Genomic DNA, 115,343 nt, shown 5'->3' on the forward strand with positions numbered 1-115,343 from the left:
ACGTTGTTCTTCATGGTCTGGCGGTCCATCGACTGCACACCGAAGGCCATCTGCGGCTGGTGGTCGATGATGATCAGCTGGCTGTTGCGCGGGGTCAGGACTTGCAGCTTGGCGTTGTTGGCGTTCGACATGGTGGTTTCTCCGGTAAATAAAGGTTGTTTCGTTCAGTTTTATTGCTTTTCGCTGTTCGCCGTTGCTTTGTTGTGGCGCTGCGATGGGATGAACTATACGGGGCGATAAGTGCCGAAAAGCCGCCAAAGTCTCACGCAGTTATTCAAATTTTTTGAAATTAGATTTTTCCACGCCGCCGCGCTACCCCCTGGGCATGTCTACCCCACTTCCCGGGGCTCAAAGTCCGGCCATACGGGACGTTATCGACACATGTCTTTCCCTCATCCGATAAAAAAAGAAGAAACCATGGGTCGTCGTTATCTCGCCGGGCTGCTGCTGGCCGTTACCGCCCTCGCGGGTTGCGCAGTGGTGCAGAAGCCGATTCCGGCCACCAGCGCACTGTTCGAGAACAAGGAGAAGACCGTCGCGGTCGCCCTCGAGAAGCTGCCCGAGCCGAACCAGGTCATGCTGGGCGCGCAGGGCATCCTGGACTACGCCATCAACCGGGCCAACGCCAAGGCCATCGTCGACCGCCTGCAGAAGCAGGATTTCTCGAAGGTGAGCGGGCTGCCCAAGGAATTCGCCCAGGGCCTGGAATCGCGCCAGATCAAGGTTGTGATGATCGAGGAGCCGATCGATACGGAGTCCCTCGGCAAGTTTACGGAGGGCTCGGGCGATGGCGTGGCACTGCGCGACTACCGCCCGCTGGCCCGGAAGTACAAGGCGGACAAGCTGCTGCTGGTGAGCGCCGCCTCGCTGGGCACGGTCCGCAGCTACTACGGCTTCCTGCCGCTGACCCCGCCGACGGCCCTTATCTCCCTGACCGGGCAGCTGGTGGATCTCTCGACCAACAAGCTCGAATGGTATGAAAAGGTCGAGAACCGCAACGCCGCCAAGGGCGACTGGGATCAGGCGCCGGAATACGAAAACCTGATGGGCGCCGTGGACGAAGGCACCCGCGCGGCCACGTCGCAGCTGCGCGGCGCGTTCTTCGTGGACCAGCCCGCCCCGGCAGCACCGAAGGTAGCGGGCACGCCGGCGGGCGGATCGGCACAGTAATCCCTCGGGGCAGCGTCACGACTGGGGGCGCGGCCATCGCGCTTTTGCACGGTAAACTCCACCCGGGGCCTTTCTTGACACCGCGCCGGAGCTTCCGATGGTTCGCCTGCTGATGCTGCTACTAGGAGTCGATTACCTGCGTACCCGATGGAAGGGGCTGGCCTGGGCCGGCGCGGTCAGCATGGTGGTGGGCACCGTGCTGTTCGTCGATGCGCTGGACGGCAAGCTCGATTTTCCGATCGAGCCCTTCGCCTGGCTGCTCCTGATCGAAGGGCTGGCCACGCTGACCGTGGCCTCGACCGGCATGGGCGGGCAGCGGACGCTGCGCTACGTCAAGGGCGCCGCCTTCAGTGTGGCAGCGATCCTCGTGCTGGCCGGGCATCACCATGGCCACATGATCCTGTCGTTGATCTTTGGCACGCTGTTTCTTGCCGACGGCCTGCTGCAGGTGGCTTCGGCGCATGTCGTGCGCTTTCGCACCTGGCGCCTGGCAATGGCCGGCGGCCTGCTCGAAATCGCGATTGCCATCTTCTTCATCCAACCCTATCCCACTCACTACGTTGGCACGGTGCCCTACTGCGTGGGGCTCGGGTTGATCTTCGGCGGCTGGAACATGTTGCTGCTGGCGTCGCGCGTACGGCGGCTGTCCGCCGGTCCTGGCCTGCGGGACGACCCAGCGGTCATGGCGGCCGGGGCTGACCGACAGCGCCTCACGACATGGCGCGGCCCGCCTGCCGCAGACGAGCGCGCGTTGATCGTTCACGTGTGGACACCGGTGGGCTCCGCAAAGGCCAAGGCGCAGCGCCAGCCGATCATCGATCGCTACATCGCCGCCGTGGACCGCGACGGCGTCATATCCACGGGCCACGCCGCGCTGGAGGCGCCGGAGGGGATCTATATCAGCCTCTATCCGGCCGTCGAGATCGACCGTTCGCCAGACGATTTTGCCCGCCTGCTGCGCGCCACGCGCGAGAACGACGTGCCAGGATTGTTCCAGCCGGACTATCCGACCGAATCAAGCGCCTGGTGTCCGTCCACGGTGCAGGTGCGCATTCGCAACTATGATGCCGACCGCCTGCGAAGCTTCTGGCACGACTATCGCCAGAACACTACCTACAACCTGACGCACCGCAACTGCTCGAGCACCGTGGCGCACGCGCTAGACGCCGCGCTCGAGGGCGCCGCCGCGCGCGTCTGGGCGCGTCTCGATGGCTGGTGGCCGCTGTTGCGGCTGCTTCTGACGCCGGAGCTGTGGGTAGCCGCTCATCTGCGCAAGCGCGCCTCCACCATGGCGTGGACGCCTGGCCTGACGCTCGACTACGCCCGGGCCATGAGCATGCTGGCCGATCCGCGCCCCTTCGCGTGGGCGACGGTGCTGGGTGGGCTGACGGCGCGACGATCCGGGCGCCAGTCGCGCTAGGTCGCCGCTCAATGCCCCGCCCCCCGGCCCCGGCGCCGCTCGCTGCCTCGCTGCCTCGCTGTCTCACGGCAGCGAGGCAGCGAGCGGGCGCGATGGTCGCTGGCGCAGCGTTACCACTTCAAACGGACGCCGAGCTTGGCGCCAATCGCATTGCTGTCGCCAAAGTCCTGCACGCTGGTGCGCGCCAGCAGTTCGCCGTAGACGGTATAGCGATCGTCATCCCAGCTCAGCGACGCACCCACGCCAAGCCCGGCCCACAACGCCTGTTCCTTGCTGACCACGCTGATGTCGGCGACACGCGCCGACGTGCCGTGCAGGAAGTCGTAGTACAGGTTGGTGATGCCGTACACGTGCGAGCGGCGGGTCTTGCCGTTGCCGGCCGTCCACTTGGTCTCGTGATCAAGCGATACGCCCAGGCGCGAAACCAGGCTATTGCCGTTGTCACGCGAAACATTGGCGCCGTACGGGTCCGTGAACGCATCGAAGCGAACCTGCGACCACGCAAGCTGGGCCTGCGGCGTGATCGACCAGTCGCCGCCCAGCGCAAGCTGGTGGCCGGCTTCCACGCTGGTAGCCACGCCGCTGCCGCGGTTGCCGTTGGCCAGCTTGGTCGACAGCGTCGACGAGCGGAGGTCGGTGTCGTACCAGGTGACGGTAGCGCGGGCATCGACGTACGCGCCATTGTTGCCGTACCACGTCGCCGTGCCGCCAAAGCCGTAGCCGGTGGCATCGATCGAACCGTTGCCGAACATCGACGAGACATTGGAGTTGGCAATGCCGTAGTGGAAGGTCGGGCCCACCACCAGCGTGCCGGCCTGGTTTTCGACGACCGGCGCATCCACGCCGCCCTCGAACTTCCACATGCGCACGTTGTAGCTGGCACTGGTGGTGCTGGTGGACGGATCGATATGGGTGTTCGAGCCTTCCATGCGTGCCCAGGCACCGCGGCCGATGATCGGCTTGCCCGCATCCTGCTCGGCCTGCACGGCGGCGTTGGGCGACCATGAGCGATTGCCGACGCGCTGCTGGAGCGTGCCCAGCTCGTTGAAGCGCTGCAGCACGCTGGAATAGGCCTCGTACAGCGGCACGGTCGGTGCCAGCAGCGGCGTGGCAGCCGTGGCCGAGGTGCTGCCGGCAGGCGTTTCGGCCAGCGTGGAACGCAGGTACCAGTCGCCATCGGTCGGTGTCGACACACCATTCTTGACCAGGCGGTACGCGTACGGGCCGGCCACCACGGCCTGCTGGCCCTGGAAGGTGTAGTCGCCGGCCAGCGTGAAGGTAGCGTTCGACGCGCCCTGGACGTCGATGATCTTGATCCCGTCGACCGTGGCGGCGCCGGCTCCACCGACGTTTGCCGCCCGGATCTGGCTTGTGCCCGAGGTATCGCCGGTCACCACAAGGCGCCCGGTGGCCGAAGCATCGCCGCCGAACACGGTGTTCACGCGCACGGTGCCACCGTTGCCGATGTAGTTGCCGGCGATGGTCAGCACGCCCGAGCCACCGGGGGTCACCGTGCCGCTGTTCGTGACATTGCCGAAGATCGTGCCGGCGCCGGACAGCGTGCCCGCGGCGTTCACGGTCACCGGGCTCGTGATCGAGCCATCGACGGCCAGCGTGCCGAGGTTGATGGCGGTGGCGCCCGTATAGGTGTTTGCGCCGGTCAGCACCGTGGTGCCGGTGCCGTTCTGCGTCACCCCGCCGGCGCCCGAGACGATGCCGCCGTAGGTATAGCTATCCGAGCGATTGAACGCCAGCGTGGCGCCGCTGTTGACCAAGACATTGCCGGCCAGGCTGCCGCTGGTGCCGCCATTGCCGATCTGCAGCGTGCCCTGGTCGACCGTCCACGGCGCGGTGACCGAGCCCGTGCCCGTCAGCGCCCAGGTGCTGGTGCCAGTCTTCACGAAGGTGTCGAAGTAGCGGTACTGCCCGGCGACGCCAATGGTCGAGACATCGAACACGCTGTCCGTGTTGCCGCCGAGGCGGAAGGTGTCGTTGGCCACCGTGGCGTTGGCGACGACGTTGCCGACGATGTTGGAGCCGGCCTGCAGTTCGAGCACAGCCCTGCCAGTGCCGCCCGAGGCGAATTCGATGGCATTCGCGTAACCGGTACCCGCGCGGATCGTGCCCGCGTTGACGACCGTCAGCGTTCCGGTGGTGCTATTGACAACGATAGCCGCCGCGCCCGCACCGGCTTCGATCAGCCCCGTGTTAGTGACGGTAGGCGTACCCGCCGCCACGCGTATGCCGACGCCACCGGCCCCGCCACCACTCAGGTCGGCGCCCCCGCGAATAATGCCCGCGTTGACCACGCCGCCCGTGACGGTCGCAGTCAGGTTCACGGCGGTGCCGGCCTGGCCACCCGAGGCATCGCCCCCCGTGATGGTGCCAGTGGCCGCGTTGACCAATTTGGCATTGGTCGAGAGCGATACGCCTGCCGTACCGTTGGCCGAATTCGTTCCGCTGCCGCCCTTGACCGAACCGTTGTTGACGACGGATGCGTTGGGCAGTACCGAGATGGCTGCCCCGCTCTCGCTGCCCGCCACCGTCGTGTTGCCGCCGGTCACGGTGCCATTGACGATGGCCTGGCCGCCTCCGCTGATCAGCATGGCCGTGCCGCCCGCCGTGTCCGGGGCAACCGTATAGGTGCCGTTCAACGTCAGCGGTCCCGCCGCGGATGTCGCATAGTTCCCCAGCGCGCCGGTCTTCGTCAGCACAAAACCATTGGTATCGAGGGTGATAGGCTTGGTAGGCGTGCCGATTGACCAGGCGCCCCCTGGCATTGTCACGTCAGCGCTCAGGCGAATGGTGGCAGTGGCATCGCCGTCCGCATTGGCGGCCGCAATGGCCGACTGCAGCTCGGCGAAACTGGAAGCAAAATATTCGCCGGCCGACGCAGCCATCGGAAACAGCAGCGCAACAGCCAGAGTGATAGAGGACGCTTGCGGCGCGCGCACGCCGGCCCGCGGCATTCCACGACAAAAATTGGAGTTCATTGACTACCCCGTTCAAATTGTATTGTTATTGGCACAAAGTGATGCGGGGCGCATCTTAGATCACGGCGGGATGCTTTTCAGCATTGACCGCAAATGTATGTAGCGTGTCCACCACGCTGCACAAGGCCACCCTGGCGAAGCCGCCATAAAAAAACCCCGCATCGCGCGGGGTTTTTCTTTATCAGAACGGCTGACAGAAGATCAGAACGGAATATCGTCATCCATATCTTCAAACCCGTTCGACGGGCTTTGCTGCGGCCGGCGCTGGCCACCGCCCTGCGCGCCGCCACCCTGGGCGCCGCCCTGGGCACGGCCGCCGCCGTAGCCACCACCGCCACCGCCGGCGCCGCCCTGGGCTTCGCGGCTGTAGCCGCCGCCACCGCCACCGAAGCTGCCTTCCTCACCGCCGCCCGACGCGCGGCCGCCCAGCATCTGCATCTGGTCTGCGACGATTTCGGTGCTGTACTTGTCCTGGCCGGACTGGTCCTGCCACTTGCGTGTGCGGATGCGGCCCTCGATATAGACCGACGAGCCCTTCTTCAGGTACTGGCCGGCAATCTCGGCCAGCTTGCCGAAGAAGGCGATGCGGTGCCACTCGGTGGCTTCCTTGAAATCGCCAGACTGCTTGTCCTTGTAGCGATCGGTCGTCGCCAGGCGGATGTTCGTCACGGCGTCGCCGCTGGGCATGTAGCGGGTTTCCGGGTCGGCGCCCAGGTTACCGACGAGAATGACTTTGTTGACCGATGCCATGTAAATGTTCTCCAAGAACCGCGCCCCGCTTCCCTGCGGCGGCACGGCATGACTGATTTGCTTGTGGGTCGTCCGTCACAGGACGTAAACGACAACACGGTAAACGACATCACGCGCCCCCGGATATCCGGTCGGGCGCGTGTAGATGCTAACCCCGTTAAGACGAAAAAGCGTTTCGGACTGCTACGGATATGACAACAAGTGTGTCTAACCCGCCACTCCCGACGCACCCTCCTGCCCGCGGGCCGGTGGCGCCTTCATGCTCCACGCGATTATAAGCCAGAGCACCAGCACGGCCGCGCAGCCGAGGAATACCGCGCTGCGGCCTTCGTGCTTGAGCAGCCAGCCGCCCACCACGCCGCCCAGGAACAGGCCCATCGCCTGGGTGGTGTTGTAAACCCCCAGCGCCGCGCCGCGCCCGGCCGCCGCGTAGCGCGACACCAGCGACGGCTGCATGGCTTCCAGCACGTTGAATGCCACAAAGAACAACAGCAGTACACCCACTATCGGCCACAGACCCTGTACTGCCGCGAACAGCAGCTGCACCACGGTCATCAGCGCCACCGAGGCCAGCAGCACCGGGCGCACCCGGCCATAGCGCTCGGCGGCCATCATCGGCCCCAGCATCAGGACGAAGGAGACCAGCACCACGGGCAGGTAGACCTTCCAGTGCTGGTCCAGCGGCATGCCGGCATCGGCCAGCATGGCCGGCACGACCATGAACATCGCCACCTGGCTGGCGTGCAGCGCCAGCACGCCCACGTTCATGCGGATCAGGTCCGGGTTCAGCAGCACCTGCCGGAACGGCATGCGCACCGGGTGCGGCGGCGGCGGGGCCGGCACCAGGAACAGTGTCACGCCGATGGCCAGCACGCCCAGCACTGCCATCAGCCAGAAGATGCCGGACATGCCGATGCTCTTCAGCAACGGCGAGGCAATCACCAGGGACAGCGCGAAGGTCAGCCCGATGCTGCCGCCGACCATCGCCATGGCCTTGGTGCGATGGCGCTCGCGCGTCAGGTCGGCAATGCAGGCCGTGATGGCCGCCGAGATGGCGCCCATGCCCTGCATCGCCCGGCCGATGGTAATGCCGGCCAGGGTGTCCGAGAAGGCCGCGACCAGCGCGCCGGCCACGAACAGCAGCAGCCCAGCCACCATCACCGGCTTGCGCCCGATGCGGTCGGACAACCAGCCCAGCGGAATGTGGAGGAAGGCCTGCATCAGGCCGTAGATGCCCATGGCCAGGCCGATGCGCTGGGCGTCGTGCCCGTCGGGCAGGCCGCGCGCGTACTCGGCGAACACCGGCAGGATCAGGAACAGGCCCAGCATGCGCAGCGCGAAGATGCTCGCCAGCGAGAGACTGGCACGCAACTCGCTTTTCGTCATGCGGTCGCGCACGGGCGCCGTCTGGGCGGCCGGGTCGGCGAGATTGGCGGGCTGGGGAGAAGAAGGAATCGACGGCATTGCGCTCGTGAATGGAATTCTGGCTCGGTCGATGCGAAGCACCCGGATGGCGGGCCATGTGGCACCCGTCCGCATGCCGGATGGCCAACGGGCAACCCGGGAAACCGAAGTTCGGTATATTAGCAGGTTTGCTTCCCCGCGCTTTCCGGGTCACGCGGCGGCCGAACGGCCCCCTGGCGCCCCGGTCTGGGCGGCGCTTCGGGCGTTGTGCAAGGCACTTTGAACATTCCGTGAGACCGACCTGTCCGCCCCGGCGGCAGCGGCGGCCTGGCTGGGCAACTAATCGGTATATGGAAGAAATCAAGATCCGTGGGGCGCGTACCCACAACCTGAAGAACATCAACCTCGACCTGCCGCGCAACAAGCTCATCGTGATCACGGGGCTGTCGGGGTCCGGCAAGTCGTCGCTGGCGTTCGACACGCTCTATGCCGAGGGCCAGCGCCGCTACGTCGAATCGCTGTCCGCCTACGCCCGCCAGTTCCTGCAGTTGATGGAGAAGCCCGATGTCGACCTGATCGAGGGCCTCTCCCCGGCCATCTCGATCGAGCAGAAGGCCACCAGCCACAACCCGCGCTCCACCGTGGGCACGGTCACCGAGATCCACGACTACCTGCGCCTGCTGTTCGCCCGCGCCGGCACGCCCTATTGCCCGGACCACCACATCGCGCTCCAGGCGCAGAGCGTCTCCCAGATGGTGGATGCCGCGCTGGCCCTGCCCGAGGACACCAAGCTGATGATCCTGGCGCCCGTGGTGGCGGACCGCAAGGGGGAACATTCGGACTTGTTCGATACGATGCAGGCCCAGGGCTTCGTGCGCTTCCGCGTGCGCTCGGGCGGCGGCACGGCCCATGAGGCCGAGGCCAAGGTCTACGACATCGACTCGCTGCCCAAGCTCAAGAAGACCGAGAAACACAGCATCGAGGTGGTGGTGGACCGCGTGAAGGTGCGCGCCGACCTCAAGCAGCGCCTGGCCGAATCGTTCGAAACCGCGCTGCGGCTGGCCGACGGCCGCGCCATCGCGCTGGAGATGGATACCGGGCATGAGCACGTGTTCAGCTCGCGCTTTGCCTGCCCGATCTGCTCGTATTCCCTCCAGGAACTGGAGCCGCGGCTGTTCTCGTTCAACAACCCGATGGGCGCCTGCCAGAGCTGCGACGGGCTGGGCCAGATCACCTTCTTCGATCCGAAGCGCGTGGTGGCCTTCCCCAACCTCTCGCTGGCCTCGGGCGCCATCAAGGGCTGGGACCGCCGCAACCAGTTCTACTTCCAGATGCTGCAAAGCCTGGCGGCGTTCTACGACTTCGACACCGACACCGCGTTCGAGGACCTGCCCGCCAACGTCCAGCAGGTGGTGCTGCACGGCTCGGGCGAAGCGGAGATCCCGTTCACGTATATCAACGAGAAAGGCCGCACCACGGTGCGCGCCCACGTGTTCGAGGGGATCATCCCGAACCTGGAGCGCCGCTACCGCGAGACCGATTCGGCGGCGGTGCGCGAGGAACTCGCCAAGTACCAGAACAACCAGCCCTGCCCGGCCTGCGAGGGGACCCGGCTGCGCACCGAGGCGCGCCACGTGAAGGTGGGCGAAGACGATCAGGCGCGGGCCATCTACGAGGTCAACGGCTGGCCGCTGCGCGACGCGCTGACGTGGTTCCTGACCCTGAACCTGCACGGCGCCAAGCGCGAGATCGCCGACAAGATCGTCAAGGAAATCACCGCGCGGCTGAACTTCCTGAACAACGTGGGGCTGGACTACCTGTCGCTGGAGCGCAGCGCCGACACGCTATCGGGCGGCGAGGCCCAGCGTATCCGGCTGGCCTCCCAGATCGGCTCCGGGCTGACCGGCGTGATGTATGTGCTCGATGAGCCATCCATCGGCCTGCACCAGCGCGACAACGACCGCCTGATCGGCACGCTCAAGCATCTGCGCGACATCGGCAACTCGGTGCTGGTGGTGGAGCACGACGAGGACATGATCCGCGCCTGCGACTACGTGGTGGACATCGGCCCCGGCGCCGGCGTGCACGGTGGGATGATCGTGGCCGAGGGCACGCCGCCGCAGATCGAGGCGGCGCCGGGCTCCCTGACGGGCCAGTACCTGTCCGGCAAGCGCCGTATCGAGGTGCCCAAGACGCGCGCCGCCCCGGACGAGGAACGGCTGCTGCGCATCGTCAACGCCACCGGCAACAACCTCCGCAACGTGACCGCCGAGATTCCGGTGGGGCTGCTGACCTGCATCACCGGGGTGTCCGGCTCGGGCAAGTCCACGCTGATCAACGATACGCTGTACCACGCCGTGGCGCGCCACCTGTACGGCAGCACGGCCGAGCCGGCGGCGCACGACCATATCGAGGGGCTGGAGCACTTCGACAAGGTCATCAACGTCGACCAGAGCCCGATCGGCCGCACGCCGCGCTCGAACCCCGCCACGTACACCGGCCTGTTCACGCCGATCCGCGAGCTGTTCGCGGGCGTGCCGTCGGCCAAGGAGCGCGGCTACGACCCGGGCCGGTTCTCGTTCAATGTGAAGGGAGGCCGCTGCGAGTCCTGCCAGGGCGACGGTGTGATCAAGGTGGAGATGCACTTCCTGCCCGACGTCTACGTGCCGTGCGATGTCTGCCACGGCCAGCGCTACAACCGCGAGACGCTGGAAGTTCTCTACAAGGGCAAGAGCATTTCCGAGGTGCTGGACCTGACCGTGGAGCAGGCCTACGAATTCTTCAGCGCCGTGCCGGTGGTGCGGCGCAAGCTGCAGACGCTGCTCGATGTGGGGCTTGGCTATATCCGGCTGGGGCAGTCGGCCACCACGCTGTCCGGCGGGGAGGCGCAGCGGGTGAAGCTGTCGCTGGAACTGTCCAAGCGCGACACCGGCCGCACGCTCTACATCCTCGACGAGCCGACCACGGGCCTGCACTTCCATGACATCGAGCTGCTGCTCAAGGTCATCCACAAGCTGCGCGACCAGGGCAACACGGTGGTGATCATCGAACACAACCTCGACGTCATCAAGACCGCCGACTGGCTGCTCGACATGGGCCCGGAAGGTGGCGCCGGCGGCGGGCAGGTGATCGCCAAGGGCACGCCCGAGACCGTGGCCAAGAGCCGCGCCAGTTTCACCGGCAAGTACCTCGCCCCGCTGCTGAAGCGGGGCTAGTCAGGCGCTTGTCAGGGGGCCCCGGGGGCTCAATAGTTCAACGTCAGGTTGAACATCGCCACGCGCGGGTTGCCCACCGGGAGCACGTTGTTGTTGAGGCCGCCCGCGTAGTAGGCCTTGTCGAACACGTTCTTGACGTTGAACGCCGCGCGCCAGTGATTGGCGATGTAGCCAACGCCAAGGTCCGCCACCGCGTAGCCGGGCACGGTATAGCTGAAGCTGTAGCCGCGCTTGGCGCTCTCCCCGCGCATGCCCGCCCCCACGTACCAGCCGGCCAGCGCGCCGCGGAAGCGGTACTGGCTCCAGACCGAGAAGCTGTGGCGCGGCACGGCGTTGAGCGGCTGGCCGACGTTGGCTGCCGTGGTGTCCTCGGTCACCTCGCTCGCGATATAGGCATACGCGCCGGACAGGCTCAGGCCGTTGCCGAAGTCCTGCGTCACCTCCAGTTCCACCCCGCGCGAGCGCTGCTGGCCAACCGCCACGCTGAAGCCGGTGTTCACCGGATCCGAGCTGAGCACGTTGTTGCGCGTCAGCTCGAACAGCGCCAGCGTCACCAGCCCGGCCTGGCCCGGTGTATCGAACTTCACCCCTGCTTCCACCTGCCGGCCGCGCTCGGGCTCGAATGTCGCGCCGTTCACGTCGGTGCCGGCGTTCGGCAGGAACGAGGTGGCATAGCTGACGTAGGGGCGCGCCCACGGCGTCAGTTCGTACATGACCGCCGCGCTGCCGGTGAGCGCGTGGTTGTCGTTGTCGGTACGGGCGGCGGCAACGCGGTCCGTGGTGCTGGTGCGCGCGGTTTCGTAGCGCACGCCGCCGGTCACGATCCAGCGCTGGGCCACGCGGACCTGATCGCGCAGATAGAAGCCGAGCGCGTTCAGCGTGTCGGTGGCATCGGTGCCGTAGCTCGCCGGGCAGTTGATCGCCGCGCCATAGACCGGGTTGTAGACGTTCAGCGCCGCTACCCGGCAGGTCTTCTGCAGACGGTCTTCCCGGGTGCGGCGGTAGTCGATGCCGAAGGTGAGCTGGTGTTCGTGCCCGGTGAACCGGAACGTGCGCTGCGCGTTGGTGTCCACGCCGAAGGCATCGCCCGAGAAGTCCTGCTGCGTGGCGCCGCGGTTCAGCAACTGGCTGTTGACCGCCATCGTCCCGGCCGTGACGAGCGTGCCGGTCAGCGAGGAAGTCTGGTAGCGCAGGTTCTGGTTCACGGTCCAGCCGGAATCGAAGCGGTGTGTCAGCGCGTAGCCGATGCGGTTCTGCTCGCCGTCATACGGCTGCGCGCCGGGCTCGCCGATAAAGCGCGAGTTCGGCACCACCCCATTACGGTTGCTGACCAGCGTGCCGTTTACCGGCAGGCCCTGCTGGCGGACGTAGTGGCGCTCGTTGTGGCTGGCCAGGATCGTGAAGTCGGTGCGGGCGCCGAAGTCCAACGTCAGCGATGGCGCGATCCAGCGGTTGCGGTACCAGACGGAGTCAGTTGGGTCGTCGCTGTCCATCGCCAGCGCGTTGAGGCGGAACGCGGCCTTGCTGTCCTTCGCCAGCGGCGTGCCCACGTCGGCGGTCACCTGGCGGAAGCCGAAGTTGCCCACGGTCAGGCCGAGTTCGCCGAACAGTTCCGGGCGTGGGCGCTTGCTGACGATATTGACCAGCCCGCCCGGCTGCACGGCACCGAACAGCACCGAGGCCGGCCCCTTGAGCACTTCCACGCGCTCCGCGCCGAACAGCTCCTGCGCAACGCGGTTGTTGCTGTCGACGAGCAGGCCATCGGCAAAAATCGATTCCGAGGCGCGCTGGCCACGGATCACGAAGTCGTCCCAGCCGCGCCGGCCGTAGACGTTGGTCACCACGCCGGCGGAGTTCTGAAGCGCATCGGAGAGGTTCTGCGCCTGCTGGCTGTCGAGCAGGTCGCGCGTGATGACGGTGATCGACTGCGCGGCATCGGCAGCCGATTCGCCGGACTTGGTCACCCCGGCGGGGCGCCGCGTGGCAAAACCGACATCCACGGCGCCGTCACCGGCCGCGCTGACTGTGACGGAGGGCAACTCGGTCACCGGCTCGGCGGCATGGGCCGCTGGGAGTGGGAGGGAAAGGAAGGCGGCGGCGGGAACCGCGAAGACCACGAACGGAACAACGGAGCGGCGGGAAGACATCACGACCTAAGCAAATGCAGCGGAAGTGACGCATATTAAATGCGAATCGTTCGCGTTTGTAGATTTCCGTGAAATTGTTCCCTAATTGCTACATTGAATCGTCAACGCCCTACCGCGCCTGGGCCTCCGGCACGCCCGTCACACCGGCAGGCGGGTCTTCCTTCATCCGACTGCGATTCATCAGCCCGGCCTGTTCCAGCACCGGGTAGGCGGTGGCGCAGAACAGCGAGTTGAGCCGCTTCATTTCGCTGATGACGTCCAGATGGAGCGAACTGGTCTCGATGCTCTCCGTCGTCTGCACCGCCACGCGCTGCAAGTGGGTCCGCGCATACTTTCGCTCGAGTTCGCGGAAGTTGGCCTTCTCGCCCATCAGTTGCTGGGCGCTGCGGATATCCCCGTTCAGGAATACCGACAACCCCAGGCGCAGGTTCGCCACCAGCCGGCCGTGCATCTCGGTGATCTCCTGCATGCCTGCCTCGGAAAACGCCAGGTTATGGGCGATCTTCTTTTCCTTGGCATCCAGGATCACGCGTTCGATCAGGTCGCCTGCATGCTCGAGGTTGATGGTCAGCGAGATGATTTCCGTCCAGCGCTGGCCGTCGTGCTCGTCCAGCGCCTCGGTGCTGATCTGGGTCAGGTACAGCTTGATGGCCGTGTAGAGGTCGTCCACCTCGTTGTCGATGCGGCAGGTGGCGGTGGCCAGCTTGGCGTCGTTGGTGCGCAGCACGCGCAGCATGTTGTCCAGCATCTGCTCGATACGGTCGCCGATGCGCAGCACCTCGCGCGCGGCATTGGACAGCGCCAGCGTGGGCGTGGGCAGCGCGGCGGGGTCGAGGTGGCGCGGCGTGACCTGGCTGTCGCCGGTGTTGCGGCCCGGCAGGATGGCCTCGCAGATCCGCGCCAGCGGCGCCGTGGCGCCCAGCAGCAGCACGGCCAGCGCCACGTTGAACAGCAGGTGGAAATTGACGATGAGCCGCTGCGGGTCCGTGCTGACCAGCGCCAGCAGTTCCTCGGCCTGGTTCAGCAGCGGCAGCGCGATCACGCACCCGAGCAGCCGCGACAGCAGGTTACCCAGCGTCACGCGCTTGCCCGGCTGGTTGTTGCCCGAAGTGGTCAGCAGCGCCGAGATCCCGGAGCCCAGGTTGGCGCCAAGCACCAGCGCCAGCGCCACATGGATCGACACCACGCCCGCCGACGCCAGCGCGCCGCAGAACAGCACCACGGCCAGGCTCGAATAGCAGAGGATGGTCAGGAATGCGCCAATCAGCATGTCGAGCGCGGCATCGCCGGTCAGCGTGCTGAACAGCACCTTCACGCCGGCGGCCTGCACCACGGGGCGCGTGGCGATCGAGATCAGCTCCAGCGCGAGCGTGATCAGCCCAAGCCCGATCAGCACCCGGCCCACATGCCCGGGGCGGCTGCCCTTCCAGCTCAGGTGGAGGATCACGCCGACAAAGATCAGCAGCGGCGAGAGCCACGACAGGTCCATCGAGAACACCTGCACCATCAGCGCCGTGCCGACGTTGGCGCCGAGCATGATGGCGAGCGCCGGCGCCACGGCGATCAGGCCCTGGCCCACGAACGAACTGACGATGACGGCGGTGGCGTTGCTGCTCTGCACAAGCCCGGTCACGCCGAGCCCGGCCGCGAAGGCCGTGAAGCGGTTCGACACGCTGACCGACAGCACATGGCGCAGATTGGCGCCATACACGCGCAGGATGCCGACCTTGACGATGTTGGTGCCCCAGACCAGGAGCGCCACGCCAGATAGAAGATGGAGAAGTACGCCCATTGCGCGTCCTTATTCCTTCGTGACCGGTGCCGATGTCAGATATCGAGGCTCCGCCCGGTCATCATGTTGTTGTCAAGGGGGCATTATGCGCCGCGCCCCCGTACCCGGCAATGGAGGGCAAGGGACGGCAATGGACGCGAATGGCGGGAAAAACAACGGCGGGCGCGGGGGCGGGGCTCAGTGGCCCTCGAAATTGCAGACCGTGAACAGCGGCAGGCCGCTCTTGTGCAGCAGCTTCGAGCCGCCGAGTTCGGGCAGGTCAACGATCGCGGCGCCCTCCACCACCGTCGCGCCCAGGCGCTCCAGCAGCTTGCGGCCGGCCATCATGGTGCCGCCGGTGGCGATCAGGTCATCGATCAGCAGCACGCGGTCACCGGGCTTGCAGGCATCCGCGTGGATCTCCACGGTGGCGCTGCCGTACTCGAGTTCGTACTCCTCGGCCACGGTCTGGAACGGCAGCTTGCCCTTCTTGCGGATCGGCACGAAGCCCAGGTTCAGCTCGTACGCGATGATCGAGCCAAGGATGAAGCCGCGCGCGTCGATGCCGGCCACGAGGTCCAGCTGCTGGTCCATGTAGCGGTGCACGAACACGTCGATCAGCACGCGCAGGGTCTTGGGGTTCTGCAGCAGCGGGGTGATGTCGCGGAACATCACGCCGGGCTGGGGCCAGTCCGGTACGGTGCGAATGCGGTCACGCAGGTAACCGGTGACATCGCCGAGATCGGGGGACTGGATGAGGGAATCTGCCATGGGGATTTGCGTCGAAATGGAAATCGCGTGCCGCCTGCGGTAACGGGCTACCACCCGCCCCGCGCAAGGCCGCCGCACAATGGCCCGGCCGGCCTGGACCGGCTCCGGACACCCGTAACCATACAGGAGACTGCAATGGCCAAGAAAATTCTGATGCTGGTTGGCGACTTCGCCGAAGACTACGAAACCATGGTGCCCTTCCAGGCACTTCAGATGGTGGGCCACGTGGTCCACGCCGTCTGCCCGGACAAGAAGGCCGGCGACCACTGCGCCACGGCCATCCACGACTTCGAGGGCGACCAGACCTACACCGAGAAGCGCGGCCACAATTTCACGCTGAACGCGACGTTTGCCGATGTCGACCCGGCTGCCTATGACGCAATCGTCATTCCGGGCGGCCGTGCGCCCGAATACCTGCGCCTGAACGACCGCGTGCTGGAAATCGTGCGCCACTTCGCCACGGCGAACAAACCCATCGCGGCGGTCTGCCACGGCGCCCAGCTGCTGGCCGCGGCCGGCGTGCTCGAAGGCCGCACCTGCTCCGCCTACCCGGCCTGCGCGCCCGAGGTACGGCTGGCGGGCGGCAAATACGCCGATATTCCGGTCGATCAGGCCCATACCGACGGCAACCTCGTCACCGCGCCGGCGTGGCCGGCTCATCCGGCGTGGCTGGCCCAGTTCCTGACCGTGCTCGGGACCCGGATCACCCAGTAGTCACCCAGTCGACGTACAGTAGAGCCTTCCGAACGCGGCGCCCCCCCCGGCGCCGCCGTCGCAGGAGGCATGCCGATGTGCGAGATCTTCGTCCGGGCCAATCCGGATTCCTACCAGACCCAGTCCCGCTCGCTGCGGCTGCACGGCGTGGCCACCAGCATCCGCCTGGAAAACCTGTTCTGGGAAGTGCTGGAAGAACTGGCGCAGCGCGACGCGATGACGGTCAACCAGTTGCTGACCCGGCTCCATGACGAGCTGGCCGCGCATCGCGGCGAGGTCTCGCTGTCGGCCAATTTCGCGTCGTTCCTGCGCGTGTGCTGCTTGCGCTACCTGATGCTGCAGGGCGAGGGGCGGATTCCGGCCGATAGCCATGTGCCGATCCGCTCACTCGATGCCCGCGCAGTGCTGGACGGCCTGCCGCCGTCCTGGGGCGCCGAAGGCTCGCCCCTGCATTCCTGAGCCTCTCTATATATAGAGGCGCTCAGTCCTTCAGCAGCCGTTCCTCGGCAGACTCCAGCGCCTCCGGCGTACCGCGCAGCACCACGATATCGCCCGGTTCCAGCACGGTCTCTGGCTGCGGATCGAACGCGCGGATGCCGCGCCGGCGCACCGCCGTCACCTCCACCCCGATCCGCTCCAGCCCCAGCGCGCCCAGCCGGCGGCCCACGGCCGTGTGCTCGGCGCCGAGCGAGACCGAATGGAGCCGCACAGTGTCACGCTCGATCATGTCCTCCTCGTCGTCCCGGCCGTGGAAGTAGCCGCGCAGCAGGCTGTAGCGCGCGTCGCGGGCCTGCTGCACGCCACGCACCACCCTCCGCATCGGCACGCCCAGCAGCACCAGCGCGTGCGAGGCCAGCATCAGGCTGCCCTCGATGATCTCCGGCACCACCTCGGTGGCGCCGGCCTTCTGGAGCGTGTCCAGCTCGGAATCGTCCACGGTCCGCACGATCACGGGCAGCGCGGGCGCCAGCTCCTGCACGTGGTGCAGCACCCGCAGCGCCGACGGCGTGTTGGCGTAGGTCACAATCAGCGCGGCGGCGCGGTGGATACCGGCGGCGATCAGCGCCTCGCGGCGGCCGGCATCGCCATAGACCACGGTGTCGCCAGCCCCGGCGGCCTCGCGCACGCGGTCCGGGTCGAGGTCCAGCGCCACGTAGTTGATGCCCTCGCGCTCGAGCATATGCGCCAGGTTCTGCCCGCTCCGGCCAAATCCGCAGATGATCGCGTGCTTCTCGGTCTGCAGGCTCTGGGCGGCGATGCGGGTCATGTTGAGCGACTGCATCAGCCATTCGTTGGCGGCAAAACGCAGCACGATGGCGTCGCTGTACTGGATCAGGAACGGCGCCGCCAGCATCGACAGCAGCATCGAGGCCAGGATGACCTGGATCAGCACCGGATCCACCAGCCCCCCGATCCCGTCGATCTGGTTCAGCAGCACGAAGCCGAACTCGCCCGCCTGCGCCAGCCCCAGCCCGGTACGGATGGCCACGCCCTGCCGCGAGCCGAACAGCCGCGCCAGCACCGTGATCAGCACCAGCTTGAACAGGATCGGCACGAACAGCAGCCCCAGCACCAGCCAGATGTGCGCAATCACCACGCTGATGTTCAGCAGCATGCCGATGGTGACGAAGAACAGCCCCAGCAGCACGTCGCGGAACGGCTTGATGTCTTCCTCCACCTGGTGCCGGTAGGGCGTTTCCGAGATCAGCATGCCCGCCATGAACGCGCCGAGCGCCATCGACAAGCCCAGCCGCTCGGTCAGCGCGGCCATGCCGAGCGTGACCAGCAGCAGGTTCAGCATGAACAGTTCCTGCGAGCGCCGCGCCGCCACCACGTGGAACCAGCGGCTCATCAGCCGCTGCCCGACGAAGAAGATCAGGCCGAGGGCCACCACGATCTTGACCGTGGCCAAGCCCAGCGCCGCCGCCAGCTCCCCGGGGTCGCGCGAGAGCGCCGGGATGATGATCAGCAGCGGCACCACGGCCAGATCCTGGAACAGCAGCACACTGATGATGTTGCGGCCGTGCTCGGCCTCCAGCTCCATGCGCTCGGAAAGCATCTTGGAGACGATGGCCGTCGAGGACATGGCCAGCGCCCCGCCCAGCGCCACCGAGGCCTGCCAGGACAGGCCGGTCCACGCCGAGAGCGCCCAGCCGGCCGCCACCACGAACCCCATCGTCAGCACCACCTGGGAGCCGCCAAGCCCGAATACGAGCCGTTTCATCGAGCGGAGCTTGCCCAGGTTGAACTCGAGCCCGATCGAGAACATCAGGAAGACCACGCCGAATTCGGCCAGATACTTGGTCTGGGCGGAATCGCTGGCCAGCGCGAGCGCGTGGGGACCGATCAGGATGCCAACCGCCAGATAGCCCAGCATGGGTGGCAGTTGCAGCATGCGGAAGGCCACCACGCCGAAAACGGCGGCGGCCAGCAGCACGAGGGTCAGTTCCAGCGGAGAATGCATTCGGCGGGCTTCGGGGAAGACTTGGGGCTTGACCTGGAACGAGCCGGCCGGGCACGCGCGCCGTCCCGGCATCGGTGCCTCGCCGGGGAAACACGGCAAGCGGCGGTCGCCGGGACCCCGCGGCCAAAAAGCCGGGCCGGTCGCCATCGCATTCGTTGGTATACTTCGTCGCCATGATAGCCAATTTCGATGCGGAACGAGCACTTAAGCTCGCCCGCCACACCCTCAAGATCGAAGCCGACGCCGTTTCCGCGCTGGCTGACCGACTGACCCCCGCGTTTACCAAGGCGGTCCAGATGATCCTGGGCTGCACCGGACGCGTGGTCGTGTCCGGCATCGGCAAGTCCGGCCACATCGGCCGCAAAGTGGCGGCCACGCTGGCGTCCACGGGCACGCCGTCGTTCTTCGTGCACCCGGCCGAGGCCAGCCACGGCGACCTGGGCATGATCACGCGCGACGACGTGCTGATCGCGTTCTCCAATTCCGGCGAGACGGCCGAGCTGCTGTCGATCGTCCCGATCGTCAAGCGCATCGGCGCCGGGCTGATCTCGGTCACCGGGAACCCGGAATCGAACCTCGCCAAGCTGTCCGACGCCCATCTGGACGGCGCCGTGGCCCAGGAGGCCTGCCCGCTGAACCTGGCCCCGACAGCCAGCACCACGGCGGCGCTGGCGCTGGGCGACGCACTGGCCGTGGCCGTGCTGGACGCGCGCGGCTTTGGCGAGGAAGACTTCGCCCGCTCGCACCCGGGCGGCGCGCTGGGCCGCAAGCTGCTGACCCACGTGCGCGATGTCATGCGCACCGGCAACGGTGTCCCCGAGGTGCGTGAAAACACCCCGCTGGCCCAGGCACTGATGGAAATCACCCGCAAGGGCATGGCCATGACGGCCGTGGTGGACCCGGACGGCCGCGCCATCGGCGTGTTCACCGACGGCGACCTGCGCCGCCTGCTGGAAACCCCGCGCGACTGGCGCACCGTGCCCATCGGCGAAGTCATGCACCGCAACCCCCACGTGGTGAACCAGGACCACCTGGCCGTGGAAGCCGTGCAGATCATGGAAGCGAACCGCATCAACCAGCTGCTGGTGGTGGATGACAACGGCAAGCTCGTGGGCGCGCTCCACATCCATGACCTGACCCGCGCCAAGGTCATCTGAACGGGGCCGGCGATGCGGGACTTCTTCGGCAGGATCTCCGGTCTGGTCATGCGGCTGCTGCCGCTGCTGCTGATGGCGATGGTGGCCGGCAGCACGTTCTGGCTGGTGCAGATCAACTCGCCCCACGAGGACGAGGCCGCGCAGAACCGCGCCAAGCGCCATGAGGCGGACTACTACATGGACCGCTTCTCGGCCACGGAGCTGGACACCACCGGCGCCACCAAGATGCGCTTCACCGGCGTGAAGATGCTCCATTTCGAGGACGACCAGACCTACGAGGTGACCACGCCGGCCATGCGTGCCTACCAGCCGGACCGCCCCCCGGTCACGGTCAACGCGGACCGGGGCGTGATGAACGCCGAGGGCTCGGTGATCGACCTGTACGGCAATGCCTTCCTGGTGCGGCAGCCCGGCGTCGATGCGGCGAAGGACCCGCGCATGACCGCCGCGTCGCAATATTTCCAGTTGCTGGTCAATGACGACATCGTCAAGACCGATAAAGCGGTACAGCTCACGCGCGGGCCGTCGGTGATGACCGCCAACGGGCTGGTCTTCAACAATGTCACACGCGAAGTACAATTGCTCGGCAACGTACGCGGCACCATCGTCATGAATCCGCCGTCGGGGCAGGCCCGGACCACGCAGTAAGCACAACAACAAGCACGCCAGGCGCCGGCAACGGATCGCCCGTCATTCTCTCAGCTGACCACCATGACCCCATCCCTGACGACGTTGTCCTGTCGCCGCATCGTGCCCGCCCTGGCGGTGGCAATCGCCGCGCTTGGCGCGACCCTGGCCCAGCCGGCGCTGGCGGAGCGTGCCGACAAGGACAAGCCGCTGGTGCTGGAGGCCAACAACGCCAGCTATGACGATGTGAAGCAGATCTACACGCTGACCGGCAACGTGGTGCTGACCAAGGGCACGATGGTGCTGAAGTCTGATGCCGCGCAGATCCGCACCGACCCCGAGGGCTACCAGTACGCGGTGGCCACGGCCAACCCGGGCCGTCAGGCGTATATCCGCCAGAAGCGCGACGGCGTGGATGAATACATCGACGGCTGGGGCGACCGCATCGAGTACGACGGCAAGCAGGAAATGTCGAAGCTGATCGGCCATGCCCGTGCGGCGCGGATCGCCGGCGCCAAGACCGTCGACGAGATCCGCGGCGCCGTGATCACCTACGACAGCCGCAACGAGTACTACACGGCCGCGGGCGGCGACAACAACACCTCCACCGGCAATCCGTCCGGCCGCGTGCGCGCCGTGCTCTCGCCGCGCGCGGACCAGGCCAGCGGCGCCGCCGCGCCGCCGCCGCTGGAACTGAAGCCGGCGCCCGCGCCCGGCAAGCCCTGAACCCCGGACGCGCCCGCCGCGTCACGCATGCATTGACCTGATGAACGACTCCGCCACGCTCGCCCCGAACGCCTCCGCAGCCCCGTCGGCCGCCCGTACCGACAGCAGCACGCTGGTCGTGCGCCACCTGAAGAAGCGCTACGGATCGCGCACCGTGGTCAAGGACGTCTCGCTGGACGTGAAGAGCGGCGAGGTGGTCGGCCTGCTCGGCCCGAACGGCGCCGGCAAGACCACGTCGTTCTACATGATCGTGGGCCTGGTGGCGCTGGATGAAGGCGACATCGTGCTGGACGACCAGCACATCAGCGGCCTGCCGATCCACGAGCGCGCCCGCATGGGCCTGTCCTACCTGCCGCAGGAGGCCTCGGTCTTCCGCAAGCTCAACGTCGAGGAAAACATCCGCGCCGTGCTGGAGTTGCAGATCGAGAACGGCAAGTCGCTGCCGAAGGCGGAGATCGAACGGCGCCTCGATTCGCTGCTGGACGACCTGCAGATCGCCCACCTGCGCAACAACCCGGCGCTGTCGCTCTCCGGCGGCGAGCGCCGCCGCGTGGAAATTGCCCGGGCGCTGGCCTCCGCGCCGCGCTTCATCCTGCTCGACGAACCGTTCGCCGGCGTGGACCCCATCGCCGTGGGCGAAATCCAGCGCATCGTGAGCTTCCTGAAGGCGCGCAATATCGGCGTGCTGATTACCGACCACAACGTGCGCGAGACGCTCGGCATCTGCGACCATGCCTACATCATCAGCGAAGGCACGGTGCTGGCCGCCGGCCAGCCTGAGGAAATCATCGCCAACGAGTCCGTGCGACGCGTCTACCTGGGCGAAAACTTCCGCATGTGACCCATCGGCCGCCACGTGCGGCCGCGTTTCTTTCGGTCCACGGCGACAGCCGGGGGCGATCAGGAAGCCAGAGCGATAGGCGATAGCAATTTCCGTTCCATAGTCGGAAGGATGCGCATAGAATAGGTCGCATGAAACCGTCGCTTCAGCTTCGTCTCTCGCAACATCTGGCATTGACCCCGCAGCTGCAACAGTCGATCCGATTGTTGCAGCTCTCGACGCTTGAACTCCAGCAGGAAGTGGAACAGGCGCTCACCGAAAACCCCCTGCTCGAACGCGAGAACGACTGGATCGAAAGCCCGCTGCGGGTGTCCGCCGATGGCTCGGTCAGCCTCCAGAGCGCCCCGGCGCCGGCTTCCTCCGAGCCGCAGCCCAACGGCGACGCACGCAGCGAGGGTGCATCCGGCGGCGAGGACGACAACTACAACGACAACGGCAGCGAGGACTACGGCAGCGACTGGAGCCTCGACGACTTTGCCCGCCGCCCCCAGGGCGACGAGGACGAGAAGACGCCGATGCAGCTGCGCGACGCCGAGCCCACGCTGCGCGAGCACCTGATGGAGCAGCTGGCCCCGCTGAAGATCTCCGTGCGCGACAAGGGCCTTGCCATCTTCCTGGTCGAGTCGCTCGACGATGACGGCTACCTGAGCGCCTCGCTCGAGGAAATCTGCACCGAACTGCCCGAGGAACTCGAGTTCGAGATCGACGAAGTCCACGCGATCCTGACCCTGCTGCAGAGCTTCGACCCGCCCGGCGTGGGCGCGCGCAATGCCGCCGAGTGCCTCAGCCTGCAATTGCGGCGCCTGAAGCACCCGCATCGCGACCTGGCGCTGACCATCGTCAACCATCACCTGGAATTGCTGGCCGTGCGCGACTACACACGGCTAAAGAAAGCGCTCCAGGTGGACGAAATAGCACTGAAGGCAGCACACGAACTGATTCGCTCGCTGGCGCCGTATCCGGGGCATGCGTTCAACCGTCCCGAAGCCGACTTCGTGGTGCCCGACGTGTTCGTGCGCAAGAGCGGCAGCGGATGGATCGCGGCGCTCAATCCGGACGTCATGCCACGGCTGCGCATCAACGACATGTATGCGCAGATCCTGCGCGGCGCGAAGGGTGAGTCGGGGACGGCGGGCCTGCAGCAGAAGCTTCAGGAGGCGCGGTGGCTTATCAAGAACATCCAGCAACGATTCGACACGATCCTGCGTGTTTCTCAGGCAATTGTCGAACGTCAAAAGAACTTTTTCACGCATGGCGAAATCGCGATGCGCCCCTTGGTTTTGCGGGAAATAGCCGATACACTCGGTTTACATGAGTCGACCATTTCCCGGGTCACCACGAATAAGTACATGGCCACGCCCATGGGTACTTTCGAGTTGAAGTACTTCTTTGGGAGCCACGTCTCCACGGAGACTGGCGGCGCGGCCTCCTCCACGGCAATCCGCGCGCTGATCAAGCAACTGATAGGAGCCGAAGACCCCAGGAATCCCCTTTCCGACAGCCGGATCGCCGAACTGCTGGGCGAGCAAGGCTTCGTGGTCGCACGCCGCACGGTGGCCAAATACCGCGAAGCGCTCAAGATCCCCGCAGTGAATCTCCGCAAGACTTTGTAGCCGAGCCGCAACCGCCTGCCTGGTGCGGCTCTTTCAGAAGGAGAAGCGCTATGAACTTCAAGATCAGTGGACACCACCTCGACATCACGCCCCCGCTGCGTGAGTATGTGGAAACGAAACTGGAGCGAATTGTCAGACATTTCGATCAGGTCATCGGCGTGAGCGTGCTGCTATCGGTGGACAACCACAAGGAAAAGGACCGGCGCCAGTACGCGGAAATCAATCTGCATCTGAAGGGGAAGGACATCTTCGTCGAAGCGCATCATGAAGATCTGTATGCGGCGATCGACTGTCTGGTCGACAAGCTCGACCGCCAGGTCATCCGCTACAAGGACCGCGTACAGGGCCACGATCGCGAGGCGGTGAAGTACCAGATGGCCGCCCAGCAACTGACGCAGCAGTAGACCTGCAGGCAACCGGAAGCAGAGCGGTTGCCAACCCTGCAGAGGACTGAAAAGAAGAGCTCAAGCCGCGCAATCAGCGCGGCTTTTTTGATGGGCGCGCGCCGCCGCGGTGGCGGTGCGGGCACCTGGAATGTTTCGTTACCTTATTGCCACGCCCGAGGACGATCCGGGACACCCGGGAGCGGTCAAAATGGGAACAAGTGTTCGCAAGCCGCCCTGCTCGGTGTATGCTCCGCCATACAAATAACGACAGGACGGCCCCGGGACACCCCGGGTGGGCAAGCCGGCCGGCACGTCGTGGCACCGCCGCGACCCCGGCGCTGCATCGCAAAATCGCGGTGGAGCCCTGCTCTATAATGGCCGGACGCTCCAATGCGGGCGTCCCAGATAAGTTCTCGGTACCCTAGCTTCGCCACGTATCCGGCGGGACGGCCTTCGCGCCCCGGCCCGCTAACCTGACTTCTCGCGCATCGCCCATGAATCGTTTGGCCAAATTGCTGCCACCCGGCAACATCCATCTCGACGTCACCGTCACCAGCAAGAAGCGGGTCTTCGAGCAAGCCGGGCTCCTGTTCGAGAACAACCATGGCGTGGCCCGCGCTACCGTGACCGATAACCTGTTCGCGCGCGAATCGCTGGGTTCCACGGGCCTGGGTGCCGGCGTGGCCATTCCGCACGGCCGCATCAAGGGCCTCAAGCAGCCGCTGGCCGGCTTCATGCGCCTGGCCGAGCCGATTCCGTTCGAATCGCCGGACGGCAAGCCGGTGTCGCTGTTGATCTTCCTGCTCGTACCGGAACAGGCCACGCAACAACATCTGGAAATCCTGTCGGAAATCGCCCAGCTGCTCTCGGACCGCGAGATGCGCGAGGGCCTCGCCACGCTACCCACGTCGGAAGCGGTGCATGATCTGCTGACGCAGTGGCATCCCTGACTCCCGCCCCAACGGCCGCCTGAAACGGCCTGTCCGCCCCCGAAAGTCATACGCGCATGGAACTCACCGGCGTCACCTCGCAGTCGATCTTCGACGACAACGCAGCCGACATCAAGCTCTCGTGGGTCGCCGGCCTGGAAGGCGCCGACCGGGCCTTCGACGTGGAATTCGCCCGTGAAGCCACCTCGGCGGCGGACCTCGTCGGCCACTTGAACCTGATCCACCCGAACCGGATCCAGGTGCTCGGCAAGCCGGAAATCCTGTACTACCAGCGTCTCGACGACGAGCCTCGCAAGCGCCAGATGGGCGAGCTGATCCTGCTCGAGCCGCCGTTCCTCGTCGTGGCCGATGGCATGGAGCCGCCGCCGGACCTGGAGCTGCGCTGCACGCGCTCGTCCACGCCGCTGTTCACCACGCCGGTGTCGTCGGCGGCCGTGATCGACCACCTGCGGCTCTACCTGTCGCGCATCTCCGCCCCGCGCGTGACGATGCACGGCGTGTTCCTCGACATCCTCGGCATGGGCGTGCTGATCATGGGCGAGTCCGGGCTGGGCAAGAGCGAACTGGGCCTGGAACTGATTTCGCGCGGCCACGGCCTCGTGGCCGACGATGCCGTCGATTTCGTGCGACTCGGGCCTGACTTCATCGAGGGCCGCTGCCCGCCGCTGCTGCAGAACCTGCTGGAAGTGCGCGGCCTGGGCCTGCTCGACATCAAGACGATTTTCGGCGAGACGGCCGTGCGCCGGAAGATGAAGCTCAAGCTGGTGGTGCAGCTGGTGCGCCGCAACGACGGCGAGTTCGAACGCCTGCCGCTGGACTCCCAATATCTTGATGTCCTGGGCCTGCCGATCCACATGGTGAAAATCCAGGTGGCCGCCGGCCGCAACCTGGCCGTGCTGGTGGAGGCTGCCGTGCGCAACACGATACTGCGCCTGCGCGGCATCGACACCCTGCGCGATTTCATGGACCGCCAGCGCGCCGCCATGCAGGCGGACGTGGTCTCGCGCGGCCAGGGCCGCCTGCTCTGACGCGGGGGCGCGTCAACGCGCCCCGGCACTCCATCGTTTGTGCTGTAATGGGCATCGAGCCAATGGATCGGGCCCATTCGTAGTGTTTCCACAGCCAAGGAGAGAAGCATGAAGAAGCTGATCGCGATGTGTTTGCTGGTGACCCCGCTGCTTGCCACGGGCGCGTTTGCCCAGAGTGCCTCGGCCCCCGCCGCATCTGGCGCCAAGGCCCCCAACGCCCAACAGGACAAGATGAAGGCCTGCAACGCCCAGGCCACCGGCAAGAAAGGCGACGAGCGCAACAAGTTCATGAGCGACTGCCTCTCCAACAAGCCGGCCGCCGCCGCGGAACCCAAGACCCAGCAGGACAAGATGTCCGCCTGCAGCAAGCAGGGCAAGGGCAAGAAGGGCGATGACTACAAGAAGTTCATGAGCGAGTGCCTGTCCAAGCCTGCGGCCTGATCGTCACTTTTGTGCGCCGGGTGTCATGACGCAGCCATCACCCGGTGCTATCCTTGCAGGGCTATGCGGATCCTCCTCATCACCGGAATCTCCGGCTCCGGCAAGTCTGTCGCCCTCAATGTCCTGGAAGATGCAGGCTACTACTGCGTCGACAACCTTCCGGCACAATTCCTGCCCGAGCTGACCAGCTATCTGGCCGAGCAGGGCTACACCCACCTCGGCGTGGCCACCGACATTCGCAGCCGCGAGTCGCTGGCGCGGCTGCCGGACACCGTGCGCCAGCTCGCGGCCGCCGGCCACCAGGTGCAGGTGCTGTTCCTGACCGCCAACACCGACGCGCTGGTGCAGCGCTACTCCGAGACACGCCGCCGTCACCCGCTCTCCGGGCGCGTGGCCGAGGCACCCGCCCTGCCGGGCAGCGCCAATGCCGATGCGGCACCGCCCGACACCTCGCTGATCGAAGCCATCGAGATGGAGCGCGAGCTGCTGAGCCCGCTGGCCGAATCGGCGCACCGCATTGACACCAGCAACGTCCGCACCAACACGCTGCGCAGCTGGATCAAGGAGTTGATCCGGGGCGACAGCCAGCAACTCACGCTGCTGTTCGAATCGTTCGGCTTCAAGCATGGCGTGCCGAGTGACGCGGACATGGTCTTCGACGTGCGCTCGCTGCCCAACCCCTATTACGACCTCGCGCTGCGCCCGCTCACGGGCCGCGACGTGCCGGTGATCGACTTCCTGCAAAGCCAGCCGATGGTGCTGGCGATGGCCGAGGACATCCGCGCCTATGTGGAGAAGTGGCTGCCAAGTTTCATTGCCGATAACCGCAGCTACCTGACCGTGGCGATTGGCTGCACGGGCGGCCAGCACCGCTCGGTGTTTATCGCCGAAAGACTTGCCAACTACTTCCGGGCACATGGTAATGTGCTGGTCAGACACCGCGAGCTTGCCCCGGCAGGCTGACGCGCAACGTCCCTCCCTGGCAGTGGAACCGGAGTCGGCATCACATGTCGTCACATCCACCAGACACTGGTCATTCGACGCATCCCGCGCCTGATCTGGACGCGCTGCCGCTGTTTCCGCTCCACACGGTACTGTTTCCCGATGGCCGCCTGCCGCTGCGCGTGTTCGAGGCGCGCTATGTGGACATGGTGCGCAACTGCATGCGCGACCGTACGCCATTCGGCGTCTGCCTGATCGCGAGTGGCAACGAGGTGGCGCAGCCGGACCAGCCCACCGTGCCCGAAGACGTGGGCTGCCTGGCCGATATCGTCGATTGCAATATGGAACAACTGGGCGTGCTGCTGATCGAGGCGCGCGGCCGGCAACGCTTCCAGATCCTTTCCCACACCACGCGTGATGACGGCCTGATCGTGGCCCGGGTGGAGTTGCTGCCGCCCGACGAGATCGACTGCAAGCTCGAATTGCTCGGCGAATGCCTGTCAGCGCTGCGGCGCATCGTCAGCGCCATCCATGCCGAGCAGGCCGACAAATCGCGCCTGCCCTTCAACGAGCCGTATCTCTGGGACGACCCGAGTTGGGTCGCCAACCGGCTCTGCGAGTTGCTGCCCGTGCCGCTCAAGGCCAAGCAGATGCTGATGGCGCTGCCCGATGCCGGCATGCGCATCGAGATCGTCCACCGCTACATGCGCCAGCATCACATCGTCTGACGCCCCTCGCCATTTCCTGAGTTTTTCTAGAACAAGCCGCCGCGCGCCTGATCTTCGAGCAGCCGCCGCACCGGTGCTGGCGTGCCTAGCGCGTCGAGGTCGTCGAGCGACAACCAGCGCCGGCTGACGCCGTCGTCCGCGCCGCTGTGCAGCGCCAGCGCGCCAAGGTCCACCCGCACCGCGCGGATCAACAGGCGGAAGTGCGTGAACACATGCGTCAGCTCGCCGGCCAGCGTGGCAGACGTCGGCACGCCGAATTGCCGGGCGACCTCGCGCGCGGCGTCCTCGGCGGCGTCCGCATCGAAGGGCACCGTGTCGACGGGCATTTCGGGCAGGCTCCACAGGCCGCCCCAGATGCCACTGTCGGGTCGTAGATTGACGAGAACGTCGCGGCCATGACGGATGATCAGCATGACCGTGCTGCGCTCGGGAATCGCCGCGCGCGGCTTGGGCGTCGGCAGCGAGCCGGTCAGGCCCTCACGGCGGGCCACGCATTCGTCGGACAGCGGGCAGGCCGCCGCATTGGCCAGGCAGGCCGGCTTGCCACGCGAGCAGATCGTCGCGCCCAGGTCCATCAACCCCTGCGTGTAGGCCACCATGTCTTCGGCCTGATGCGGGCCGGCGGGCGGTAAGGCGCGCTCGGCCAGCGCCCACATCCGCGTCTCGATGGCGCGCTCGCCCGGATAGCCGTGGATGCCGAACACGCGCGCGAACACGCGCTTCACGTTGCCGTCGAGGATGGGCGAGCGCACGCCGGCGCTGAACGCGGCGATGGCCGCCGCCGTCGAGCGGCCGATGCCGGGCAGCGTGACCAGCACGGCCGGATCGGTCGGGAACACGCCGCCGTGCTCGTCCATGACCGCCTTCGCGCAGCGGTGCAGGTTGCGCGCGCGCGAGTAGTAGCCCAGGCCGGCCCAGAGCGCCATGACGGCGTCAGCCGGCGCGGCGGCCAGCGCGGCCACGGTGGGCAGCGCGGTCACAAAGCGCTGGAAGTACTCGATCACCGCCGCCACCTGGGTCTGCTGGAGCATGATCTCGGACAGCCAGATCCGGTACGGGTCGCGCGTGTTCTGCCACGGCAGGTCGTGCCGGCCATGGGTGCGCTGCCACGTCACCACGCGGGCGCCGAAGTCGTCGGGCACGGCAATGTCGGGGCTGGTTGGGAGGATGGGGGCGGCGGCTGACTTGCGGGGCATTGCGGCGATGGGGAAAAGAAAAGCGCCGCTCGAAGGCGGCGCCACATGATACCGCGATGCGGTGCCCGGTCAGGCCGCGCGCACGCCCTGCTCGACTGGCGGTTCGACGAGAACCTTGGCAAACGCCTCGATCTTGTTGCTGCGCTCGTCCAGGCCGTTGAGCACCTGTTCGAGTTCGGCGATGCGGCTCTCCAGCGTGTCGGTGGCCTCGTGGATGCGTTCGATCGAATCCACCCGGCGGCGCAGTTGCTTCTGATGCTCGCGCACCTGCGCCTCAAGCGGCGTCATCACGGACTTCAGCCAGATCTCGATATCGCGGTTCAGGTCTCGGAAATTCTCCAGAACCCGGCTCGCCATCGTTGCGAACGCGTTCTGCACCAGCTGCGGCCGCGAACGCGTGAGCATGTTCACCGTGCCGAAGTGGTTGTTCACCAGTTGCAGCGTTTCCTGCAGCTCCACCGCGTAGCGCGCCGTGACGAACTGCATCGGCGCCGGCAGCGTGAAGCCGTGCTCGGCGTTGAAACGGCGATACATGCTGTCCACCAGCTGATGCAGGCCGGCGATCTTCTGGTCGGCGTCGTGGATCAGGCCGGTCAGTTGGCCGAACAGCGCCTCCATGTCCTCGCGCAGGCCGCGCGAGAAGAAGCGCTCCTTCATCTGCTCGCGGGCGTCACGCATGGTGCGGCGCACGTCGCGCAACTGCAGGCTCTTGATGATGTCCGCGCTGTGGCGGCCGAAGACCAGGCGCAGCGCCTGGAACTTCGAGATGCTCTGCTCGAATTCCTCTTTCTCGCCCTGCACGCGCAGCAGCATGTGCTTGACCATCGCGTGGTTCTTGCCGCGCAGGCCGCGCAGCTCGAACAATTGCTCGACGATGTCCCGGCGGCGGCTTTGCAGCAGTTGCTGGGCGCCGCGCGACATGTCCTGCACCAGGCGCTGCACCTGATCGGACACGATCTCGCGCCGCTGCGGAATCAGCTGGTCGGACAGCACGTGCTCGAACTGCGGCAGGTTGCTGCGCACCAGCATCGGCTGGTCGTGGGTGACCTTGGCGACCAGGCCCTTCTGCGCCGAGACCGGATAGACGCGGCGCTCCTCGATGCCGAGGATCTGGGCCGTCGAGCGGACCTGCCGCGAAATCTCGCTGGCGATCTCCGGGGATGACTTGAGCGGGTCCCAGAGCCCGTCGATCTTGTTCAGCACGGCCAGGCAGCCCCGGCGATGGCCGGCGCCCACGTGGCTGCGCCACAGTTCGAGGTCGCTCTTGGTCACGCCGGCGTCGGCGGCCAGCACGAAGACCACCACGTGCGCATCGGGGATCAGCCGCAGCGTCAGCTCCGGCTCGGTACCGATCGCGTTCAGGCCCGGCGTGTCGAGGATGACCAGACCCTGGCGCAGCAGCGGGTGCGGGAAGTTGATCACCGCATGGCGCCAGCGCGAGATCTCGACCATGCCATCGGCATCGACCGACCACGCGGCGTCCGGGTCGTTCTCGTTATAGAGGCCAAGCGACTCGGCCACGGCCGGCGTCACGCGCGTGGTTTCCACCACGTGCTGGAACGCGGCCAGCATGCCTTCGGGCGACGACGGGTCCAGCGGCACCGTGGTCCAGTGCGAATTGGACGCGCCGGGCTCCATGAAATCGGCCGTGGAGGCGTCGTGCAGGCGCGTCTCGATCGGCAGCAGGCGAATGCACGGCTGCTCGTTCTCGTCGTAGCGCAGCTCGGTCGGACACATCGTGGTCCGGCCCGCCGACGACGGCAGGATGCGCCGGCCGTAGTCGGCAAAGAAAATGGCGTTGATCAGCTCGCTCTTGCCGCGCGAGAACTCGGCGATGAACGCCACCTTGAGGCGGTCGCTCTTGAGAACGTTCTGAATGCGCTGGACGCGGTCATCCGCGGTGGCGTCATAGAGGTCGTACTGTTGCAGCCACGACTGGAATTCGGCGAGAGACTGAAGGACCCCGGTTCTCCAGGCGCCATATTGTTCGAATTGATGGGCGAGGCTCGTCATGGAGTTGTGCGCGTTCGCTGTTTCGGCTCGGATTTATTGGTTCGAACTCGTACGACCCGCCTCGCGCAAGGCTACCCGTTGACCCTCGGACCCCGCCACGAGACGCGCGCCGGATCAATGCCACATTGGTGGGAGATTCGGCGCTTTTTGTAACTTTTTATGTCTGCGCACACGATACATGGTTTGTGTCGGATTTTGTGGAATTCGCGCCCCTTGCGCGCGCCGCCGTCACAGAGTGTTGCGCGGAGCCATCGGCAATGCCGAATGACAATGTATGGACATTGGATCGTCACGCTCGCCAAGCCGCCGAAACGCCCGTCAGTGCTGGCAATGCGGGCAGTAGAAGGTGGAGCGCTGGCCCTGCACGATCTGGCGGATCGGGGTGCCGCAAACGCGACATGGCTCGCCGGCCCGGTCGTAGACGAAACAGTCCAGCTGGAAGTAGCCGCTGCTGCCGTCACTGCCGACGAAGTCGCGCAGCGTGCTGCCGCCCCGGGCGATGGCCTCGGCCAGCGTCTCGCGCACGGCCACGGCCAGCTTGTCACAGCGGGCGGCACTGAGCCGGCCCGCCGCCGTGGTCGGCCGGATGCCGGCCCGGAACAGGCTCTCCGAACAATAGATATTGCCCACGCCCACCACAATCTCGCCGGCCAGCAGCGCGGTCTTGATCGCCACGGACCGGCCCCGCGTATGGCGATGGAGCCAGGCGCCGTCGAAGCGCGCATCGAACGGCTCGAGACCGAGCTTGCGCAGCAGCGGATGCTCGCCGAGGGTGGCCTCGGGCAGGGGGCTCCAGATGATCGCCCCGAAACGGCGGGGGTCGCGGAAGCGCAGGACCACCGGGGAGGCGCCGGGGGTGTTGTCGGGCGCAGCCAGGACCAGGTCGAGGTGATCGTGCGTGCCCGGGGGTGGTGCATCGGGATAGACCCGCAGCGTGCCGGTCATGCCGAGGTGAATCAGCAGCCAGCCGATGGCGCTGTCGTCCTCCAGGCCTTCCAGGCTTTCCAGGTCCGCTGCGCCATATCCGGTGCCGGCCGCCGGCAGGCATTCGAACAGCAGGTACTTGCCACGCCGCTCGATGCGCCCGATCACGCGCCCGGCCAGCCGCGCCTCCAGTTCCGGCTCCACCGGCCAGCGCAGGCCGCGGTGACGCACCGTCACGTCGACAATACGCCGCCCCACCACGTGCGGCAGCAGTCCGCGCCGCGTGACTTCCACTTCCGGCAATTCCGGCATCGCCCCAAAACCTCCTTCTCGTCTTCCTTTGGCCTTCCCATCCGAACCTCTTGCCCGGTTCAGCGCTCCAATCTCGCAGGAACCGGTGGCGCGCGCGGCGCGCTGTGCGGGTTCCCAAACGCAATGGCCCTTCGCGGCAAGCAGGGCATTGTAGCGGCAGGCTACAATGCCTCTCATCCATTCCTACGCCCCCGCGCGCCCGGAGCATCGATTTCATGCCGGACTTCCGTTCGTCCCTTCAGGCCATGCGCCCGGACCTCTTTCCGATGACAGCATTTCCCGCCGCGCCCGCCGGCCCCGCCAGCGGCTTGCGCCGCCATGCGCGTGCGCTGGCCGTCTCTGCCTGCCTCGCATTTGGCGCATTCGCCACCGTGGCGCACGCCGCGCCGCCCCGCCTGGCGCAGGGCGATGAGGAAGCCATCGAGGTGCCGCCGCCGGCCTCCCTGACCAAGCCCCGTGCGCCGCGCACGCCGCTGCCGAATGTGTCGCTGACGCCAGACATCCTCTACCGGGTGCTGGCGGCCGAGATCTCGCTCCAGCGTGGCCTGGTCGGCACCGCCTACCGCACCTACATGGACCTCGCGCGCCAGACGCGCGACCCGCGCCTGGCCCAGCGCGCCACGGAAATCGCGTTCAACGCGCGGATTTCGCAGCAGGCGCTGGATGCCGCCCGGCTCTGGACCGAACTGGCGCCCACCTCGCCCGCCGCGCGCCAGGTGCTCTCCACCCTGCTGGTGCTGAACGGCCGCTGGGACGAGGCCGAGCCGCTGCTGGTGCAGCAGCTGGCCAGTTCGCCCCCGGGCCAGCGCCCGGAAGCCATCCTGCAGATGCAGCAGCAGATCTCTCGCACCAGCGACCCGGCCGGCGCCGTGGCCGTGCTCCAGCGCGTGACCGCCAACGACACCAAATTCGCCGAGACGCACCTGGCCCTCGCCCGCGCCAAGGAAGCAGCCGGCGACAACGCCGGCGCGCTGGCCGAGCTGGACGAGGCGCTGCGCATCAAGCCCGACCTCGAAGCCGCCGCGCTGATGGCCGCCGAACTCCAGGCCGAAAGCGCACCGGACAAGTCCATCGCCCTGCTCAAGCGCTTCCTGGCCAAGGCGCCGGCCTCGGTCAACGGCCATATCACACTGGCCCGGCTGTACCTGCAGAAGAACGACATGGAAGCCGCGCGCGCCGAGTTCGAGGCCCTGCGCAAGGTCGCCCCGAACGACCCGCGCGTGCCGCTGGCGCTGGGCCTGACCAGCCTCCAGGCGCGCAGCTACGACGACGCCGAGCGCTACCTGCAGGAATACCTGCGCATGGCCGAGAAATCCCCGGCCGCCAATCCGGACGTCGCCTTCCAGTACCTGGCGCAGATCGCCGAGGAAAAGAAGGACTATGCGCAGGCCATCCAGTGGCTCGACCGCATCGAGGACAGCCGACTGGCGCCGGCCGCCCAGGCCAAGCGCGCGCAGCTGCTGGCGCGCATGGGCAAGCTCGACGACGCCCAGGCCGTGTTCAGCGACATGCTGGCCGATGCCGAGGACATCGCCGACCCTGGCCAGCGCGGCCAGCGCATGACCGCGATCCGCCAGGCCGAAGTCGCCACGCTGATTGACGCCAAGGCCTACGACCGCGCGCGCAAGTCACTGGAGGAACGGGTGCGCGTGGAGCCGGACAATGCCGACTGGATCTACGAACTGGCGATGCTCGACGAGCGCGAGAAGCGCTACGACAGCATGGAACGCGGCCTGCGCAAGGTCATTGCCATGCAGCCTGAGCAGAAGCAGGGCTACAACGCGCTCGGCTACTCGCTGGCCGACCGCAACGAGCGGCTGGCGGAGGCCCGCAAGCTGCTGGAGCGCGCATCCGAACTGGGCCCGGACGATCCCTACATCATGGACAGCCTGGGCTGGGTGAAGTATCGCCAGGGTGAGCTGCAACCGGCCGCCGAGTTGCTGCGCAACGCCTACTCGAAGGCGCCCGAGGCCGAAATCGGCGCGCATCTGGGCGAGGTGCTCTGGCAACTGGGCCAGCATGACGAGGCGCGCCGCACCTGGACCGAGGCCGCCAAGGCGGAGCCCGAGAACCAGACCCTGATCGACACGCTGCGCCGTTACAACCAGAACGTGCTGCTGTCCAAGTAAGCTGCCAACCGGCCCGGGCGGCCTCCCATCGGATGCAAAGCCATGCGATGGAGGGCGCCGGGCGCTGTCGTGCGCAGGCTGCCCCCCGGCGGCCATTGCCACACATCGCCACTCATCGCCATACATCCCGATTTTTCCGACCGACGACTCATGACCATGCTCCGATCCCGTCGCCTGGCCCTGTTCTGCCTTGCCGCCCCGCTCTGGGTGGCCGGCTGCGCCAGCGTGGCGCCTTCGCGCGGCTTCGACGCCAGCGAGACCGCCCGCAGCGAGCACTACTCGGGCCGCTTCGCCGCCAACTACACCCGCTATGGCCGCAACGAAGGCGTGCAGGGCAGCTTCCGCTGGGAGGAACAGGGGCGCAACGTGCGGCTGGACCTGGTCTCGCCGCTGGGCCAGACGCTGGCCGTGGTGACCTCCACGCCCTCGGGCGCCACGCTCGACCTGCCCAATGAACCGCCGCGCAACGCCCCGGAGGTGGACGCGCTGATGGAACAGGCGCTGGGCTTCTCGCTGCCCGTCTCGGGCATGCGCGACTGGCTGCACGGCCGCCCCGCACCGGGCGCGCCGGCCAATGCCACGCGCGACGTGCGCGGCCGCCTGGACACCATCACGCAAGCCGGCTGGACCGTCCGCTATGTGGACTGGCAGGAACCGCCGCAAGACGCCACCGTGGCCACCGCCCGGCCGCGCCGCATCGACATGGCGCGCGATGGCGGCCCGTCGCCGCTGACCGTGCGGCTCGTGATCGACCCGGAGGCGCGCCAATGACCGTCGAGACCTTGCTGCCGCCCCCGGATCTGCGCGACTGCCCGGCGCCGGCCAAGCTCAACCTGTTCCTGCACGTGACCGGGCGCCGTCCGGACGGCTACCACACGCTCCAGACCGTATTCCAGCTGATCGACTGGTCGGACACCCTGCACTTTCACCGCCGCGACGACGGCGTGATTGCCCGCACCACCGACATCCCCGGCGTGCCCGCCGACACCGACCTTGTCGTGCGCGCGGCGCGTGCCTTGCAGCAGGCCAGCGGCACGCAGTTCGGCGCGGACATCGCCATCGACAAGCAACTGCCGATGGGCGGCGGCATCGGCGGCGGATCTTCCGACGCAGCCACCACGCTGCTGGCCCTGAACCACCTCTGGGGCGTGCGGCTGCCGCGTGCCGAACTGATGCGGATCGGCCTCTCGCTGGGTGCCGATGTGCCGGTGTTCGTCTTCGGCCAGAACGCCTTCGCGGAAGGAGTGGGCGAGGAGTTGACCCCAGTGGATTTGCCGTCCAGCTGGTTCGTCGTCATCCACCCGCGCCAGCATGTGCCCACCGCTGCAATTTTTTCGGACGAACGCTTGACAAGGGATACGCCTATCTCCATAATTACGGACTTCGCTGCTTGCACAAACAAATTCGCTTTCGGTCGCAACGACCTGCAAGCGATAGCAACAGCGAAATTCGGCGGAGTTGCCCGAGCCCTTGAATGGCTGAGACAATACAGTCCGCATGCAAGGATGACCGGTTCCGGAGCCTGCGTGTTTGCCCGTTTCGACGATCAGCAAACTGCGCAGCAGGTTGTGGAACAGGTGCCATCGGAATGGGATGGCCGGTGTGTGAGTAGTTTGTCGCATCACCCGCTCGCAACGTTCGCATAGCAAGATTTCGTCTGGCGAGGTGCTTCAGTTTGGCGCCGCGACAGTCGATAAAGGTTGTGTAGGGGAGTCGCCAAGCTGGTCAAGGCACCGGATTTTGATTCCGGCATGCGAGGGTTCGAATCCTTCCTCCCCTGCCATTACTTCCTATAGTGTTCTGACGAACACTCGCAGAATCGGCTGCCGGCACTGGCCGGCGGCCCAAAAATCTCCCCCAGCAGCAAGACAGGTGCCCCGAATGAGCAGCGAAGGCTTGATGGTATTTACCGGCAACGCCAACCCCAAACTCGCGGAGGCTGTCGTACAGCACCTCGGCATTCCGCTGGGCAAGGCGCTGGTAGGCCGTTTTTCCGACGGCGAAGTCCAGGTCGAAATCCAGGAAAACGTTCGCGGCAAGCACGTCATCGTGCTGCAGTCCACCTGCGCGCCGACCAACGACAACCTGATGGAACTGATGGTGATGGTCGACGCACTCAAGCGCGCCTCGGCCCGCAGCATCACCGCCGCCATGCCGTACTTCGGCTATGCCCGCCAGGATCGTCGCCCGCGTTCGGCGCGTGTGGCCATCTCGGCCAAGATCGTGGCCAACATGCTCGAAGTGGCCGGTGTGGAGCGCGTCCTGACGATGGACCTGCACGCCGACCAGATCCAGGGCTTCTTCGATATTCCCGTCGACAACATCTACGCGTCGCCCGTGCTGCTTGGCGACCTGCGCGAGAAGAACTACGGCGACCTGCTCGTCGTCTCGCCCGATGTTGGCGGCGTGGTCCGCGCCCGTGCGCTGGCCAAGCAACTGAACTGCGACCTCGCGATCATCGACAAGCGTCGTCCCAAGGCCAATGTGGCCGAGGTGATGAACATCATCGGTGAAGTGGCAGGCCGCAACTGCGTGATCATGGACGACATGATCGACACCGGCGGCACCCTGTGCAAGGCTGCCCAGGTGCTCAAGGAGCGCGGCGCGCTGAAGGTTTTCGCCTACTGTACCCATCCGGTGCTGTCGGGCGGTGCCGCAGCCCGCATCGCGGCGTCCGAGCTGGACGAAGTGGTGGTGTGCGACACCATCCCGCTGTCCGACGAGGCACGCCAGTCCGGCAAGATCCGCCAGGTCTCCACCGCCCCGCTGCTGGCCGAGACCTTCACCCGGATCGTGAAGGGCGACTCGATCATGTCGCTGTTTGCCGACCACTGATGCGCGCTGGGTAGCCGCTGCATAGCGATACCTGCTAGAATTTTGGGCTTTACCGCATTGGCTGCCAGGTTTGGCGGCCAATGTGCTTCAAGCGGCATAACATTTTCGTCGTGCCGCTTCAGTCGAGGCTGTCTGGTCGCGGACAGCCCTCTTACTATTTGGAGTACACCATGAAAGTCATCGCTTTCGAGCGTAGCGTACAGGGAACGGGTGCGAGCCGCCGCCTGCGCAATTCCGGCAAGACCCCGGGCATCATCTATGGCGGCGCCGCCGAGCCCAAGATGATCGAACTGGATCACAACGCGCTGTGGCACGCCCTGAAGAAGGAAGCGTTCCACTCGTCGATCCTGGACCTGGAAGTGGGCGGTTCGTCCGAGAAGGCGCTGCTGCGCGCGTTCCAGATGCACCCGTTCAAGCCGCTGGTGCTGCACGTTGATTTCCAGCGTGTGTCGGCCACCGACAAGATCCACGTGAAGGTGCCCCTGCACTTCATGAACCAGGAGTCCGCTCCTGGCGTGAAGCTGGGCCACGGCATCGTGAACCACATCCTGAACGACCTGGAAGTGTCGTGCCTGCCGGCCGACCTGCCCGAGTTCATCGAAGTGGATCTGGGCCAGGCTGAACTGGGCCAGACCCTGCACCTGTCGGACGTGAAGCTGCCGAAGGGCGTGACCGCCATCACCCACGGTGACGACAACCCCGCCATCGCCAGCATCTCGCTGCCGGCCGGCGGTGTGTCCGAAGCTGCTGAAGGTGGCGAAGCCGCTGGCGAAACGCCGGCTGCCTAAGCCTTCTCGCGCATCGAAGAAACCGCCGGTTCGCCGGCGGTTTTTTTTCGCGCGGGATTTTCGCCAGCGTTTTGACGTATGCTGTCTCGCGCCAGACCCTCCCGACCTTCCCGATTCATCGCATGATCAAGCTCATCGTCGGCCTCGGCAATCCCGGGGCGGAATACGAGGCCACGCGGCACAACGCCGGCTTCTGGCTCGTCGACCAGCTCGCCCGCATGGGCGGCACAACGCTGCGCGTGGAGGGCCGCTTCCACGGCCTGGCCGGACGCGCCCGGCTCTGGGACCAGGACATCTGGCTGCTCAAGCCGTCCACGTTCATGAACCGCTCGGGGCTCGCCGTGGTGTCGCTGGCGCGCTTCTACAAGATCCTGCCGGACGAGATCCTGGTCGCGCATGACGAGATGGACCTGCCCGCGGGCGCGGTCAAGCTCAAGCGCGGCGGCGGCGCGGGCGGCCACAACGGGCTCAAGGACATTGCCGCACACCTGACCACCCAGGAGTACTGGCGCCTGCGGCTAGGCGTGGGCCATCCCCGCAATGCGCCGGGCGGTGCCGGGGCGGGTCGCGAGGACGTGGTCAACTATGTGCTCAAGCCGCCACGCAAGGAAGAGCAGGAAGCCATCGACGCTGCCATCGACCGTAGCATCGGCCCGCTGGGCCTGCTGGCGCGTGGCGAGAACGAGCGCGCGATGATGGAACTGCACACCGGCAAGTGAAGGTCGATGTGCGGCCTCGCCGGCAGCAGACAATAAAAAACCCCGCAGTGCGGGGTTTTTTATTGGCCGGACAACCCGGAACGAAATGGCCTCAGTGCTGAATAATGCTCAAGCCGCATGCCGTGCCGCGGTCAGCAGCCGGTAGCGTTGCATCAGCACCTCGTGGGACTCCACACGGTTCGGGTCCTTCGGAATACAAGCCACCGGGCATACCTGCTGGCATTGCGGTTCGTCAAAGTGGCCGACGCATTCGGTGCACTTGTTGGGGTCGATCTCGTAGATCTCGGGCCCCATCGAAATCGCTTCGTTCGGGCACTCGGGCTCACAAACGTCGCAGTTGATGCAGTCGTCAGTGATCAATAGCGCCATGATATTTCCTTCCTGCGACCCGCCCGCGCCCGACTGGCCGCGTCGGCGGGTTCGAAGGCTACATTCTATTCCGCTTTGCCGATCTTCTCTTGCAGCCAGCGCTCCACCGAGGGGAAGACGAACTTGCTGACATCGCCGCCCAGTACGGCAATCTCGCGCACGAAAGTGCCCGAGATGAACTGGTACTGGTCCGAGGGGGTCAGGAACATCGTTTCCACGTCCGGCAGCAGGTAGCGGTTCATGCCGGCCATCTGGAACTCGTACTCGAAGTCCGACACCGCGCGCAGGCCGCGCACGATCACGCGCGCATTGTTCTTGCGCACGAAGTCCTTGAGCAGGCCCGAGAAGCCTTCCACGCGCACATTGGGATAGTGCCCGAGCACCTCCCGCGCAATACCGATGCGCTCCTCCAGCGAGAAGAACGGGCGCTTGTTGGGGCTGTGCGCCACGCCGACCACCAGCTCGTCGAAGATATTCGACGCGCGACGGACGAGATCCTCGTGTCCCCGGGTCATGGGATCGAATGTACCGGGATAGACCGCGACGACCATATTTCCTCCTTTGGGGTGCCCGCTGCCGGCCTTGTGGCCGATCGATGGATTCTGGCTGCGTGACGAGCGTTGAACAAACAACAGCGGCGTAGTGTAACGCCAAATGCGGCATTTGGAAGGCCACCCACAGGCTTTCTGCGGCATTGCAGCACGCCCGCAAACGCTTGCCCGGCGCGGCAACTCGTCGTACGACTACCCTGGCTCGCCCTGCCCCGGCACCTTGTGCTGGAGCAGGTGGAAGTACACCGCGCCCGCACGGGCCTGCCGCACGATCTCGAGCGAAGCTGGCACCGGCGCATCGGGCCCGATCAGCGCGTGGTCGGTCTCCACATAGACCGCCCCGCCCGGCCGCGACAGCCGCGCCGCGTGCTCGAGCGCCGGCCCGAGCCAGTCCTCGGCGAACGGCGGGTCGAGGAAAATCACGTCGAAGCTGGCCCCCGGCATCTGCGCGGCCACGGCGAAGGCATCGCCCTGGATCACCTTGACCTGCGCGGCGTCGAATCGGTACTGATTGTCGCGCAACTGGCGCGCCACGCGCGGATTGGCCTCGACCAGCGTGACGGCGGCCGCGCCACGGGATGCCGCCTCGAAGCCAAGTGCGCCGGAGCCGGCAAACAGGTCGAGGCAGGTCATCCCGGACATGTCCTGACCCAGCCAGTTGAACAGGGTTTCCCGAACGCGGTCAGGCGTAGGCCGCAGCCCTTCGGCCTCGAGGACCGGCAGCAGCGAGCGTTTCCAGCGTCCGCCGATGATGCGGACCTGCGCCGGCGCCTGGCGGGGGGAGGGAGAAGCAGATCGCCCGCGCGGTGCGGGCGACGGTCTGGTGCGCGAATTCATGCCGTGATTGTAGAGCCTGCCGCGCCCCGCCACACCCTCTGGCGGCTGCGCGGCTTCACAATCAGAATCCTCTCAACGATCGATGCAGCGCCAACTCAGGGCTGCGCCGGGCCGCCCACGATGACCGTGGCCATGGCATCCGGATGCACATGCTTCTGGAAAGCCGCCCGTACCTGCTCGCGCGTGACCTTGCCGATCTGCGCCGTCCAGGTGTCGAGGTAGTCGAGCGGCAGGCCATACCAGCCGATGTTCGCCACGTTGGTCAGCAGCTTGCGGTTGCTGTCGATGCGCAGCGGGAAGCCATTGACGAGGTTGTCCTTGGCGGCGCGCAGTTCGGCGTCGGTCGGGCCGGTCTGCACGTACTGCTTCAGGATCTCGCGCACCAGCCGCAGCGCCTCGTCGGTGTTCTCCTTCTTGGTCTGGAGCGTGATGCCGAAGGGCCCGGGCTGCTTTGCCGGCGCGAAATAGCTGTCCACGCCGTAGGTAAGCCCGCGCTTCTCGCGTACCTGGTCGGTCAGCCGCGAGCTGAACCCGCCGCCACCGAGCACGTAGTTGCCAACCAGCAGGGCGAAGTAATCGGGATCGCCGCGCGCGATGGCCGGCTGGCCCATCGCCACGCTGGCCTGTTGCGCCGGATGGGGGATGCGCTTCTCGCTGCCCGGAATCGTCATCTGCACGTCCGGCACCTTGGGCGCCGCCACGCCTTCGGGCAGCCCGCGCGTCAGGTCCTCGGCGATCTGCTCGGCCTGCTTGCGGTCGATGGCGCCGATCAGCGTCACCACGGCGCGCTTGGCGGTGTAGTTGTCGCGCCAGAACTTGAGCAGGTCGTCGCGCGAGATGGCGGCCACCGATTCCGGCGTGGCCGAGACCCCGTACGGATGGTTCGGATACACGGCCTTCGACAGCGTCTTGTCCGCAATCACGCCGGGGCGCGAGTCGCCCTCGCGGATGGCAGTGATCAGGCGCTGCTTCTCGCGCTCGACCACGGCTGCCGGATAGGTCGGCGCCTTGATCAGCTGCCCGGCCAGCCGCAGTGACTGCTCACGTTCGGGCGAGGCCGTCAGCGTGCGCAGCCCGATGCCGCCACGGTCGCCGCCGGCCGCGCCGCCAAAATCGGCGCCCGTGTCGGCAAAGGCATCGGCCACCTGGGCTTCATTGCGCGCGGGCTGGCCGTCCTGGGCGGCCGCGCCCTTGTCGAGCAGCGCGGCGGTCAGCGTGGCCAGTCCGGCCTTGCCGGGCGGGTCGTAGCGGCCGCCGGCGTCGAAATCGATATTGACATCGAGCATCGGGATCGACGGACTCGGCACGAAGAACACCTTCGCGCCGGTAGAGGCCGTCCAGTTCTCGATGGGCAGCGCAGCCTGGGCCACGGAGCCGGCCAGGAGGGCAACCGCCCCGCAGGCCACCGCGGCCAGCCGGCGCACCATCCGTGGCGAGGCAATCGTCATGACGGACAAGGACATCGTGGCTCCTCAGTGACGCAGCCCTTCGGGGGCGGCGGTTTTGGGCTTGTTGGGGTCGATTGGTTGCGGCACCAGCGTGGCCACGGTCAGGTTGTCATCATTGAAATACTTTGCCGCCACGGCTTGCACCTGGGCCGGCGTGACTTCCTTGACCTTGTCGAGCATGCGGTCGATCTGGCGCCAGGAGATGCCCGAGATCTCGGCCGTGCCGATCTCCATGCCCTGCCCGAATACCGAATCGCGCTTGTAGATCTGGCCCGCCACCACCTGCGCCTTGACGCGCTTGAGCTCTTCCTCGGACACGCCGTTCTTCGCAATGCGCTGGATCTCCTCGCGCAGGGCCTTTTCGATCTCGTCGGTGGTGTGGCCGTTGGCCGGGGTGCCGTCGAGCACGAACAGCGATTCGCCGCGATTGATGCTGTCGTAGCCCACGTTCACGTCGTCGGCCAGACGCTGCTCGCGCACCAGTTCGCGGGTCAGGCGGGCGTTGTCGTAGCCGTTCAGCACGGCGGACAGCACCTCCAGCGCGTACGGATCGACGTCCTTCTCCACGTCATGCAGGCGCGGCACCTTGTAGGCCATGACCATGTAGGGGTTCTCGGCCGGCGCCTTGACCCAGATGCGCTTGATGCCCTTCTGGGCGGCTTCGAGCTGGGTCTTGCGCAGCGGCAGCGGGCGCGGCTTGAGCTTGCCGTAGTAGCGTTCGGCCAGCGCGCGCACCTCGTCCGGCTTGACGTCGCCCGTCACCACCAGCATCGCATTGTTCGGCACGTACCAGGCCTTGTACCAGGCCTGCACGTCCTCCACGCGCATGTTGACGAGATCGTCCATCCAGCCGATCACCGGATGCCGGTAGGCGGCGGCGGTGTAGACCGTGGCCAGCAACTGTTCGTAGACGGTGCCGCGCGGGGAATCGTCGGTGCGCAGGCGGCGCTCCTCCATCACGACCTTCATCTCGCGATCGAATTCGTCCTTCTTGATGATGAGGTTGGCCATGCGGTCGGCCTCCAGCTCCATCATCTTCGGCAGGTACTGCTTGGCGATCTGCTGGTAGTAGAGCGTGAAGTCGCGGTTGGTCAAGGCGTTCTCGCGGCCGCCGAGCAAGGCGATCTGGCGCGAGAACTCGCCCACCGGCACCTTCGGCGTGCCCTTGAACATCATGTGTTCAAGCATGTGGGCCACGCCCGTGGTGCCGCTCACCTCGTCGCTGCCGCCCGTGCGGTACCAGATCTGGTGCGCCACGGTGGGCGCGCGATGGTCTTCCTTGACGATCACGCGCAGGCCGTTGGAGAGCTGGAATTCGGTGGTGCCCGCCTGGGGCTGGCCCACCGCGGAGGCGGTCCGCGCCCCGGAGGGCGGGGCCTGCGGCGTGGGCGCCGTAGTCTGGGCCATCGCCGATCCAATGAATCCGGCGGATCCGCCAAATCCGGGCAATCCTGACAAGCCGGAGAAGGCGATAGCAGCAACCAGGGTGGGAAGGACGCGCCGCGAGAGGCGGGCGGTGGACAGTGATCGGATTTGGGCGGCGCCCGCTCCGGACAAGACAGCGCAATGGTTCATGCGACCCCGTCTGCTAGAATTTTGGCGATTGATTCTACCGGGGTATTGACCCCTTTCCCAATGTTTAGTTTCTGGAAGAAGCGCAAGGCCGAGCCGGCCCCTGCGCCCGCCGAGCCGCCGGCTGCCGAGCCGGCGCCGGCCATCACGCCGGCACCGGTGGCCTCGCCCACCGCTGTCCCCCAACCCCAGCCGTCGCCCAGCCCGGCCCCGGCGCCCTTGCCTGTCCCCGCCCCAGCGCCGGTTCCGGTCCCCGTGCCGGTGCCTGTTCCGGTGCCTGTTCCGGTGCCTGTTCCTGTCCCCGCCCCGGTTCCGGCCCCTGCACCGGCCCCCGCTCCGGTGCCCGTCCCGATCCCCGTTCCCGCCCAGGTGCCGCCTCCGCCGCCGGCGCCGGTCGCCTATGAGCCGCCGGTTGTCGAGGAACTCGAACTGACGCCGCCGCCGGCCCAGACCGCCGAGGCCAAGCGCGGCTGGATGACGCGCCTGCGTGCCGGGCTGTCGAAGACGAGCCGGAACCTCGGCACGCTGTTCGTCGGCGTGAAGGTGGACGAGGCGCTGTTCGAGGAACTCGAAACCGCGCTGCTGATGGCCGACGCCGGCGTGGAAGCCACCGAATTCCTGCTCGGCGAACTCCGCCGCCGCGTGAAGAACGAGCGGCTCGAGACCGCCGAGGGCGTGAAGACCGCCCTGCGCGAGTTGCTGACCGACCTGCTGCGCCCGCTTGAGAAGACCATGGAGCTGGGCCGCGAGCAACCGCTGGTGATGATGATCGCGGGCGTGAACGGCGCCGGCAAGACCACCAGCATCGGCAAGCTCTGCAAGCACTTCCAGGCCTATCACCAGTCGGTGCTGCTGGCGGCCGGTGACACCTTCCGCGCCGCCGCACGCGAGCAACTGACGATCTGGGGCGAGCGCAACAACGTCACCGTGGTGGCTCAGGAAGGCGGCGACCCGGCGGCGGTGATCTTCGATGCCGTGAACGCGGCGCGCGCGCGCAAGATCGACATCGTGATGGCGGACACCGCGGGGCGCCTGCCCACGCAGCTGCATCTGATGGAAGAACTGAAGAAGGTGAAGCGCGTGATCGGCAAGTCGATGCCGACGGCCCCGCACGAGGTGCTGCTGGTGATCGATGCCAACACCGGGCAGAACGCCCTGTCCCAGACCCGCGCCTTCGATGACGCGCTGGGCCTGACCGGCCTGATCGTGACCAAGCTGGACGGCACGGCCAAGGGCGGCATCCTCGCCGCCATCGCCCGGCAACGCCCGGTGCCGGTGTACTTCATCGGCGTGGGCGAGAAGGTGGAAGATCTTCAGCCGTTCAAGGCGGAAGAATTCGCTGAAGCGCTACTCGGGTGAGCATGGCTGGCTCTGGCCAGCCTCCCCTGCAAGACCAGCATGGCGAGCCCCCGGGCTCGCCATTCTCGTTTTATCGCTACGGCTTCGCTGCAACCTGGCCGCGCCACAGGCCCGTTTGCCCGCCGGAGCGGGCCGAATTGGCTGCGTGGCCAACGTTGACGGACATCAAACATCGTCCCCGGGATGGCTGCTGCAATGGCACGCCCCCAGCATTTCTCACCTGAGGACGAGAACCATGAATGCAACGTTGAAGCCACGCAGGATGCGCGGCTGGCTTGGATCGCTGTGCGTCGCCACGCTGATGGCGGCTTGCGGCGGCGATGACGATGGCGGCGGAGGTGGCACCGGCAAGGCCGACCCCCAACCCGCGCCGCGCCAGACCATCGCCCTGTCGGGCCAGGTCTACCAGGCGGCCGGCGGGGGCGACCCCTACGGTCTTGCCGCCGATGTCACCGTCAAGGTGTTCGACGCCGATGGCAAGGCGATGGTCGCGCAGGGCGCCACCTCGGCCAGCGGCGACTTCGCCGCGCTCGCGGTGCCCGCCGGCAAGGCCGTGGTGCGGCTGTCCAAAGCCGGCTATGTCGAGCAGGTGGTGCCGGTGAACGCCACGCGCGATGCGCGCATCGAGGCCACGCTGCTGCCTGTCGGGCGGCGCATCGCCGCGCCGGGTTTCCAGTCTGGCGGCACCTATACCGGCGGCGACGGCGCCAGCGTCACCGTGGCCCCGGGGTCGTTCGTGACCGCTGACGGCAAGCCGGTCAGCGGCACCGTGCAGATCGACATCACGCCCTACAGCGCGGCCGGCAATCCGGATGGATTCCCGGGCACGCCCTACCTGAACCAGGCGGGCGTGGACGGCATCATGGTCAGCATGGGCATGGCCGATTTCTCGTTCTCGCAGAACGGCCAGCCGCTGCAACTGGCGCCCGGCAAGACCGCACGGATCTCCGTCCCGCTCTATGCCGCCACCACGCCGGACGGCAAGCTGCTCAGGCCCGGCGATACCGTGCCGGTCTGGAGCATGGACGACAACACTGGTCAGTGGCGGCAGGCCACCGGCATCGCGGGCACGGTGATCGCATCGGCCGACAGCCCTACCGGGCTGGCGATGCAGGCCGACGTGGATCATTTCAGCTGGTGGAATTGCGACTACTTCCGGACCACCCGCGCCATGCGGATCAAGGTGCTCGATGAAGCCGGCGCGCCGGTTTCCGGCCCCGCGTACCTGACTGCCACGTTCACCGAGGCACCCGGTGGCTATGCCACCAGCGGCCAGGCCGTCATCACGCTTGACGGCGGGGTCACGTCCGTGTCCGTGCCGGACGATGCGGTCGACGGCCGGTTCTCGGTCCGCGTCGGCAATCTCGGCGGCGGCGCCAGCGTGAACAAGCTGCAATGGCGCGCGACCAACGAAGTGGTGGTGCGCCTGTCCGGGCTGCCCCAGATCGACTTGACACCCGGTACCGCGTCGCTGGTGTTCTTCGATGCCGACAAGGCCGGCGGCAAGACAATCCAGTTCGCACTCGCCACCCGCAACCTTGGCACGACGCCCCTGGAATGGCTGGTCGATGGCGTACCCGGCGGCAACCCGGCAGTCGGCACGATTTCGGCGAGCGGGCTCTACCGCTCCCCGCGCGGCGCCAATCTCGACGCCGCGCTGGATGCGGGCGGCCGCCAGGTCTTGATCACCGTGCGCAGCACTGCCGACCATCTAGTCGTGCGCCAGGCATGGGTGACGCTGGAAGCGCCGTCGATCGTCATCGTCGGACGGCGCTATGGCGCAGGCGGCCGCACCAGCGATGACCTGACCACGTACACCGATGACAGCGGCCTGCACAGTCTGCCGACCTATCCGGTCCACAACCTCCACAACGACGCCTTCCAGGCCTACTTCGGCAATGCGGGCCATCCGTTGCGGTCGGTGCAGTGGGAGCTCTCGTGCGGCATGGACATTAACTATGGCGTGAGCGACTGCGCCTCTTGGGCGCCGGGCGCTAGCATAGCCGCCGATGGCACCCTGACCATGCCCGACATCCCGCCCATCACTCCCACCACTGACACGATGGACCTGGTCGTCGGGGCGAGCTACGCCGTGCCGTCGCTCTGGCTGCGCGCGACCTCGCCGGACAAACCCGGTCTGCGTGGCGTCATGCGGCTCAAGGTGGTGCCGGTGGAAGACCCGGTGGGCGACAAGGTGGACATCGACTTGCCGGTGGGCCTGTCCACGCCGAGGGTGGCGGCGTCCGGGGTGGACGTTCCCAGCGGCCAATACGTGGTCAAAGACGGCCAGCTTGCGATCCGCAGCACCGCCCCGGCACTCGATGTCACGGCCCCGATCACCTGGAGCCTGGTGTGCCTGACGAGAAGTGGCGCATCCTGCCCCGCTACGGCGTGGCGGCCGACGCTCACGCCGGATGGGCGCCTCTCGGGCATGGCCGGTCAGCCTGGCCTGTGGAGCAGTGACTATCTCTACGTGATGGCCCAGTGGACGGCCGGCGGCGTCAGCAACCGCCTGACGCGATGTATCGTCGGACAAGGTAGTACGGCCTGCAAGCCGTTGGCCCCGTAACCGGCAAATCGGCAAATCGGCAACAAAAAAGCCCGGCATCGCTGCCGGGCTTCCTACAACACCATCCACATCGGAAACATCCGATAAAAGCGGGCTACTCGCTATCCGGCTGCGCCGCCGGCGCGGCCTTCTGGAAGGCTTCCAGTTCCATGCAGGCCGCGTGAATGCGTGCGATCTGCGGATATCGGTCCAGATCGACGTTGAACCGGTGCGCGTTGAACACCTGCGGCACCAGGCAGAGGTCGATCAGCGTTGGCGTGTCGCCAAACGCGTAGCGGCCTACCCGGCCGATCTGCTGGAGGTTGCCTTCGAGCGAGGCGAAGCCCTGCTCGATCCAGTGCCGGTACCACGCATCCTTCGCCTCCTCCGCCACGCCCAGCGTGTGCTTGAGGTACTTCAGCACACGCAGGTTGTTCAGCGGATGGATCTCGCAGGCGATTTCCTGCGCCAGCCCGCGCACGATGGCGCGGTCCAGCGCGTTGGCCGGCAGCAGCGGCGGCTCGGGGTGCGTTTCATCCAGGTATTCGATGATCGCCATCGACTGGATCAGCGGCTTGCCGTCGGCCACGAGCGTCGGCACCACGCCATCGGCGTTGAGCGCGCGATACTCGGGCTTCAGCTGCATGCCGCCTTCCTTGAGCAGGTGCACGCCCGCGTACTCGTACGGCAGGCCCTTCAGTTCCAGCGCGATGCGCACGCGGAACGACGCCGAGCTGCGGAAGTAGCTGTAGAGCTTCAGCATCGGCTCAGACCACCTTGACGGTCAGCTCGCCCACACCCTCGATGCGGCACAGCATGACGTCGCCCTTCACCACCGGGCCCACGCCTTCGGGCGTGCCGCTGTAGATCAGGTCGCCGGGCTGCAATTCGAACAATTTCGAGAGGTACGACACCATCTCGGGCACCGACCAGATCAGGTCCGAGAGGTCGCCACGCTGCTTCTCCACGCCGTTCACCGCCAGCGTGACCGCACCCTTCTGCGGATGGCCGATCTCGGACACCGGCAGGATCGGGCCGATCGGCGCCGACTTGTCGAATGCCTTGCCGGTCTCCCAGGGGCGGCCGGTCTTCTTCGATTCGTTCTGGAGGTCGCGGCGCGTCATGTCCAGGCCGAGGGCGTAGCCGTAGACGTGGCTGGCGGCCTGCTCGACCGGGATGTCCTTGCCACCCTTGCCAATGGCCACCACCAGCTCCACTTCATAGTGGCAGTTGCTGGTGCCCGGGGGGTACGGGAAGGTGCCTTCGGTGCCGTCGGCCACGTAGCTCACCGCGTCGGACGGCTTGCAGAAGAAGAACGGCGGTTCACGATCCGGGTCCGAGCCCATTTCACGCGCATGGGCGGCATAGTTGCGGCCCACGCAATAGACCCGGCGCACGGGAAAGCTTGCGCGGCTGCCGCGCACAGGGACGCCAACGGGGGCTTGCGGCTCGAAAACGAACTCGGTCATCCAAACTCTCCAGACTGTTTTTCTGATGGAATCCGCGCCGGCGCGGCGCGGTAGGCCAAAAGCATACACCCATGCGTACGGCCGCATACAGTCGCGACGGGCGTGCCCGCCCCCCCGCACGTGGCTGGTGCATTGCACAACTGTGGCGCTGCGGGGGCGGGCCGGTTCGCACTGGTTCGCGCAGCCCGGCGCGCCCTTATTCGGCCCCCATTCGGCCCCTATTCGGCCCCCGTGCCCCGCCACGGCTCACCGTCCGCACCGCCCCCGGGCGGACCGGCCCCGCGCTGCCTCCCGATAGGGATTTCCGGCGAGTTTTCCGCTGTCTTGTGCGCCGCAGCGGCGCTGGCACGTGGCTTGCGTTATCGCTTGCACGGCCAACGACGGCCGCGTGGTACCGAAGCACGAAGCTCGCAGCACCCGAACTGACAACCTGAACAACGCGTCCGCGCTGTCCACCATGGCACGCGCGGCGGGACAACGGCGTCCTGAACTGCAAGCTGGCGAAGGCGGGCTGCGGATCGGGACGCCTTTTTTCTTTTTTCGGAGCCATCGCCATGCCCACTCGCCTCAAAGACGCCAAGCCCCTGCCCGCCGCCGTGGTCCCTGCCACCCCCGACGCAGCTCCCGACAGCCCCAGCCGGCGCCGCCTGCTGGCCACCATCGCCGGGGCCGGCGTGATGACGCTGGTGGACCCGCTGGTGCGCAGCGGCGCCTGGGCGGCCGGCTCCGACGCCCCGGAGAAGACCGACGTCCGCATCGGCTTCATCCCGCTGACGGACTGCGCCTCGGTGGTCATGGCGTCCACGCTCGGCCTGGACAAGAAGTACGGCATCAAGATCACGCCAAGCAAGGAAGCCAACTGGGCCGGCGTGCGCGACAAGCTCGTCAACGGCGAACTCGACGCCGCGCACGTGCTCTACGGCCTGATCTACGGCGTGCAGCTCGGCATCGGCGGCCCCAAGAAGGACACGGCCGTGCTGATGAACCTGAACCACAACGGCCAGGCCATCACCCTGTCATCGAAACTCGCCGAAAAAGGCGCCAAGGACGGCGCCAGCCTGAAGGCGCTGATGATGAAGGAGCGGCGCGACTACGTGTTCGCCCAGACCTTCCCCACCGGCACCCACGCCATGTGGCTCTACTACTGGCTGGCCGCCAACGGCATCAATCCGATGCAGGACGCCAAGGCCATCACCGTGCCGCCGCCGCAGATGGTGGCCAACATGCGCGTAGGCAATATGGACGGCTTCTGCGTGGGCGAGCCGTGGGGCGCGCGCGCCATCGCCGACAAGATCGGATTTACCGTGGAAACCACCCAGGCGATCTGGAAGGATCACCCCGAGAAGACGCTCGGCACCACGGCGGAGTTCGTCCAGAAGCACCCGAACACCGCGCGGGCGATGGTCGCCGCCATCCTCGAAGCCTCGAAGTTCATCGACGCCTCGACCTCCAACCGCCGCAAGACCGCCGAGACCATCGCCGCCAAGTCCTATGTGAATACCGACATGGACATCATCCTGGACCGCATGCTGGGCCGCTACAGCAACGGCCTGGGCAAGACCTGGGACGACCCCGATTCGATGAAGTTCTATCAGGACGGCGCGGCCAACTACCCGTTCCTGTCCGACGGCATGTGGTTCCTCACGCAGCACAAGCGCTGGGGCCTGCTCAAGGAGCACCCGGACTACCTGGCCGTGGCCAAGCAGGTGAATCGCATCGATATCTACAAGCAGGCCGCCGCCGCCGCGCAGGTGGCCGTGCCGAAGAGCGATTTCCGGACGGCCAAGCTGATCGACGGTGTGACCTGGGATGCCACCAAGGACCCCAAGGCCTATGCCGACGGATTCAAGATCAAAGCCTGACCTCGCCGTTTCCTTGATTTCCCGCTGCCCTCACTTCAGGAGCCAGACGTGAATGCCATTGCCCACCCCGCGCCGGAAGGCACACCCACCATGACTTCGGACATTGTCGACACCGACACCAAGGAGCAAACCCGCCGCCGGGCGGCGCAGCTGGCCGCACAGGAACGGGTGGCCGCCCGCCGCGAGGCGCTTGGCGCCATCGTGCGCCGGACGGTGCCGCCGCTGGTCGGCTTCGTCCTGTTCCTGCTGGTGTGGCACGGCATTGCCACGCTGATTCCGGCGCTTCCCACGCCGGGCGCCAGCTGGAACGCCGCCGTGCCGCTGTTCTCCGACCCGTTCTACCGCAATGGGCCGAACGACCAGGGCATCGGCTGGAACATCCTGGCCTCGCTGGCGCGCGTGGCGGCCGGCTTCGGGCTGGCGGCGGTGGTTGGCATTCCGGCGGGCTTCCTGCTGGGCCGCTTTGCGTTCCTGAACGCGATGGCGGCGCCGGTGATCAGCCTGCTGCGCCCGGTCTCGCCGCTGGCGTGGCTGCCGATCGGCCTGCTGCTGTTCAAGGCCGCCAACCCGGCCGCCATCTGGGCCATCTTCATCTGCTCGATCTGGCCGATGATCATCAACACGGCCGTCGGCGTGACGCGCGTGCCGCAGGACTACCTGAACGTGGCGCGCGTGCTCGACCTCTCCGAATGGAAGGTGTTCCGCAGCGTGCTGTTCCCGGCCGTGCTGCCCTACATGCTGACCGGCGTGCGGCTCTCGATCGGTACCGCGTGGCTGGTGATCGTGGCCGCCGAGATGCTCACGGGCGGCACCGGCATCGGCTTCTGGCTCTGGGACGAGTGGAACAACCTCAAGGTGGAGCACATCGTCATCGCCATCTTCATCATCGGCGTGGTGGGCCTGATCCTCGAGCACCTGCTGCTCGCGCTGGCCCGCCGCTTCAGCTACGGCAACAACTGACCGCCCCCGAAGGAGCCATCGCCATGGAAAAGTTTGTCAGCATCGAGAACGTGGGCCAGACCTTCAAGACGCGCAAGGGGCCGTTCGTGGCCCTGCGCGACATCAACCTGGGCATTGCCGAGGGCGAGTTCATCACGCTGATCGGGCATTCGGGCTGCGGCAAGTCCACGCTGCTGAACCTGATTGCCGGCCTGACCACGCCCACCACGGGCGCGCTGATCTGCGCCGGGCGCGAGATTGCCGGGCCGGGGCCGGAGCGCGCCGTGGTGTTCCAGAATCACTCGCTGCTGCCGTGGATGACGTGCTTCGAGAACGTCTACCTGGGCGTGGAGCGCGTGTTCGCCGCCACGGAGAGCCGCGCCCAGCTCAAGGCGCGCACCCAGGACACGCTGGCGCTGGTCGGCCTGACGCACGCCGAGAGCAAGTATCCACATGAGATCTCGGGCGGGATGAAGCAGCGCGTGGGCATCGCCCGGGCGCTGGCCATGTCGCCGAAGGTGCTGCTGATGGACGAGCCGTTCGGCGCGCTGGACGCGCTGACCCGCGCCCATCTGCAGGACGAATTGCTAAAGATCGTCGCCCGCACCCGCAGCACCGTGGTCATGGTCACGCACGATGTGGATGAAGCCGTGCTGCTGGCGGATCGCATCGTGATGATGACGAACGGCCCGGCGGCCACGGTGGGCGAGATCCTGGAGGTGGACCTCCCCCGCCCGCGCGACCGCGTGGCGCTGGCCGACGACAAGGCCTACCACGCCTGCCGCACCGCCGTGCTGGACTTCCTCTACCGCAAGCAGCGCAACCCGGCGCTGCGCGAGGCGGCCTGACCCCGGCGGGGGATGCGTGGGATAGCGGGCGTGGGCGAAGCCGCCCTGCTCCGCTATCATGAACGGCACAACGATCCACACCTCCCCTCCCGCCATGACATCTGCCACCCCGACCCTTCCGCCGTTCTCGGCCAGCAAGTACATCAAGGAGATTGGCCGCGGGGTCAATGGCGCCCGGGCGCTGCCCCGCGAGGACGCCCAGATGCTGTTCGATGCGATGCTGGCCGGCCGCGTCTCCGACATCGAGCTCGGGGCCGTGCTGATGGCCTACCGGATCAAGGGCGAGGCGCCGCACGAGCTGGCCGGCATGCTGGAAGCCGCCCACGGCCACTGCGCCCCGCTGGCGCCGCCGCCGGACAAGCCCGTGGTCGTCATCCCCAGCTACAACGGCGCGCGCAAGCAGCCGAACCTGGTGCCGCTGCTGGCGCTGCTGCTGGCGCGCGAGGGCGTGCCCACGCTGGTCCACGGCTCGCGCGAGTTCGACGGCCGGGTGACGAGCATGCAACTGTTCGAGGCCCTCGGCGTGCCGCTCTGCGCCACGCCGCAGGCCGCGCAGGACCAGCTGCGCGCCGCCGCCAATCCGCTGGCCGTGCTGCCGATCGATGTGCTGTCTCCAGCGCTTTCGCGCCTGCTCGACAAGCGCCCGATCATCGGCCTGCGCAATTCCTCGCACACCATCGTCAAGATGCTGCAACCGGTAGGCAGCCACACGCCGGCCGAGGCGCTACGGCTCTATAGCTACACCCATCCGGAATATCGCGAGACGCTGACTGACTACTTCTCCCACGAGCCCGCCAACGTGCTGCTGGCGCGCGGGACCGAAGGGGAAGTGGTGGCGGATGCCCGCCGCAGCAGCCGCATCGACTGGCTCCACGATGGCCATCAGCGGACGATGGTCGATCCGGCAAGCGGGTCGATTGGCGAGGTACCCGAGCTGCCGCCCGGCACCGACGTCGGCCTGACCGCCGCCTGGATCCGCAAGGTGCTCGATGGCGACGTGCCGGTGCCGGCGCCGATCGCCACGCAGGTGGCGACCATCCAGGACTGCCTGAAGCAGGCCACGCGCGTGGCCTGGGCCAGTCCGGTCTGACGACGCCTGTGGACGCTCAGGGCCGGCGCGGGGGCAGCGGAATCCGCTCGGTCTCGCCCGGCACGTGGGGGAACTCGTCGTTCTCCCAGCGGCGCGCGGCGTCGTCGATGTCTTCCTTGGTGCTCGCCACGAAATTCCAGTAGATGAAGCGATGGCCGTCGGTCGGATCACCGCCCAGCAGCATCACGCGTGCGGCGGTAGTAGCGGTCAGCGTGGCCGGCTCGCCCGGCACCAGCACGGCGAGGTGTTCCCCCGCCAGCGCCTCGCCATCGATCGTCACATCGCCTTCCACCGGATAGAGCCCGCGCTGCACATGCTCGGGCGGAATCACCAGCGTCGCGCCGGCTTCCATGTCGATGGCCACGTAGAGCGTGCGGCTATACACCCGCACCGGGGATTCCGCGCCGAAGGCATCGCCAGCAATCACGATCATCCGCACGCCGGGCAGTTCCAGCTTGGGCAGCGTGGCGCCGGGATGGTGGTGGAACGACGGCGGGTCCTTCTCATGCGCCTTCGGCAACGCCACCCAGGTCTGGATGCCGTGCAGCAGCGGGCCGGCCTGGCGCGCGGCGTCTGGCGAGCGCTCCGAGTGCGTGATGCCGATGCCGGCGGTCATCCAGTTCACGTCGCCGGGGCGAATCACCTGCTCGCTGCCCAGGCTGTCACGGTGCGTGATCTCGCCCTCGAACAGATACGTCACGGTCGCCAGGCCGATATGTGGATGTGGGCGCACATCCATGCCACTACCCGGCGGCATGGACACGGGACCGAGGTGATCGAAGAAGATAAAGGGGCCCACGGTCTGCGTGGCGGCGGCGGGCAGCAGGCGGCGGACCGTGAACTCGCCGATGTCCCGCACATGGGGCTTGAGCAAGTGTTCGATGGCAGACATGACAGGACTCCTGGCAATGGGATAACTGCGAGACAACAGTGAGATAACAGCGAAAAGCGGGGCTCCAGTGTAGCGAAATGCGCAATTCAGCATCCCGAAATCACGATGAAACCGATTGGGGCAAGTTCCCTCTAACCATGGTACGCGACGCTGGCGGCCCGCCAGCCCTTGCCAGACAAGGCGCGGACGTCGCACCGAGACCTATTACGCTATCCCAATAACAATATCCATTGGCCGGAACTATCAACCCTATAGACGCTCTAACTTAGCACTCGCCGAACCTGAGTGCTAATATGCGTTGCAGTGCGGTGTCTCTTCCGATTCTGGAATCGAGGCACGCCGGCAACCTACCGCCGGATGCGAAAGGAGCAATAAGCGTGACCGCAGTTCTGTCTGCCGACCAAACCAAGATTTCCGGCCGTCTGCCGATGGCCCCCCAGAATGCCGCCGCTGGCAGCCTCGCGCTCGCCTTCCCCGGCACACTGGGCAATCTGGATAGCTACATCCAGGCTATCCACCGTATTCCGCTGCTGACCGCCGAGGAAGAGCAGCGCCTCGCGCGGGAGCTGCGCGACCATGAATCCGTCGATGCCGCCCGCCGGCTGGTGATGTCCCACCTGCGTCTGGTGGTGTCCATCGCCCGCCAGTACCTGGGCTATGGCCTGCCGCATGCGGACCTGATCCAGGAAGGCAATATCGGCCTGATGAAGGCCGTGAAGCGCTTCGACCCCGATCAGGGCGTGCGTCTGGTGTCGTACGCCATGCACTGGATCAAGGCCGAAATCCATGAATACGTGCTGAAGAACTGGCGCATGGTCAAGGTGGCCACCACCAAGGCCCAGCGCAAGCTGTTCTTCAACCTGCGCAGCCACAAGACCGGCGCGCACACGTTCACGCCCGAGCAGGTGGAAGCCGTGGCGCGCGAGCTGAACGTGAAGCCCGAGGAAGTGATGGAGATGGAGACCCGCCTGTCGGGCGGCGACCTGGCGCTGGAAGGCCAGATCGACGACGGCGAGGAGGAATTCGCCCCCATCGCGTATCTGGCGGACAACCACAACGAGCCGACCCGCGTGCTCGAGGCCAAGCGCCAGGACCGCATGCAGGTGGAAGGGCTGGTCGAAGCGCTGGAGCGTCTGGACGCCCGCAGCCGCCGCATTATCGAGGCGCGCTGGCTGGACGTGAACGACGACGGCTCGGGCGGCGCCACGCTGCATGAGCTGGCCGACGAGTTCGGCGTCTCCGCCGAGCGCATCCGTCAGATCGAGGCGGCCGCGATGAAGAAGATGAAGGGTGCGCTGGCGGCTTTCGCCTGATCCTCCGCTCCCCGCAATGCAAGAGGGCCGGTCATGTTGACCGGCCCTTTTTTCGTCCTGCGCGCAGCTTACGACAGCAGCAGCTTCAGATCATGCGCGATCGGGTCCGGCCCCTGGCCGTGGCGCAGGAACAGGCGCAGCTGGCCGTTGGTATCGAAGACATAGCTGCCGGCCGAGTGATCCACGGTGTAGTTGTTCGGCGAGGTGCCCGGCACCTTGGCGTAGAAGACCTTGAAGTCCTTGGTCACCTTCTTCAGCGCTGCCTCGTCGGCCGGGCGCAGGCCCAGGAAGCGGGCGTCGAAGGCGGGCACGTACTGACCGAGCAACTCGCCGGTGTCGCGTTCCGGGTCCACGGTGACGAACAGCACCTGCACCTTGTCGGCGTCCGGGCCGAGCTTGTCCATCACCGCCTTCAGCTCGGCCATGGTGGTCGGGCAGACGTCCGGGCAGTGCGTGTAGCCAAAGAACATCACCACGTCCTTGCCCTTGAAGTCGGCCAGCGTGCGGGTCTTGCCGCTCGGGTCCAGCAGTGCGAAGTCCTTGCCGAACTCGGTAGCGCCCGAGATATCCACGTTCTTGAACGAGGGCTTGGGCTGTCCGCAGGCGGCCAGCAGGGCCGTGCAGAGCGCCAGCAGGCAGAGTCGGCGGAACTGGGCAAGGAGGGACGGTGAGCCGGGAAGAGTCATCGGGGGAGCGCGGTGGTCGGGAGAGGGTGCCCGGAAGTATCGCCGATCACATCGGCGCTGGCCTCCGGGCGCGGCAAGATGCCGCAGGCGGGCCATCAGACCTGCGGCACGAACTTGAAGTAGTGATCCACCAGCAGCGCCGCGAACAGCAGCGAGAGGTACAGGATCGAATAGCGGAAGGTGCGTTGCGCGAGCGCGTCCGAGTAGTTGCGGAACAGCTTCCAGGCGTAGCCGAGGAACACCAGTCCCAGGCCCAGCGCGGCGGCGAGGTAGATATAGCCGCTCATGCCATAGACGAACGGCAGCAGCGTGGCGGCGATCATCACCAGCGTGTACAGCAAGATGTGAAGCAACGTGTACTTTTCACCGTGTGTGATCGGCAGCATCGGCAGGCCGGACTTGGCGTAGTCGGCGCGACGGTACAGGGCCAGCGCCCAGAAGTGCGGCGGCGTCCACGTGAAGATGATCAGCACCAGGAACCACGCTTCGGCCGGCACGGTGCCGGCCACGGCGGCCCAGCCCAGCGCCGGCGGCATGGCACCCGACAGCCCGCCGATGACGATGTTCTGCGGCGTGGCCGGCTTGAGCAGGATCGTGTAGACCACCGCGTAGCCGAGGAAGGTGGCGAAGGTCAGCCACATCGTCAGGTCATTGGCGAACACGTGCAGCAGCCACATGCCGGCGCCACCGAGGATGCCCGAGAAGACCAGCGTCTGCGCGCTGGTGATCTCGCCCGTGGCGGAAGGCCGCCACGCGGTGCGGCGCATCATCGCGTCGATTTTCTGTTCGACCAGGCAGTTGATGGCGAACGCCGCGCCGGCCAGCAGCCAGATACCGGCGGCGCCGCCCAGCAGCACCGGCCACGGCACCATGCCGGGCGTGGCCAGGAACATGCCGATGACGGCACAGAACACGGCCAGTTGCGTGACGCGCGGCTTGGTCAGCGCGGCATATTGGCGAGCCAGGTGCCGAATACGGCCCACGGAGGAATGAGTTTGGGTAGCGGAGACCACGGGAGGCATCTTGTCCTTCATGTGGCGCGCGCGGCTGAGGCGGATTGAGCGGCGGCGCCGGCATAACGTGTCGCGAGGGTCGCGAGGCCGATATTGTAGTGGAGACGGAGTAACAGCATCAGCAACAGGGCCGCGCCGCCGTTGTGCGCCACCGCCGCGCCGAGCGGCCAGTCGAACACGATGTTGGACATGCCGGTGGCCAATTGCAGCGCCAGCACGGCCAACAGCCACGTGGCGTGGCGCGTCAGGCCCTCCAGCCGGCGCGCGCGCAGGCCGAACCAGGCCAGGAATCCGAGCACCACGAAGGCAAAGCCACGATGCACCCAGTGGATGGCCACCAGCGCCGCGTGCGGGATGTAGTCGCCATCGGCCGTCATGCCGAGCTGGCGCCAGAGCGTGAAGCCGTGGCGGAAGTCCATCTCGGGTACCAGCTGGCCGTTGCAGAGCGGGAAGTCGGTGCAGGCCAGCACCGCGTAGTTCGTGCTGACCCAGCCGCCGAGGAAGATCTGGGTCACCAGCAGCGCCAGCGCCACCCACGCCGCCCAGCGCAGCGAGGCCGCCTGCGGCGCCACCGGGTGCGGCGGGTCATTGCGCGAGCCGAGCACGATCAGCGACGACAGCAGCGCCATCGCCAGAAGCAGGTGGGTCACCACGATGATCGGCTGGAGCTTCATCGTCACGGTCAGCGCGCCGAACAAGCCCTGCACGCAGACCAGCACGAACACCCCCGTGGCGAACCACGGCGACTGCTTCAGCTCGCGCCGCTTGACCCACGCCAGCACCATCAGCGAGATGATCAGCACGCCGACCGCCATGGCGAAATAACGATGGATCATCTCGATCCACGCCTTGGCCAGCGTGACCGGGCCGCTCGGCAGCGCGGTCTCGGCGGCGCGGATCGGCTCCATGGCCGCGTGCGGGTTCGAATGGCCGTAGCAGCCGGGCCAGTCCGGGCAGCCCAGGCCGGAATCGGTCAGCCGGGTGAAGCTGCCGAACATGATCAGGTCCAGCGTGAGGAAGGCGGTGACCCAGACCAGCTTGCGGTACTTGTCGCGGCTGCCCCGCACCAGCACGTACGAGAGCGGCAGCAGGGCAATCAGGATGCCAATGATGGCGAGTTGGAGCAGCATCGCAAATCAGCCAATTCGGGAGAATTTGAGCAGCTTCTTCAGGTCGCTGCTGATCTGTTTCGGGTCCGGGTCTTTCGGCCAGCGCAGCATCAGGTTGCCGAGCGGGTCGACCAGGTACACGGTGTCTTCGGCCCCGGCGCCCGGCTCGGCCGGCAGCCACTGGCGCAGCGCGGCGGCGTCCATGCGCAGGAAGCGCACGCCCGCATAGGGTTCGTTGTAGGCGCTGGACAGCCGTTCGTCCACGGCACCGGTATCGGAAATCAGCCAGACCGGGGTAATGCGCTCGCGGTCCTGGCCCTGCCCCGCGCGGATCTGGCGCATCGTGAACAGCCGTTTGGCGCACGCCTCGTCGCAGGCGGACGGGGCGGCCATCACCATCAGCCATTTGCCGTGGAAGGACGCCAGCGGCACGGCCTCGCCGCGCTCGTTGGTCACATTGAGCGGCGGCATCGGGCGCAGCGGATCGACCAGCGTGCCGTAGTTGGTGCTGGCGCCGCTCGGCTTGACCACGTAGTAGGTGAAATACGAGAAGATGACCGGCGACGCGCAGACCAGCAGCAGCATCAGCATCTGCAGGCGGCCACGGCGCGTGCGCGCATCGATGCGGGTATCCGGCGTGGCCGTGGGGTCTTGCGATGGCATGGAGTTCGTCTGTACGTTCATCGTTCGGTTATCGGTTCGGCAGGGCGGTGTCCCGGCGCGCGCGGCGCCAGCCCAGCGCGGCCACCAGCACCACGGTCAGCGCGGCCAGGCCGAACCACTGGGCGGCGTAGCCGTAGTGGCGGTCTGCGCCGAGGTCGGCGGGCGCCCAATCGCGCGCAAGGCCATCGCCGGTATCGGTGGCCTGCTGCATCACCAACGGCAGCAGCGGCGCCCCGGTTTCCCGGGCGAACGCCGCCAAGTCTACATTCTGGCGGATCTTCTGCCCCGCTTCGGCCGCCGCGTCGTGCCCAAGGCTGTAGACGCGCGGGGCCGTGGCCAGCGCCGTGCCGTCCAGCGTCACATCGCCATCGGGCGTCGGGAACGGAGCGATCCGCGTGCGGTCCTGGGCGTCGCGCGGCAGCCATCCGCGCAGCACCAGCACGCTGGCGCCACCATCGGCCAGCTTCAGCGGCGTCAGCACCAGGAAGCCGGCGCGGCCGTCGGAGCCATTGCCGTGCGGGCGGTTGTCCAGCAGCACGGTGTGCGCGGCGTCGAAGCGGCCCCGGGCGCGCACGCGGCGGTCCGCCACCTGCGTGGCGTCGATGCGGGCCGTGTTCAGGTCCAGCGGCGCCTGCGCCGCCAGCGTGGCCAGCCGCGCGGCGCGGTCCACCTTCTCGTGGGCCCGGCGCAGTTGCCAGTTGCCGAGCGCACAGGTCACGGCAATCACGGCCAGCGCCGCCACCAGCGGCACCGCCCCCGGCGAGCGCCACAGGCTGCCCCGATCGCCCCGATCGCCCCGATTGCGGGTCGTCACGAATGGCCCCGCGAGGCCACGGTGCCATAATGGCCACTTTCGTGACCCGCAGCCCCCCTTCGCCCCAGCATGCGCTTCGTCATCATCGTCGCCTTCATCCTGATCATCGGCAGCCTGGCCTCCGCGCTGTTCTTCATGATGCGCGACCGTGGCCGCACGCCCAACATGATGCGCTCGCTGATGCTGCGCGTCGGCTTCTCGGTGGCGCTGTTCCTGTTCATCCTGTTCGCCAACTGGATGGGATGGATCCACAGCACCGGCATCCACATGTCGCCCTGAGCACTGCCAGACCCCAAAACAAAAAGCGCCGCGCGAGGATCGTCCTCCGCGGCGCTTCGTCTTGTACCGCAGGACCGCCGCAGCGGCCCGTTCCAGTTACAGCCAGTACACCACCACGTAGAGGCCGAGCCAGACCACGTCCACGAAGTGCCAGTACCAGGCGGCGCCTTCGAACGCGAAGTGGTGCTCCGGCGTGAAGTGACCGCGCAGTACGCGGCCCAGCACCACCGCCAGCATGATCGCGCCCATGGTCACGTGGAAGCCGTGGAAGCCGGTCAGCAGGAAGAACGTCGAACCATAGACCCCCGAGGTCAGCTTCAGGTTCAGTTCCGAGTAGGCGTGCATGTACTCGTAGACCTGCAGGCACATGAAGATGGCGCCGAGCAGGATGGTGAGCACCAGGCCCTGGATCAGCTGGCTGCGCTTGCCGGCCAGCAGCGCGTGGTGCGCCCAGGTCAGCGTGACGCCGGAGGTCAGCAGCAGTGCCGTGTTGATCGTGGGGATCGGCCACGGACCCATGGTCTGGAAGCTCTCCACCGTGCCCGCCGGGCCGATGTTGGGCCACACGGCCGCGAAGTCCGGCCAGATGATCTTGTTGTTCAGGTCGCCCAGCCACGGCATGGCGATGGTGCGGGCATAGAACAGTGCGCCGAAGAAGGCCGCGAAGAACATCACCTCGGAGAAGATGAACCAGCCCATCGACCAGCGGAACGAGACGTCGATGTTCTTGCCGTACAGGCCGCCTTCCGACTCGCGGATGGCGTCGCCGAACCAGCTCTTGAGCACGAACAGGAACCACAGCAGGCCGAAGCCGCACAGGAACGGGGCCCACGACTGGCCGTTGACCCAACCCGCGGCGCCCGCGCCGGTCATCAGCAGGCCGAAGGCCGCCGTGATGGGGTGGCGCGACGGGCCCGGTACAAAGTAGTACGGAGCATTTGCGCGATTCGCACTCATTCTTCTATCTCCAGCTCAGTGTCTCTGATTCGTTGTAGTTCCGCACCGCCGGCCGACCTCCCTGCCGGTGGTGTGCTCGTACTTCTCTTATTTTTTCGGGGACAGCTTCATCCCACCACGGTCTTCACGATGCCGATCAAGATCGCCACGAACAGCGCCGCGGCAATCAGCCCGGCGATGATCACGTGCACCGGGTTCAGCCGCGCCATGTCGGTCTCGTGCTCCGAGCCCTTGCGCAGGCCGATGAACGACCACAGCACCGCGCGCACCGTCTGCGCGAACGACGCCTTGCGCTGAAGCGGGTCATGCGGCTCTGGCGTCACGCCCATCTCAGCTCCCCTGTCCCGCCGGCGCCGCCGTCTGCGCTACCGGCGTGCCGATCTCGAAGAAGGTGTACGACAGCGTGATCGTCTTCACATCCTTGGGCAGGTTCGGATCGATCACGAACACCACCGGCATCTCGCGCGCCTCGCTGGCCTTGAGCGTCTGCTGCTTGAAGCAGAAGCACTCCACCTTCTTGAAGTACTCGGTGGCCTGCTTGGGCGCGTAGCTGGGGATGGCCTGCGCGGAAATATCGCGCGACTGCCCGTTGGCCACTTCGTAGACGATGGTCGTCAGCTCGCCCGGATGCACTTCCATCGAGGACTTCACCGGGCGGAACGCGAACGGCCCGCGCGCGTTGGAGTCGAACTCCACCGTGACCGTGCGGCTCTTGTCCACCTGGGTGTTCTTCAGCGAGCCGCCGTACAGATCGCGCGTGGTCACCACGTTGATGCCGGTGACCTCGCAGATCTTCTTGTACAGCGGCACCAGCGCGTAGCCGAAGCTGAACATCAGGCCCACCACCACCAGCAGCCGCAGCATCATGCCGCGGTTGAAGCGCCGCTCGAGTGCCCGGTCTTCCGCTTTCTGCTGCGCGTCCACGTCTATCTCCGCTCAACCGCCAAGGAAAACCATCTTGGCGAAGAATCCCAGGAAGAACACCACCACGATGGACAGCAGGATCAGGCCCAGCCGCCGGTTGGCGGCCCGTTGTGTTGCCTGGCGACCCTGGCTGTCCAGGCGCGGCGGGGTTTCCGGCTTCATGGCGTCAATCACTCAGCGCACCTGCGGCGGCTCTTCGAAGGTGTGGAACGGGGCCGGCGACGGCACGGTCCATTCCAGGCCCTCGGCGCCATCCCACGGCTTGTCACCGGCGGCCTGGCCGCCACGGTAGGACGGCAGCACCACGAAGAAGAAGAAATACACCTGCATCAGGCCGAAGCCCAGCGCGCCGATCGATGCAATCGCGTTGAAGTCCGTGAACTGGACCGCATAGTCCGCGTAGCGGCGCGGCATGCCGGCCAGGCCCAGGAAGTGCATCGGGAAGAAGGTCACGTTGAAGAAAATCAGCGAGCCCCAGAAGTGAATCTGGCCGCGCGTCTCGTTGTACATGAACCCGCTCCACTTCGGCCCCCAGTAGTAGAAGCCGGCGAATAGCGCGAACAGCGAACCGGCCACCAGCACATAGTGGAAGTGCGCCACGATGAAGTAGGTGTCCTGGATCTGGATGTCGATCGGGGCCACGGCCGGGATCAGGCCGGTGAAGCCGCCGATCGTGAACACGAAGATGAAGCCGATGGCGAACAGCATCGGCGTCTCGAAGGTCATCGAGCCGCGCCACATCGTGGCGATCCAGTTGAAGATCTTCACGGCCGTCGGCACCGCGATCAGCATCGTCGCGTACATGAAGAACAGCTGGCCGGTCACCGGCATGCCGGTGGTGAACATGTGGTGCGCCCAGACGATGAACGACAGGATGGCGATGGACGCCGTGGCGTACACCATCGAGCTGTAGCCGAACAGGCGCTTGCGCGCGAACGCCGGCACCACGTGCGAGATGATCCCGAACGCGGGCAGGATCATGATGTACACCTCGGGGTGGCCGAAGAACCAGAAGATGTGCTGGTACATCACCGGGTCGCCGCCGCCGGCGGCGGAGAAGAAGCTCGTGCCAAAGTGGCGGTCGGTCAGCACCATGGTGATGGCGCCAGCCAGCACCGGCATCACGGCGATCAGCAGGTAGGCGGTGATCAGCCAGGTCCAGCAGAACATCGGCATCTTCATCAGCGTCATGCCGGGGGCGCGCATGTTGAGGATGGTCACGATGATGTTGATCGAGCCCATGATCGACGAGGCGCCCATGATGTGCATGGCGAAGATAGCCATGTCCATGCCGGGGCCCATCTGCACCGAGAGCGGCGCGTAGAGCGTCCAGCCGGCGGCAGTGGCGCCGCCCGGGGCGAAGAACGAGCCAGCCAGCAGCAGCGCCGCCGGGGGCATCAGCCAGAAGCTGAAGTTGTTCATCCGCGCGAAGGCCATGTCCGAGGCGCCGATCTGGAGCGGGATCATCCAGTTCGCGAAGCCGACGAAGGCCGGCATGATCGCGCCGAACACCATGATCAGGCCGTGCATCGTGGTGAACTGGTTGAACAGCTCGGGGCGGAAGAACTGCAGGCCCGGCTCGAACAGCTCCAGGCGGATCAGCAGCGCCAGCACGCCGCCGGACAGCAGCATCGTGAACGAGAACAGCAGGTACAGCGTACCGATGTCCTTGTGGTTGGTGGCGAACAGCCAGCGGCGCCAGCCATGCGGGTGGTCGTGCGCATGATCGCCATGGCTGTGATCGCCGTGGCCATGATCATGGGCGTGGTCGTGCGGATGACCCAGCGTCTCCGGGGTAGCGGTACTCATCGCGTTGACTCCTGAATTCCTGTATGCGGTGCGGCTGCGGGTCAGCCTGCGACGCGGTTGCCCGCGAGGCTGGCCTGCTTGTCGGGGGAGGTGGCCGGGGCCGGGTCGGCCTTGGCCTTCGGCGCCGCGTCGGCGGTGCCCGCCGTCGGTGCGCCACCGCCTTCGGGGAACTTGCCCGCGCGGGCGTTCACGAAGTCGGCCGGCTGGATCACCTCGCCAGTCCGGTTACCCCACGCATTCCGGGTGTAGGTCATGGCCGCGGCCAGTTCCGTGTCGGAGAGCTGCTTCCAGGACGGCATGCCGCCGCGTCCTTCCAGCAGGATGTGCATCTGGTCGGCCTTCGGGCCGTTCACCACCTTGGAGCCGTCCAGCGCCGGGAACGCGCCGGCGCCCTTGCCGTTCGGCTGGTGGCAGACCGCGCAGTTCGACGCGTAGACCTTCTCCCCACGCACCTTCATCTCATCGAGCGTCCAGGTCTTGTTGGGATCGTCCGCCGCAGCGGCCAGCGCCTTCTTCTTCTCGTCGACCCACTTGGTGTAGTCGGCGTCCGAGACCACGCGCACGACGATCGGCATGAACGCGTGTTCCTTGCCGCACAGCTCGGCGCACTGGCCACGGTAGACGCCGATCTTCTCGGCGCGGAACCAGGTGTCGCGCACGAAGCCGGGAATCGCATCCTGCTTCACGCCGAAGGCCGGGATCATCCACGCGTGGATGACGTCGTTGGCCGTCGTGACGATGCGGATCTTCTTGTTGACCGGCACCACCAGCTCGTTGTCCACCTCCATCAGGTAGGTGTTCGACTTCGGCTGCTCGTTGTTGATCTGCTCGCGCGGCGTGGTCAGGGTGGAGACGAACGAGATGCCTTCGCCCTGCCCTTTCAGGTAGTCGTAGCCCCACTTCCACTGGTAGCCGGTGGCCTTGATGGTGATGTCGGAGTTGGTGGTGTCCTTCATCGCGACCACGGTCTTGGTGGCGGGGAGCGCCATCGCGATCACGATCAGGAACGGGACGATGGTCCACACCACTTCCACGGTAATGCTTTCGTGGAACGCGGCCGACTTGGCACCGCGGCTCTTGCGGTGCGTGAAGATGGAATAGAACATCACGCCGAACACGGCGATGAAAATCACCGTGCAGATGATGAGCATCATCCAGTTCAGCCAGTGAATCTGTTCGGCGATCTTTGTAACGGGTTCGGTCAGGTTCAGCTGTCGGACGGCCGGGCCGCCTGGCATATCACTGACCGCGGAGGCCGCCTGGCTGGCAAGCAGGGACGCACCTGCCAGACATGCTGCGGATGCCTTCTTCCACATTTTCATTGTTTATCTACCCAATTTACAGATTCAAATCTGTCCCCGCCGTGCCCTGCCTCCCTTCCTCTCAGAAGCAATGCAGGACCGCTGCGAGTTCCTGCGCGAACTTGCGCCGCCGTATCGGGTCCAGATGACACCCCACCCGCACGACGCGCTTGTCCGACCGCAGAACCACGAGCGCCCGGAACGATTCACCCAGTTCCACCCGCACCCATCGCGGGTTGAATACCTCACGCGTGACCCGACTGGCGCTGGCTGTCTCCACGACCAGCATGCCGTCGGTCACACTCACGCGTTCATAATCCGTCGCATGGCGCGCGTACGCCAGCAGGGCAATCCCCAGCCCGAGCAGCTCGAGCCCCGCAAAAGGCAGCACGAGCCAGGCCCCATGCCACGCGGCAAGGAACACCGCAATGGCAGCGGAAATACATACGATGGAGAAGTAGAACCAGCCGACCTGGCGTGGGGAGAGCGAGCAATTCCGCTTCATCAGCCAGTCGTTGCTCGGCAAGGGGGGACGTCCGTCGTGATTTCCGCCGGAGTCAACTCCTGCCGTCTGGAATGCGATACCCAAGTCTTGCATCGCCCAACCACTCTGCATCGGATGCACACCCGGGACGAATGGCGCGCCCGGGCACACGTGCGGAGTGCATTCCGGGGGCGTTCTTGTGCCAGGGGACCACTGCGACAAACTGGCGCATTATATGGCGCTTCGCATACTCGAACAAGGGAGGATTTGACCGGAGGGCTTGCCTAGTTCAAGTTTTTGTGCATGGCTGCAACAGCCCCGATAGTCAACACAATCGGTGCGCGCGCATTGTTGCGCGACGGTCCGAGCGCCCTTCCGCGCGGTGTGTCAGCGGCGTGGCGAAGCCCGCCCGATCTTGTCGATCGGCACCACCGCGCGGCCCTGATCGTCGGTAGCCTGCCGGCCGCGCGGCGCCAGCTTCCATGCATGGCCGTAGACAATCTCGAAGGTCAGCGGAATCACGCCATCGCTGTTGCGCTGGCGCTCCAGCGCGTCCAGCACGGCGCGATGCCAGCGGCGCCCGCGCAGCCCCGCCGGGCCCGGGCGCCGGAAGCCGCCGAAGGCCTGCACCTCGCGCAGCAGCGTCTCGGGGGACTCGTAGGTGATGGTCAGCGTCTCCATGTCCATCACGGGCGTGGACCAGCCGCTGTGCACCAGCATGTCGCCGATGTCATGCATGTCGACGAAGCGGAGCGTGTGCGCATCGAGGTCCACCTCGCCGAAGGCCGTGCGCAACTCACGCAGCGTGTCCGGGCCGAACAGCGAGAACAGCACCAGGCCCTCGTCGGCCGTCACGCGATGCCACTCCGGGAACACGCGATGCGGCTCGGGATGCCAGTGCAGCGCGAGGTTGGACCAGAGCAGATCGAAGCTGGCGCCGCCAAACGGCAGTGTGGCAAGATCGCCCTGCACCAGGTCGAACATCGGACGCTTGCCGAGCATGCGGCCGATCCAGCCCGGGCGGCGCTGCGGATCGCGCTGGCCGGCTTCGCGCAGCATCGCGCCGGAAATATCGAGGCCGGCGATCTGCGCATCGGGAAACCGCGCGCGCAAACCCGCCAGGCCCTGCCCGTGGCCGCAGCCGATATCGAGCGCGCGCCGGGGCGCGAGCCGGATCACCTCCATGCGCTCCTGCATGCGCCGGCCGATCTCGCCGAGCAGGAAATCCAGCTGGCCGAAGGCGGTGCTGCGGCGGTCGAAGGCAAGCCGGGTCAGCCGCGCGGGCGGCAACCAGGCATCGGGAGAATCAGCGGCATGCAAGGACACGGACAATCGGAACCAGTGTGGAGCGGTCGGACAGGACCGCGAGGATCGCAAGTATACGCGCGCGCCGCCGGGGCTGCCGGGCGCTGGCTCGGCGGGCTGCTGCCGTCCCTGCTCCCCTCCGCCTGCGCCATTTGCGCCGATATGCAGCGCGATGTGGTCTGTGCCGCCTGCGCCGGATCGCTGCTGGCGGCGCGGCCCCGCTGCCAGCGGTGCGCCAGTCCGGCCACCGGCCATTGCCCGGCCTGCGTGCCTGACGATCCGCTCGATGCCACCGTGACGCTGGCCGACTATGCCGAGCCGCTCGATCGCCTGATCCTGCGGCTGAAGTTCGGCGCCGCATTGCCCGTGGCGGGATGGATCGCCGCGCAGCTTGCCGAACGCCTGCGCGCCCTGCCCGACCTGCCCGATCTCATCGTCCCCGTGCCGCTTGCGCCGCAACGGCTGGCCTCGCGCGGCTTCAACCAGGCGTGGGAGATTGCCCGCCCACTGGCCCGGCGGCTCGGCGTACGCGCCGATGCCACGCTGCTCACCCGCCGCCGCGACACCGCCGCGCAGCTGACGCTGGACCTGCCCGCCCGCCAGGCCAACCTGCGCGATGCCTTCGCCCTGGCCCGCCCGATGCGGCTCGACGGGCTCCACATCGCCCTGATCGATGATGTGATGACGACAGGCGCCACTTTGCGTGCCGCCGCCGCCGTCCTCAAGGCCCACGGCGCCCGGCGCGTGACCGCCCTGCCTGCGCTGCGGACCCCGTAAAAAGTCACGGGATGACAGCCACCCCCTGGCGCGGTAAGCTCGGGGCCGATTTTCCAGCCATTGCGCCATGTTCAACGTCGTCCTCGTCGAGCCCGAAATTCCGCCGAATACCGGCAATGTGATCCGCCTGTGCGCCAACACGGGGGCGCAGCTGCACCTCGTCAAGCCGCTCGGATTTCCGCTCGAGGACGCCCGCATGCGCCGCGCGGGCCTGGACTATCACGAATACGCGACGATGCGCGTGCACGAAAACTGGGACGCCCTGATGGCGGCTGAGCAGCCCGATCCGGCCCGCATGTTCGCCCTGACCACGCACGGCTCCACGCCGTTCGGGCAGGTCAGCTTCCGTCCCGGGGACTGGTTTGTGTTCGGATCGGAGACCCGTGGCCTGGCGCCCGAGCGGCGCGAGTGGTTTCCGGCCACCCAGCGCATCCGGCTGCCGATGCGGCCGGACAACCGCAGCCTGAATCTCTCCAATACCGTGGCGGTGGTGGTGTTCGAGGCCTGGCGCCAGAACGGCTTCGCAGGCGGCGCCTGACAGCAGAAGAACGCCTGGCGGCTTGGGGCGGCGCCTAGCCCTCGGGCTGCACGCCCGCCGCGCGGATCACCTTGGCCCAGCGCGCCGTCTCGGTGGCGATGGTCTGGCGCAGCGAGGCCGGCGCGGTACCGGCCGCCACGAAATACTGGGCGCGCATCTTCTCGCGCACGTCGGCGCTGCTGATGATCGTTACGAGTTCCCGGTACAGCCGGTCGATCACCGGCGCCGGCGTACCCGCTGGCGCCAGCACGGCCTGCCACGAGATGGCCTCGAAGCCCGGATACCCCGATTCGGCCACGGTCGGCACCTGCGGCAGCAACCCGGTACGCCCGGTGGAGGTCACGGCGAGCAGGCGCAGCTTGCCGGCGGTCACCATCGGCATGGCAATCGCGGGCACCATGAAGCCGGCCTGCACCTGCCCGCCGACGATCGCGGTAGTGATCTGCGGAAACCCCTGATACGGCACGTGCTGCAGGTCGATACCGGCCATGGCCTTGAGCTGCTCCATGGCCAGATGCGCCGCACTCCCGTTGCCCACCGACCCATAGTTCAGCGCGCCCGGCCGGGCCTTGGCCAACGCGACGAAGTCGGCCAGCGTGTGCACTGGCAGCCGCGCATCGACAACCAGCACATTCGGCGAGGTAGCCACCAGCGTCACCGGCGCCAGTTGCCGCACCGGGTCGTAGCCAAGATGGCGATAGAGCGCCGGCGCCGTGACAAGCGGGCCGTTGATCGTAAACAGCAGCGTACTGCCGTCCGGCGCGGCCTTGGCGACCATGCCGGTGCCGATATTGCCGCCCGCACCGGGCCGGTTCTCCACCACCACCGGCTGGCCCAGCGCCACGGCCAGCTTCTCCGTGACGATCCGGGCGATCAGGTCTGGCGAGGAGCCCGCCGGGAACGGCACGATCATGCGGATGGGGCGCGACGGCCACGTCTCGGCCAGCGCGGGCGCGGCGCCGAGGCATAGCGTGGAAAGCGTGGCGATCATCGCCCCGAGGGCTTGGCGGCGGCTAGGCATCGTTGCTTGCGTTATTCGTCCCGCGCGTCGCGCTGGAGCAGTTGCGCCACGGCGTCGGCGGCGGACAGACCCTCGAACAGCACCGCGCAGACCGCGCGCGTAATCGGCATTTCCACGCCGTGCCGGGCGGCCAGCGCCGCCACCGCCTGGGCGCAGCGCACCCCTTCGGCTACGTGGCCGAGGTCGGCGAGCACCTGCTCGAGTGTCTTGCCACCGGCCAGTTGCTGGCCGACCTTGCGGTTGCGCGAGAGGTCGCCGGTGGCGGTCAGGATCAGGTCGCCCATGCCGGCGAGGCCCATGAACGTCTCCACGCGGCCGCCAAGCGCCAGCCCGAGCCGCGTCATTTCGGCCAGCCCGCGCGTGACCAGCGCGGCGCGCGCGTTGAGCCCCAGGCCCAGGCCATCGCTGGCGCCGGTGGCAATCGCCAGCACATTCTTCACCGCGCCGCCCACCTCCACGCCGATCAGGTCGTCGCTGCCGTAGATCCGCATGGCGTGGTGATGGAACGCCGCCTGGGCCCGGTCCGCCAGCGCATGGGACGTGCCCGCCACGGTCAGCGCACATGGCAGCCCCTGGGCTACCTCCTTCGCAAAGCTCGGCCCGGTGAGCACGCCATATTCGATCTGGCCCGGCGCCACGCCGAGTGCATCGAGTTCCTCGCGCACCATCTGGTGCGGCATGGCGTGGGTGTCAGCCTCGAAGCCCTTGCAGAGCCAGAGCATGGCCAGCGGCGCCGGCCGGCCGGCATGGCGCGCGGCCAGCCGGCGCGTCATCTCGCGCAGGCCGGAAACCGGCGTGGCCACCACCAGCAGCCCGTCCGGGTCTGCCAGTGCGTGATCCACGGCGGTATCGAAATCGGCTTCGCAGGCCAGGCGCGGGGATAACGCCACCCCGGGCAGGTAGGCCGCGTTCATGCCGGTTTGCGCGATATCGGCCAGTTGCGCGGCATCGCGGCCCCAGAGCACCACGTCGTGCACGGTGGCCGCGTGGCTGGCCAGGGCGGTGCCCCAGGCCCCGGCGCCGAGGAAGGTCAGTTTCATGGCGATTCTGGCGGAATGGCGGATAACGTCAGTATGGCGGGGGAAATCAAAACGGGGCCGAAGCCCCGTTTTAAGTCGCCCGTTCTGCTTGGCACCCTGAGGCGCCGGCAAAACGAAGCGAAGCGGTTCTGGCTAGGCGCGCGGCCGCAGACAGTACAAGTGGTACGGCAAGGCCGCGCAACGACGCCAGAATCGTTTTGCTGGTGCCTCAGTGGCGCGCTTGCGAACCATCAGGCATCACGATGCCCGACTCGCCGCCCTGCTGGCCAGCTTCTTCCATGGCCTGCTGCAGGCGTTGCTCGTACAGCGCCTGGAAGTTGATTTCCGACAGGTGAATCGCCTGGAAGCCGGCGCGCGTGATCACGTCGGCCACGTTGCCGCGCAGGTACGGGTACAGGATGGTCGGGCAGGCGATGCCCAGCAGCGGGTCCAGCTGCTCCACCGGCACGTTGCGGATGTCGAAGATGCCGGCCTGGTGGGCTTCCACCAGGAACGCTACCTTGTCCTGCACCTTGGTGGTCACCGTGCCGGTCACCACGACTTCGAAAATGCCTTCCTGCAGTTGCGCGGCGGCCACGTTGACCTGCACTTCCACGGCCGGCGCTTCCGACTCGAGGAAGATGGCCGGCGAGTTCGGCTGCTCCAGCGACATGTCCTTCAGGTACACGCGCTGGATGTTGAAGAAGGGCTGATCGTCCTGCTGGGTGGCTTGTTGCTCGTCGCTCATGAAAGGCTTCCCGGTTGAATCGGTTTGGAATCGATTTTTGGTCTCTGCCGGGCGCGGGGCCCGGCTGGAAAGCGCATATGGTACATGACGCCGATGGCGAATTCACCCGCTCGCCGCCGAATCAGAATCGTCTCAGATATCCGATGGTCGGCGGGCGGGCGGGCACGCGCCGGATCAGGCGGCCAGCAGCGGCACGAGGCCGCCCTGGCGGTCCAGCGCGGAGAGGTCGTCGAAGCCACCCACATGGGTCTCGTCGATATAGATCTGTGGCACGGTGCGGCGGCCGGTGCGCGACATCATTTCCTCGCGCTTGCCCGGTTCGCGGTCGATCAGGATCTTTTCGATCGCTTCGACACCCCGTTGCTTCAGCAGCCGTTCGGCCATCTGGCAATAGGGGCACACCACCGTGCTGTACATGACGACGCGGGCCATGCGGATTCTCCTTGTCTTAAAAATGCGGCGGCGCGGTCCGCCCCGGGCGGTACCGCGCCGCTTCGCTGCTGTGAAATGGGGCTGTCGCGCTTACTTGACGACCGGCAGGCCGGCCTGTTGCCAGGCCGTCATGCCACCTTCGAGCGCGTAGACCTCACTGTACCCGGCTTCCTTCAACGCTGCTTGGGCCTTGCCCGAGCGCTGGCCGGTCTGGCAGATCACGATGATGGGGACGGATTTGTCGCGGGCCAGGCCGCTGGCACGCGACGGCAGGTCGGCAAGTGGCGCACTCTTCGCTTGCGGCATGTGACCTTTGGCGAACTCGGCGGCGTCGCGGATGTCCACGACCACCGCATTGCGCCGGTTGATCAGCTGCGTGGCGGCCGCCGTATTGAGGCGCTTGCCGCCCGTGCCGCTCTTGATCTGGGGCCAGGCCAGCAGGCCGCCGGAGACCACGGCGATGGCGATCAGGGCCAGGTTGTTGTAATCGGCGAAGAAATTCACAATGGCATTCCGTTGGGTTGGGTCGGCGGCATTATAAAATACGCGGTTTCGCGCCCCCGTCATTATTTGCGGGCGGGCGCCGCAGGTCACTTACTACCCTGGAAGCAGCATGTACAAGCTCGTTCTCATCCGCCACGGCGAATCCACGTGGAATCTCGAAAACCGCTTCACCGGCTGGGTCGATGTCGACCTGACCGAAACCGGCGCCGCCCAGGCCAGGCAGGCCGGCAAGCTGCTCAAGGAAGCGGGCTATGGCTTCGACATCGCCTACACCTCGGTGCTCAAGCGCGCCATCCGCACGCTCTGGTACGTGCAGGACGAAATGGACGAAATGTGGATTCCGGTGCGCAACGAATGGCGCCTGAACGAACGCCACTACGGCGCGCTGTCGGGCCTGAACAAGGCCGAGACCGCCGCCAAGTACGGCGACGAGCAGGTCCTGGTCTGGCGCCGCAGCTACGACACCCCGCCGCCCGCGCTGCAACCGGACGATGAACGCGCCGCGTTCAACGACCCGCGTTATGCCAACGTGCCGCGCGACCAGGTGCCGCTGACCGAATGCCTCAAGGACACCGTGGCCCGTGTGTTGCCGCTGTGGAACGAATCGATCGCTCCCGACATCCAATCGGGCAAGCGCGTGGTGATTGCCGCCCATGGCAACAGCATCCGCGCGCTGGTGAAGTACCTCGACCAGATTTCGGATGACGACATCGTCGGCCTCAACATTCCCAATGGCATCCCGCTCGTCTACGAACTGGACGCCAACCTGCGCCCGCTGCGCCATTACTACCTGGGCGACCAGGAAGCCCTGGCCGCCTCGCTGGCGGCCGTGGCCAACCAGGGCAAGGCCCGCTGACGACAGGCCGCAGCCCGCGCCCGCCCCGGTCTGGTCCGGGTAGGCGCGGGCGGGTTGCCGATGGCCATGTGTGACCGCGCCCACCCGGCGCGCAAGCCCCCGCAGGCCTTTTTCTGCGCACCCTCTTATACTGTCGGACAAATCCGGCGCCGCCGGCCTGAAGGCCAGGCACCCGGATCGCCCCCTAGCCAATCCTCATACTGTTCAGGCTGCCCCACATGCGTAAGACGCTCAAGAACATTAGCCTAGTCTCGGTCGGCGTCGTTGCCGGCGTGCTGGCCACGCTGCAGATCTCGGCGACGGCCCAGAACTCGTCCGGCCCCCTGCCGCTCGACCAGCTCCGGCTGATGTCCGACATCTTCGGCCAGATCAAGCGCGAGTACGTGGAGCCGGTGGATGACAAGAAGCTGCTGACCGAAGCCATCAAGGGCATGGTCGCCAGCCTCGACCCGCACTCGGCCTACCTGGACGAGAAGGACTTCAAGGAACTGCAGGAAGGCACGCGCGGCCGCTTTGCCGGCCTGGGGATCGAAATCTCGCAGGAAGAAGGCCTGGTCAAGGTCATCAACCCGATCGAGGACACCCCTGCCTTCCGCGCCGGCATCCAGCCGGGCGACCTGATCACCCGCATCGACGACAAGCCCGTGCGCGGCCTGCCGCTGGAGCAGGCGGTCAAGCGCATGCGCGGCGAGCCCGGCACCAAGGTCACGCTGACGATCTACCGCAAGAGCGAGGAACGCACGTTCCCGGTCTCGATCACGCGCGCGGAGATCCGCGTGCAGTCGGTCAAGACCAAGATGCTGGACAACAACACCATCGGCTGGATCCGCCTGACGAGCTTCCAGGAGCGCACGGTGTCCGACCTGGGCCGCCGCCTGCGCGAGATGGCCGAGAAGAACCCGGGCCTCAAGGGCGTGATCCTGGATCTGCGCAACAACGGGGGCGGCGTGCTGCAGGGCGCGGTAGGCGTGGCCGCGGCGTTCCTGCCCGAAGATGCCACCGTGGTCTCGACCAACGGCCAGGTGCCCGATGCCAAGCGCGTCTACAAGGCCACCTTCAACAACTACCGCCTCTCGTCGCTCGAGGACGATCCGCTCAAGGACCTGCCGTCGCTGTTCAAGAAGATTCCGATGATCGTGCTGACGAACGCCTACTCGGCCTCGGCATCGGAAATCGTGGCCGGCGCGCTCCAGGATCACCATCGCGCCACGCTGATGGGCAAGACCACGTTCGGCAAGGGTTCGGTGCAGACCGTGCGCCCGCTGACCAATGACACCGGCATCAAGCTGACCATCGCGTACTACTACACGCCGACGGGCAAGTCGATCCAGGCCAAGGGTATCCGTCCGGACATCCCGGTCGACCAGAACCCCGAGGGCGATCCGGACGACGCGCTGATCACGCGCGAAATCGACACCGAGCGCCACCTGCACAACAAGCAGGAGTCGGAAGAGCCGGAAATGAACGCGCGCGAGCAGCGCCGGGTGGACGAACTGCGCCGTCTCGAGGAAGAAAACGCCAAGAAGACGCCGGAGGAACGCGAGAAGGATCGCCGCAAGAAGCCGGTGGAATTCGGCTCGGCCGACGACTTCATGCTCCAGCAGGCCATCGCCCAGCTCAATGGCAAGCCGGTGCAGCGGTCGAAGTCGCGGCTCGAGGCGTCGCAGGCCGCCGGCAAGCCGGATACCGACTCGGACAAGGGCAAGACCAAGCCGACCGCCGACAAGGCTGCGGCGAAGCCCGCCGCCAAGCCGGCTGACAAGGCCCCGGCCAAGCCCGCCAGCCAGCCGCCGGCCAGCGCGCCGATTGGCGAGCCGCTGGGCACGCCGACCGGCAAGGCGCGCTGACGCGCTGAAACCCGGAGGTCCGACGACGGCCCGCGGTGCTCACCGACGGGCCGTCGTTGTTTCCAGCGCATGACATCGCACGACCGCACCCTCGCACCCTCGCACCATGAACGACGACCAACTGCTGCGCTACTCGCGCCATATCCTGCTGGACGAACTCGGCATCGAGGGCCAGGAACGGCTGCTGGCGGGCCATGCGCTGGTAATCGGCGCGGGCGGGCTCGGGGCGGCCGCGCTGCCCTACCTGGCCTCGGCCGGCGTGGGGCGCATTACCATCGTCGACGATGACGATGTGGACCTGACCAACCTCCAGCGCCAGATCCTGCACACCACGGCCAACGTGGGGCGGCCCAAGGTGGAGTCGGCCCGTGAAGGGCTGCTGCGGATCAATCCCGATGTCGATGTGCGGATGGTCGCCCAGCGCGTGGGCGATGCGGAGTTGGACGCGCTGGTGGCGGCGGCCGATGTCGTGCTCGATTGTTGTGACAATTTCGCCACACGCCACGCGGTAAACCGCGCCTGCCTCGCCCATCGCAAGCCGCTGGTCTCGGGCGCCGCGCTGCGCTTCGACGGCCAGGTCAGCGTGTTCGACCTGCGCGATGCCGATGCCCCGTGCTACGGCTGCCTGTTCCCGCCCTCGGAACCGGCGCCCGAAGCCGCCTGCGCGACGATGGGCGTGTTTGCCCCGCTGGTCGGCATGGTCGGCACGGTGCAGGCGGCGGAGGCGCTCAAGCTGCTGACCGGCGTCGGCCAGACGCTGGCCGGCCGGCTGCTGATGGTCAATGCGATGTCGATGGAGTGGACCACGATGCGGCTGGCGCGCACGCCGGCCTGCGAGGTCTGCGGCGGGCATCACTAACGGAAGCGTTAGCGAGCCATCGGCCCGGCGACCCTGGCGGTGGAGCCCCCTCCCCGCCGGTTCGCCTGATTGGCGCGATGTGCTGCCGAGAATGCTGGATGAAGAAAGGAATCCGAATGAGAACGGTTAATAACCCGTTCCACACGGATGCGCGATGCCGCCAGGCACCGCGCGGTGTGCCGGCGGCTTATTGCTCGCCCGGCTCCATCTGCGACTGCAGGTAGTTCTGCAGGCCAACCTTGTCGATCAGGTCGAGCTGCGTCTCCAGGTATTCGATGTGTTCCTCGGTGTCCGTGAGGATGTCCACGAGGATCTCGCGGCTCACGTAATCGCCCACCGACTCGCAGTACGCAATGCCTTCCTTGACGGTGGCGTGCGCGGTCTGCTCGAGCTTCAGGTCGCACTTGAGCATCTCGGGGGTGTCTTCGCCGAGCAGCAGCTTGTGCAGGTCCTGGAGGTTCGGCAGGCCGTCGAGCATCAGGATACGGTCGATCAGGCGGTCGGCGTGCTTCATTTCGCCGATCGATTCCTTGTACTCGACATCACCGAGCTTCTTCAGGCCCCAGTGCCGATACATGCGGGCGTGGAGGAAATACTGGTTGATCGCGGTCAGCTCGTTCTTGAGCTGGGCGTTCAGATGCTGGATGACCTTCTTGTCACCTTTCATAGGGGGGCTCCTGTCATGACAACCGGACCCGCGCAAAAGCACGAAGGGGCGCCAAGTGGCGCCCCATTGCAGTCGGAACCGCGGTAAAGCCTGAACGGATCAGGCCACCAGCGCGGTACGCTGATCGTTCGCGACTGCCGGGTCACGAGTGTCCATTATCGCACGTGACGTAGCCGTGGAACAGGAAGAAATCTCGACGACCTGGATGGTCGATACCGAGGAGGCACGCATCGTCTGCACGGCGGCCACGCCTTCGCACAGCACTTGCTTCGCGCAGTCGCGGCAACGGCCGCAGCAGGTGCCCACACCGAGGGTCTCGGCGAGTTCGTCCATGGTCGAGACGCCAAGATGGGCGGCGCCATGAATCTCGTGGTCGGTAACCTGGTTGCAGATGCAGACGTACACAAATACCTCCTGGGGGCGGCGTCGGCACCGGCATGCCGAACAGCGATGGAGGCCAGAATATCAGAGAACCAGAATGATAACAATTCCCATTACTTGCCTTGGGGGTATGCCGTCACACGGGTGGTGCAGATGGATTTCCGGGGTCACTTTTCCCACGAAAAAGTGACCCCGGCTTCGCCAACACTTGCTGTCAAAAACCCTAAGAATCAGAGGGTTGTACGATTCTGCGCGGCCGGATCTCAGGGCGCCAGCTGCTTCAGCGCCGCCGCCTGCTCCTCGGGCTCGTAGCAGTTCAGCACGCGGTCCACGAGCGGGCCGAGGCTCTCGCAGTCAGCGTGAATCACTTCCTGCTTCACGCGCAGCAACTGCGCCGGGTGCATCGAGAACTCGCGCAGGCCCATGCCCAGCAGGAGACGCGTCATGGCCGGGTCGCCCGCCATCTCGCCGCACACGGCCACGGGCACGCCGGCCCGGTTGGCTTCCTGGATGGTGCGGGCGATCAGTTGCAGCACGGCCGGGTGGAGCGGGTCGTAGAGGTGGGCCACGGCGTTGTCGGCGCGGTCGATGGCCAGCGTGTACTGGATCAGGTCGTTCGTGCCGATCGACAGGAAATCCATGCGCTTGAGGAACAGCGGCAGCAGCAGCACGGCGGCCGGGATCTCGATCATCGCCCCGACCTTCATGCTCGGGTCGTACGGCTGGCCGCGCTCGTCCAGCTGGCGCCGCGCCTGGGCGATCAGGTCCAGCGTCTGGTCGATCTCGCTCGCGTGGGCCAGCATCGGAATCAGCAGCCGCACCGGGCCGAACGCCGAGGCGCGCAGCAACGCGCGGAGCTGGGTCAGGAACATCCCCGGTTCGGACAGCGACCAGCGGATCGCGCGCAGCCCGAGCGCCGGGTTCAGCGCGGTCTCGAAGTCGTCGCCACGCAGGTCCAGCGGCTTGTCGGCGCCGACGTCGATGGTGCGGATCGTCACGGGCAGGCCGTGCATCGCCTCCACCGCGCGACGGTAGGCGGCAAACTGCTCCTCCTCGTCGGGCATGGCATCGCGCCGGTTCATGAACAGGAATTCGGAGCGGAACAGCCCCACCCCGACCGCGCCGGCGGCCAGCGCGGCGGTGGCGTCCTCGGCCAGTTCGATATTGGCCAGCAGCTCGATCTCGAGCCCGTCCAGCGTCACGGAAGGCGTGTGGCGCAGTCGTTGCAGGCGCTTCTTCTCCAGCGCGCGCTCGCTCTGGCGGTGGCGGTATTCCTCGAGGATGATCGCCGACGGATCGACGATGACCAGCCCCGCGTCGCCATCGATGATGATCCAGTCGTCCTGACGGATCAGCTCGCTGGCGCTCTTCACGCCCACGGCAGCCGGGATGTCCAGGCTGCGCGCGACGATGGCCGTGTGCGAGGTACGCCCGCCCAGGTCGGTCACAAAGCCATGGAACACGGTCTGGCGGAACTGGAGCATGTCTGCCGGGCCGATGTCGTGCGCCACGACGATCACGCCCGGCGCGGGCTCGCCGTCCGGGGCCAGGGCCGGCACGGGCGCCGGCGCCAGCACCGGCGCGCCGGCCAGCACCTTCAGGATCCGCTCCACTACCTGCTGGATGTCGGCCTTGCGCTCGCGCAGGTACTCGTCCTCGATCTCGTCGAACTGACGCATCAGTTCCTCGAGGCGGGTGGTGAGCGCCCACTCGGCGTTGTAGCGCCGCTGGCGGATCAGGGCCTCGGGCTCGCGCGAGAGCGCCTCGTCGTCGAGGATCATCGCGTGCACGTCCAGGAACGCGCCCATTTCCTCAGGCGCGTCGCGCGGCAGGTCACGCTTGAGCGTCACCAGCTCCGCGCGCACGGCGGCGCGCGCCGAGCGTAATCGCTCCACCTCCGCATCGAGCCGGTCTTCATCGACCAGATAGTGCGAAACGTCGAGCGCAGCCGGCGCGAGGATGTGGGCCCGCCCGATGGCGACCCCTCGCGAAACCGGAATGCCGTGCAAGGCAAAAGGCATGAACCGCTCCGTCAGGAACGTTTAGGAATTCGGTATTGTGCGTCGATACTCACTCGCCCTCGCCGAACCGGTTGGCGATCAGCGCCAGCAGCGCGTCCATCGCCTCGTTTTCGTCGGGACCATCGGTCTCGATCGTGACCGTCGAACCAATGCCCGCCGCGAGCATCATGACGCCCATGATGCTTTTGGCATCGACCTGGCGACCGTTGCGGGACATTTTGACCTGGCTGGCGAAACTCCCCGCCAGTTGCGTCAGTTTGGCGGAGGCGCGGGCATGGAGCCCGAGCTTATTGATGATGGTTGTGTCCCTCTGCAGCATATTTGTCGGGATGATTGGCGGTTTGGTTCTGGACGGTGGTGTTGCCGACCTGCAGCACGCCCTGCGCGCCGCCGGCCAGCGCCTTGGTGGCAAGCTGGTCGAGCACCTCGGTGCGGTAGCAGATCGCGCGCACGAGCATGGGAAGGTTGACGCCGGCAAGCACCTTGACCTTGCCGGGGTCGGCCAGGCGCGCGGCGATATTGGCCGGCGTGGCCCCGAAAATATCGGTCAGCACTAGCGCGCCGTTGGCCTCGGAAACCGCGGCCAGGCGGCGCCGGGCTTCGGCGAGCACCACGGCGGGGTCGGCGTCGGGAATGACGTCGATGGCCTCCACGCGCGGCGGTTGGCCGCAATAGACGTGGGCAGCGCAATCCCGCAGCGCCGAAGCCAGCGGCGCGTGCGCGATGATCAGAATTCCTGCCATGATGGTGAATCCGTTGGACTGCCCGAATTGTAGCAGGCGGCCTCGCGGCCAAATCCCGCGATACCGCCCCCGTCCCCGGAGTGTGGTGCCCTAGCGTCGCCCGGCTGTCTTAATTAGTGTTGACGGCGGCTTCCAGTGCATCGACGAACATCGCGGCCACATTGAAGCCGGTCTGCTGCGTGATTTCCTGGAAACAGGTCGGGCTCGTCACATTGACTTCGGTCAGGCAGTCGCCGATCACGTCGAGCCCCACCAGCAGCAGGCCCTGCCTGAACAGGCCCGGCGCCAGCGTCTCCGCGATCTCGCGGTCGCGCGCGCTCAGCTCCTGGGCGCGCCCCAGCCCGCCAGCGGCCAGGTTGCCCCGGATCTCGGTGCCCTGCGGAATCCGCGCCAGCGAGTACGGCACCGGCTTGCCGCCGATCAGCAGGATGCGCTTGTCGCCTTGCTTGATGGCCGGAATGTAGCGCTGGATCATCAGCGTGCGGGCGCCGTTGTCGCCCAGCGTCTCGACGATCGCGCCAAGATTCATCGCATCGGGCCCCACGCGGAAGACGCCCATGCCGCCCATGCCGTCCAGCGGCTTGACGATGATGTCCTGGTGCTCGGCATGGAAGGCGCGGATGCGGTCCGCATCGCGCGTGACCAGCGTCGGCGTGACGAACTGCGGGTAGCGGGCGATGGCCAGCTTCTCCGAGTGGTCACGAATCGCCTGCGGCTTGTTGAAGATGCGGGCGCCCTGCGCCTCGGCCAGCTCCAAAAGCCACGTACTCGTCACATATTCCATATCGAACGGCGGATCCTTGCGCATCAGCACCGCGTCGAACGTGGCCAGCGGCGCCAGCACCGGGTCGCCCAGGCGGAACCAGTCGGTCGGATCGTCCGTGACGCGCAGCGGCTGCGTCACCGCCTCCACCACGTTATTGTCCAGCGACAGTCGCGACTGAAGGCAGAACGACAGTTCGTGCCCGCGCGCCGCCGCTTCCTTCATCATGGCGTAGGTGGAGTCCTTGTACGTCTTGAAGGTCTCCAGCGGATCGGTAATGAACAGGATGCGCATGCTTCGGGCCTCAGATGATCGGGTTCGGATCGGTCTTCTCGAGTTCCAGCGAGGCCGCCAGCAGCGCCAGCCGCGCCACCACGCCATACATATAGAAGCGGTTCGGCACGGCCGCGCCGGGCTTGGCGTGACTGTCCGGAATGCCGTTCGGGGCAAACGCCAGCGGCACGAAGTGCATGCCCGGCGCGTTCAGGTTCTCGTCGTTGCCGCGGCCCGTGTGCACGCGGTAGAAGCCGCCCACCACGTAGCGGTCGATCATATAGACCACCGGCTCGGCCACTGCCTCGTTCACCTTCTCGAAGGTGTGCACGCCTTCCTGGATGATGACGTCGGAGACTTCCAGCCCCTCCTTCACCACGCTCATCTTGTTGCGTTCCTTGCGGTTCAGGCCCTTGACCTCGGACGGGTCGCGCACGGTCATGATACCCATGCCATAGGTACCGGCATCGGCCTTCACCACCACGTACGGCGTTTCCTTGATGCCGTACTCGCGGTATTTCTTGGCGATCTTCTTCAGCACGCCTTCCACGGCATCGGCCAGTTCTTCCTCGCCCACGCGCTCGTGGAAATCCACGCCAGTGGTGCGGGCGAAGTAGGGATTGACCATCCACGGGTCGATGTCGATCAGCTTGGCGAACTTCTTGGCCACCTCGTCATAGGCGGCGAAGTGGCTGCTCTTGCGGCGCGTGGACCAGCCTGCGTGCAGCGGCGGCAGCAGGTACTGTTCGTGGATGTTCTCGAGAATAGGCGGGATGCCGGCCGAGAGGTCGTTGTTGAGCAGGATCGAACAGGGGTCGAAATCCTTCAGCCCCAGCCGGCGGCCCTTGGTGCCCAGCCGCGCAAGCGGCTCCACCACCAACGTCTGGCCATCGGGCAGCTCGATCGGGGTGGGTTCGGTGATGTCCTCGGACAGCGACCCGAGCCGCACATTGAGGCCGGCCTGGCGCATGATCAGCGACAGCCGCGCCACGTTCTGCAGATAGAACATGTTGCGGGTGTGCCGCTCGGGGATCAGCAGCAGGTTCTTGGCGTCGGGGCAGATCTTCTCGATCGCGGCCATGGCGGCCTGGACGGCCAGCGGCAGCATTTCCGGGGCGAGGTTGTTGAACCCGCCCGGGAACAGGTTGGTATCCACCGGCGCCAGCTTGAACCCGGCATTGCGCAGATCCACGGAGCAGTAGAACGGCGGAGTATGCTCCTGCCATTCCAGCCTGAACCAGCGCTCGATGGACGGGGTCGCGTCCAGGATCTTCTTTTCGAGTTCGAGCAGCGGACCGTTCAGCGCGGTGATGAGATGCGGGACCATATCCATCCTAATTGATCGTCTTTATTGTCCGCCCCGATTGTAGAGGAACGGCCAATAGGCTGCTGGCGCCCGCCGCATAACCATATGCAGCGGCCAGCATAATAATCCGGGATGTGGGGGCGGCCGGGCAAAAAAAAAGCGCGGCGTGTGCCGCGCTTTCAAATGGCCTGACAGATACGGGGAGCGTTCTGCAGGTGGAGGAAACTGCCTCACTCGCACTGTATGTGCGGCTCCCCTTAAAGACAATTGAGACTTTTTAAGATCCGATTTAAGCACTCTGCGAATACCCCGCGAGGCCTTGCCGGCACTGGCCCCGCGCCGGCTCGGGCAGCCTTCGGGCAGAAAAAAGCCCGGCACGAGGCCGGGCGAAACTCCTGAGAGAAGATTCCCAATCAGCTCTCCAGCACAACTCTGTCGCGGATATCAGACCTCGTAGGCGGTTTCGCCGTGGGAGGTGATGTCCAGGCCTTCGCGCTCTTCCTCTTCCGGAACGCGCAGGCCAATCAGCATATCGACCAGCTTGTAGGCCACCAGGGCCACGATGCCCGACCACACGATGGTGGTCAGCACGCCTTCGAACTGGATCCAGACCTGGCCGGCGATCGAATAATCGTCCGCCACCTTGTTGGCCACGTAGTCATAGATGCCCGTGCCGCCCAGGCTCGGTGCGGCGAACACGCCGGTCAGCAGCGCACCCAGGATGCCGCCCACGCCGTGCACGCCGAAGACGTCCAGCGAGTCGTCCATGCCAAGCAGGCGCTTCAGGCCGGTCACACCCCACAGGCACAGCAGGCCAGCCAGCAGGCCGATCACGATGGCGCCCATCGGGCCGACGAAGCCGGCTGCCGGGGTGATCGCCACGAGGCCGGCCACGGCGCCCGAGGCACCACCCAGCATCGACGGCTTGCCCTTGCCGATCCACTCGCCGAAGGTCCACGACAGCACGGCGGCGGCGGTAGCCAGCAGCGTGTTGACGAAGGCCAGGGCGGCGCCGCCGTTGGCTTCCAGGCCCGAGCCGGCGTTGAAGCCGAACCAGCCGAACCACAGCAGCGAGGCACCGACCATGGTGAAGGTCAGGCTGTGCGGACGGATTGCCTCGCGGCCGAAGCCGATGCGCTTGCCGTACATGAAGGCACCCACCAGACCCGCCACGGCGGCGTTGATGTGCACCACGGTACCGCCGGCGTAGTCCAGCGCGCCCTTCTGGAACAGCCAGCCCGACTTGGCCGTGGCGGCGGTGCCGGCAGCGGCGTCGGTGTAGGCGTCCGGACCCGGCCAGAACCAGACCATGTGGGCCATCGGGATGTAGGCGAAGGTGAACCAGATCACCACGAACACCAGCACGGCCGAGAACTTGGCGCGCTCGGCGAAGGCGCCGATGATCAGGCTGCAGGTGATGGCGGCGAAGGCGCACTGGAAGGCGAAGAACACCAGTTCCGGCACGACCACGCCCTTGCTGAACGTGGCGGCCACGGCGTCCACCGTCAGGCCCTTCATGAACAGCCGGTCAGTGCCGCCGAAGAAGGCGTTGCCTTCGGTGAAGGCGAAGCTGTAGCCGTAGATGGCCCACAGGATCGACACCACCGAGAAGATCACCAGGCACTGCATCAGCACCGAGAGCATGTTCTTGGAGCGGACCAGGCCGCCGTAGAACAGCGCCAGGCCGGGCAGCGTCATCAGGATGACGAAGGCCGTGCAGACCAGCAGCCAGGCGGTATCGCCCTTGTTCGGCACGGGTGCGGCGGCGGGGGCAGCCTCGGCCGGCGCTGCGGCGGCGGCAGCAGGGGCCGCGGCAGCTGGCGCGGCCGCAGCAGGGGCGGCGGCGGTGGCCGCTGCCGGGGCCGAAGCCTCGGCGGCGGGCTTGTCCTGCGCCACGGCATGGGTGGACAGGCCGAGGCCGGCCGTGCCGAGCGCCAGCGACATCGCGCCGGCGGTCAGGATTCGCTTGAACCAGGTTGTCATGAGCTTAACCTCTTGTCTCGTGTCTTTTGTCTCGTGTCAGAGCGCGTCGCCGCCGGTCTCGCCGGTGCGGATGCGAATGACTTGTTCGATCGGCGCGATAAAGATCTTGCCGTCGCCAATCTTGCCGGTGCGGGCCGACTTCTCGATGGCCTCGATGGCGCGTTCCACCACGTCGTCCGGCACCGCCACCTCGATCTTCACCTTGGGCAGGAAGTCCACGATGTACTCGGCGCCCCGGTACAGCTCGGTATGGCCCTTCTGGCGGCCAAACCCCTTGACTTCGGTGACGGTGATGCCGGACACGCCGACGTCCGAGAGCGCCTCGCGCACCTCGTCCAGCTTGAACGGCTTGATGACTGCAATGATGAGTTTCATCCCATTTCTCCTCGGGGCGACCCGGTCTGGCAGGCCGCCCGCCTCGATGCACAAATTAGAAAGTCTTGGTGAGCGACGCCCAGAACGTCGACTTGCCCAGGTAGCGGCCGCGCGTGTTGGTGTAGACGGCCTTGTCGGCGTTGGTGTCCACGTACGCAATCGCCACCGAGAAGCCCTTGCCCAGGTCCTTGGTCAGGCCGACCTTCCAGTCGGTGTACGACGCATCGCTGAAGTTCTTCACGCCCTGGTAGCCCACGTGGGCGTTGAAGGTCAGGTCCCAGAAGTTCAGCGGCACGTTGGCCGTCAGGTCGATGTAGTAGCTGTTCTTCGAGTCATTGAACCCGAACAGGTTGGTCAGCGAGTGCGAGTACTTCAGGAACACCGGGCCCCAGCCGATGCCGGCGTACAGCTCCGTGGTGTAGGGGCGCGGGGTGTTGTAGCCGCCCGGGTAGTAGTACTCGAGCACACCCACGTCATAGTTGAACTCGGCGCCGCCGGCGCTGAAGGTGTTCTTGAAGCCGCCGTAGAAGTCCATTTCCACCGGCGCCGAGACCGTCGAGTCGGCATCCTCGAGCCAGCTGATGCTCGAGTTCCAGTTGCCGACGTAGAAGCCGCTCGAATGCGCGTAGTCGAACCCACCCTGAATGGCCGGACGGCGATTGGTCTGGCTGATACCGCGATAGCGGTAGTCGCTGACCAGCGAGACGTTCGCCGTGAAGGTATGCGGCGATGCTTCCTCGGCGGGGGCTGCGGCCGGGGCCGGCTCGGCCGGGGCGGTCTGCGCCATGACCGGGGCTGCCGCCAGCAGAAGTGCGGCGGCGCTGGCGCTGACTGCGAGGCTGAACGTCTTCATCGGGGTTTCTCCTTTTCCTTGTGGTCTTCGCGGGCTCGATTGAGGTGTTTGCTACCTTTGTTGGTGCCCGGGCGGCTCTTTTTCGCTGCCTCGGGCATTGACGCTCCTGGGCCGATTACTGCAACAGCCGTGCCAGCCCCATTCCCCGCCGGCGGTGCGCCGTCCAGGGCGGCATCAGGATCGTCCGCGAGCGCCCGACACACCACTTTGCCGACGATCTCGCGAGACATTTCGCCCCCGCCAAATCCGTTAAAAGATGTGTCCGGGCCTTGCCGGCGCTTTCATGGCGGGCGCCGAGGGGTCATAATCCGCCCATGCAGGGTCAAGTGCTGCGCGCTTGGCGCGATCCCCCGGGCGCGAAGGCGCCGGCGGACGCATGACGGACACAAGACGGGTGCCATGGCGCACCGCGCCCCAGTCGGGTGCACCGGCATGCGTCGATCCCGGCGCTCGCCGGGTCGGCCAGCACCATTTCAGTGCGGGAGTGCGGATAGCAGCGCAGCGGACCCCGAATCCATTGCATTGGTCACCACGAGGAGTTCCACCATGAAACCGACCGATCTGTTCAACGACCTGCAGCAGAAGGTCAGTGAAGCGCTGCGCAACTCGCCGGCCAAGGACATCGAGAAAAACGTGCGCAGCATGATGACGCAGGGCTTTGCGCGTCTGGACCTTGTCACGCGCGAGGAATTCGACGTGCAGTCGCAGGTACTGGCCCGTACGCGCGCCCGGCTCGAGGAACTGGAAGCCCGCGTGGCCGAGCTCGAGCGCCGCGCCACGCCGGGGGCAGCGCCCCAGGGCGGCGCGCCGACGGCAGGGGTATGACGCCCAGGCGCCGACCCCGTACCACCCCAGAAGGCCAGGAAGGCCGCCGGACTCCGGCGGCCTTTTTCGTTAACACTTTCGCAAATCTGGAGCGGCCCGCACCATGAGTCTCGCCGTGCTGCGCAGCCGGGCGCTGACCGGGGTGGAGGCCCCGCCGGTGGCCGTGGAGATCCACATCGCCAACGGCCTGCCCGCGTTCAATATCGTCGGGCTGGCCGACACCGAGGTGCGCGAGAGCCGCGAGCGCGTGCGCGCCGCCCTGCTCAACAGCGCCTACGAGTTCCCGGCACGACGCATCACCGTCAACCTCGCCCCGGCAGACCTGCCCAAGGAGTCCGGCCGCTTCGACCTGGCCATCGCGCTTGGCATCCTCGTGGCGAGCGGCCAGTTGCCGGGGGATGGGCTCGATGGCTTCGAGTTTGCCGGCGAGCTGTCGCTGGCCGGCGACCTGCGCCCGGTGCGCGGCGCGCTGGTCATGGCGATGGGGCTCGCCCGCGACAACGCCCGCCGCACCGCCCAGGGCCAGCCGGCGCGCGCCTTTATCGTGGCCGACGGCAACGGCCCGGAGGCCGCGCTGGTCGATGGCCTGACCGTCCACGCTGGCGCCACGCTGCGCGATGTCTACGACCATCTCGGTCCCCTCCCGGACCGGCGCCTGCCGCGCGCCGAACCGCCCGGGCTGGCTACCTGGCCCGATGGCGTCAGCATCGGCCCCGACATGCGCGACGTACGCGGCCAGCTGCAGGCGCGGCGTGCGATGGAGATTGCGGCGGCGGGCCAGCATTCCGCCCTGCTGGTGGGGCCGCCCGGCACCGGCAAGTCCATGCTCGCGCAACGATTCGCCGGATTGCTACCGCCGATGACCGCAGCCGAGGCGCTTGAGGCCGCCGCCGTGCTGAGCCTGACGCCCGGCGGCTTCCAGCCGGCGCAATGGGGCCGCCGCCCCTTCCGCAGCCCGCACCACACGGCCAGCGCGCCAGCGCTGGTCGGCGGCGGCGGCAATCCGCGCCCCGGGGAAATCTCGCTGGCCCATCATGGCGTGCTGTTTCTCGACGAATCTGACGTTAGGCGGTGCGCCCGCTGTCTGTATCCCCTATTCGGAAAGGCTACCGCGCGCTGGCGGCGAGTGGACCCACCAAGCTTCATCGTGACTTCAGGTCGCCGCTTTCCTTATCGCAGGAATCGCAAGCCCTTTTGTCCTCGACGAAATTGCTTGCCAATTCGTCGATCCCTACGTTCTTCTTCGGCGCACACTGATACCGCCACGAGAAACTTTGCTTGGAAGCACGAAGACATGCCCGGGCGAGGAGAAGGTAGCTCGACTCGCTTCCACGCCGTCGGCACCATCTGTAACAAGCAATCGTCGTCAACGACGAGAGTCGCCTTTCCGGCTGGAAGTTGTTAGCGAAAAGCAAAAGCATTCGCGCGAGCATCGTGTAGTGCATGATGCTCACCCCCATGCGCGGCGATGTATTCTGCAAAGCGTTTGGCATCAATTTTCAGGAACACATTCTCGTGTTTCCACCCGCGAGGGAGCGGTCCGCCGAGCAAGCGGATGACGAGCTCCAAATCGCAATTGGAGTCATAGCAGAGCACCGGCTTGGGCTTGAGTGGCACCGCCAACAACCACGCCTGCAGCTCGTCGCGTAATGCTGCGAACGGCATCGACCGGCCAGGAAACTGGCCAAGTTGAGGCAAAACAATATCGCGCACAAAGTCACTGCACAGCGGCCGCTCGAAGTCCGAGCACTCGCCGTAAAACTCGCGTCCATCCTCACTCACGATTGCAATGCTGATGAGCTGACTAGCCGTGAAATCAGTGAACTCGGTATCGATGAAGTAGCGAGTTTTCCACGGGCTACGTGGGCCTCTGTATAGCATTCTGTTAGCCCTCGTTGCCGCAGGAACCGAACCTCCGGTGGTGCATTTGGTGTTCCGGGCGTTTGGATGCCATGAGGAAAGCCACCCAATCGGAGGGCTCACCGGCTTCGTTCTAACATTTCCCGAGCTGATACGTTGTTGCTTGAGTGTCCCTACGCTATATATTGCCATCTCTCGCACCGTAGCTGGAAGAGCGAGAGTCTTACAACGGCGAACAAATAACGGCCTGGGAGACGGCGCCAAAGTATGAGCTTTCGCAGGGCAATGCGAATCAACTGCCCGATCAATGCCCCCCGACTCCGTCGCACAAAGAAGAAAGCCCTGCAAATGCAGGGCCTCCAAGAGATGGGGGCTTGAGCCGATTGGATTGAGCAGCAAAGCTGCCGCTTCCGTCCGGGTCGCGCCCTACGTAGACGTGAAACCAATACTTTATGGTCCAACCCCGATGATAGTTCCCGCACTCACATTGGTCGATCGTACTTCCAGTAGAGTTGACCCTGGTCGCAACAGCTAATAATCCTGGCACTTCCCGAGCCAGAAGACAAGTTGGGCTCGACGGCGGAGCGGCGGCAGTCCCTGTTGGCTTTCAGTGGGTACTACCATCTTAAGGCCTCTTGCTGCGCAGATAGGTCAGCTCGCTCGGCATCGCGCAGCCAGCCCTCGGAAATTTGCATCAGCATCGCAGCCGTACGGGGCCACCCCGGCATCGCATCGGCCCACTCACGAGACTGCCTCGCCAGCACACGCTCTTGGTCTCCACCTTCACCTATGGCTTTGCTGTAGACGCCGCGCATATTGAAGCGCTCTATGATCACACCACGTTCGAGTTCTTCAGACCCGAGTTTCTCGATGGCTGACCTGACAGCTTCATGCGGCCATGCGTCGTCCTTCTTGCTCAATGGTGCATGAGCTAGGATTGCTCCTATGCGCTGGTCAGCAATCTTCTCGCGGTCAACTTCAACGGCGATGCGGCGAACCTCTGTACACCAAGCAATAAGTGTCTGCTCGTCTACGTCGCCATCTGACTGTCCCGGAAGAACTCGGATGCCAGTGAGCAGTTCATATGCTGCGACCGCTAGCTTTTCGGCGCCTTCAGCAGGCGGCTCGCTCTCCCGGTTTGCAGGTTTGAACACTGCACAGATTGCATCCATGAACAAGCGAGGTTGCTTCACCATCAACGTATGTAATACCAACGGCTTTTCCCGGGCGCGAAACACGGGCAAGTACCTAAACTCTAGCGCAGCGACGTCGTCTGGAGTGACGTCCTCTCTCTTTCGCAGTTCATCGAATGCCCGCTCGATGTTGTAGACGGACATGGTTCCTGCCGCACGCCCTACAACGTTGATTTCCTGCACCGATTCGTCCAGCAAACGGATGAGAAGCGATGACGGCAGGTCAGACATTCTGCGACTGGCCGAGTCCAACGCAGCAAGCGGACGTCTGTGCGCAAGGTAGTTGTCGATCGCAAGCATGAGTTCGTCGACGTTGCCTCTAACAAAATATGAATGCTTACGCTGCCAGTATGTCTCGTTGACTTTGTCCCCATACGCCTTGACGTAGTCCCACGTTGCCGCCGATTCCTCGAGCGCCATGAGCAATCCCGCAATTCGCTCAGGGGCCGCACGCTCGCCAACTAACATATCTGCAGCAAACGCCATCCACTTGGCGCCGAAGCGCGAGACTCCCTCCGCCAGAATCGCGCCAGCTATGACATCCAGTCCCTGGCCTACACGCAATGCCTGGCCAAAGAAGTGGCACAGCTCATCGAAGTCCAGCTCCAGTCCTCTTGCTGCATATGCGACGTGTTGCGGCAGCTTTACCTTTCCCGCAAGCTCAATGAGTCCCGACGTTCCAGATTCCTGAACCACCTCGCGAATAGCATTGAGACGGGCCGTGTTGATTGCCTCTTCCGGGTCACTATCTTCTTGTGCCTTTTCAGGCAGATCAGGCATCCAGTCGTCAAAGAGCCAAGTCGAGCGAGCGATAGCACCAGCCGGTGCAAAGCTTTGTACCAGTGAATCAAGTTGAGATAGAGCCTCTTCCGGCAGCGCCCAGTCGGTGCCAGCATACGTCCGATGGCGATTGACCTCCTTTCGCAGAGAATCCCAAATGACGAAGCGCGCTTCCGTGGACGAGGACGCCAGCACGCCCTCTAGCGCCTTGGCGGTTCCTTCGAAGGACTGCTTCGGAAAATGGCTGATGGCGCCAATGAGGACCCCCCAACGGTCGGCGTCAAGACCCGCATGGCGAATCGCCATGTCGATGACAGACGCTTGACTCTCCCAGACCACCCCATACGTAAGCACCTCGGCGTTGCCCTCCCCAAACTCGCGAAAGGCCGGCCGCTGAGTGGGACTTGAAACGTCGTGCGAATTCGGTAGCAATTTTGTTATCAGCTGCCAGGCGATGGAAGGCACCGACTCCAAGACGCGCGCGAGTACCCCCATTCGCGACTTTGCCGTCGCACACGTGTTCGGGGCCCAAGACAGAAAAATGGAACGAAGACTGTTGATTGGGCGATTAGAGACCGACCCACCCGGATCAATTTCTGCCAGTCTAGCAAGGCACAACGCCGCCCTAAGGAGGAGCTGCGGATCCCAAGCTATCAACTCCAGGCCCCAAAGAATCCCATAGTGATAGCCATGGGAGCTGAAGGGCCCCTTGTGCTCCTCGAATATGGGTCGGATACCAACTGCGTCGCCCTCGAGCAGACGTTCGAGGGCCTCAACGAAAGGGATAGGCGCCGCCTCCGCGAGCAATGCCATCTGGTCCTGCAGACTGGCCAAAAGCCGATGGTCGCTCGATAAACCTGGCAGTTCTCGCACAACGCTATTCACGTAGTCCTGTGGCGTAGATCCAGTGACGGTGAATTCTGCTTGCTCGTGCAGAACAGCCATGTGCAGGAGCGTGTTCATCATGCCGTCGCGCAGCCACCTGCTATGTGTATCTGCGGCTCTCTGTGCAGCTGGCTTGAAGACCTCGTCCGCCTTCGGCGGCTCGACCACCTTCCCGAAGACGGTCTTGGCCGCATCCGAGAATAGGGCCAAGTGCTCGGCACCGATGAGGTGCCCGAGATGAACGAAGGTGTCAACGGAGGCTCGAAGTGCCCAGACATCTTTGACGTAATCAATCGGTGGGTCCTGCAACTTGGCGAGCGTGCGAAGCGGTGCCTCGTAGGTTGCATAGTCCTTACCTGCTGCCAAGCCACTCAAGACTTCCTGGTCGGCTTTCGTAGGTACGTGCCAAGCACCTGCCAATAGCGCAGGCAGCAACGCTGCACCGTTTTCCAACCATTCCGGCTTCGGAGCTGTGCCACTAGGTTTTAGCCGTGCAAGCACGGCAAGGCTTCGACCGCACCGCCGGGCAAGGTCATATCCCTCCTGTTCCGTGAAGCCCATCCCTGACAGTGCCTTTCCAAGCTCTGTGCTCGACGGACGACGCAGCACTTCATGGTCATGCTTCTTGTCGTCAGCCCCAGCGCTGACCACTGTCGGGCCCTTCTGGGCGAGGTAGCCAGCAAGTCCACGGGCCTGAGCCCTAGGCAAGAATGTCAGCCCGGAGATCCCCGCGATCTGCCGAGCGGCCTCCTCGGTGTCGACGACGAGCGTCTTCGCCTCGAGGAAGTACCGAACAGCAGGTTCCGACGCACGAATGGCAGCAACGGCAAAGGCAACCACCTCGTCCGGCGCATCTGCGGCATACGGTAGCTTGCTCACTCCCTCGCTCAGCCTACGAATCAATGCCTCGGCTTGCTGCTCACGCCCTGCCAGCAGCACCTGCTCTACCAATGGCGGGCCGAAGCGACTTGAATACTCATCCCAGAACTCGTCTGTGCTACGCACGCCTGTGACCGGCAAGAGCTTGAGTTCGAATCTGGCATACCTTGCCGCCACGGCAGGAGAGCGGCTGAGCCAATCCTCAATCATTGAGCCGTCCAGGTAGACAACGTCCTTCCACTGCCCTAGCTTTTTCTTCGCATCGACCCAGTCTGCAAGTTTTTCATTGCCGTTGTTCCATGTGCGCGGCGTCACGAATACGAATGTCGTCTTCCTGCGTTTGGCCTCGTCGACTTCCTTGGTCCGCTTTTCGAAGTCGGAATTGGCTTTGGTGGCAGCATCTGCACTAACACCGAACTCCCATATCGACGTTCCGTCGGGTATGTAGAGCGATGCACCCGCTGCCTCGAGAACACCATCGAATCCTCTAACCTGTCCCTTGTCGCCATTCGGAAAGCGAATAGTCGAAATGTCTTGTGCCGACGCACGTATGAGGTCGGCAACCATACCCGGAAAAACGTTCCGTGCACCAAGCGTTTCCGCCCAAGTCTGCAAGTTCAGTGCAGTGATCCAGCGCAATTCTCTCTCTCCTATTTCCAATGCAGACCGTTCAAGTGCGTCTTGTGTTCGCTACTTTGACCGAGCCCCCTTCCACGTAGACCACTGAGAGGATAACTCGCAACGGAATCGGCGCCACGGGTACCCGGGGGCGGTATTGCATATCCGCGATGCTCCAGACCGGGCCTTCCTCAGATCTCTGCCACTTCCTCAATGAACGCCGCAAGCGCCCCCCTATTCACGCCGTGGCGACGCCAATCCTCCACCGTGCGAACCATTGCGATGTCCCTTGCCGACTGGCACAGCTCTAGGAACCGACTCGGGAGCGCCTCGGACGCCTGCGTGTGATGCGCGACATGGCGGCAAAGCGCATAAACCCACATAGCCACCTCTAACGAGCAATCCCACCTGGCCCAGTTCATCGTACTAGCCAACGGCTGTTGTACGTTAGTGCGCGCTTTCTTGACGAGTTTCAGCAACGAATCGATTGCTTTGCCTTGTGTCTCAACGGGGCTCCTTGCGACGAGAAAGGCCGCAACTTCGGTCACACGCCCTTCGCGCAATCTTTGAAAACTAACATGCTGACCGTGCAATTTCTCGCTCATGCGCAAGGTCAACTCCTTCACCCAGATACCGCACAGTTCGTGCGGCGTGACCCGCCCCGCCTTCATTAGTGGCGCAATCACGTCCTCAGACAGCCAGGGCTCAGACCATCCCATTTCCCGCATATGGCCCAGCAGACTATCCACAAGAAACTCTGCGTCACTCTGGGTGAGCATCGGTGGCAACGCATCGAATAGCGCCTGGCGGACAATATTAAAAGACGTCTCGCTCCCATGCGTCCTAGCGAAACCATTTAGTATCCAACCCAACGCCCGGATCCGCGCCTGGCGCTCGAGCAAGGCCAGTCGCGCCACTGTTCGTTGCGCGCCTTCCCCCCCCTCGGACTCCTTTCTCAGGCTGGCCAGCCCTAGCCAAGTGAGACATCCGTTTGTGCTGCAGAGTAGGCTCTCCCGTTGTGCTTCGGAAAGCCCGATCTCAATACTGAGCGAGATCTCTCCAACGATCTGACTGAGTAAGGACAGCTTAATGGCATCTCGGTAATTCGCCTCCTTTTCGAGCGTCACCGCATAGCGCGTCGACAGCGACATCAACCGCTCTGGTACGGTGTGCCATAAGAACCTGATTGCGAAAACATCCGCCCATTTCAACGCCCGGTACTTGATGCGATGGTGGAAGTGCTCGTACCGATACGGTCCGCGCAAAAATGCCTCCAAGTCCTGTTGGAATAGCTGTGACTGAATCGAGGTAAAGGACGCACCCGGCGGCACATCGCTGACGCGCAAGAATGCCCCTTCAAGATAACTGGCAAGGAAGTCATTGAGGCGAGAGTTGGATGTGCCAGCTTCGTGCCATGGCGAATCGCCGTGAGGCAAATGGGCTAGTAGCTCTGCAACTACCTCCCACCGATCTTGAGCCTGTTCTGGATCCGTCTTCATGACGATCGCACATATATCCGGATTCACGGGTTGCGGGACGCGCAATGACTCACCGCCGAGTAGCCACCCCAGTTTCCCCAACCGGACGCGCAGCGCCTGGCCGTGCAGTCCTCGCAATGATTTGTCGCCGGTCCATGTCGATAGAACAGTGCCCGCCCAAGCTCCATCCAGAAAGTCCAGAGGGGTGAACCGCTGCGGAACCGGCTGCACTTGACGCCTTGAGTCAAAGATAGGCACCAAGTCGTCGCTGTCCGCGCTTGGCCCGCTTGCAGCTCTCTGGATCAAGCGCGTCGCATAATTGAAGACTTCATGTAAGGCATCCATCGGGATAGGCGTAACGAGCAGCGGATGATCTTCGTTGGCCTTCTGAATCGAATTCGAAAGATTGAATCCTGCCACCGGTAGGCCTCGTCGGTCCCCGACAAGCATGTAACGATCGTGCAAAGCGCCGGGCTTGACCCCGAAAATCCGGAGGTCCATCCCGCGTGTCAGCCCCTGGAGCTGCCTGCAGCTTGCCAGCAGGTTGTCGATCCGATCCGGATCGGCGTTCCCATCCTCCGCGACGGAGGGCTTCTGAATCTGTGTTGACGATGACTTCGCCGTTGAAACCGTGGTAAAGATTACGTACTGGCCCTTGTCGGATGCATTTGGCACAAACAGGCCGATTCCAGCGTCCTCGAAGTACGGATCGAAGTAGATGATCTGATGATCCCGGTACTTCCCAAACTGCCGCTTTATCCATTCCGCGAGCTTCAGGCGTTCAGTGCCGTCGCCTTCGCTTAGGCGACCAAAGAAGCGCGCCTCGGATGTAGGCGGATGCAAGACGCGGAGCAGATCTATTACTTTCCGGTTGGTGTCCACCCAAGGGTCCGCCTGTCTTCCCCCTACGATCGAGGCAGGTGTAACGTCCCCCCGATTGATGATCTGCGCCGCCTTCACCCTCGCCGAGTTGCGCAGGCTACCCTTCAGGGCCTTGTCCAACCATCCTAGCCTGACCTCGCCGCCCGAATTTGCGCCAGAGCTCGCGTTCAGCGACAGGGAAATCTCCCGGACATAATGAGTCTTCCAGCAGCAGCACAACGTAGCCACGTCACCTTCGTCGCGCACGCCGTGTATTTCAACTTCCGCGGAATCAGTAATGCCTCTGATACCTTCTGGCATCTCGAACACGCATTCGATGATTTGCGTTATACCCGCGCCGACCGACTTCAGGCACGAGAAGACGAGCTGACCGTCGTTCAGTATCTGAGCACGGACAAAGAATCTCGAGAATCCTGGTAGTTGCGAGACATCCAGCTTCACCACAAGCACGTTGCCTCCCTCTGACCGCGATACTTCCAGGAGCTCTCGCTCGTGGTCGTCAAGCGTTGGGAAGACAAGCAACTCCAAATCGCCAAATCGGGTTCCATCTTTGGCGGCGAAATCTAGGCCAGTATCGGCGTTCATCCGTCTGACTAGGAAGCGCGCCATCTCGGGATCGGGACCTCGCGCGGTATTGAACAGTTGCTCCTTGTCTGCCGCGCAGAGCGCCGCGCTAAATGCTGAAGCGCTACCATGAGGGCTTTGCGGCCCAACACCGGCGTGTGCGTCGCGATTGAGCAGCAACATCGCAGGCCGGCAGACGTGGCGACCGCTCAATCTAAAGTCGCCGATGCGTTTGTCGAGCGAATCCGGCAACACAAGCCCAAGCGCGCTGCTTATTGTCTGGATGTCATCACCGTTCGCAAGCCTCCCCAACAGATCACCAGCTTGCTCGCTAGCCATGTAGGCGGTGACGCGAATGACTTGTGCGCGGCAGTCGGCTACCACCTCGAATTTGTCGTCGCTGGACATGTTCCACTTCCTGGAGGAAAAGCTATATGGCAGGAGGCGGCCGTAGACAAATCGATTCTCCAATCCTTCGTCCGTCTGAATCTGTGCGATCCAGAGTTGCAACGCACACGCGCGACCAGGTGTGGCAAACAATCGACCCAGCCTGGGGTCACCGATCAGGTCGTTCAACTCCGTTGTCATCCTTATTCTTCGCCCCTCACTCAACCCTGTTGCGTTTGTAGCCATGCCGATCGTTGCCCCACTGGTCCAGCTCATTCTGCAATGTCGGAAACCGAAGTTGGCACATAGCCAGCCACTCTAATCCCAACATCGTAATCACCGCCGAAGAAGCCAATCGGCACCTTCCTACCCGCTTCCGACACTCGGCGGCTCGGTTTGGATGACTGCCATCAACCGTAATTCCTCTTGCTCGGTTCACAGGAACATACCCCCGGTTTGTAGGGTGAAGTATCCAGCATCGTGTGTCGTACATATATGGCTGGTCATGTCTGAGAATGGAGAATCGATGGATCGCAAGGGGCCTGCTATTAGCGAGCTTCTGCCTGGCTCGGACGGAAGGATACGAGAGCTTAAGGTATGCATATGGCACTGCTGCCGCGCGTAGCTTAGGATAGCAACCCTAATCTAGGGAACGACAGTGCAGAAATACATTGTGATGCGACGCGATCCGAGCGCACGAGATAGCGATGCCGGCGCAGCGATGACTCTCGCCATTAAGGGCATGGCAGGAAAGGCGGACATGATCTCGATCAGCACGCCAGAGTTGAGCGATGCCGATGCCGCGCAGTTGGCTCTCCAGTCCGACACCATCCTCGCACCCGCGATGCCGCTACGCCTGATACGGCCGACGGCAAGCTCGGCCCCGTCGAATACGCTTGCACCCGGAGGAGTAGCTTGGGGAATCTCCGCGATCCGGGCGCACCTTTCTCCTTTCGATGGCAGCGGGATTAGCGTCGGTGTAATTGACACCGGAATTGACCACTCGCACGCATGCTTCGCAGGAGTGAAATTCAAGATGGTGGACTACACCGGAGAAGGTGTGAACGACACTGACGGGCACGGCACGCATTGCGCCGCGACCATCTTCGGCAGGGACGTAGCCGGCACCCGCGTAGGCGTGGCACGTGGAGTGAGCGATGTCTTCGTGGGCAAAGCGATCGGAAAAGGCGGCGGCGATAGCAGCATGCTAGTGCAGGCCATCAGCGATGCGGTCGCCCATGGCTGCAACGTCATCTCGATGTCGCTAGGATTCGACTATCCGTCTCTCGCGAAACGGCTCCACAAGATTAACAATTTGCCGATCGATTTGGCAACCGCCGTCGCGCTCCACCAGTATCGCTCAAACGTGCGCCTCTTTGACCGGCTCGGAGCTATGCTGGCGGCACGTCCGCAGGCCGGACAACATGAAGTCTTGCTCATTGCCGCCTCTGGTAATGAGTCGCAGCGGAACATAAACCGGACCTACGAGATGCCGGCTGAACCGCCTAGCGAGGCGGACGAGTTCGTCTCGGTTGGCGCAGTGCAGCGCTGTAACATGGGACAACTGTCGATCGCGCCTTTCTCGAACGTCAATTGCGCGCTTTGTGCACCCGGGGTCGACGTTCTCTCGGCAAAAGCCGGTACGAAGACAGGGCTGGTTGGGATGAGCGGCACAAGCATGGCCGCTCCCCACGTCGCAGGCGTCGCAGCCCTACGCTTTCAAGCGGCTCGCAGCGGCATTTCAACGTCAATCAGTCACTTTCGCGCGGCGCCGCTCGCCAGAAGCCGGCTGCTTGCTGGCACTTCGCTTGAGAACTTCGCGCCGGGATTCGACGAACGCCAGGTCGGGCTCGGGCTCGTCCTCGCGCCGCAGCAATGAGGACGCGTCCGGCGCCGTTCCGCCCTTTTGAAGTGGAACTCGGCGACACGCTTGGCTGGAATGATGGGTCGAGCCTGAACGTGGTTGAGCATGCGACCAACGACGGCATGGTATTCCACCATGAACGCATCCACGGCGTACTCATCAACACCACGATCGACGGAAATCTCTTGAGGTTGCTTCGAATCGCCGGGCCACGACTGGAAGATCCACAGCACGCCGCCGAGCTTGCCCGCGCCAGCCGATACCTGTTCGAAGGCTCCCGCTTCGCTCACGAGTGTGCTGCGACATATCTCGGGGTCATGTATCTTGCGACCGAGCAGGAGCGCGCCGCAGCGCTGCTTCGCTTGCCCGACCAGTACCGCGCTTACTACGACTTCATGAGCGCGATCGTTGACGGCCACTGCAAGTCGTCCTACCTACGCTATGTGATCGCCCAGTCGATCGCGCACTTTTGGTTCTCGTCACGTGCACTCATTGAGCTTGCACGCGACGACTACCGCGGGACAGCGATCATGTGCGATGAGTTCTGTCCGGATTGGCGTGCTCGCGCCAGTGCGCCGTGGCTCACGCAGGACGGCGTTGGGGATGCGGTTGCCGCATCAATCGAGGCCAGCCTCGCCAACGAACAGTTGTGCCGGGCCGCCAAATTCTTCAGTGCAGCAGATGTTGCGCATGCTTGGAGCGACGACTCATGGTGGACGCGCCAGCCCCGGCCGATCGCCGGATTCATCGAAGAACTCATCAGCGCGACGACGTTCGACTACTTCCTTGAGCACTCTGATCTACGCAGCGCTCCTGCGGAATTGATTAGAAACACGGACCTGAACGAGGCACTCTACAATCCACTCTACGCGCGTGCGGATGTGAAATTGACGAGCATCAATGAGGATAGGCGCGAGTCTCCGCACGATGACGTCACCCTGGCGTCCGCGTTACGCGAGTTCGCGATCGTGGCCCGAACCGTTTCTCACATCCAGCCGCGCTTGGTTGCGTCGTCTCCTGACGCCAACAAGGTGTTGGGAATGGGTGAATTGGATGCCTTCGTTGGGCGCACGAGCATCGTTGACATCGTATTTCCCGAGGCGGAGGCTCCGGACGCCGTCTATTTCAGGGAGTTTATCGCGCCCGCCTACGAGGCAGGTAGTCCTGCAGGGTGGGCGTTCTCGGGCTATCGTCGTTGCCGCTCTCAATTGGCGTTCGAGGCTCTACGTCGTATCATGCAACGACAGGTGTCGGGCGGGCCAGGCATGCAAGTCGATTGCGTCGTAGTCCCGGGGCATTTTGAGGATAAGTTCTCCGGCTACTACTCGCTGCTCAGCTTTCTAAACGAGCCAATCGGCCCGGCGACGCGCCACTCACCGGTCGCCGAATTCTCCCAATCGATTGGGAGGGATTTCTTGTACGTGTATGTGCGTGACGACTGGGCAAGGGTCGTCGGAACGACCGAGCCCAAACGACCCTTGACTCATGTGGGTACCATCCCGATCAACATAGAAGGGCGAGAGTCGTTCTTGCTCAACGTCGCACGCATCGCCGGTTTCGCCAGCACCCTGATGAAAGCATACCCTATGCACGCAATGCCCGTTATCGAGGACTATTACCGTAGATGCTTTGAACTGGGTCACCTGCACCAACTCGAACTGCAACCGTATGGGCCCGCGCTTTTGGAGCAGTCTCGCCGCGCATTTGTCGCAATCACCGCGTTTTGGCGCCAACTTTAGCGCCCCACGCTAATTGCGCCAACGCTCATCCGAATATCGGCCTGGATACTTCGGAAATCGAATTGGCGCCCCAAAACTCGAACGTTCGTGACGGACACTTTGACGACGGTGAGAAAGCCCCCTCAACGAGATCGTACGTGGGCTCAACGAGCGGCACATCGCAAGCTGGGTGGCCAAACCGGTGAAGCGGCGACTCAAGTTCATCAACATCGCCAAGCATGTCATGAACCACGCCGCCTATAAGGCTCAGGTCGAACACAATCAGGACAGTCAGAGCCCGACAACTGGCGCTGGAGCGCCTGATCTAACAGGCGATCATCGTTGAGCTTCGGCAGTAACTGGACGTCCACAAGCGACTGCGGATTCAACCGGTCAACGCAACAGCTTGTTGGAATCGTTCAGCCGGTGTATCGAAGTCTAGTGTTTTGCGCGGGCGTTCGTTGAGTCTTCGTGCAATATCCCCGAGAAGTCGTGCGAGCTGGCCAGCAGCCGGTCAATGGGCGACATGATGGGAGTGTTGCAACAGCCTTGTTCGGTTCAGGTCAGGACCTTGATCATTTCCTTGCCCACGTCGACCACAGTCTTGGAGGCGAGGTTGTAGGCTGGCCTGAGCACGTCAGCGATCGATCCTTGCGGGTACCTCACGCCCTTGCGCTCGAACTCCTGGAACTGGACTTCGATCCGCTGCTCCCGCAGGCCGGTGAAGTCTTCGTTGAGCATAGGCTGGACAATGCTGCTGTGCTTCGCCTTGTTAGACAGCGCATTCACATGCTTGAAACCGGCATCCGCCATCAGGCCCCTCAGCATGGATTCGATGGTGGCGTGCTTCGAGTCGGTCGCTAGGCGGCCCAGCGTCAGCCCGAAGGTGATATCGTGCTCTGCCACCGCTTTGCTTTTGGCGCTGAGGTCGAGGCTCATGAACACCGATGCCGCCAGCAGGTCGGCAACCGCGTGGATCGACTGAACGCTGGCCACCGCGTGGGCACCCACCCGTTCCATGAAGGCGTAGTACGCTTGCTGCACGTCCTTGTTTTGGCCGAAGGCGGCGTCGATCACCAAACGATCGCCCAGCTCTTTCCGATAGGCATCGAGTTCATCGACCAACTGGTGGTAGTGGAAGTGCGCATAGCGCAGCCTTTGACTGGTCGACTGGATGGACGCGTTCGCCATCACCCGCTGAGACCAGCCGAATCTGGCCTCGACTAGGTCCAATGTCTTCCTGATGTCCCACGTCATCTGGGTCCTCCCTGACCGTCACGGATCCGCGCAGTGCTGCTACACCTACAGCCTGGAGCGGTCAGCCCTCCCTCCGCACCGAAAGGCGGCTCTTGGCCGAACCCGGAAGTCCGCCGGTCGTCATCCTTCCCTGCCAGGTCGGACTTCTGTAGCCGCTCCGAAGCGGATATTAGCGTGAGACCGACCGACGGAAATGCACACAACGGCGTGGCGCGAAGACGTCCCGTGTCAACTGACCAGTCAGGCGTGTTCTGAGGCACGATCGGCGAGAGTCTCACAGCTCCGCGTCAAGCTCAATAGACCGTACCGCAACATCTTTCCGAATGATTTGGCCTGACCGCCGATGCCGGACCTTGAACTTCAACGTGACCTTATCCGATCTGCCATCCCGTTGAATGTCCTGATCTAAAACGTCGAGATTCGGATCGGCGAGTTCGATCTTGAACTTTGGCGCCACTCTCATTGGCACCGAGAACACTAACCTAATTACGCCTTCGCCATTAGGCTGGTAAAGGATGGGGCCGGTTGATTTTGTAACGGCCTGATGGTAGGCAATCAGCGCTTGATCCTCTTCCATCTGCTGTTCGTTAAACGGACCGTTTTCCGGTGTGACGGTAGTAAAGTGATCCTCGTAGCCGACCGGCACCAGGAAGGGGACTTGGTCGACGCAAATTCCTAATGCGTAGCCCTCTGCCTCATAGGCGAGCTTGAGCGCCCTTCCCGGGAGGACTAGTTCTTTAGGACCAAGAAGTATGGAAAATGAAACTGGTCCGTCCAGGTCCGACAGATCAATCACGACATCGTCATCGCCGACCGGTTCTGGATGCAAATCCAGCTTTGACAAGGTGGGGATGCGATAGCCGTAAATAGGAAAGGTTAGTGTGACACGAGTAAGCGGCTCGACAAAAATTCTCCTTCCGTTCTCGTGATAGTTGATGCGACCAGACTGATGGATTGTAATTCGCTTGCTCTTGGGACGTGGCGCCTGAAACTCAATTTCTTGCGGAGGCTGCTCTCCTGGCCTCGTGCTCCATGACGATCGAGAATGACTTACGCCATCCCGTCGCATCACTAGAGTCAATGACCCATCTCGATCGCTCGACTCGAGAACGACGAACTTCCTTGGAGCACCACCGTACTGGACGAGAATTCGCATGAAACTCGCGGATAAACTTTCTTAAACCGCCAATTTAGCATGGAGGACTCCGCTATAACACCGAGATCAGACCCTTAGAAAAGTGCGCTGTGCTGACATACCGCTACAGAAGAATCTTGAAAGGACGCTATTCCGCTGCACATAGCCGAGCTTGAATGTCCGCTCTTGGCCTGTGGGCTCAACCGGTCAACGCATCGGCCAGATGATGAGTCCCAAGCGGCGTTTCGGCAAAACTCTTGTGAACTGCAGCCGACGAGTGTAACGGTTCCCCAGTGTGGCGCCCGTGACCGCAGTCTGCGAAAACACCACGATGGTGGGCTGGACGCTCGGATTTTAGCGTGCCATATTGCGGTTACAACATCACTTAATGGACTGGCAATGGCCACGAATCAAGAGGCTCTGGTGCCGCTGGGCAGCACTGCCTTCAAATGAGGACCATTGACTCAATCGAAGCGGCTATGTCACGAGCTGCAATTAGAATGCATTGGCGCTGCCTCCTAGCAAGTTACGCGAGACCACACGCAAGTCTGACGCGCCCTGCTGAACCGTCATTACAATCCCTTTGAGATAGGACTAAATGGCTCCTTCCAGTTCATGGATGCGCAGCAAATTCCGCAATGCCGACGGCTCGCACAGTCAAGCCGCCACACAGCTGCTGAGCGAACTGCGTGCGTCGCGCCCCCCGAGCGAGTATGGCACCATCCTCGGCGCCTTCCGCGCATCTGCGCAGCAGACCGCAAGGACGCTTTTCTCGTCGGGCCTGAAGAAACCCTCAGAACTCATCTGGGCGAAGACTGCCCTGATACCGTTACCCCTTAAGTCAGAGTTCCTTTGGTCGGAGCACTGGCTTAAACCGCATGCAGCCAGAATCAACGCCTTCCGGCGAGCCGCAAGCGAGCTCCAGAAGCTTGTTCTGGCCAATCGGCTGGCCGATGCCAAAGACAAGCTCGATGCAACCGTCCGTACATCGGGCTGGACCCTTTGGGCCGTCGAGCTGCGCGCTGCGCTACTCCAGCTTGCAGACGGGACGCAGGCGCAGCGGGCGTGGCTTGGCGAGCTGCAGGCCACTGCGGTCAACAGCATTCCGGGACTGCTGTTTCAAATTCTTGAGGACAGGAACGATGACGCATTCTCGTACGATGCCGTTTACGGGAAATGCAATAATTCGTTTCCTAGGCTGGAGTCAATTACTCCCTGGCTGGTTGACTATCTGAAATACAGAGCGCTATCACTCGTTGAAACGCCACGAAGGGCACTGCCGAACATTTTGTGTCGCGACATCAGCTCCTCTCTCGTGGACTACTACGAAAGCATCATTGAAGCGATCGGGTATGTTGCATGCGACCCGGATCTATGCGATCTGATTCCGACAGCGCACAGGCTGGTCAAATCGCTGATAAGCGCAGGGTACCAGGATCACCGTCTGAACAAGCTCCTGCTTGGTCTGGACGATGCAGAGGCGATACCTACCGAAATTCTTGCCCAACCCAACGAGCTGTATCAAGAGCTCTACGGCCACGTTAGCGGAGAGACGTCGACGCTCCCGCTGACGATTGCTGGCGACTTGGCGCGTTGTCGGACCGAAGGCGCTGCCGCCTACGAGACCGTTGGCAAGCTAATGAAATGGGGGCTCAACCTTAGGGGCTTGGACATAGGACCGGCGGTTGCCAATTCGGCATTGTATGCGTCGAGCGGCGTCGCGTCGGAGCGCGTACTTGGCTTCTCCGTGATCACGCTTCCAGACAGCGTCTGTGTTCAAGATGCGGCGGCACTTGGTTCGGATACCGCACGGCGGCTTGTTCTTGCCTACCTGGCTAGTGTCGGCAAGCAAACTGCCCCTGACCAGCTGATTGCATTGAGTCGGTGGGGATTCTACGAAGTATTTCCGGAGCCTGGCCCCCTGCACCTATGGTTTGCGCAACGACTCCTGGAGGCACAGAAGTATGAAGAGCTCAGGGCACTCCTCCAGAGTCTGCGGGATAGAGGACCCTATTGGGAGCGGCAGTGCGCAAAATTTGATGCGCTTGTCCTGATCAAGGAAGGACAATGCGAATCGGTTGTCCAATTGCTTGAGGCCTGGTTCCGAAAGGACTACCGGTACGCCATAGAGTTTCCTTCCGACACCCTCTTCTCCGCTTGGAAGTGGATGCACTTCAAGGATCTCGATCCGATCCAGGTCGGACTCGTGGCGCATTACGAGTTTCTGGCGCGTGGGGCAACGTCGGTTGGGTACATCTGCAAGATGGCATGTCGGCGTTTCCTTCAATCCGGCATGCGGGAGAGCGTAGCCGATGACTTTGCGGTAGCTGACAACGACCGCAAGGAGCAGTTGATCGCCTTTCTTCGCGATGTTTGGGTGGAAGAAAACCTTTCCATGTGCCACCAGTTCGAGTCGACGGCGGAAGTGCGCGTGGAGCGCATGGCAGTTCTGCAATTGCTGCTCGGGTGGGACCAGGATTCCCAGGCAGAGTATGCCGAGGGCATCAAGGACCTGACCCTTGACCAGACGTTGCAACGGGGGCTCGAACGTATTGATGAGACGCGCGTGTTTGTGAACGAGTCGGCCATCACGCGCTGGGCGGAAAAAGAGTTGGGGCAGGACTACGAGCGCTGGCGGCGTCTCAGTGAGAGTACGTCCGGTGGTCGCTCGGTGGACGACTTGCTTCGTCGATTTGCCCTGGACCCGGACAACATCGACGTGCTCAAGGAATTCTCGGAGGGCAAGCCCACTGCGGCCGATACGTTGCTGATCGACGTCGTGGATCGCTTCTATAAGCGATTCCTCCTGGATCCGACGGATGGACTGGATACTTACTTGAGCGTCCGGATTCGTCACGGAAGTCTGCGCGGAACAATACTGGGACCGCTTGAGGAGCAGGGACTGCTCTACTCCGCCACTGGATTTTCTCAGGAAGCGTTCGAGAATCGCTGGGGCGATACACTCCGCCTGTCGAAGGATGAGAAGGAGGTGGTGCTTAGTGCGATGCAGGCATTCTCAACAGATATCCGCTCGCTTGTCGATAACTTCGTTGACCAGAGAGTTCAGGTACGTAGTCCAGATAAGCCAAACGGCGCGTTCACGCAGGTTGTGTCGCCACCTTTGGCCAAGCTGCTTGCAGCCGGCTTGGCCGAACGACCGCCGTCATTTCAAGCCTTCCTCAACTCCGGATACTTCATTTTCTGGAAGCTGATCGAATACGGTGTCGCGGATCTGCGAGCGTATGTCAACGAGGATTTGTCCAATGCCTTGCATGGCAGGGTGGAATTGCTGAAGCAGACACTTCGTTCGATGGGACAGAAATACTTGCCGTTGATCACAACGTTGACGACAGCATCGACCATGACCAAGTCGCAGTGCGACACGGTCGCAAATTGGTTCAGGTTACCCAGCGCGGGATCAGGCGAGTACTATCAACTGGCCGACGCCATCGAGATTGCCTCGGTGGCGACCAGGAACGTACATAGGAGGTTTCCTGCTAACGTTCAACTGAAGAGCCTGCCCCCCAAACCGCTGCCACTCACGACATCCGCCCTTGCCGTCCTAATGGATTGCCTGTTCGTTATCTTTGAGAATGCGTGGAAGCATTCCGGGCTCTCCGTCGACCTCCCGCCTATCGAGCTCTACTGTGAGTTTGACGCGAACCATCGACTCCTCACATTCGAGTCACATAGCGCATTGTCGGACGACAGGATGAAGGCATTGATATCCGGAGGTCTAAGTGTGTTGCGGGCCAAGTACATTGGCGAACTTCCGCTGGAACTGATCAATCGGGAGGGAGGATCCGGATTCCCCAAGTTGGCTCGCCTGACGCGTTCAGTACCACGTGAACTGTGTGAGCAGCCATTCGATTTCGGGATTAAAGAGGGGCAGTGGTTTACACGCCTGACCGTACCTCTTTACGAAAGGGAGGGGGTCTTCGAAGCCTATGAGTAAGCGAACTGTACTTGTTGTGGAGGATGACGAACCGAAGCAGCGCACCATCGTGAGATTCTTGCGCGACGTCTTGCCACCGGATGTTGTGATACAGACGGCAGAGTCACTGGCCAGTTCTGTCTCGGTATTGAGCGACATTGATGTCACGTTCGCCATCATCGATATGTCGATACCGACGTTTGATTTCGTAAAGGACAGAAGGGGGGGCGGACAGCCTCAAGGATTTGGCGGCGCCGACATTCTTCGATTCATTGATTCTGAGACGACATCGACGAAGAGTGTGGTCCTGACGCAGTATGAGGAGTTTGTATTGCCTCGTGATGGAAGGCGTCGCGACCCAAGGGGACTTGAGGAAATGCTGCGAAGCGAACTGGATAGCCGGTTCCTTGGCGTGATTCACTACACGGGGCAGCACGGCGCCTGGCAACAGGCGTTACGAGAAATTCTTTCGGCCGCACATCTTTTGGATATGCAATGAGATTCTTGATTGTTGACGATGACACGCAGAAGGTCGACCTGGTTCGCAATTTCTTGATCGACAAGGGCGCGACAGCACAGGACATTCTAACCGCCGAACATGCTGCTGCTGCGCGCGTAATCCTGAGTCACGAGACAGTCGATGCCCTGCTCATCGACGTACTTCTGCCGGCGCGGGCCGGCGCGCTGCCCCAGGGAGCGAATAGCGTGGAGCTACTGCGGCAAATCGTCGAGGATGGGACAACTCCAGCGCCGCACCACATACTCGGCATCACGGCGGACTGGGATGCGTCAGCGACTTTTGCTAACGATTTTCGCAGCCTGGTAACGCAAGTACTGCATGTCACGCAGGGCGAAGTAGCTTGGCAAGAATCACTGACATCGTTGTTGCTGATGCATCGCCGCATTGGGGATGCGCGCGAGTCGAACGACTATGACATCTGCGTCATCAACGCACTACGATTCGAGCTGGACGCCGTCTATGCGACATGGCCACTTCAGATGGGAGAAGAGCTGCTCCTGAACAGGAATATTCTCTATCGCACAGGCTCTGTCGCCCTCAGTCCGGGCATGGAGAAAAGGGTAGTCTGCGCCCACCTGTCGCAGATGGGTCCAGTTGCATCCACCCATGCGGTAACAGCCCTGCTCTATGAGTTCCGCCCGCGTGTCATCCTGATGACGGGCATATGCGGTGGCTTTTCCGATCAAGTCAGAATTGGCGATATTGTGGTCGCCGATAAGAGCTGGGATTGGCAAGCAGGAAAGTGGGGAGATGAGGGTGACCTGGCAACCGCCCTAGATCAACGAGATGGCGCCGCCGAATTGGTTGCCGAGGCGCGTAGTGCGGAAACGAAGCTGCCGGAATTGGTCGCCGTTTATAACGGCGCCCATCCGGATGTGGCGTCCAAGCTTGTAGTGGGGCCAATGGTGACGGGAAGCTCGGTCATTGCCTCGGTCGACATCCAGAAGGTCTTTCGAAAGCAGCATCGGAAGATTGCCGCAGTAGACATGGAGTGCTATGGACTCTACTACTCAGCGGCAAACCACGCCGGTGCGCCTGTGCGTTCGCTCTGCATCAAAGCGGTGTCAGATCTCGCGGACCGAGCGAAGGCCGACGATTTTCAATCCTATTGTGCTCATATCAGCGCGGCAACTGCGTTGGAAATTGTACGGCGCTACTTTAGGGCACCGAAATACTGAGCGCTGTGCGCACAGCTCGGCAGAGCACTCGGCACCAAACGCGTCCCCTTCGGCCCTATTGCTCTTGATTACCTGCAGGCACCGGCTAGTGCTGCCTTAGACCTCGGTTCATGAATCAGCGGCTAAAAGTTTGCCCGAACTGCCGGGCACGCCTGGCATCATCGGCATGCAGGTGGATCCAGGTGGCCGAGATGGATGCGTGACGCAGGTTGTCGCGCATCGCGGAGAGTTCGACAGCTTTGACCAGCGCATGCATGACGTGCGTGTGCCGAATCCAGTGTGGTGTCGCTGCCCGCAGCTTCGCAGGGGCAACATGAGCGCCACGGCCACCCAGGCCACCCGCTCAGTTGTGCCGAGCGACGGCTTGCAGGAGCCGGACAGCCAGCGCGCACACATTGTGGTGGCTGGCTGCTTCCGGTCGTTCCTCTCTGGGTCGTTTCCGATCAGGCCCTCGACGACAGCCTGCTTTCAACGATATACCCAATTTCCCTTTTGTCGACCCTGTTTAGGTGCGGCCACGCGAGAAGAAATTCCGCGAGTTCATCCTGATCACAATAAAGATACGCAGTTGGTACCTTAAGCACCATTGCAAGCTTTCGCGCGATTTCGACCGACGGTTCGTGCACGCCGGTCTCATAGCGGCTGATACGTGCGCTGGCGGTGGTTTCGTCCAAGCCGATTGCAACGCCCAACTTGTCCTGGGGAATACCGGCCCGCCGCCTTGCTTGACGCAAGCGACGCCCGAATACGGTAGTTGGCTCCGTCTTTCCCATTCTTGCGAATATCGTAGATTTCGCATTGCATTTCCCTACGATATTCGTAGAATTCAGACTCAGCGGACGGATGGCAAACGTTGCTGGGCAACTCCTCCAACTGGGAAGCCGCGCTTCGATAGACGTTTGGGAAACGAGGGAAGTTTGGTGCAGACCTCCTATCGGAAGTCAGGACATTCTTGAACGGTGGCGGCATGGACAAACAATCAACGGAAGCATGTGATGCGCAAATCCATACTTGCAAGTTGGTCCACCACGCCCCGAAGCCTTCGCCGAGCGTTGGGAACATGGTTACCGATATCCCTCCAGTAGTTAAGCCCGTGGGCCGCGCAATCTGCCATCATCCGACCGAGCTAATTTACTATTGGGCTCGCTTCGGTTTCCCACGGTATGCGGTCGAAGACGTAGATGACCGGGTCACTTGGACCTTCTCAAATGACCTGCAAGAGGCGGCTGCGATCGGATTAAAGTGGCTCGACAACCGCTGTACACTGAGGCAGATTCCCTTTAAGAATCAAGGCAGGGTCGTCTACGGGTACGTAGTGCGGGGAGCTAGGGACGATACCGACCTTGACACCTGCCTCTACCACAGAGAGATCTGGAATGCCGCAGGCGCAGATATGAATGAGGCAGCCACGCCGGATGTCTTGACTCGCGTACGAAGGGAGATCTTCAAGTATTACGCGTTGCGGGGAGGCTCATTTTTCATGCTCGATTTTTCCAAGCCGGCGACGGTAGCGGCGTATTTCGCTGAATGGGCGGCAGATCTGGATAGCCGTTGAGATGATACGGCACCGTTGCTGGCGAAAATCTAACGCATTTGCGCGTGCAGCGTTTATCGGCGATGTTCGCCGGCACGCGCAACGACGTGCTGCGCAAGGGGTTCGGTATCAATGTTCCGAACAAGCTCTCATGCCGCCATCCGTGTGGCAAGAGCCCACCATCCTTGAGCTGGGTCACCTCGGGGAGACTGACAAGCAAGGCTAGCGGCACGAGCCAGCTTATCGCATGTTCTTACTCTTCAGTGCTTGACCTGCAGCCAAGCGTGCTCTCAGCCGCTGGTTCTCACAGTCCAGTTCGAGACAGATAAGCAACAACGCCCGGTTCCTTTGGAGCTGCGCTTGCAGTCGCTTACGCAGTTCAGCCGATGACACGGTCTTCGCGCTACGCGCCGGCTGGCGGTTGCTGGTAGGGCGAAGGCCCTTGATCCGCTCGACCAACGCTGGATGATGGACATAGAGGCTGGCGCGGTTGACTTGGGCCAATCGGCAGACCGCTGCAATCGACACGGGTAGGTTCTCGTGTCGCTGGAGAGCGAGGACCGCATCGACTCTTTCGACTACTCCAAGTCCGGCTTGCTGCTTTGGCATGTCAAGTCTCCTGCATCGATGTCACGGCCTGACGGCCCGCGTACGAGCTGGGATAGGATTTCTCGGGATCGATCAACCCGAAGTTCGACGATCGCCCGGGTCTGCGCAGGGAGATTGTTGCGCAAGAACGCTTCCTCTCTGCTGAGGCGCTCGTTCCAATACGGACGATGGCGGTCGGTTGTCGCAAAGTTCGCGCAGCTGGCACAAACGTCCGGTGACCGGCCAGCCTCATTCGGGCCTCGCATGTCACCGCCGCAGGCAGACATCGCCTGAGAGTAGACGCAGTATCCCCAGTCACACGGCGCCAGCTGAACACCCTCTGCAATCAACCGTTTGACCATCGACTGGACGGCTTTCTTACCTCGAAGGCGTGGTGCCTCACTGAGCGAGTCAAAGCGTCGCATGAGCACTCTTGCGGCTTTTCCTCCGACGTTGCCGCTCGTCAGAAGATCAGTCAGTGCGATGGCAAGTTCTCTACGGTCTTCTTCCGATATCAGACGTGCCAATGCAATGTCCGAGCCAACATACGAACCATCGGTCAGCGAACGATACACATGCCCGTAGTGATACGCCAACGACTCCAGTGCCTGCTTGTCTCGCAGCACCACAAACCTGGCGAAGGTCTTGCGGGCCATGTGCGGGTGAAGCGTGAATCCGCATTGCGATGGACCTCGTCGGTACGGCGCGTTCGCAAACGCCATCATCTTCGACGCCAACACGCTGACGTCCATCCGGTGCACTGTGCGATCGGGCAGAGGAATTGGTGCTGCCTGGGCCTTCCTCAGAAACAAGGCACCCTGGCGTGCATCGCGGCGGATCTCTTCGTAAAGCTCAACGAGGAATCGGATCACCCCCGCCACTGGTTCGGCGGCGACCCAGCGCCGACGTTGCCCACCTTTTTTTGCCGCGACTCCGTAGACGTAACCAAGGCGATCGTCTGGCTCTCCTTCGTAGCAGAGGCAGTCGGCATCCAGCCGAACCAGCTCGCTGGAGCGCATCCCTACGAGAAACAGCAGTGCGATGATGCATGCGCCTTCGGTAAGAGTCATCAGGCGCGTCACTACGGAATCGATGGGTGAGTTTTCCATGCCAAGGGACGCACGAATTGGCCCGACCCACGCCTCCGTATCCAGGTCCATATACAGCGCGCGCACCTTTCGAAGTCTGGCCAGACGGCTAAGGCCAACGTGTCGACGCCTTTCTTGCCACATGCGGTCGACAATGGATTTCGCAACGTCACCGTGGTGGTCGATCCATTCCAAGGCATCTCGGATGAGCCGTAGAGCCTCCGCTTCCTCGAGGGGCTTCCAGGGTAAATTGGCCCTCGATTTGATGTTGAGCGAGACTTCCAAGCGCAGGGGAGCTGGGTCAACCCGTAGGGAGGCTGGATACTCCCGGCGTAGATGCCACATGTGGTCGAAAAGGGACAACCAGTTCCGCAGCGATGACATCGCCACAATGCCGTCTGGTTCGTGTCGCGCCGAAATCGATCTCAGAAAATCCAGGAGATGATCAGGACTCAACTGAGAAAATCGCCAAAGGTCCCGGGCAGCCATCCAGGCCATCAGGTAGCGCAGTAGTCTGAACCAATTCATGGTCGTGCCCGCACTTACACCAGCTCCGCCGTAGCCCCGTCTATTGACGAGAAGTGCCTCCATCAATCCTTTCATGCTGGAAAGCAAGTAGGCTCTCTGATGCCTGGATCCTCCAGTAGCCGGGAGTGCCTTCAACCAGTTCAACTCCAGAGGCTCATCACCGTACAGTGCCCCAGTGCTGAGGAACCATTTGTTCCGTGTCTTGCGAATAGTACGTTCATGCACAAGCCTACTCCAGCCGAGGAAGCACCCATCGATTCGCCAGACCACGCGCGCGCGCCATCACGGAATCAGATACCGCCGGCAGGATGTCATCGCCGAGAATACGCAACGTGGGCTCGTAGAGTGCTCGGAATCGTATGCTCCATCCTTCTTGAACAGCGCGGGCGCGCGCCCTTTGTAGTTCCTCATAAGTAGCCACGAGCCGCGCAACGACAGTGACATCGTCGAGCGGAATCAGCGCGCCTGGGCAGCTTGCACAACGATGGAATTGCAAACAGGTCTTCCCCGCGACGCTGTTCGGTGCAATTCCCGAGAGAGGATCGCGGCAAGCGAAGCCAAAAACAGTTTCATACAACGCCGAAGGAGTACCAGCAGGGGCAGGACTGTCCGGCGACCTATTGACCTGCTTCTTCATTGCCGAAGTCACGAGCTGTCCCTGAAATCGGGCAATCATCCTTTCGTGTTCGCGTGCGCGGTCCGACGCGGGCGTGTACAGCGCGGTCGTTGTGGGCGACTGGTGGCTCAAGCGTCGTTGAGCCACCTCGATCGACTGTGACGCAAGGTGATGGGCTCGCGCCACGGTGGCCCGAAAGTTGGAGAAGGAAAAGCTATCCAGCCCGTGCCTTTGCACAAATGCATTCAGCTGGTTGTGCAATGATTGCCATGACACCACGGCGGCCACCAACGATTGACGGCGACTCGATGCGACGAATAAGGCGTTCGCCTCTTCTGGTCGGCACATCGAGCGCAATGGCTCATTCAATTGCGCCAATCTTCGGACCAGGTTAGGAGCAGACCATGTCTTCTGGCACGGAAAATCGGCAAACTGCTCCCGGCCGGCGCGGGGCTTTGCCCAAATCAGCCGCTCCAGATCCTCGCGAATAGGATGGGGCTGAACACAATCACACCGAGCCTGTAACAGCGCCATCGGGTTCGCCCCGGTTTGGACGAGGATGGCAAGGTAGAACGGAAACATTTGATCGATCTTGAGGCGCAGATACGAATCAACCTCCGACAGACCGCCGAACTTGCTTGCGAGTTTAAGTGCGGAGCCGCCCTTATTGGCGAGTAGATAAACTTGCCCCGCCGTACCGTCGCGGCCAAAAGAAAGGATGCTTCGAAATGTCCGTTCTAAAAGCGAGCGAGGGTTAGGTGGTCCATGAAACACCCGAAGATGGCAACCCAAACCAATGCGGTACTCGGCCTGCTCAATTTCCTGATAGCAGGCGGTCAAGATACGCTTGACCAACACGTTGGGCAAAGCCCTCGATATGCGTTCTTGCTTGACCACCACAAATGGAGGAACCGTCAGCCGGATACGGCGATCCACGGATTGGGGTACGTTTCTGGTACACCACAGGATGAGTCGACGTACGAAGTTCAGATGAGCCTGGGAGGTCTTCGGGCTATCGGATCGACCGGATAGCCAGCCTTTGAATCGGAGAAGCGCATCCTGTGGCAATCGCGCTTCGTCTATCATCCGCTCGTCTTGGAGTGATCGAGCAAAGTACCGGATGGCGCGCCAGCACTGCATACAATTTTCGATAGACGTGTGGCCGACATTCGCGACAAATGCCCTTGCCAGTGCTCCGGCCACGATGGGACTGAAGCCCGCCTCTTCAAAATCCCAATGGCGAGCGCTGATGTTGCCGGAGCAGGTGATCTTGACTACGCTGCCCGCACACTTGCAATTCACTAGACTTCGCACAAGGTTCCCCCATACAGATAGTCCAGCGCCTCACGGACGGCGTCACTGCAGACGGACATGGCCTGAAGGTAGACCTCGGTGGTTTCCACCGACGCGTGGCCCATCATCACCTGAAGAGTTTTCAGAGAGTTCATCGGATTTCCCCGTGCCGCGAAGCAATCCAGAACATGGAGGACATGAACTGCAAAAGTGTGGCGCAGGTGATGCAGTGTGGCGGGGCTTCCGATGTGATCAGCGCATTCTCGGAAGTGCCTTGTCAGCGACGCGCGTGAGATCGGTGCGCCACGTGCCCCTAGGAAAATCGGCTCCGCGTCTTTCCTGAATGCTACTGGCCTCTCCATAAGGGCGTACCAGCGAGTCTCTTCGACAAGGCTTGGCGGCACGACGATAGTGTGCAGTCTTGACCCCTTTCGAAGTAGTTCGACGGTCACCAGTTGCCCAACTGCGACTCCCAGCTGCTCGGGTGTTGGCAGGTGCTGTAGCGTCAGACTGCAGATCTCCGATCTCCGCAGACCGGTGGTGAGGCACCAGCGGAACATCAGCCGGAATGGCATCCTCGCTATCTGGAAGAGGCGCAGAATCTCCTCTCGTGTCAAGACTCTCGGTAGCCTCTTGTCGACCGCTGCGAGGTACGATTCGCTGCTTCGGCGATAAGTAGCGATGTCTGAGTGCGCTCTCTTTGGTGCCGGATGATTGACTAGATGTCGCCCCAAAGGAGACCGAATTTCACCGCTTCGCTCCCCCCACCGATGTAGTTCAGCTGCGACAACTAAGCGGTGATTGGCAGTGACTGGGGATTTACGACTCTTCTCGCCAGGCAACGGTGCGATAAGGTGGTTGCGATACAGGCCGAGATCCTCCTCCGTAACGTCAACGAGCTTGACCTTCGCGTCGTCCAAATAGCGTAACCACGCGACAACGGCCTCCGCATACGACCTAACAGTGTCTCCAGTCATGCTTCTGCTGCGCAAAGCAAGTTGCGCCAAGAACTGATTTACCAGCCGGACCGGCATTCCAGCTTCGTCGACTATGATTGCCAACTGCCTGAGGTCAAGAAGCCGAAAACCTTCCGTTGGCCGCAAGCTGACTTGGGCGACAGCCAAGACCTGCGAAGGTGTCGCGAACTCTTCATGGGGGCGGACTAATACGACCTTGTATCGGTGTTCAGACAACACATTGGTCTCCAGTTGCGCGCCAACAGTACCTCAAAAGAAGGACTTGCAAACCAGACATACAGTCTGTGGCACCTAATGCCAGAGTTCGAGCGCCGCGTGCTCGAGGTCCTGCGCGAGCCGCTGGAGACCGGCCACATCACCATCTCGCGCGCGGCGGGCCAGTCGGACTTCCCCGCGCGCTTCCAGTTCGTGGCGGCGATGAACCCGTGCCCGTGCGGCTACCTCGGCCACCCGTCGCGGCCGTGCCGCTGCACGCCGGACCAGATCCAGCGCTATCAGTCGAAGGTGTCCGGGCCCTTGCTGGACCGCGTGGACCTGCAGATCGAGGTGCCGGCGCAAAGCCAGCAGGAGATTTTCGATGGCCCGCCCGGGGAGGCCAGCGCAGCGGTACGCGCACGGGCCGTGGCGGCCCGGGCGCGGCAACTGGGCCGGCAGGGCATGCCGAATGGGGAGTTGTCCGGGCGCGCCATCGACGATCACTGCCCGCTGGCGGCCGACGCGCAGGCGTTGCTGCGCGGGGCGATGCAGAAGCTGGGCTGGTCGGCCCGGGCGTACTTCCGGGTGCTGAAGGTGGCCCGGACGATTGCGGACCTGGAAGACGCGGCCGTACTGACCGCCGCGCATGTGGCGGAGGCCATCCAGTACCGGCGCGCGCTGCGGGCGGGTTAGGCCGGGGCTTAGACCGGGGGTTCCACCGGCGGGGGCGGCGGCTCCTCGATCGGCGGGAGGTCAGGCGGGTGGCCGGGCGGCGGGGGCTCGGGAGGCGGCTCCCGGTGCGCGGCGGTCAGGACACTCGGGGCGGTCAAGGCAGTCAGGGCAGAGCGCAGTACAGCAGGCATCGGGGATCTCCGGCAACGGTCTCTCCCCATTGAAGCAAACCCGGCCGGCAGGCGCCAGCCGGATCTTGGCAATCTCCGCCAGAGGGTTCAGGCAGAAGCGTCAGGCCGGATGCCGGCGCACGA

Annotated in this window: 101 protein-coding genes, 1 tRNA gene and 3 pseudogenes (1 of these 105 running past the window's edge); 46 read left to right on the forward strand and 59 right to left on the reverse strand. The window is 64.5% G+C overall.

The window, feature by feature from the left end; translation table 11 throughout:
- Positions 1-131: pseudogene (locus AB4120_RS01780) on the reverse strand (hydrolase); the annotation flags it as partial.
- A 286-nt stretch (positions 132-417) separates the two neighbouring features.
- Here AB4120_RS01780 and AB4120_RS01785 point away from each other — a divergent pair.
- Both AB4120_RS01785 and AB4120_RS01790 read left to right on the forward strand, forming a co-directional pair.
- Entirely contained in the window at positions 418-1,170 is a 753-nt protein-coding gene (locus AB4120_RS01785; protein ID WP_149136762.1) for a hypothetical protein, read from the forward strand.
- A 97-nt stretch (positions 1,171-1,267) separates the two neighbouring features.
- Complete coding sequence (locus tag AB4120_RS01790) at positions 1,268-2,590, forward strand: HdeD family acid-resistance protein (RefSeq protein ID WP_149136763.1); 1,323 nt, start codon at positions 1,268-1,270, stop codon at positions 2,588-2,590.
- A gap of 110 nt (positions 2,591-2,700) precedes the next feature.
- On the opposite strand, the gene AB4120_RS01795 is transcribed toward AB4120_RS01790, so the two are convergent.
- Positions 2,701-5,304: an autotransporter family protein gene (locus AB4120_RS01795; RefSeq protein WP_441641796.1), complete on the reverse strand. Its 2,604-nt coding sequence runs from the start codon at positions 5,302-5,304 to the stop codon at positions 2,701-2,703.
- Between the two features lie 37 nt (positions 5,305-5,341).
- On the opposite strand from AB4120_RS01795, the gene AB4120_RS01800 reads away from it, so the two are divergent.
- Positions 5,342-5,686 (forward strand): hypothetical protein, encoded by a 345-nt coding sequence (locus AB4120_RS01800; protein WP_441641797.1) that lies wholly within the window; start codon positions 5,342-5,344, stop codon positions 5,684-5,686.
- A gap of 98 nt (positions 5,687-5,784) precedes the next feature.
- On the opposite strand, the gene AB4120_RS01805 is transcribed toward AB4120_RS01800, so the two are convergent.
- Together AB4120_RS01805 and AB4120_RS01810 are read right to left on the reverse strand one after the other, a co-directional pair.
- Entirely contained in the window at positions 5,785-6,333 is a 549-nt protein-coding gene (locus AB4120_RS01805; RefSeq protein WP_149136765.1) for a single-stranded DNA-binding protein, read from the reverse strand.
- A 207-nt stretch (positions 6,334-6,540) separates the two neighbouring features.
- Entirely contained in the window at positions 6,541-7,797 is a 1,257-nt protein-coding gene (locus AB4120_RS01810) for an MFS transporter (RefSeq protein WP_149136766.1), read from the reverse strand.
- A 290-nt stretch (positions 7,798-8,087) separates the two neighbouring features.
- Here AB4120_RS01810 and uvrA point away from each other — a divergent pair, with 290 nt between their 5' ends.
- Complete coding sequence (gene uvrA / locus AB4120_RS01815) at positions 8,088-10,952, forward strand: excinuclease ABC subunit UvrA (protein ID WP_149136767.1); 2,865 nt, start codon at positions 8,088-8,090, stop codon at positions 10,950-10,952.
- A gap of 29 nt (positions 10,953-10,981) precedes the next feature.
- Here the strand turns inward: uvrA and AB4120_RS01820 are convergent, their stop codons facing one another.
- The 3 genes from AB4120_RS01820 to AB4120_RS01830 all read right to left on the reverse strand — a co-directional run bounded on the left by AB4120_RS01820 (position 10,982) and on the right by AB4120_RS01830 (position 15,641).
- Positions 10,982-13,099, reverse strand: a complete 2,118-nt coding sequence (locus tag AB4120_RS01820; RefSeq protein WP_149136768.1) for a TonB-dependent siderophore receptor — start codon at positions 13,097-13,099, stop codon at positions 10,982-10,984.
- Positions 13,100-13,208: 109 nt separating this feature from the next.
- Positions 13,209-14,891, reverse strand: a complete 1,683-nt coding sequence (locus AB4120_RS01825) for a Na/Pi cotransporter family protein (protein WP_149136769.1) — start codon at positions 14,889-14,891, stop codon at positions 13,209-13,211.
- 177 nt (positions 14,892-15,068) lie between these two features.
- Positions 15,069-15,641 (reverse strand): adenine phosphoribosyltransferase, encoded by a 573-nt coding sequence (locus tag AB4120_RS01830; protein ID WP_149136770.1) that lies wholly within the window; start codon positions 15,639-15,641, stop codon positions 15,069-15,071.
- A 135-nt stretch (positions 15,642-15,776) separates the two neighbouring features.
- Here AB4120_RS01830 and AB4120_RS01835 point away from each other — a divergent pair, with 135 nt between their 5' ends.
- On the forward strand, positions 15,777-16,355 hold the full coding sequence (locus AB4120_RS01835; RefSeq protein ID WP_092291708.1) for a DJ-1/PfpI family protein: 579 nt from the start codon (positions 15,777-15,779) through the stop codon (positions 16,353-16,355).
- Positions 16,356-16,430: 75 nt separating this feature from the next.
- Entirely contained in the window at positions 16,431-16,814 is a 384-nt protein-coding gene (locus AB4120_RS01840; protein WP_149136771.1) for a ribbon-helix-helix domain-containing protein, read from the forward strand.
- A 22-nt stretch (positions 16,815-16,836) separates the two neighbouring features.
- Here AB4120_RS01840 and AB4120_RS01845 read toward each other — a convergent pair whose 3' ends face one another.
- Positions 16,837-18,819, reverse strand: a complete 1,983-nt coding sequence (locus tag AB4120_RS01845) for a cation:proton antiporter domain-containing protein (RefSeq protein ID WP_441641798.1) — start codon at positions 18,817-18,819, stop codon at positions 16,837-16,839.
- 173 nt (positions 18,820-18,992) lie between these two features.
- Here AB4120_RS01845 and AB4120_RS01850 point away from each other — a divergent pair, with 173 nt between their 5' ends.
- From AB4120_RS01850 to AB4120_RS01900, 11 genes are all read left to right on the forward strand, one after another.
- Complete coding sequence (locus AB4120_RS01850) at positions 18,993-19,976, forward strand: KpsF/GutQ family sugar-phosphate isomerase (protein WP_149136772.1); 984 nt, start codon at positions 18,993-18,995, stop codon at positions 19,974-19,976.
- Positions 19,977-19,988: 12 nt separating this feature from the next.
- Complete coding sequence (lptC, locus tag AB4120_RS01855) at positions 19,989-20,624, forward strand: LPS export ABC transporter periplasmic protein LptC (protein ID WP_149136773.1); 636 nt, start codon at positions 19,989-19,991, stop codon at positions 20,622-20,624.
- A 63-nt stretch (positions 20,625-20,687) separates the two neighbouring features.
- Positions 20,688-21,329 carry a lipopolysaccharide transport periplasmic protein LptA gene (gene lptA / locus AB4120_RS01860; RefSeq protein WP_144198889.1) on the forward strand — a complete coding sequence of 214 codons (642 nt, stop codon included), beginning with the start codon at positions 20,688-20,690 and terminating at the stop codon, positions 21,327-21,329.
- 40 nt (positions 21,330-21,369) lie between these two features.
- Complete coding sequence (gene lptB, locus AB4120_RS01865; protein ID WP_149136774.1) at positions 21,370-22,170, forward strand: LPS export ABC transporter ATP-binding protein; 801 nt, start codon at positions 21,370-21,372, stop codon at positions 22,168-22,170.
- Positions 22,171-22,301: 131 nt separating this feature from the next.
- Positions 22,302-23,783 carry an RNA polymerase factor sigma-54 gene (locus tag AB4120_RS01870; RefSeq protein WP_149136775.1) on the forward strand — a complete coding sequence of 494 codons (1,482 nt, stop codon included), beginning with the start codon at positions 22,302-22,304 and terminating at the stop codon, positions 23,781-23,783.
- A 50-nt stretch (positions 23,784-23,833) separates the two neighbouring features.
- Complete coding sequence (gene hpf, locus AB4120_RS01875) at positions 23,834-24,187, forward strand: ribosome hibernation-promoting factor, HPF/YfiA family (RefSeq protein ID WP_092291692.1); 354 nt, start codon at positions 23,834-23,836, stop codon at positions 24,185-24,187.
- Positions 24,188-24,663: 476 nt separating this feature from the next.
- Positions 24,664-25,119 carry a PTS sugar transporter subunit IIA gene (locus AB4120_RS01880; RefSeq protein ID WP_092291690.1) on the forward strand — a complete coding sequence of 152 codons (456 nt, stop codon included), beginning with the start codon at positions 24,664-24,666 and terminating at the stop codon, positions 25,117-25,119.
- Between the two features lie 56 nt (positions 25,120-25,175).
- A complete protein-coding gene (gene hprK / locus AB4120_RS01885) occupies positions 25,176-26,147 on the forward strand; it encodes an HPr(Ser) kinase/phosphatase (protein WP_008650955.1) in 972 nt (323 codons plus the stop codon).
- 108 nt (positions 26,148-26,255) lie between these two features.
- The gene (locus AB4120_RS01890; RefSeq protein ID WP_441641799.1) at positions 26,256-26,588 is read left to right on the forward strand and encodes a PsiF family protein; all 333 of its coding nucleotides are present in this window, start codon (positions 26,256-26,258) and stop codon (positions 26,586-26,588) included.
- Between the two features lie 63 nt (positions 26,589-26,651).
- On the forward strand, positions 26,652-27,551 hold the full coding sequence (gene rapZ, locus AB4120_RS01895) for an RNase adapter RapZ (protein ID WP_441641800.1): 900 nt from the start codon (positions 26,652-26,654) through the stop codon (positions 27,549-27,551).
- Positions 27,552-27,595: 44 nt separating this feature from the next.
- Entirely contained in the window at positions 27,596-28,258 is a 663-nt protein-coding gene (locus AB4120_RS01900; RefSeq protein ID WP_149136778.1) for an LON peptidase substrate-binding domain-containing protein, read from the forward strand.
- A 26-nt stretch (positions 28,259-28,284) separates the two neighbouring features.
- On the opposite strand, the gene mutY is transcribed toward AB4120_RS01900, so the two are convergent.
- The 3 genes from mutY to mutM form a co-directional block, all read right to left on the reverse strand.
- Positions 28,285-29,454 (reverse strand): A/G-specific adenine glycosylase, encoded by a 1,170-nt coding sequence (gene mutY / locus AB4120_RS01905; protein WP_149136779.1) that lies wholly within the window; start codon positions 29,452-29,454, stop codon positions 28,285-28,287.
- A gap of 69 nt (positions 29,455-29,523) precedes the next feature.
- The gene (locus tag AB4120_RS01910) at positions 29,524-31,467 is read right to left on the reverse strand and encodes a dynamin family protein (RefSeq protein WP_149136780.1); all 1,944 of its coding nucleotides are present in this window, start codon (positions 31,465-31,467) and stop codon (positions 29,524-29,526) included.
- Positions 31,468-31,785: 318 nt separating this feature from the next.
- Positions 31,786-32,703: a bifunctional DNA-formamidopyrimidine glycosylase/DNA-(apurinic or apyrimidinic site) lyase gene (gene mutM / locus AB4120_RS01915; RefSeq protein WP_441641801.1), complete on the reverse strand. Its 918-nt coding sequence runs from the start codon at positions 32,701-32,703 to the stop codon at positions 31,786-31,788.
- 215 nt (positions 32,704-32,918) lie between these two features.
- Between mutM and AB4120_RS01920 the strand changes: the two genes are divergently transcribed.
- The 7 genes from AB4120_RS01920 (at position 32,919) to pth (ending at position 39,174) form a co-directional block, all read left to right on the forward strand.
- The gene (locus tag AB4120_RS01920) at positions 32,919-34,832 is read left to right on the forward strand and encodes a tetratricopeptide repeat protein (RefSeq protein WP_149136781.1); all 1,914 of its coding nucleotides are present in this window, start codon (positions 32,919-32,921) and stop codon (positions 34,830-34,832) included.
- 156 nt (positions 34,833-34,988) lie between these two features.
- Positions 34,989-35,603 (forward strand): outer membrane lipoprotein LolB, encoded by a 615-nt coding sequence (locus AB4120_RS01925; RefSeq protein WP_149136782.1) that lies wholly within the window; start codon positions 34,989-34,991, stop codon positions 35,601-35,603.
- Positions 35,600-36,478: a 4-(cytidine 5'-diphospho)-2-C-methyl-D-erythritol kinase gene (ispE, locus tag AB4120_RS01930; protein ID WP_149136783.1), complete on the forward strand. Its 879-nt coding sequence runs from the start codon at positions 35,600-35,602 to the stop codon at positions 36,476-36,478. The genes AB4120_RS01925 and ispE overlap by 4 nt, the downstream gene beginning before the upstream one ends.
- Positions 36,479-36,538: 60 nt before the next feature.
- A tRNA-Gln gene (locus AB4120_RS01935) sits at positions 36,539-36,615 on the forward strand.
- Between the two features lie 98 nt (positions 36,616-36,713).
- A complete protein-coding gene (locus AB4120_RS01940; protein ID WP_092291674.1) occupies positions 36,714-37,667 on the forward strand; it encodes a ribose-phosphate pyrophosphokinase in 954 nt (317 codons plus the stop codon).
- A 170-nt stretch (positions 37,668-37,837) separates the two neighbouring features.
- Positions 37,838-38,455 carry a 50S ribosomal protein L25/general stress protein Ctc gene (locus tag AB4120_RS01945; RefSeq protein WP_144198915.1) on the forward strand — a complete coding sequence of 206 codons (618 nt, stop codon included), beginning with the start codon at positions 37,838-37,840 and terminating at the stop codon, positions 38,453-38,455.
- Between the two features lie 122 nt (positions 38,456-38,577).
- The gene (gene pth / locus AB4120_RS01950) at positions 38,578-39,174 is read left to right on the forward strand and encodes an aminoacyl-tRNA hydrolase (RefSeq protein WP_441641802.1); all 597 of its coding nucleotides are present in this window, start codon (positions 38,578-38,580) and stop codon (positions 39,172-39,174) included.
- Positions 39,175-39,282: 108 nt separating this feature from the next.
- Here the strand turns inward: pth and AB4120_RS01955 are convergent, their stop codons facing one another.
- The 5 genes from AB4120_RS01955 to AB4120_RS01975 form a co-directional block, all read right to left on the reverse strand.
- The gene (locus tag AB4120_RS01955) at positions 39,283-39,543 is read right to left on the reverse strand and encodes a YfhL family 4Fe-4S dicluster ferredoxin (RefSeq protein ID WP_144198919.1); all 261 of its coding nucleotides are present in this window, start codon (positions 39,541-39,543) and stop codon (positions 39,283-39,285) included.
- A gap of 65 nt (positions 39,544-39,608) precedes the next feature.
- Positions 39,609-40,094, reverse strand: a complete 486-nt coding sequence (coaD, locus tag AB4120_RS01960) for a pantetheine-phosphate adenylyltransferase (protein WP_011515175.1) — start codon at positions 40,092-40,094, stop codon at positions 39,609-39,611.
- 192 nt (positions 40,095-40,286) lie between these two features.
- A complete protein-coding gene (rsmD, locus tag AB4120_RS01965) occupies positions 40,287-40,931 on the reverse strand; it encodes a 16S rRNA (guanine(966)-N(2))-methyltransferase RsmD (protein ID WP_187645087.1) in 645 nt (214 codons plus the stop codon).
- Positions 40,932-41,026: 95 nt separating this feature from the next.
- Positions 41,027-42,394 carry a M16 family metallopeptidase gene (locus AB4120_RS01970; protein ID WP_149136785.1) on the reverse strand — a complete coding sequence of 456 codons (1,368 nt, stop codon included), beginning with the start codon at positions 42,392-42,394 and terminating at the stop codon, positions 41,027-41,029.
- A 9-nt stretch (positions 42,395-42,403) separates the two neighbouring features.
- On the reverse strand, positions 42,404-43,954 hold the full coding sequence (locus tag AB4120_RS01975; protein WP_149136786.1) for a M16 family metallopeptidase: 1,551 nt from the start codon (positions 43,952-43,954) through the stop codon (positions 42,404-42,406).
- 348 nt (positions 43,955-44,302) lie between these two features.
- On the opposite strand from AB4120_RS01975, the gene ftsY reads away from it, so the two are divergent.
- Both ftsY and AB4120_RS01985 read left to right on the forward strand, forming a co-directional pair.
- Positions 44,303-45,310 (forward strand): signal recognition particle-docking protein FtsY, encoded by a 1,008-nt coding sequence (gene ftsY / locus AB4120_RS01980; protein ID WP_149137595.1) that lies wholly within the window; start codon positions 44,303-44,305, stop codon positions 45,308-45,310.
- 235 nt (positions 45,311-45,545) lie between these two features.
- Positions 45,546-47,879: a carboxypeptidase regulatory-like domain-containing protein gene (locus AB4120_RS01985; protein WP_149136787.1), complete on the forward strand. Its 2,334-nt coding sequence runs from the start codon at positions 45,546-45,548 to the stop codon at positions 47,877-47,879.
- Between the two features lie 94 nt (positions 47,880-47,973).
- Here the strand turns inward: AB4120_RS01985 and maiA are convergent, their stop codons facing one another.
- Positions 47,974-48,618 (reverse strand): maleylacetoacetate isomerase, encoded by a 645-nt coding sequence (gene maiA, locus AB4120_RS01990; protein ID WP_187645187.1) that lies wholly within the window; start codon positions 48,616-48,618, stop codon positions 47,974-47,976.
- A gap of 7 nt (positions 48,619-48,625) precedes the next feature.
- Positions 48,626-49,327, reverse strand: a complete 702-nt coding sequence (locus AB4120_RS01995; RefSeq protein ID WP_149136789.1) for a fumarylacetoacetate hydrolase family protein — start codon at positions 49,325-49,327, stop codon at positions 48,626-48,628.
- A 554-nt stretch (positions 49,328-49,881) separates the two neighbouring features.
- Here AB4120_RS01995 and AB4120_RS02000 point away from each other — a divergent pair.
- The 4 genes from AB4120_RS02000 (at position 49,882) to ybiB (ending at position 54,066) form a co-directional block, all read left to right on the forward strand.
- Positions 49,882-51,189, forward strand: coding sequence for a CmpA/NrtA family ABC transporter substrate-binding protein (locus AB4120_RS02000; protein ID WP_149136790.1), 1,308 nt, complete (start codon positions 49,882-49,884; stop codon positions 51,187-51,189).
- A 48-nt stretch (positions 51,190-51,237) separates the two neighbouring features.
- A complete protein-coding gene (gene ntrB, locus AB4120_RS02005; RefSeq protein ID WP_262389491.1) occupies positions 51,238-52,149 on the forward strand; it encodes a nitrate ABC transporter permease in 912 nt (303 codons plus the stop codon).
- 23 nt (positions 52,150-52,172) lie between these two features.
- Positions 52,173-52,976, forward strand: a complete 804-nt coding sequence (locus AB4120_RS02010; RefSeq protein WP_149136791.1) for an ABC transporter ATP-binding protein — start codon at positions 52,173-52,175, stop codon at positions 52,974-52,976.
- Between the two features lie 94 nt (positions 52,977-53,070).
- Positions 53,071-54,066: a DNA-binding protein YbiB gene (ybiB, locus tag AB4120_RS02015; RefSeq protein WP_149136792.1), complete on the forward strand. Its 996-nt coding sequence runs from the start codon at positions 53,071-53,073 to the stop codon at positions 54,064-54,066.
- A gap of 16 nt (positions 54,067-54,082) precedes the next feature.
- On the opposite strand, the gene AB4120_RS02020 is transcribed toward ybiB, so the two are convergent.
- The gene (locus tag AB4120_RS02020; protein ID WP_149136793.1) at positions 54,083-54,958 is read right to left on the reverse strand and encodes a pirin family protein; all 876 of its coding nucleotides are present in this window, start codon (positions 54,956-54,958) and stop codon (positions 54,083-54,085) included.
- A gap of 428 nt (positions 54,959-55,386) precedes the next feature.
- On the opposite strand from AB4120_RS02020, the gene rpoH reads away from it, so the two are divergent.
- Complete coding sequence (gene rpoH, locus AB4120_RS02025) at positions 55,387-56,271, forward strand: RNA polymerase sigma factor RpoH (protein ID WP_441641839.1); 885 nt, start codon at positions 55,387-55,389, stop codon at positions 56,269-56,271.
- A gap of 68 nt (positions 56,272-56,339) precedes the next feature.
- On the opposite strand, the gene AB4120_RS02030 is transcribed toward rpoH, so the two are convergent.
- The 5 genes from AB4120_RS02030 to AB4120_RS02050 all read right to left on the reverse strand — a co-directional run bounded on the left by AB4120_RS02030 (position 56,340) and on the right by AB4120_RS02050 (position 60,556).
- On the reverse strand, positions 56,340-56,957 hold the full coding sequence (locus AB4120_RS02030; RefSeq protein WP_441641803.1) for an SCO family protein: 618 nt from the start codon (positions 56,955-56,957) through the stop codon (positions 56,340-56,342).
- Positions 56,958-57,052: 95 nt separating this feature from the next.
- The gene (cyoE, locus tag AB4120_RS02035; RefSeq protein ID WP_187645188.1) at positions 57,053-57,979 is read right to left on the reverse strand and encodes a heme o synthase; all 927 of its coding nucleotides are present in this window, start codon (positions 57,977-57,979) and stop codon (positions 57,053-57,055) included.
- An 8-nt stretch (positions 57,980-57,987) separates the two neighbouring features.
- Positions 57,988-59,100, reverse strand: a complete 1,113-nt coding sequence (locus AB4120_RS02040) for a COX15/CtaA family protein (protein WP_149136796.1) — start codon at positions 59,098-59,100, stop codon at positions 57,988-57,990.
- A gap of 6 nt (positions 59,101-59,106) precedes the next feature.
- Positions 59,107-59,763, reverse strand: a complete 657-nt coding sequence (locus AB4120_RS02045; RefSeq protein ID WP_149136797.1) for an SCO family protein — start codon at positions 59,761-59,763, stop codon at positions 59,107-59,109.
- Between the two features lie 7 nt (positions 59,764-59,770).
- Positions 59,771-60,556 (reverse strand): SURF1 family protein, encoded by a 786-nt coding sequence (locus AB4120_RS02050; RefSeq protein WP_187645088.1) that lies wholly within the window; start codon positions 60,554-60,556, stop codon positions 59,771-59,773.
- A gap of 69 nt (positions 60,557-60,625) precedes the next feature.
- Between AB4120_RS02050 and AB4120_RS02055 the strand changes: the two genes are divergently transcribed.
- Positions 60,626-60,835: a twin transmembrane helix small protein gene (locus tag AB4120_RS02055; RefSeq protein ID WP_092291634.1), complete on the forward strand. Its 210-nt coding sequence runs from the start codon at positions 60,626-60,628 to the stop codon at positions 60,833-60,835.
- A 96-nt stretch (positions 60,836-60,931) separates the two neighbouring features.
- Here the strand turns inward: AB4120_RS02055 and AB4120_RS02060 are convergent, their stop codons facing one another.
- The 8 genes from AB4120_RS02060 to AB4120_RS02095 form a co-directional block, all read right to left on the reverse strand.
- Positions 60,932-61,792 (reverse strand): cytochrome c oxidase subunit 3, encoded by an 861-nt coding sequence (locus AB4120_RS02060; RefSeq protein WP_149136798.1) that lies wholly within the window; start codon positions 61,790-61,792, stop codon positions 60,932-60,934.
- Between the two features lie 107 nt (positions 61,793-61,899).
- A complete protein-coding gene (locus tag AB4120_RS02065) occupies positions 61,900-62,121 on the reverse strand; it encodes a DUF2970 domain-containing protein (RefSeq protein WP_144198955.1) in 222 nt (73 codons plus the stop codon).
- Position 62,122: 1 nt separating this feature from the next.
- Positions 62,123-62,716, reverse strand: coding sequence for a cytochrome c oxidase assembly protein (locus AB4120_RS02070; protein ID WP_149136799.1), 594 nt, complete (start codon positions 62,714-62,716; stop codon positions 62,123-62,125).
- A 12-nt stretch (positions 62,717-62,728) separates the two neighbouring features.
- On the reverse strand, positions 62,729-62,878 hold the full coding sequence (locus AB4120_RS02075) for a cytochrome oxidase small assembly protein (protein WP_222944716.1): 150 nt from the start codon (positions 62,876-62,878) through the stop codon (positions 62,729-62,731).
- A 12-nt stretch (positions 62,879-62,890) separates the two neighbouring features.
- A complete protein-coding gene (ctaD, locus tag AB4120_RS02080; RefSeq protein WP_144198959.1) occupies positions 62,891-64,525 on the reverse strand; it encodes a cytochrome c oxidase subunit I in 1,635 nt (544 codons plus the stop codon).
- 41 nt (positions 64,526-64,566) lie between these two features.
- The gene (coxB, locus tag AB4120_RS02085) at positions 64,567-65,847 is read right to left on the reverse strand and encodes a cytochrome c oxidase subunit II (RefSeq protein WP_149136800.1); all 1,281 of its coding nucleotides are present in this window, start codon (positions 65,845-65,847) and stop codon (positions 64,567-64,569) included.
- 61 nt (positions 65,848-65,908) lie between these two features.
- Entirely contained in the window at positions 65,909-66,424 is a 516-nt protein-coding gene (locus AB4120_RS02090) for a DUF2244 domain-containing protein (RefSeq protein WP_149136801.1), read from the reverse strand.
- A gap of 273 nt (positions 66,425-66,697) precedes the next feature.
- Positions 66,698-67,636, reverse strand: coding sequence for a methyltransferase domain-containing protein (locus tag AB4120_RS02095; protein WP_144198963.1), 939 nt, complete (start codon positions 67,634-67,636; stop codon positions 66,698-66,700).
- A gap of 141 nt (positions 67,637-67,777) precedes the next feature.
- Between AB4120_RS02095 and AB4120_RS02100 the strand changes: the two genes are divergently transcribed.
- Both AB4120_RS02100 and trmL read left to right on the forward strand, forming a co-directional pair.
- Entirely contained in the window at positions 67,778-68,392 is a 615-nt protein-coding gene (locus tag AB4120_RS02100) for a ComF family protein (protein ID WP_244844952.1), read from the forward strand.
- 67 nt (positions 68,393-68,459) lie between these two features.
- Positions 68,460-68,930 carry a tRNA (uridine(34)/cytosine(34)/5-carboxymethylaminomethyluridine(34)-2'-O)-methyltransferase TrmL gene (trmL, locus tag AB4120_RS02105; RefSeq protein ID WP_149136802.1) on the forward strand — a complete coding sequence of 157 codons (471 nt, stop codon included), beginning with the start codon at positions 68,460-68,462 and terminating at the stop codon, positions 68,928-68,930.
- A gap of 34 nt (positions 68,931-68,964) precedes the next feature.
- Here the strand turns inward: trmL and AB4120_RS02110 are convergent, their stop codons facing one another.
- From AB4120_RS02110 to AB4120_RS02130, 5 genes are all read right to left on the reverse strand, one after another.
- Entirely contained in the window at positions 68,965-69,951 is a 987-nt protein-coding gene (locus AB4120_RS02110) for a Bug family tripartite tricarboxylate transporter substrate binding protein (protein ID WP_149136803.1), read from the reverse strand.
- An 11-nt stretch (positions 69,952-69,962) separates the two neighbouring features.
- Entirely contained in the window at positions 69,963-70,991 is a 1,029-nt protein-coding gene (locus tag AB4120_RS02115) for an NAD(P)H-dependent glycerol-3-phosphate dehydrogenase (protein ID WP_144198969.1), read from the reverse strand.
- A 208-nt stretch (positions 70,992-71,199) separates the two neighbouring features.
- Positions 71,200-71,718, reverse strand: coding sequence for a protein-export chaperone SecB (gene secB, locus AB4120_RS02120; protein WP_092291614.1), 519 nt, complete (start codon positions 71,716-71,718; stop codon positions 71,200-71,202).
- A gap of 174 nt (positions 71,719-71,892) precedes the next feature.
- Positions 71,893-72,150, reverse strand: a complete 258-nt coding sequence (gene grxC / locus AB4120_RS02125; RefSeq protein WP_149136804.1) for a glutaredoxin 3 — start codon at positions 72,148-72,150, stop codon at positions 71,893-71,895.
- A 90-nt stretch (positions 72,151-72,240) separates the two neighbouring features.
- Positions 72,241-72,654: a rhodanese-like domain-containing protein gene (locus AB4120_RS02130; RefSeq protein ID WP_144198973.1), complete on the reverse strand. Its 414-nt coding sequence runs from the start codon at positions 72,652-72,654 to the stop codon at positions 72,241-72,243.
- A gap of 109 nt (positions 72,655-72,763) precedes the next feature.
- Between AB4120_RS02130 and gpmA the strand changes: the two genes are divergently transcribed.
- From gpmA to AB4120_RS02145, 3 genes are all read left to right on the forward strand, one after another.
- Positions 72,764-73,510 (forward strand): 2,3-diphosphoglycerate-dependent phosphoglycerate mutase, encoded by a 747-nt coding sequence (gpmA, locus tag AB4120_RS02135; protein WP_149136805.1) that lies wholly within the window; start codon positions 72,764-72,766, stop codon positions 73,508-73,510.
- A 218-nt stretch (positions 73,511-73,728) separates the two neighbouring features.
- Positions 73,729-75,357 (forward strand): S41 family peptidase, encoded by a 1,629-nt coding sequence (locus AB4120_RS02140; protein WP_149136806.1) that lies wholly within the window; start codon positions 73,729-73,731, stop codon positions 75,355-75,357.
- A gap of 106 nt (positions 75,358-75,463) precedes the next feature.
- On the forward strand, positions 75,464-76,216 hold the full coding sequence (locus AB4120_RS02145; protein ID WP_144198979.1) for a HesA/MoeB/ThiF family protein: 753 nt from the start codon (positions 75,464-75,466) through the stop codon (positions 76,214-76,216).
- A 187-nt stretch (positions 76,217-76,403) separates the two neighbouring features.
- Here the strand turns inward: AB4120_RS02145 and bfr are convergent, their stop codons facing one another.
- The 10 genes from bfr to AB4120_RS02195 form a co-directional block, all read right to left on the reverse strand.
- On the reverse strand, positions 76,404-76,883 hold the full coding sequence (gene bfr / locus AB4120_RS02150) for a bacterioferritin (protein ID WP_011296489.1): 480 nt from the start codon (positions 76,881-76,883) through the stop codon (positions 76,404-76,406).
- Between the two features lie 99 nt (positions 76,884-76,982).
- On the reverse strand, positions 76,983-77,288 hold the full coding sequence (locus tag AB4120_RS02155) for a (2Fe-2S)-binding protein (protein ID WP_144198981.1): 306 nt from the start codon (positions 77,286-77,288) through the stop codon (positions 76,983-76,985).
- 239 nt (positions 77,289-77,527) lie between these two features.
- The gene (gene ptsP / locus AB4120_RS02160; RefSeq protein ID WP_149136807.1) at positions 77,528-79,285 is read right to left on the reverse strand and encodes a phosphoenolpyruvate--protein phosphotransferase; all 1,758 of its coding nucleotides are present in this window, start codon (positions 79,283-79,285) and stop codon (positions 77,528-77,530) included.
- Between the two features lie 49 nt (positions 79,286-79,334).
- Entirely contained in the window at positions 79,335-79,604 is a 270-nt protein-coding gene (locus AB4120_RS02165) for an HPr family phosphocarrier protein (RefSeq protein WP_149136808.1), read from the reverse strand.
- On the reverse strand, positions 79,573-80,028 hold the full coding sequence (locus tag AB4120_RS02170) for a PTS sugar transporter subunit IIA (protein WP_149136809.1): 456 nt from the start codon (positions 80,026-80,028) through the stop codon (positions 79,573-79,575). The genes AB4120_RS02165 and AB4120_RS02170 overlap by 32 nt, the downstream gene beginning before the upstream one ends.
- 109 nt (positions 80,029-80,137) lie before the next feature.
- A complete protein-coding gene (gene gshB / locus AB4120_RS02175) occupies positions 80,138-81,085 on the reverse strand; it encodes a glutathione synthase (RefSeq protein WP_149136810.1) in 948 nt (315 codons plus the stop codon).
- Between the two features lie 10 nt (positions 81,086-81,095).
- Complete coding sequence (gene gshA / locus AB4120_RS02180; RefSeq protein WP_149136811.1) at positions 81,096-82,391, reverse strand: glutamate--cysteine ligase; 1,296 nt, start codon at positions 82,389-82,391, stop codon at positions 81,096-81,098.
- A gap of 423 nt (positions 82,392-82,814) precedes the next feature.
- Positions 82,815-84,353 (reverse strand): ammonium transporter, encoded by a 1,539-nt coding sequence (locus tag AB4120_RS02185; protein ID WP_149136812.1) that lies wholly within the window; start codon positions 84,351-84,353, stop codon positions 82,815-82,817.
- Between the two features lie 36 nt (positions 84,354-84,389).
- Complete coding sequence (locus AB4120_RS02190) at positions 84,390-84,728, reverse strand: P-II family nitrogen regulator (RefSeq protein WP_092291590.1); 339 nt, start codon at positions 84,726-84,728, stop codon at positions 84,390-84,392.
- Between the two features lie 55 nt (positions 84,729-84,783).
- A complete protein-coding gene (locus tag AB4120_RS02195; RefSeq protein WP_149136813.1) occupies positions 84,784-85,581 on the reverse strand; it encodes a TorF family putative porin in 798 nt (265 codons plus the stop codon).
- Between the two features lie 546 nt (positions 85,582-86,127).
- On the opposite strand from AB4120_RS02195, the gene AB4120_RS02200 reads away from it, so the two are divergent.
- Both AB4120_RS02200 and AB4120_RS02205 read left to right on the forward strand, forming a co-directional pair.
- Entirely contained in the window at positions 86,128-86,406 is a 279-nt protein-coding gene (locus AB4120_RS02200; RefSeq protein ID WP_144198997.1) for an accessory factor UbiK family protein, read from the forward strand.
- 103 nt (positions 86,407-86,509) lie between these two features.
- A pseudogene (locus tag AB4120_RS02205) lies at positions 86,510-87,463 on the forward strand (YifB family Mg chelatase-like AAA ATPase); the annotation flags it as partial.
- A 344-nt stretch (positions 87,464-87,807) separates the two neighbouring features.
- On the opposite strand, the gene AB4120_RS02210 reads toward AB4120_RS02205, so the two are convergent.
- From AB4120_RS02210 to AB4120_RS02220, 3 genes are all read right to left on the reverse strand, one after another.
- Positions 87,808-88,287 carry a hypothetical protein gene (locus tag AB4120_RS02210; protein WP_441641804.1) on the reverse strand — a complete coding sequence of 160 codons (480 nt, stop codon included), beginning with the start codon at positions 88,285-88,287 and terminating at the stop codon, positions 87,808-87,810.
- Between the two features lie 596 nt (positions 88,288-88,883).
- On the reverse strand, positions 88,884-92,642 hold the full coding sequence (locus tag AB4120_RS02215; protein ID WP_441641805.1) for a hypothetical protein: 3,759 nt from the start codon (positions 92,640-92,642) through the stop codon (positions 88,884-88,886).
- 170 nt (positions 92,643-92,812) lie between these two features.
- A complete protein-coding gene (locus AB4120_RS02220) occupies positions 92,813-96,121 on the reverse strand; it encodes a VPA1262 family protein (RefSeq protein WP_441641806.1) in 3,309 nt (1,102 codons plus the stop codon).
- A 571-nt stretch (positions 96,122-96,692) separates the two neighbouring features.
- Here AB4120_RS02220 and AB4120_RS02225 point away from each other — a divergent pair.
- Both AB4120_RS02225 and AB4120_RS02230 read left to right on the forward strand, forming a co-directional pair.
- Positions 96,693-97,811: a S8 family serine peptidase gene (locus AB4120_RS02225; RefSeq protein ID WP_441641807.1), complete on the forward strand. Its 1,119-nt coding sequence runs from the start codon at positions 96,693-96,695 to the stop codon at positions 97,809-97,811.
- Positions 97,808-99,535 carry a hypothetical protein gene (locus AB4120_RS02230; RefSeq protein WP_441641808.1) on the forward strand — a complete coding sequence of 576 codons (1,728 nt, stop codon included), beginning with the start codon at positions 97,808-97,810 and terminating at the stop codon, positions 99,533-99,535. Before AB4120_RS02225 ends, AB4120_RS02230 begins: the two co-directional genes overlap by 4 nt.
- Before the next feature lie 537 nt (positions 99,536-100,072).
- Here the strand turns inward: AB4120_RS02230 and AB4120_RS02235 are convergent.
- Both AB4120_RS02235 and AB4120_RS02240 read right to left on the reverse strand, forming a co-directional pair.
- Positions 100,073-100,771, reverse strand: a complete 699-nt coding sequence (locus tag AB4120_RS02235) for a hypothetical protein (RefSeq protein ID WP_441641809.1) — start codon at positions 100,769-100,771, stop codon at positions 100,073-100,075.
- 274 nt (positions 100,772-101,045) lie between these two features.
- Positions 101,046-101,927 (reverse strand): hypothetical protein, encoded by an 882-nt coding sequence (locus AB4120_RS02240; protein ID WP_441641810.1) that lies wholly within the window; start codon positions 101,925-101,927, stop codon positions 101,046-101,048.
- Positions 101,928-102,525: 598 nt separating this feature from the next.
- On the opposite strand from AB4120_RS02240, the gene AB4120_RS02245 reads away from it, so the two are divergent.
- The 3 genes from AB4120_RS02245 to AB4120_RS02255 are packed head-to-tail and all read left to right on the forward strand — an operon-like array spanning position 102,526 to position 107,538.
- Positions 102,526-105,861: a hypothetical protein gene (locus AB4120_RS02245; protein WP_441641811.1), complete on the forward strand. Its 3,336-nt coding sequence runs from the start codon at positions 102,526-102,528 to the stop codon at positions 105,859-105,861.
- Entirely contained in the window at positions 105,854-106,339 is a 486-nt protein-coding gene (locus tag AB4120_RS02250) for a hypothetical protein (RefSeq protein WP_441641812.1), read from the forward strand. Before AB4120_RS02245 ends, AB4120_RS02250 begins: the two co-directional genes overlap by 8 nt.
- Positions 106,336-107,538, forward strand: a complete 1,203-nt coding sequence (locus AB4120_RS02255) for a phosphorylase family protein (RefSeq protein WP_441641813.1) — start codon at positions 106,336-106,338, stop codon at positions 107,536-107,538. Before AB4120_RS02250 ends, AB4120_RS02255 begins: the two co-directional genes overlap by 4 nt.
- Before the next feature lie 115 nt (positions 107,539-107,653).
- Here AB4120_RS02255 and AB4120_RS02260 read toward each other — a convergent pair whose 3' ends face one another.
- Both AB4120_RS02260 and AB4120_RS02265 read right to left on the reverse strand, forming a co-directional pair.
- Entirely contained in the window at positions 107,654-107,794 is a 141-nt protein-coding gene (locus tag AB4120_RS02260; protein WP_441641814.1) for a hypothetical protein, read from the reverse strand.
- A 187-nt stretch (positions 107,795-107,981) separates the two neighbouring features.
- The gene (locus tag AB4120_RS02265) at positions 107,982-108,311 is read right to left on the reverse strand and encodes a helix-turn-helix domain-containing protein (RefSeq protein WP_441641815.1); all 330 of its coding nucleotides are present in this window, start codon (positions 108,309-108,311) and stop codon (positions 107,982-107,984) included.
- 287 nt (positions 108,312-108,598) lie between these two features.
- Here AB4120_RS02265 and AB4120_RS02270 point away from each other — a divergent pair, with 287 nt between their 5' ends.
- The gene (locus tag AB4120_RS02270; RefSeq protein WP_441641816.1) at positions 108,599-109,093 is read left to right on the forward strand and encodes a transposase; all 495 of its coding nucleotides are present in this window, start codon (positions 108,599-108,601) and stop codon (positions 109,091-109,093) included.
- Between the two features lie 219 nt (positions 109,094-109,312).
- Here AB4120_RS02270 and AB4120_RS02275 read toward each other — a convergent pair whose 3' ends face one another.
- The 4 genes from AB4120_RS02275 to AB4120_RS02290 all read right to left on the reverse strand — a co-directional run bounded on the left by AB4120_RS02275 (position 109,313) and on the right by AB4120_RS02290 (position 114,219).
- On the reverse strand, positions 109,313-109,681 hold the full coding sequence (locus tag AB4120_RS02275; RefSeq protein WP_441641817.1) for a hypothetical protein: 369 nt from the start codon (positions 109,679-109,681) through the stop codon (positions 109,313-109,315).
- Positions 109,651-110,943: a hypothetical protein gene (locus AB4120_RS02280; protein WP_441641818.1), complete on the reverse strand. Its 1,293-nt coding sequence runs from the start codon at positions 110,941-110,943 to the stop codon at positions 109,651-109,653. The genes AB4120_RS02275 and AB4120_RS02280 overlap by 31 nt, the downstream gene beginning before the upstream one ends.
- Positions 110,944-111,505: 562 nt before the next feature.
- A complete protein-coding gene (locus AB4120_RS02285) occupies positions 111,506-112,828 on the reverse strand; it encodes a hypothetical protein (protein WP_441641819.1) in 1,323 nt (440 codons plus the stop codon).
- Positions 112,829-113,193: 365 nt separating this feature from the next.
- Entirely contained in the window at positions 113,194-114,219 is a 1,026-nt protein-coding gene (locus AB4120_RS02290) for a tyrosine-type recombinase/integrase (protein WP_441641840.1), read from the reverse strand.
- A 237-nt stretch (positions 114,220-114,456) separates the two neighbouring features.
- Here AB4120_RS02290 and AB4120_RS02295 point away from each other — a divergent pair.
- Positions 114,457-115,050: pseudogene (locus AB4120_RS02295) on the forward strand (ATP-binding protein); the annotation flags it as partial.
- Between the two features lie 270 nt (positions 115,051-115,320).
- Here the strand turns inward: AB4120_RS02295 and AB4120_RS02300 are convergent.
- A protein-coding gene (locus AB4120_RS02300; RefSeq protein WP_149136823.1) for a LysE family transporter crosses the window boundary here: on the reverse strand, positions 115,321-115,343 show its 3' end. Its footprint extends 637 nt past the window's final position; 23 of the gene's 660 nt are visible here — the last part of the coding sequence; its start codon lies beyond the right edge, outside the window; it ends in the stop codon at positions 115,321-115,323.

Origin of the sequence: Cupriavidus sp. 2KB_3 (genome assembly GCF_052115685.1) — a bacterium.
GTDB classification, from domain to species: Bacteria; Pseudomonadota; Gammaproteobacteria; order Burkholderiales; family Burkholderiaceae; genus Cupriavidus; species Cupriavidus campinensis.

Bases quoted from the DNA above. Each gene is read 5' to 3' on its own strand.
- AB4120_RS01785 (WP_149136762.1), top strand. From the start codon at position 418: ATGGGTCGTCGTTATCTCGCCGGGCTGCTGCTGGCCGTTACCGCCCTC.
- AB4120_RS01790 (WP_149136763.1), top strand. From the start codon at position 1,268: ATGGTTCGCCTGCTGATGCTGCTACTAGGAGTCGATTACCTGCGTACC.
- AB4120_RS01805 (WP_149136765.1), bottom strand. From the start codon at position 6,333: ATGGCATCGGTCAACAAAGTCATTCTCGTCGGTAACCTGGGCGCCGAC.
- AB4120_RS01810 (WP_149136766.1), bottom strand. From the start codon at position 7,797: ATGCCGTCGATTCCTTCTTCTCCCCAGCCCGCCAATCTCGCCGACCCG.
- uvrA (WP_149136767.1), top strand. From the start codon at position 8,088: ATGGAAGAAATCAAGATCCGTGGGGCGCGTACCCACAACCTGAAGAAC.
- AB4120_RS01820 (WP_149136768.1), bottom strand. From the start codon at position 13,099: ATGTCTTCCCGCCGCTCCGTTGTTCCGTTCGTGGTCTTCGCGGTTCCC.
- AB4120_RS01825 (WP_149136769.1), bottom strand. From the start codon at position 14,891: ATGGGCGTACTTCTCCATCTTCTATCTGGCGTGGCGCTCCTGGTCTGG.
- AB4120_RS01830 (WP_149136770.1), bottom strand. From the start codon at position 15,641: ATGGCAGATTCCCTCATCCAGTCCCCCGATCTCGGCGATGTCACCGGT.
- AB4120_RS01835 (WP_092291708.1), top strand. From the start codon at position 15,777: ATGGCCAAGAAAATTCTGATGCTGGTTGGCGACTTCGCCGAAGACTAC.
- AB4120_RS01840 (WP_149136771.1), top strand. From the start codon at position 16,431: ATGTGCGAGATCTTCGTCCGGGCCAATCCGGATTCCTACCAGACCCAG.
- AB4120_RS01845 (WP_441641798.1), bottom strand. From the start codon at position 18,819: ATGCATTCTCCGCTGGAACTGACCCTCGTGCTGCTGGCCGCCGCCGTT.
- AB4120_RS01850 (WP_149136772.1), top strand. From the start codon at position 18,993: ATGATAGCCAATTTCGATGCGGAACGAGCACTTAAGCTCGCCCGCCAC.
- lptC (WP_149136773.1), top strand. From the start codon at position 19,989: ATGCGGGACTTCTTCGGCAGGATCTCCGGTCTGGTCATGCGGCTGCTG.
- lptA (WP_144198889.1), top strand. From the start codon at position 20,688: ATGACCCCATCCCTGACGACGTTGTCCTGTCGCCGCATCGTGCCCGCC.
- lptB (WP_149136774.1), top strand. From the start codon at position 21,370: ATGAACGACTCCGCCACGCTCGCCCCGAACGCCTCCGCAGCCCCGTCG.
- AB4120_RS01870 (WP_149136775.1), top strand. From the start codon at position 22,302: ATGAAACCGTCGCTTCAGCTTCGTCTCTCGCAACATCTGGCATTGACC.
- hpf (WP_092291692.1), top strand. From the start codon at position 23,834: ATGAACTTCAAGATCAGTGGACACCACCTCGACATCACGCCCCCGCTG.
- AB4120_RS01880 (WP_092291690.1), top strand. From the start codon at position 24,664: ATGAATCGTTTGGCCAAATTGCTGCCACCCGGCAACATCCATCTCGAC.
- hprK (WP_008650955.1), top strand. From the start codon at position 25,176: ATGGAACTCACCGGCGTCACCTCGCAGTCGATCTTCGACGACAACGCA.
- AB4120_RS01890 (WP_441641799.1), top strand. From the start codon at position 26,256: ATGAAGAAGCTGATCGCGATGTGTTTGCTGGTGACCCCGCTGCTTGCC.
- rapZ (WP_441641800.1), top strand. From the start codon at position 26,652: ATGCGGATCCTCCTCATCACCGGAATCTCCGGCTCCGGCAAGTCTGTC.
- AB4120_RS01900 (WP_149136778.1), top strand. From the start codon at position 27,596: ATGTCGTCACATCCACCAGACACTGGTCATTCGACGCATCCCGCGCCT.
- mutY (WP_149136779.1), bottom strand. From the start codon at position 29,454: ATGCCCCGCAAGTCAGCCGCCGCCCCCATCCTCCCAACCAGCCCCGAC.
- AB4120_RS01910 (WP_149136780.1), bottom strand. From the start codon at position 31,467: ATGACGAGCCTCGCCCATCAATTCGAACAATATGGCGCCTGGAGAACC.
- mutM (WP_441641801.1), bottom strand. From the start codon at position 32,703: ATGCCGGAATTGCCGGAAGTGGAAGTCACGCGGCGCGGACTGCTGCCG.
- AB4120_RS01920 (WP_149136781.1), top strand. From the start codon at position 32,919: ATGCCGGACTTCCGTTCGTCCCTTCAGGCCATGCGCCCGGACCTCTTT.
- AB4120_RS01925 (WP_149136782.1), top strand. From the start codon at position 34,989: ATGCTCCGATCCCGTCGCCTGGCCCTGTTCTGCCTTGCCGCCCCGCTC.
- ispE (WP_149136783.1), top strand. From the start codon at position 35,600: ATGACCGTCGAGACCTTGCTGCCGCCCCCGGATCTGCGCGACTGCCCG.
- AB4120_RS01940 (WP_092291674.1), top strand. From the start codon at position 36,714: ATGAGCAGCGAAGGCTTGATGGTATTTACCGGCAACGCCAACCCCAAA.
- AB4120_RS01945 (WP_144198915.1), top strand. From the start codon at position 37,838: ATGAAAGTCATCGCTTTCGAGCGTAGCGTACAGGGAACGGGTGCGAGC.
- pth (WP_441641802.1), top strand. From the start codon at position 38,578: ATGATCAAGCTCATCGTCGGCCTCGGCAATCCCGGGGCGGAATACGAG.
- AB4120_RS01955 (WP_144198919.1), bottom strand. From the start codon at position 39,543: ATGGCGCTATTGATCACTGACGACTGCATCAACTGCGACGTTTGTGAG.
- coaD (WP_011515175.1), bottom strand. From the start codon at position 40,094: ATGGTCGTCGCGGTCTATCCCGGTACATTCGATCCCATGACCCGGGGA.
- rsmD (WP_187645087.1), bottom strand. From the start codon at position 40,931: ATGAATTCGCGCACCAGACCGTCGCCCGCACCGCGCGGGCGATCTGCT.
- AB4120_RS01970 (WP_149136785.1), bottom strand. From the start codon at position 42,394: ATGTCCTTGTCCGTCATGACGATTGCCTCGCCACGGATGGTGCGCCGG.
- AB4120_RS01975 (WP_149136786.1), bottom strand. From the start codon at position 43,954: ATGAACCATTGCGCTGTCTTGTCCGGAGCGGGCGCCGCCCAAATCCGA.
- AB4120_RS01985 (WP_149136787.1), top strand. From the start codon at position 45,546: ATGAATGCAACGTTGAAGCCACGCAGGATGCGCGGCTGGCTTGGATCG.
- AB4120_RS01995 (WP_149136789.1), bottom strand. From the start codon at position 49,327: ATGACCGAGTTCGTTTTCGAGCCGCAAGCCCCCGTTGGCGTCCCTGTG.
- AB4120_RS02000 (WP_149136790.1), top strand. From the start codon at position 49,882: ATGCCCACTCGCCTCAAAGACGCCAAGCCCCTGCCCGCCGCCGTGGTC.
- AB4120_RS02010 (WP_149136791.1), top strand. From the start codon at position 52,173: ATGGAAAAGTTTGTCAGCATCGAGAACGTGGGCCAGACCTTCAAGACG.
- ybiB (WP_149136792.1), top strand. From the start codon at position 53,071: ATGACATCTGCCACCCCGACCCTTCCGCCGTTCTCGGCCAGCAAGTAC.
- AB4120_RS02020 (WP_149136793.1), bottom strand. From the start codon at position 54,958: ATGTCTGCCATCGAACACTTGCTCAAGCCCCATGTGCGGGACATCGGC.
- rpoH (WP_441641839.1), top strand. From the start codon at position 55,387: ATGGCCCCCCAGAATGCCGCCGCTGGCAGCCTCGCGCTCGCCTTCCCC.
- AB4120_RS02030 (WP_441641803.1), bottom strand. From the start codon at position 56,957: ATGACTCTTCCCGGCTCACCGTCCCTCCTTGCCCAGTTCCGCCGACTC.
- cyoE (WP_187645188.1), bottom strand. From the start codon at position 57,979: ATGCCTCCCGTGGTCTCCGCTACCCAAACTCATTCCTCCGTGGGCCGT.
- AB4120_RS02040 (WP_149136796.1), bottom strand. From the start codon at position 59,100: ATGCTGCTCCAACTCGCCATCATTGGCATCCTGATTGCCCTGCTGCCG.
- AB4120_RS02045 (WP_149136797.1), bottom strand. From the start codon at position 59,763: ATGAACGTACAGACGAACTCCATGCCATCGCAAGACCCCACGGCCACG.
- AB4120_RS02055 (WP_092291634.1), top strand. From the start codon at position 60,626: ATGCGCTTCGTCATCATCGTCGCCTTCATCCTGATCATCGGCAGCCTG.
- AB4120_RS02060 (WP_149136798.1), bottom strand. From the start codon at position 61,792: ATGAGTGCGAATCGCGCAAATGCTCCGTACTACTTTGTACCGGGCCCG.
- AB4120_RS02065 (WP_144198955.1), bottom strand. From the start codon at position 62,121: ATGGGCGTGACGCCAGAGCCGCATGACCCGCTTCAGCGCAAGGCGTCG.
- AB4120_RS02075 (WP_222944716.1), bottom strand. From the start codon at position 62,878: ATGAAGCCGGAAACCCCGCCGCGCCTGGACAGCCAGGGTCGCCAGGCA.
- ctaD (WP_144198959.1), bottom strand. From the start codon at position 64,525: ATGAGTACCGCTACCCCGGAGACGCTGGGTCATCCGCACGACCACGCC.
- coxB (WP_149136800.1), bottom strand. From the start codon at position 65,847: ATGAAAATGTGGAAGAAGGCATCCGCAGCATGTCTGGCAGGTGCGTCC.
- AB4120_RS02090 (WP_149136801.1), bottom strand. From the start codon at position 66,424: ATGCAAGACTTGGGTATCGCATTCCAGACGGCAGGAGTTGACTCCGGC.
- AB4120_RS02100 (WP_244844952.1), top strand. From the start codon at position 67,778: ATGCAGCGCGATGTGGTCTGTGCCGCCTGCGCCGGATCGCTGCTGGCG.
- trmL (WP_149136802.1), top strand. From the start codon at position 68,460: ATGTTCAACGTCGTCCTCGTCGAGCCCGAAATTCCGCCGAATACCGGC.
- AB4120_RS02110 (WP_149136803.1), bottom strand. From the start codon at position 69,951: ATGCCTAGCCGCCGCCAAGCCCTCGGGGCGATGATCGCCACGCTTTCC.
- AB4120_RS02115 (WP_144198969.1), bottom strand. From the start codon at position 70,991: ATGAAACTGACCTTCCTCGGCGCCGGGGCCTGGGGCACCGCCCTGGCC.
- secB (WP_092291614.1), bottom strand. From the start codon at position 71,718: ATGAGCGACGAGCAACAAGCCACCCAGCAGGACGATCAGCCCTTCTTC.
- grxC (WP_149136804.1), bottom strand. From the start codon at position 72,150: ATGGCCCGCGTCGTCATGTACAGCACGGTGGTGTGCCCCTATTGCCAG.
- gpmA (WP_149136805.1), top strand. From the start codon at position 72,764: ATGTACAAGCTCGTTCTCATCCGCCACGGCGAATCCACGTGGAATCTC.
- AB4120_RS02140 (WP_149136806.1), top strand. From the start codon at position 73,729: ATGCGTAAGACGCTCAAGAACATTAGCCTAGTCTCGGTCGGCGTCGTT.
- AB4120_RS02145 (WP_144198979.1), top strand. From the start codon at position 75,464: ATGAACGACGACCAACTGCTGCGCTACTCGCGCCATATCCTGCTGGAC.
- bfr (WP_011296489.1), bottom strand. From the start codon at position 76,883: ATGAAAGGTGACAAGAAGGTCATCCAGCATCTGAACGCCCAGCTCAAG.
- ptsP (WP_149136807.1), bottom strand. From the start codon at position 79,285: ATGCCTTTTGCCTTGCACGGCATTCCGGTTTCGCGAGGGGTCGCCATC.
- AB4120_RS02165 (WP_149136808.1), bottom strand. From the start codon at position 79,604: ATGCTGCAGAGGGACACAACCATCATCAATAAGCTCGGGCTCCATGCC.
- AB4120_RS02170 (WP_149136809.1), bottom strand. From the start codon at position 80,028: ATGGCAGGAATTCTGATCATCGCGCACGCGCCGCTGGCTTCGGCGCTG.
- gshB (WP_149136810.1), bottom strand. From the start codon at position 81,085: ATGCGCATCCTGTTCATTACCGATCCGCTGGAGACCTTCAAGACGTAC.
- gshA (WP_149136811.1), bottom strand. From the start codon at position 82,391: ATGGTCCCGCATCTCATCACCGCGCTGAACGGTCCGCTGCTCGAACTC.
- AB4120_RS02185 (WP_149136812.1), bottom strand. From the start codon at position 84,353: ATGACAACCTGGTTCAAGCGAATCCTGACCGCCGGCGCGATGTCGCTG.
- AB4120_RS02190 (WP_092291590.1), bottom strand. From the start codon at position 84,728: ATGAAACTCATCATTGCAGTCATCAAGCCGTTCAAGCTGGACGAGGTG.
- AB4120_RS02195 (WP_149136813.1), bottom strand. From the start codon at position 85,581: ATGAAGACGTTCAGCCTCGCAGTCAGCGCCAGCGCCGCCGCACTTCTG.
- AB4120_RS02200 (WP_144198997.1), top strand. From the start codon at position 86,128: ATGAAACCGACCGATCTGTTCAACGACCTGCAGCAGAAGGTCAGTGAA.
- AB4120_RS02210 (WP_441641804.1), bottom strand. From the start codon at position 88,287: ATGCTATACAGAGGCCCACGTAGCCCGTGGAAAACTCGCTACTTCATC.
- AB4120_RS02225 (WP_441641807.1), top strand. From the start codon at position 96,693: ATGATCTCGATCAGCACGCCAGAGTTGAGCGATGCCGATGCCGCGCAG.
- AB4120_RS02230 (WP_441641808.1), top strand. From the start codon at position 97,808: ATGAGGACGCGTCCGGCGCCGTTCCGCCCTTTTGAAGTGGAACTCGGC.
- AB4120_RS02235 (WP_441641809.1), bottom strand. From the start codon at position 100,771: ATGACGTGGGACATCAGGAAGACATTGGACCTAGTCGAGGCCAGATTC.
- AB4120_RS02240 (WP_441641810.1), bottom strand. From the start codon at position 101,927: ATGCGAATTCTCGTCCAGTACGGTGGTGCTCCAAGGAAGTTCGTCGTT.
- AB4120_RS02245 (WP_441641811.1), top strand. From the start codon at position 102,526: ATGCGCAGCAAATTCCGCAATGCCGACGGCTCGCACAGTCAAGCCGCC.
- AB4120_RS02250 (WP_441641812.1), top strand. From the start codon at position 105,854: ATGAGTAAGCGAACTGTACTTGTTGTGGAGGATGACGAACCGAAGCAG.
- AB4120_RS02255 (WP_441641813.1), top strand. From the start codon at position 106,336: ATGAGATTCTTGATTGTTGACGATGACACGCAGAAGGTCGACCTGGTT.
- AB4120_RS02260 (WP_441641814.1), bottom strand. From the start codon at position 107,794: ATGCATGCGCTGGTCAAAGCTGTCGAACTCTCCGCGATGCGCGACAAC.
- AB4120_RS02265 (WP_441641815.1), bottom strand. From the start codon at position 108,311: ATGGGAAAGACGGAGCCAACTACCGTATTCGGGCGTCGCTTGCGTCAA.
- AB4120_RS02270 (WP_441641816.1), top strand. From the start codon at position 108,599: ATGGTTACCGATATCCCTCCAGTAGTTAAGCCCGTGGGCCGCGCAATC.
- AB4120_RS02275 (WP_441641817.1), bottom strand. From the start codon at position 109,681: ATGCCAAAGCAGCAAGCCGGACTTGGAGTAGTCGAAAGAGTCGATGCG.
- AB4120_RS02290 (WP_441641840.1), bottom strand. From the start codon at position 114,219: ATGCCGGTCCGGCTGGTAAATCAGTTCTTGGCGCAACTTGCTTTGCGC.